Here is a 115,343-nt window from a genome sequence, read left to right as displayed (position 1 = left end):
TCTCGCCATAGGATCGGGTGGGAATTATGCACTGGCTGCCGGCAGGGCATTAATGCGGTTTTCCAGTGACCAATTATCGGCAAGCGAAATCGCTCAATCATCTTTACAAATTGCAGCGGAAATTTGTGTATTTACGAATACGAATATAATCGTGGAAGAGTTGTAAGGAGGAGCGCAAATGTCAAAAAAAGCTAATTTAACACCGAGGCAAATCGTTGAAAAACTGGATCAGTATATCGTAGGGCAGCGTGAGGCAAAACGGGCAGTGGCAGTGGCTCTTCGGAATCGCTACCGACGTTCCCTTCTCTCGGATCAACTTCGTGATGAAGTCGTTCCGAAGAATATATTAATGATTGGACCGACAGGCGTTGGGAAAACAGAAATAGCTCGGAGAATGGCTAAATTGGTAGGTGCTCCTTTTGTTAAAGTTGAAGCAACGAAATTTACGGAAGTCGGGTATGTCGGCCGGGATGTTGAGTCGATGGTTCGTGATTTGGTGGAGACTTCCGTCCGCCTCGTGAAGGAAGAAAAGATGGCCAGCGTAAAGGAGCGGGCAGAAGAAAATGCAAATCGCCGCTTAATAGAACTTTTAGTGCCATCAACAAAAAAACAGAGTAATTTCAAGAATCCTCTTGAAGTCATTTTTGGAGGCAATAACAATCAAGACGAACAGGATTCGGAAGAAAATTCCGAAGATTTAAGTTTGCAGGAAAAAAGAAAAATCGTCGCTGAAAAGCTGGCTAATGGTGAGTTAGAAAGTGAAATGATAACGGTCGAAGTGGAAGAACAGGCTGCTTCGATGTTTGATATGCTCCAAGGTTCGGGAATGGAACAAATGGGGATGAACATGCAGGACGCTTTAGGAAGCTTGATGCCGAAAAAAAGCAAGAAGCGCAAATTGAAAGTAAGTGAAGCAAGAACCGTTTTAACAAATGAAGAAGCGGCAAAATTGATTGATATGGATGAAGTCACTTCCGATGCAGTATACGGGGCTGAGCAAAATGGGATTATCTTCATCGATGAAATAGATAAAATTGCCAGTAAGCAATCTGGAAGTTCATCAGCGGATGTATCAAGAGAGGGTGTCCAAAGGGATATCCTGCCAATTGTTGAAGGTTCGACAGTAGTGACTAAATATGGTTCAGTTAAAACGGATCATGTCTTATTCATTGCTGCAGGGGCCTTTCACATGGCTAAGCCATCCGACCTTATCCCTGAATTACAAGGTAGATTCCCAATTCGTGTAGAATTGAACAAACTGACTGTAGATGACTTTGTACGGATTCTTCATGAACCGGATAATGCCTTGTTAAAACAATATGTTGCTTTATTAGAAACTGAAGGTATAGAAATTGAATTTTCTGACGATGCTGTTCGTAAGATAGCTGAAGTGGCCTTCGAAGTAAATCAAAACACAGACAATATTGGTGCAAGAAGACTTCATACCATTTTGGAACGGTTGCTTGAAGACTTATCTTTTGAAGCTCCGGAAATAACGATGGAGAAGATTACAATTACGCCCCAATATGTCGAAGGTAAGCTTGGTTCTATCGCCCGGAACAAAGATTTAAGCCAGTTTATCCTTTAATTAAGAAACAATCTTGGCAATGATTTGCCTAAGCAATGAACATAAAATTACGGAAATACAACTTCATAGTTATTGTGAACCATGGTATTTTTAGGAGGAACAAATCAAATGAACTTATTAGCAAAAACAAGAAAAATCAATGCAATGCTCCAAAAAGCAGCAGGTAAAGCAGTTAACTTCAAGGAAATGGCTGAAAGTTTAAGTGAAGTTATCGAAGCGAATGTATTCGTCGTCAGCCGCCGCGGGAAATTACTTGGCATAGCGGTAAGTCAGCAAATTGAAAACGAACGCATGTACAAAATGTTGGAAGATAAACAATTCCCTGAAGAGTACACAAAAAACCTTTTCAATGTTCCTGAAACCTCTTCGAATCTTGATATCGAAAGCGAATATACTGCTTTCCCAGTCGAAAACAAAGAGCTTTTCGCAACTGGTTTAACGACGATCGTACCGATTATGGGTGGGGGAGAACGTTTAGGAACATTGGTTCTTGCCCGATTACAAGAAAAATTTCATGATGATGATTTAATTTTGGCTGAATATGGTGCGACAGTAGTCGGTATGGAAATCCTGCGTGAAAAATCAGAAGAGATAGAAGAAGAAGCTCGTAGTAAAGCTGTCGTTCAAATGGCAATTTCCTCGTTATCTTACAGCGAATTGGAAGCTATTGAGCACATTTTTGAGGAGCTTAAAGGTAATGAAGGTCTTCTTGTAGCATCCAAAATTGCAGACCGTGTCGGCATCACCCGTTCCGTTATCGTAAATGCCCTACGGAAACTGGAAAGTGCCGGAGTCATTGAATCCCGCTCACTAGGAATGAAAGGTACTTATATCAAAGTATTGAACGATAAATTCCTTCTTGAATTAGAAAAGCTTAAAAATAATTAACATACTAAAAAAGCAGTCCTTTAAAAAGGGCTGCTTTTTTTTGTTGTATTTGGATCTGTTGCTTTCTGGGACTAATAAGCAAAAGCGGGTGAATGTCAGGGGGAGAAAGGAAAAAGAGGTAATTCGAATTAAATGGAAATGTGAATATAGGCTTGGTTTCTATTAGAATTGAAAAAAAATAGTTAAATTTTTCTTGAAAAGGGAAATTATATTATTATAACTGTTGTAATAGTGAAAATGATCGTTGTTATAACTTTTAGATTGCTAAAACTCTATGGATAACGGGTTTAGGCTTTTAGGGAATTTTGTCGAATGAATTAGCGTTTTGAAAAAAACGGTTTTTTTTCAAAAAAAGAAAAAGGCAATAAGCCTTTGTTTTCTTATAAATCCTTTATTTTAAAGGGTGAAATCAACTAAATTAAAATGATTAATTGAAAGTAAATGTGAAAATTAGTTCTAAAGTATCAGGTATATAGATTTGTTTTTCGATATGATATAAAAGCTAATAGAAGTAAAATTTGGTTAATATGTAGAATATCATATTAAAATGTAATATTAACCCTGTAATCATACTAAGAAAAACGACAAACTCGAGCAATTTATGACAAATTTCGACGATAATAGGTCTAAAGTCTATGTATTGTTTATGGACATAGTTATAATGTTTCTTTAAAATTAAAAACGTAAATGCACTGGGTTATTTTATTGATAATGTAATTATCTGTTAATTATAGAAAGAGGTGATCGATGTGGAGTTATTTTCAAATACTTTTCAATCACTAGAAAATGCCCTTAATTATTCTAATGTAAAACAAAAAGTCATTTCACAGAACATAGCCAATTCGGATACGCCTAATTATAAAGCCAAAGAGGTCAACAAAACACAATCCTTTAAGGCAGAGCTTGAATCTTCCCTGGAGTCATATCGTACCGATGAACGGCATTTTACTTTCAGGTCAGAGGGGAGTCCTGCTTCTCAGATCGTGATGCAGAAAAATGTCCGATATAACAATAATGGAAATAGCGTGGACGTTGATAAGGAAATGACGGAGCTTGCAGCCATTCAGATTTATTATAATGCAGTAACCGACAGGCTTTCAGGTAAGTTTCAATCATTGCAGAATGTAATTAGAGGAGGTAAGTGATGGGAATCTTCCAAAGTATAAACATGACCGGATCCAGCCTGACGAGTCAAAGGGTAAGGATGGATGTAATCTCTGCTAATATGGCTAATGCTGATACGACCAGGGCGGAATATGACGCGGAATCGAAAACATGGAAGCCGTATACAAGAAAATCGGTTGTGCTGCAAAGTAAGGAAAACGGTTTTTCAAGTTTCTTAAACGCAGCATCCCAAAAAACGAGCGAGGTAGGGAATGGAGTGAAGGTGACTGGAATAGTAAAAGATAAAACACCTTTTGAACTGGATTACAATCCCGAACATCCTGATGCCAATGAAGATGGTTATGTTGAAATGCCAAATGTCGACCCGCTTCGGGAGATGGTTGATTTAATGAGTGTCACACGTTCATATGAAGCAAATGTGACAGTTTTAAATGCATCAAAGGGAATGATGATGAAAGCTTTGGAAATTGGAAAATAAAAGTTTGAAAGGAGATTGTTGATATGGAGGGGATTTCTCTTTCTACAGTGAACAATGCAAGTAATGTATTGAAAAAAGATCAAAACAATACTAATACACCATACGAAGCACAGCGAAATTTTGCGTCGGTATTAAAAGAATCAATTAATAAAGTCAACGAAACACAAGTGGCATCTGATGATCTTACAACCAAATTGGTTAATGGAGAGGATGTTGAGCTTCATTCGGTGATGATAGCTTCACAAAAAGCCAGCGTTACCATGCAGGCTACATTAGAGGTTCGGAATAAGGTTGTGGAAGCCTACCAGGAAATGATGAGAATGAGTATATAGCATTCATTTTTTAACCTCATTATATAGAGAAAAATGACCAGGGGGAAAAAATCCCCCATTCATAAATTCATAGACTGACCGGGGGATTTAAATGAATGAAGTACTAGTGAATTTAAAAAACAAAATAACTGCTTATTGGACGGGCCGCAGTAAAAAACAAAAATTCATGATGATTGGTTCAGCAGCATTAATTATCATGATCCTTACGGCAGTTTCAATTTTAACCACGCGTACGACGCTGGTGCCCTTATATTCCAACTTAACTCCATCGGAAACGGGGAGCATTAAAGAAAATTTAGACAGTCAAGGGATTATGAATGAAGTTTCTGAAAATGGAACGACCATAAAAGTTCCAGAAGAAAAACTGGATTCACTTAAAGTGGAACTGGCAGCAGAAGGAATTCCGGAATCTGGAAGTATCGACTATTCCTTTTTTAGTCAAAGTGCAGGTATCGGAATGACTGAAAATGAATTCAATGTCATTAAACTGGACTCGATGCAAACGGAATTGGCCAGTTTAATAAAAAAGATTGATGGAGTAGAAGATGCCAGTGTTATGATCACTCTTCCTGATAAAGGAGTTTTTGTCAGTGATTCAGCTGGGGAAGCTTCAGCATCTATTGTATTGAATACGAAGCCCGGCTATAAATTTGAAGAAAGTCAAATCTATTCCCTTTATCATCTGGTCTCAAAAAGTGTTCCGAATCTCCCTACAGATAATATCGTCATTATGAACCAAGAGTTTGAGTACTTCGATCTTGAAAATGAAAAATCTTCTTTCGCGTCCGCATTTGCCACCCAAAATGAAATAAAAAAAGAAATAGAACGTGATATTCAAAGACAGGTGCAAAATATGCTTGGAACGATTATGGGGAGAGACAAAGTGGTTGTTTCAGTCACGACAGACATTGATTTTACTCAAGAAAATCGGGAAGAGAATTTAGTTGAACCGGTCGATGAAGAAAAAATGGCTGGAATTGAGATTTCTGCGCAAAGGATCAATGAATCTTATAGTGGGGACGCAGCAGGTGCTGGAGGCATTCCGCAAAGTGAGGATTCCTCAGATTCATTGGGATCCAGTTACGTTGAAGGCATGAACGGATCCGGTGATTATGAAAAAGTGGATGAAACGATAAATAGTGAAGTGAATCGAATCAAGAAAGAAATAGTCGAAAGCCCATATAAAGTTAAGGATTTAGGGATTCAGGTCATGGTCGAACCGCCCACCGCTGACGATCCGAATTCTTTATCTCAACAGAGTGTGGAGGATATTACACAAATCCTTGGTACGATAATACGCACGACAATCGAGAAAAAAGCTGAAGGGGAAGAACTGACGGACGAGGAGCTTAATAATAAAATTGCGATTTCCGTCCAGCCGTTTAACGGAAAAATGACGTTGCAAAAAGGTGAAACGAATCCTTCGTTACCAATGTGGGCATACATCGTAGGCGGAGTGCTTGTACTAGTCATTATCATTCTCTTAATCTTATTCCTCCGATCCCGAAAGCAAGCTGAAATGGAAGAGGAGTACGTGGTTGAAGAGGAAGAAGTCGTATTCGATGTTCCGGATTTGAACAGAGAGAAGGAAACGGAAGCATCTTTAAAGAGAAAACAATTGGAGAAGCTTGCAAAAGAAAAGCCGGATGAATTTGCAAAATTATTAAGAAGCTGGATAGCAGAAGACTAGGAGGCTTTAGAAAGTGACAGATAGAAAAAAAAAGGCCGGATTGACTGGCAAACAGAAAGCTGCCATCCTCCTTATTTCCTTAGGCCCGGATGTTTCTGCATCCGTATATAAGCATCTTTCTGAAGAGGAAATTGAGAGATTGACCCTTGAAATTTCGGGAGTGAGAAAAGTGGACTCCCATGATAAAGAAGAAATTCTGGAAGAATTCCATAATATTGCTTTAGCACAGGATTACATCTCGCAGGGCGGGATAGGATATGCGAAGCAGGTACTTGAAAAGGCATTAGGTACTGATCAGGCAACCGCCATCATTAACCGTTTAACATCATCCTTGCAGGTTCGGCCATTCGACTTTGCACGAAAGGCAGATCCTGGACAGATCCTGAATTTCATCCAGAACGAGCATCCGCAGACCATTGCATTAATCTTGTCTTATCTTGATCCCACACAGGCTGGACAAATATTGTCTGAACTTCCGCAAGAGGTGCAGGCAGATATTGCAAGAAGAATTGCTTTAATGGATAGCACTTCTCCGGAAATCATCAATGAAGTGGAGCAAATACTCGAAAGGAAACTTTCTGCGACTGTAACCCAAGATTATACACAGACAGGTGGAGTGGAAGCTGTAGTAGATGTGTTGAATGGTGTTGACCGCTCAACGGAAAGAACGATTTTGGAGGCACTTGAAATCCAAGATCCGGAGCTTGCTGAGGAAATCAAGAAACGAATGTTTGTTTTTGAAGATATCGTTACCCTTGATGGCAGAGCGATTCAGCGAGTAGTCAGGGAATCTGAAAACGAAGATCTTAAACTTTCTCTTAAAGTGGCTAGTGATGAAGTGAAGGAAATCGTTTTTAAAAACATGTCAAAACGTATGGTTGAAACCTTCCAGGAAGAAATGGAATATATGGGGCCAGTACGATTGCGTGATGTAGAAGAAGCACAATCAAGAATTGTTGCCGTTATTCGGCGTCTGGAAGAAACTGGAGATATTGTGATTGCCCGCGGCGGAGGGGATGATATCATTGTCTAGGATTATCAAATCCCAGCAGGCTAACCAGGAGAAAAGCAAAAAGATTGCAATAAAAGTTCGCCCTTTCGACTTTCTTCATAATGATGATGCAGATGAGCGGAAAAACCTTCATTATATTCAATCTGATGAATTTCTCAATGATGCTAAACAGGAAGCGGAAACGTTATTGCTCGAAGCTAAACAAAAAGCCCAAGCAATTGCTGCTGAAATCCAGCAAGACCGAGAACATTGGGAGAATCAAGAAAAAGCAATGTTTATTGAACAGGCTCAAAAAGAAGGGTATCAACAGGGAGTCGAGGATGGGATCCAAAAGGGTTATAACGAGATTGCAGCGGAAATGGCCTTCGCAAAAGAAGTGGTAGAGTCCTCTAAAAAAGATTACCGGCACAATATCGAATCATCTGAAACCGTTATTTTGAATCTTGCCCTAAAGGTGGCAGAGAAAATTATCTGGCAACAGCTTGAAAAAGATGAAGAGTCTTTTTTATCCATAGTCAAAAGAGCCATCAAAGAGGTGAGGGATTACCGTGAAGTGCAATTACATATCCATCCGATCCAATATCAATCGATTCTTTCTCATAAAGATGAGTTGATGGCAATCTTTCCGAAAGATACTGAGTTGTATATCTTTCCGGATGATGAGCTTGAAGTAGGAAGCTGTATCATCGAATCCGAAAACGGAAGGATGGACGCCAGTGTTGACAGTCAGCTGCAGGAAATCAAAGTGAAACTAACTGAATTGCTGGAAGGGGAGTAAAGATGAAAACTAGAGACCTATTGCCCTTAGTTGATGAAGTTCATCCATTCAAACATTATGGACGGGTCAAACGTGTCGTGGGGCTAATGATAGAATCTCAAGGCCCTGAAAGCTCTGTAGGTGATGTTTGCTACATCTATACAGGTATACAAAAAAGGAAAAATCGAATCTTAGCTGAAGTTGTCGGTTTCCGTGATGAAATGGTTATTTTAATGCCATTTACAGCAGTTAGTGATATTGCACCGGGTTGTATCGTGGAAGGGAGCGGACGGAGCCTTGAGATAAAGGTGGGAAGCGGGCTAATTGGCAAAGTAGTCGATCCATTGGGACATCCCATTGATGACTCACTGCTTCCAAAAGGTCTCGCGACAATTTCCGTGGATCAAGATCCGCCGAATCCGATGAAACGACCTCCCATTAATGAACCGATAGATGTAGGAGTTCGGGTGATTGATAGTTTATTAACAGTTGGAAAAGGACAGCGTGTTGGTATCTTTGCAGGGAGCGGTGTCGGGAAAAGCACGTTGCTTGGTATGGTAGCAAGGAATACGACGGCTGACTTAAACGTAATCGGTCTTATTGGAGAACGGGGCCGTGAAGTTCGAGAATTCATTGAGAAAGATCTTGGACCAGAAGGGCTGGCACGATCAATCGTTGTAGTGGCGACATCTGACCAGCCAGCGTTGATGAGGCTAAAGGGTGCTTTGACGGCAACTGCCATCGCGGAATATTTCCGTGATAAGGGATTGAATGTGATGCTGATGATGGATTCGGTCACAAGGGTTGCGATGGCCCAGAGGGAAATTGGGCTTGCTATCGGGGAACCGCCGACGACCAAAGGATATACGCCATCCGTTTTTTCCATCCTTCCAAGGTTACTCGAAAGAACGGGAACAAATCAGTTGGGGACCATTACAGCTTTTTATACGGTACTAGTCGACGGTGATGATATGAATGAACCGATTGCTGATGCTGTCAGGGGAATTTTGGATGGTCACTTCATCCTAGACCGTAACTTGGCCAATAAAGGACAGTTTCCAGCGCTCAATGTATTAAAGAGCATTAGTCGTGTCATGAACAATATTGTCGGTGACAAGCATAAAAACGCCGCAGAAAAATTGCGGGCAAGTTTATCAACCTATATGGAGTCGGAAGATTTGATTAATATAGGAGCTTATAAGAAGGGTTCTTCCAAACAAATTGATAACTCGATTACACGCTATCCGGAAATCATTTCATTTTTGAAGCAAGGAACCCATGAAAAAGCTTCCAAAGATAATAGTATCAATTCCCTTGTCGAATTGGTGGAGAAAGGTGATTAATAATGATTTATCAATATAAATTCGAGAAGATCCTGACCATCAAAGAAAAAGAAAAAACCGCTGCACTAGCTAAATATAATGCTGCTTTAAAAAAATTTGAAGAAGTGGCAGAAAAGTTATATAAGCTTTTAAAGAAAAAAGAAGAGTTACTTGAGTTTCAACAGGAAAAGCTGCGAAATGGATTATCCGTTCAGGAAATTCGTCATCATCAGTTATTTATGGACAACTTGGAAAAACTCTTAAGCCACTGTCAACAGGAAGTCATTGAAGCGCGATACAAGATGAATAATCAACGGGATATATTAATGGAAAGAAATATCGAGGTTAAAAAGTACGAGAAATTGAAAGAAGATAGTTTTCTTAAATTCCTCGATGTCATTAAGGAAGCTGAGAGCAAACAAATGGATGAATTATCTATCCGGCAATTCTTAAGAAAAGGCGTAAGGTGATGGAATGCGTAAAAAAAGTGAATCTAATGGATTGGAAGAATTGGAAGAAAGCAAGATAAGTAAGTTTCAATGGTTTCTTGTCATCTTCATTCCATTAATCTTCGCGGTAACTGTAGCGTTGATCGTTTTTACAGTTGCAGGGGTGAATGTAGTGGAAAAGGCAAAGGAAATGTCTGCGAAAATACCCTTCATTGAATCGGATCAAAAGGATGAAGAGAGGGGGAAACCAGGCAAGAATGATGAGAAAGTTTCCATGAAACTCGAAAAATTAGAAACCGAGATTGAAAACAAGGAAAAAGAGATAGAAAAGCTTGAGGGCATCATTGATACACGTGACAAGGCCATTGCAAAGGCAGAAGCGGAAAAACAGCAGCTTCAAACAGAAATGAATCAACTTAGGGATAGTCAGAATAATAGTAAACAAGCTTTTAAAGATATAATCCGTACTTATGAAACGATGGCTCCCAAGAAGGCTGCACCTATCATTATGGAAATGAATGATGAAGATGCAGTGGAGATTCTCTCAAGTATGAAAGCAGCCACTTTAGCTAAGGTTTTGGAGCAAATGACAACGGCTGATGCTGCAAGGTTAACGAAGAAACTAACGGAACAAAGTTCTTAAGTGGAAAGAGCGAGAAGGTGAATATATGAATTCAGCGATTAATTCTTTACTTCCCTTGGCATCATTAGGTCTAAAGTTACCAGTTAAGCCAAATCAGCAAACTGATTCAGGGTTTGGTTCAGTCCTTCAATCAGCCATTGGGACAGAACCTCCCATTCCATCGGATATAGGCGCCATCACTGAAGGACGAATGTCTGTAATAAAGGATTTGCTTGGTTTTTTGAAACTTGAAAGGCTAAGTGAAACAGGGGAAGAGAGAGTTGCCGAAGCCCCTTCTGTAAACCAACAAGACAACAACCCTATTTTACAGGTCCTAAAAAATGTAGCCGGAAATGATGAGGGTGCCCTTGATGATTTCTTTGGGAGCATCGAGGATCTGGATTTAGAACAAGAAGTGGATGACTTCAGCCTGAATCCACAAAGTTTGTTATCAGCCAATGTCATGGATCTGTATACCATCCTGAAAAAAATTACTGTTTTGAGCGAAGAAAAATGGCATGCCCCCTCATTATCCGGTGTGTTGAATCTTTTGAAACTGGTGAAAACTCATGATCTTCTCTCGGAAAATAAGGATATGACCCAAGACGAAGCGGCCATCCAGAAACAAATGAAGCACCTGCTTGAAGGGTTAACGGAAAAGTTGGAAAGAGGGCTGTCCAATCAGTCAAAAGCAGAACCTGATCAATCCAACACTCTGGAGAAAGGGCAAACTAAAACATTAGAAACATTGAAAAGTGCATTCTCGCAATTATCCGGGAGTGACAAGCTAAATAAAGACGGGACAGTCAGCAGCGGTGTGACTTTGCAAAGTCCGGATAGTGGTAAACATCAAGGGACTGGTATGCCTTTTCTCATGACAAAGCTGGAGCAATACGTCTTGGCAGCTCCCAAAGGTGAGCAAACTGTCAGTCAAGAAGAGTTTGTTAGACAATTTGAAAATATTTTGAGTAAGGCGAACTTTAGCGGAACTAACGGTGTAAATAAACTTTTGATCAGAGTGACTCCTGAACATTTAGGGTCCCTAAGAATCGAGTTGATTCAAAAGGGTGGTATGCTGTCAGCCAAGATTATGGCCTCTACTGCTCAGGCCAAAGATATGCTGGAGAATCAGATTCATGGCTTAAAACAAGCCTTTAGCGGACACAACATTCAAATTGAAAGAATTGAAATATCACAGGCCTTCAATGCTTTTAACTCTGAGAAATTCAGCCATAAAGATGCGGATGAACATAATGAACAACAGGAGAGCAAGGAAGAAAGCAATGATGAAACGGAAAGCGAGTTTACGGGATCCCTTGCCGATGCTCTGTTAAATCTGGAAGTGTAGGTGAAAAAATGACGACCATCGATACGTCACTATTATTATCAAAATCTCAAACTGAAAACAGAAAAATCGGGGATGCATTGGGAAAGGATGATTTCTTGAAATTGTTGCTTACCCAGCTTCAAAATCAAGATCCGTCAAGTCCGATGGACAATACGGAATTCATCGCCCAAATGGCCACTTTTTCTTCTCTCGAACAGATGATGAATATGGGAGCCCGAATGGAAGAAATAATCGGGATCAATCAACAAAATAGTTTAATGAACTATAACTCTTTTGTTGGTAAGGAAGTCACTTGGCACAAATTGGATGAAGGCGATGATGACCTTGCGATAGAAGAAGGGACAGGCATCGTTAAATCGATCCAATATAAGGGTGATGGTGTTTATTTTCTTTTAGAAGATGGCACAAAGCTTGAACCCGCAAATATTTCAGCAATGAAACAACCAAGTTCCACGTCTAATAGCTTGACGGCGGCAAGTGAATTAATAGGTAAGCGTGTTTCCTGGATGGACGATAAAAATGGTGAGTCTTCTGCTGTCGTAATCTCGGTATCCATGAGTAATGGCAAGCTGGAAATTGAAGTGGATGATGAAAACAACACCAAGTTATCATCAGAGCAATTGATAAAAATCGCTGAAGCTTAAGGGACGGGAATATGAATGAACTTGGTTTTCAAGTAAATTCGCTCAGTTTTTGCCACAAATAAAATTACCGTTAAGGCAAAGGCAGATGATCCAGCAAGACTTTCAAAAGCATTTTCAAGTTGCTGTCTCCACAAATGAAAAATTGACCATTAGTAAACATGCTCAATTGCGGATGATTCAATGGAATCTAGAAATAGCACCAAAAACCATGGACAAAATAGCTGATAAAGCCAATGAGGCAAAAAAGATGGGTGTAACTGAATCTCTTATCATTAATGATAATGCGGCACTCATAGTAAGCACGAAAAACAACAAGGTCATCACGGTCATGGATAGGGATGAAGCAGCATCACAAATCTTCACGAACATCAATGGAACCATAATTTAGATAAATAGGATGGACCTGGAATATGGAGCCTGGACTGTGGAATGACGGAAGCAGTCGATAAATGAAAGGGGAGCTTTTACATGCTTCGTTCAATGTATTCGGGAATAAGCGGATTAAAAAACTTACAAACAAAATTGGATGTTATCGGTAATAACGTCGCCAATGTCAATACATATGGTTTCAAAAAAAGCCGTGTGACATTCAGCGATGCGATGAACCAAACGGTATCTGGTGCAAGTGCAGCAACAGCCAATAAAGGCGGAACCAATTCTAAACAAATTGGTTTGGGCTCCACGATTGCTACAATCGATACGATCCATACACAGTCAAGCCTGCAAACCACCGGCCGTGATCTTGATTTGGGAATATCTGGTGATGGTTATTTTGTCGTCAAGCAAGGCGATTCTCTTTCATATACACGTGCAGGAAACTTTTATCTGGATGATAACGGTACACTTGTCAACGCGAATGGTTTGAAAGTACAGGCTTACAAAGTTGATGAAAACGGTAAACGATCAAAAACGATTGGCGACGTTGCTGTTAACGTCAATGCGATTTTACCTGCCATTGCCACTACTAAAATATCAGTAAGTGGAAATCTAGCTGCTGACGCAATTGATGGTACCGTATTTAGCCAGCAAATGAAAGTTGTGGATGAAAACGGTAAAGAACAAACGGCAACTATCTATTTCCAAAAAAACGGTGATGATAAATGGGAGCTTTTTGATGAAGAACCTGCTGCTTTAGGAGATACATCAACAACTAAACCAAAACCGTTCACTTCGGTGAATTTCGATGCAAATGGTCAGATAGTGGCAGCTGATAAAACCCAGGCAGGTCTAAGCATTAACATTTCAAGCGGCAAAGAGGATGACTCGGATACAGCAGTTGATGAAAGCGTTCAAAAAGTTAATTTGGATTTTGATTTCTCGAACCTTACTCAAGTTAAAGGTTCCACTACTGCTCTTGTCAATCCGGATGGTAATAAAGAAGGAAAACTGGAAAGCTTTAATATTGGTGCATCAGGAGAAATAAATGGCGTTTATTCCAACGGTCTGATCACAACCTTAGGCCAACTGGCCGTCGCCAAGTTTTCCAATGCATCAGGCTTGACGAAAACGGGTGGTAACACTTTTCAGGAATCAATCAATTCAGGTACTGCAAACATCAATATCGCAGGTGAGGGGCGTGGTGTGATTGCATCAGGTTCATTGGAAATGTCCAATGTGGATTTATCCGAAGAGTTTACTGAAATGATCGTTGCACAACGTGGTTTCCAGTCGAATTCCAGGATCATCACGACGTCGGATGAGATTTTACAGGAATTGGTTAACTTAAAAAGATAGGTTAAGGGAGGGAGGAGCCAGGTGCTTTTGCTCTGGCTCCTAAATATCATTATCAAAGTCACAAGACTCAATGGAAAATGCTTTCATATCAATGCATTGTACATAGACACAGTCGAGTCATTGCCAGATACGACCATTACTTTTACAAATGGTAAGAAAATCGTTGTGCTAGAGAAGGAAGAGGAACTGGTTGGAGCTATTATACAATTTTACCGTACCGTTAATATTCTCGGTTTTCGTAAGGATGTGGAGGAAAGTTCATGAAAAAAAATCTAATGACTATTATGTTGATTATACTCGTGGCTATAACGCTTGTAGGTGTCATAGCGGTCGTGGTTGTGACAAAGTTATCTGATCCCACATCTGCCGAAGAAAAACCTAGCATTGACGAAATTGTCAAATCATCAGTTGAGATTCCTGAAATTACTACGAATCTTGCCGGCGATGATTATATCAAAATCTCATTTATGGTCCAAACAGAAAGCAAAAAAGCGAAAGTGGAGTTGGAAAAAAGAAATTTTCAAGTGAAAAATATAATTATTACCGAACTATCCGAAATGAAAGCGGAAGAGTTAACCGGTAAAAAAGGCAAGGAAAAGCTTCAAGAAGCTTTAAAGACTAGAATGAATGAATTAATGGAAGAAGGAAAAGTTGAAAAGGTTTATATAACTTCCTCGATTCTGCAATAAGAACATCCTTGCTTCATTAAATAAGAAGGGGAAGCTTTGGAGGTGAGTGTTAATGTCCGGGGAAATATTATCGCAAAATGAAATAGATGCACTGTTATCTGCCATTTCCACAGGTGAAATGGATGCAGATGATTTAAAAAAAGAAGAAGTAGAAAAAAGAGTGAAAGTTTACGACTTTAAAAGGGCGCTTCGGTTTTCAAAGGATCAAATCCGCAGTTTGACTAGAATACACGAGAACTTTGCGAGGCTGCTGACCACATACTTTTCTGCTCAGCTTAGAACATATGTCCAAATATCCGTTGCTTCGGCAGATCAAATACCATACGAAGAGTTTATCCGATCTATTCCAAAAATGACCATCATGAATGTTTTTGAGGTACCTCCCTTGGATGGCCGAATCATTCTTGAGGTCAACCCGAATATCGCTTATTCCATGATGGATCGTGTTTTGGGCGGGCGGGGCATAAGCGTGAATAAGGTAGATAGTTTAACTGAAATAGAAACGAAAATCATGTCGAATTTATTCGAGAAGGCTTTTGAAAATTTACAGGAGGCTTGGGGAACGATTGTTGAAATCGAACCGGTGATGACAGAGTTCGAGGTGAATCCGCAATTTCTGCAACTGGTTTCACCCAACGATACTGTTGTGGTCATTTCCTTAAATACACAAATCGGAGAAACGAGCGGAATGATTAATGTTTGCATTCCTCACGTCGTATTGGAACCGATCATACCAAAGTTATCTGCTCATTATTGGATGGAAAATTCCCAAAAGGAAAAAACCCCAGAGGAAATCATGATTTTGGAAAGGCGTATCCGAAACGCAGATCTTCCCATTATTTCCGAACTTGGTTCTACGGATATCACCATCCAGGACTTTTTGCTGCTTGATGTTGGCGATGTCATCGATTTGAATAAGGCAATCGATGAACCTTTGACGATTACAATTGGGGGGATTCCAAAATACAGTGGGCAGCCAGGAAAAGTAGGAAAAAAACATGCTATCCAGATTCTTGATATTTTGAAAGGGGGAGACGAAGATGGTAAGTGATGGAATGCTTTCACAAGACGAGATAGATGCCCTTTTAAAAGGTACAAGTGATATAGAGGATGAGGTGATCCCTCTCTCGATTGACGATTATTTATCAATGATGGAACTCGACGCCCTCGGTGAAATTGGTAATATCTCCTTCGGAAGTTCGGCCACTGCCCTATCCACTTTGTTGAATCAGAAAGTGGATATCACCACCCCGACGGTTACTTTAATTGAAAGGGGACAGATCGCGGAAGAATTCCCGCATCCGTATGTAGCGATTCAAGTGCAATACACAGAAGGTTTTTCAGGTATAAATATGCTAGTCATCATGCAGAGCGATGCTGCTATCATTGCAGATTTGATGCTTGGCGGAGATGGGGAGAATCCTTCTGACCTGCTTGGAGAAATTCAATTGAGTGCTGTTCAGGAGGCAATGAACCAAATGATGGGTTCTGCTGCGACATCCATGTCGACCATTTTCAGTAAAAAAGTGGATATTTCTCCACCTAGCATAGACTTACTTAATTTTTTAAACGGAGTAGGTGAAAATGCGATACCTGACGAGGATTTATTTGCAAAAATCTCGTTCCGCCTCCGTGTCGGCAACTTAATTGATTCCAGTATTATGCAATTGTTGCCGTTAGAGTTTGCTAAAGGGTTAGTTTCTGAATTATTAAATGGGACGAGCGAAAGCGAACCTACCGATATTAAAACGCAAAAAGTATTAAGTGATCCAGTAACAAACATTCCAACTCAGGAGCAGGCATCATTCCAGGACACCCGGTCTGATCGATCGGCAAACGAAATTTATGGACAAGGCGGTCACCAAAACCAACCTGCGAACCAAATACCGAATGTACCACAACATTTTGGAGTTTCATCCATACCAACAGGACAGCCGGTAAATGTTCAGCCTGCCAGTTTCACTAGTTTTCAGCCTTATCAGCTTCAGGAGTCTGAAACGAAAAATCTCAGCATGCTGATGGATATCCCTTTGCAAGTAACTGTGGAGCTCGGAAGAACGAAACGCTCCGTCAAGGATATTTTGGAGCTGTCCTCAGGATCGATCATTGAATTGGATAAATTAGCAGGAGAGCCAGTGGATATCCTGGTAAACAGCCGCTTGATAGCAAAGGGTGAGGTAGTGGTGATTGATGAAAACTTTGGGGTACGTGTTACGGATATCATGAGTCAAAGTGAACGATTAAATAAAATAAGATAATTTGGGGGACGAGAATAATGGCTAATAGAATTTTAATTGTGGACGATGCAGCATTTATGAGAATGATGATAAAGGATATCCTTTCTAAAAATGGCTTTGAAATAGTCGGTGAAGCAGCAGATGGCGCCCAAGCAGTGGAAAAATATAAAGAAACCCATCCGGATCTTGTAACGATGGATATTACAATGCCCGAAATGGATGGGATTACAGCGTTAAAGGAAATTAAAAAGGTAAATCCTCAAGCTAAGGTCATTATGTGTTCAGCGATGGGGCAGCAAGCCATGGTCATTGATGCGATCCAGGCGGGTGCAAAAGACTTTATCGTGAAGCCATTCCAGGCAGACCGGGTATTGGAAGCCATAAATAAAGCATTAAGTTAAGAGGGTGTCTTCAAATTGTTTTTAATTAAAAAATGGCTTCAGGTCTCACTGTTGATAGCAGTATTCTTCTCTGGGGCCATACAGGCCCATGCGGAAGACCCTAATAAAACAGTGAAGGATGTTTATGAGCAGCCAGATGATTTAAAGGTGGATAAAGATGAATCAATAGACTCGAAATCTACTGAACAGGCTTCTAATCCTGACAAAGTGGGGATAACCGTTTGGGAGTTTCTGAGGATGATATTTGCTACTATTTTTGTTGTGGCCCTTCTATATATTCTATTGAAATTCATCAATAAAAAGAATAAATCGTATCAAAAAGCAAATTCAGTGGAGAATTTAGGCGGTACGGGCCTTGGGGCAAATCGTTCAGTCCAGCTTGTTAAAGTAGGCGGGCGAATATTGGTGATCGGGGTTGGCGAAAATATTCAGCTCTTGAAAGAAATAGATGATCCCGAGGAATATGAACAGCTTTTGAAAGAGCACAACGATAAGATCGATCAAATGATCCAGCCTGGGGAATTTGCAATGAAGTTGAAAAATAAGTGGTTGAAGAAAAGTGAATCCGAAACTGCCAGTTTCACTGCAGAGTTGAAAAATCAACTTGATCAAATGTCCGATAGCAGGAAAGGGCTGTTAAATGAGCTTGGTAGGAAAGGAAGAGACAATGAATGAATGAGTTCATGGAGTTTTTTAATAACAGTGATCCCACAAATGTCTCTACTTCCGTAAAACTTGTTCTTCTAATGACTGTCTTATCGCTGGCTCCAAGTATATTGATCTTGATGACCTGTTTTACCAGAATCATCATTGTCCTGAGCTTTGTGAGAACATCGCTAGCCACCCAGCAGATGCCGCCGAACCAGGTGCTGGTCGGCCTGGCACTTTTCATGACTTTCTTCATAATGGCACCGACTTTTCAGGAAGTGAATGAAAAAGCATTAACCCCGTTATTTAATGAAGAGATAGATTTAGAAGAGGCATATGTACAGGCCTCGATACCATTTAAGGAATTCATGAGTGCCCATACAAGGCAAAAGGATCTGGCGTTATTCTTGGAGTATGCGAAGGTGGATAAGCCGGAAACGATACAGGACATACCCTTGACTGCCTTTGTACCAGCTTTTGCTATCAGTGAAATCAAAACCGCTTTTCAAATAGGTTTTATGGTTTTCATTCCATTTTTGGTTATCGATATGGTCGTTGCAAGTGTCCTGATGTCAATGGGGATGATGATGTTGCCCCCAGTCATGATTTCCCTGCCATTTAAAATCCTCCTTTTCATTCTAGTTGACGGATGGTATTTAGTAGTGAAGTCTTTATTACAGAGTTTTTAAGCAGGTGAGAGAATATGAGTGCAGATTTTGTTATTGATATAGCAGAAAAAGGAATTTATATGGTATTGATTATCGCTGGCCCATTGATGGTCATTGCTCTTATAGTAGGACTGCTAGTAAGCATCTTTCAGGCGACTACACAGATTCAGGAACAAACCTTGGCATTTGTTCCAAAAATCGTGGCAGTCTTATTGGGACTCATTTTATTGGCTCCATGGATGCTGAGCCACCTATTATCATACGCAAATGAAATATTCGGTAATCTGAATCGATTTGTAGGGTAGGTCATGGAGGAACTTTTTCCGCACTTTCCCGCCTTTTTATTAATTGTGGTACGGGTCACTACGTTTTTCGTGGCCATGCCGATTTTTTCGTACCGTTCAATACCGGTACAACATCGGGTAGGGCTTGGGATCTTCCTTGCCTGGATCATGTACTATACCATCGATGCTCCGGTTCTGGTATTGGATGCCACATTTTATTTATTGATCATGAAGGAAGCGCTGGTTGGGCTTTTCATCGGGTTTGCAGCTTATATGATTTTATCGGCCGTTCAAATCGCTGGAGGATTGATTGATTTTCAAATGGGTTTTTCAATTGCGAATGTCATCGATCCCCAAACGGGGGCACAAAGCCCGCTGATGGGACAATACCTTTATACAATCGCTTTATTATTCCTATTGAGTACGAACGGTCACCATTTGCTTTTGGATGGAATTTTTTATAGTTATCAGTTCATTCCGGTTGACCAATTATTTGTACCATTCGGAGATCATACACTGATAGAATATTTTGCCAAAGCTTTCAGCAAAGCTTTCATGATTGCTTTTCAAATGTCCATACCTGTAGTGGGAAGCCTTTTTTTAGTGGATGTCACGTTAGGGATCCTTGCCAGGACGGTCCCTCAATTAAATGTGTTCGTTGTCGGGATTCCAGTGAAAATCATTGTCGGCTTAGCGGTTATCATACTGGTAATGGGGATGATGATGACGGTTGTAACACAACTCTTCAATTTCTTGCTTTTGACAATGCGTCAACTAATGCAGTTGATTGGAGGCGTTTGATATGGAGAGGTTTCAGCTGGATTTACAGTTTTTCGCTGGAGAGAAGACCGAAAAGGCGACTCCCAAAAAACGTCAGGATTCGAAGAAAAAGGGTCAGGTGGCAAAGAGTCAGGATGTAAATACCTCTGTGAATTTAATTGCAGTGTTTTCAGTGTTATTGCTTATGGGACCATACATGTATAATCATCTGCTCGGTCTCATGAAAGAATATCTGCAACATTTTACCTCGACTGGATTCAGTGAGGAGAATATGAAAATTATCATGATTGAGGTTTTAAAGGAGATGGGCCTTATCCTAGGACCCGTTTTCGCAGCAGCGATAGTGGCTGGGATATTGGCTAATGTCATGCAAATCGGGTTTTTGTTTTCGACTGAATCCATTCAGTTCAAACTTGATAAATTGGATCCCATTAAAGGATTCAAACGTATTTTTTCAATGAGGGCCATTGTTGAATTATTGAAATCCATTCTTAAAATATCATTTGTTGGTTTTGTTGCCTTTTATGTACTATGGCAGCGCATGGACGAGATTATGATTTTATCACAGATTTCTGTGGAAGATGCGATGGCAACATTGGCGGATATTACGATTAAAGTGGGATTTTATGCTGCCGTGGCTTTATTGTTCATTGCTCTATTAGACTATTTATACCAAAAATATGACTTTGAAAAAAACATCCGGATGTCCAAACAGGATATTAAGGATGAGTATAAAAATTCCGAAGGGGACCCGCTCATCAAATCCAAGATAAAGCAAAAGCAAAGGCAGATGGCCGCTCAAAGAATGATGCAGGAAATTCCCAATGCGGATGTCGTCATCACAAACCCGACCCATTTTGCTATTGCTTTAAAATATGATGAAGAAAAAGCTGAGGCTCCGTACGTAGTGGCGAAGGGTGTTGATTTTGTTGCTCAGAAAATTAAATTCATTGCTAAAGAAAACGATGTGGTCATGGTGGAAAATCGGCCCTTGGCCAGGTCTTTATATGATCAAGTAGAATTAGGCCAGGCGATACCTGAAGAGTTCTTTAAGGCGGTCGCTGAAATACTGGCCTTTGTATATAAAACCAAAGGTAAACTGTAAAGAAGTAATAGGGTAACCCGCTAGTTAGGAGAGAAAAATCATGCGAGCAAGAGATTTAGTTGTTATATCAAGCGTCATCATGATCGTTGCCATGTTGGTCATTCCATTGCCAACATGGTTGTTAAGTGTTTTACTCCTTTTAAATATCTCTCTTGCGTTGTTGGTTCTATTGACTACGATGAATATGAAAGAACCCCTCGAATTTTCAATCTTTCCTTCCTTGCTCCTTTTACTGACATTGTTCAGGCTGGGGTTGAATGTTTCGACGACTCGTGCCATTTTGACCTACGGTGATGCTGGAGGAGTTGTAGAAACCTTTGGGTCGTTTGTAGTCGGTGGTAACGTGCTTGTAGGATTAGTAGTATTCATCATTTTGGTCATCATCAATTTCATCGTCATCACGAAAGGCTCCGAACGGGTCTCGGAGGTAGCGGCAAGGTTTACGCTGGATGCGATGCCAGGGAAACAGATGGCCATAGATGCAGATTTAAATGCTGGGATGATCTCCGAAAACGAAGCACGTGCCAGAAGGGAAAAAATCAGTAACGAAGCAGACTTTTATGGATCCATGGATGGAGCGAGTAAGTTTGTTAAAGGGGACGCCATAGCGGGCATCATCATTGTCATCATTAACTTGATTTTCGGTATGATTATTGGCGTCATGCAATTGGACATGAGCTTTGGAGAAGCAGCCGTCCATTTTTCCATGTTATCGGTTGGTGACGGTATCGTGAGTCAGGTACCTGCTTTATTAATTTCTACAGCTACGGGTATTGTCGTAACCCGGGCAGCCTCGAATGGAAACCTCGGAGCGGATATTGTTGAACAGTTATTCCAATTTCCCAAAATGCTTTACCTGACAGCAGCAACCATTTTCTTTTTAGGGTTATTCACTCCCATTTCCGATGTATTCACGATTCCGATCGCTGCTTTATTAGTCGTTGGAGGGTATACAATTTCAAGGATACCAAAGCAGGACGAAAGTGAAATACAAGAAATGGAAGAAGTGCTGGAAACCGATGAAATGAAAAGTCCAGAAAGCGTCGTTAACCTTTTAAGTGTCGACCCGATCGAATTTGAGTTTGGATATGGATTGATTCCGCTTGCGGATGCCAATCAAGGGGGAGACCTGCTGGACCGGGTTGTCATGATCCGCAGGCAGCTTGCAATTGAATTGGGACTCGTGATCCCTGTCGTCAGAATACGTGACAACATTCAGTTGAATCCCAATGAGTATCGGCTGAAGATTAAAGGAAGTGTCATGACCAAGGGGGAATTGCTCCTTAATCATTTCTTGGCCATGAGTCCAGGGATGGAGGATGATTCAATAGAAGGAATCGATACGATAGAACCGTCTTTCGGTTTACCGGCCAAGTGGATCACGGATGATATGAAAGAACAAGCTGAGATGTTGGGTTATACAGTAGTGGACCCGCCAAGTGTTGTATCCACTCACTTGACGGAAGTCATAAAGGCCAATGCGCATGAATTATTGGGCAGGCAGGAAACGAAACAATTGATCGATCATCTCCACGAATCGGCACCTATACTAGTAGAGGAAGTCACTCCGAATCCCTTGTCCATAGGAGATGTACAAAAGGTATTGGCAAAATTATTGAAGGAAAAAGTTTCAATAAGGAACTTACCGATCATTTTCGAAACACTTGCTGATTATGGCAAGCTATCGACTGACACAGATTTGCTTACTGAATATGTAAGGCAGAATTTAGCCAGACAAATAACGAATTCTTTTATTTCGGATGAAAATAGAATTAAAGTCATAACATTATCGGGGAAAGTGGAAAAGACCATCGCGGATGGTGTACAGCAAACCGAACATGGTAATTTTTTATCATTGGATCCAACTATATCGCAATCCATATTGGAGGCAATTGCAGCCAAATTGGAAGAGCTGACCCTAATGGATCACCAACCGATCTTACTCTGCTCTCCAGCAGTAAGGATGTATGCCCGGCAATTAACTGAACGTTATTTTCCTAATGTACCGATTCTTTCATACAATGAACTCGAATCGAATGTAGAAGTACAAAGTGTAGGGGTGGTGAATTTCAATTGAAGGTAAAGAAATATTTGGCACCATCAATGAACGAGGCAATGAAAAGAATAAGGGAGGAACTAGGAAGTGATGCGGTAATCTTAAGTTCAAAGGCTGTATATACTGGCGGTTTCTTAGGATTATTCAAAAAGAGGAATGTTGAGGTCATTGCAGCCATAGACCCCGTGTCCCAGCCTATCCAAACCGTAACCAAACAAAAATCGAAGAAGTTGCCATTAAAGCTGGAAGTGGCAAGTCATGCCTCTGAACCTAATGAAGGCAATAGGGAAAGTGCTGACTTAGTAAAAGAAATCGAAGGTTTGAAAGATATGATAAAGAGTTTGCAAATCTATTCACCTGATAGAAAATATCCGGGGAAACTGCAGAAAATCCACGAATACCTAACCGAGCAGGAAGTGGATATATCACTTCGGTGCCAAATCATGGATGAACTACTTGAAAAATGGTTCGTTTTTAAACAGCAATCCACTGATGAAGAGGTTCAAGATTGGTTGGAAGAAGCCATGTTCACGATTTTGGAAAAGGCCGAAAATGGAAAAAACGGGCTGCAAAAAAAGTATATTAATATTGTTGGTCCAACAGGTGTGGGAAAGACAACGACCCTGGCAAAAGTAGCTGCGGAAACCATGTTGAAGCATGATAAAAAGGTGGCTTTCATTACGACGGATACGTACAGGATCGCTGCAATAGATCAACTTAAGACATATGCCAAGATTCTAAACGTTCCCATTGAAGTCGCTTATAATCTGGAAGACTTCAAAAGGGCGGCTGAACGTTTCTCCCATTATGATTTTGTTTTTATTGATACGGCAGGAAGGAATTTCCGTAACCCGCAATATGTTAAGGATCTTAATGAAATCATCCATTTTACAGATGAGATGGAAACCTATTTAGTGTTGTCATTGACATCTAAACAAAAGGATATGGAAGATATTTATCGACAGTTTGCTACCACACCGATTAAACAGGTCATTTTTACAAAAGCGGACGAAACCTCTACTTTCGGGCCGATATTCAATTTTATACACACTCATAAATTGGGAGCGGCCTATATAACAGATGGACAGAATGTGCCAGACGATATTGAAATAGCTACATCATCACAGCTATTGAAAATGGCTTTCGGGGCTAAAAAATATGAAAGATCAAGCTGAGAATTTACGGAAAAGATTGGAAGCCCGCCAAAATAAATCAATCGCCAAAACGATTGCCGTTTTAAGCGGTAAAGGTGGAGTGGGAAAATCAAACTTTACTTTGAATTTTTCCATTGCCTTATCCCAAAGAGGCAAAAAGGTACTGTTGTTCGACATGGATATCGGTATGGGGAATATTGATATTTTGATAGGTGAACACTCTCCCAGCAGTATTATTGATTTTTTTGAAAAAGATTGTAGTTTGACGGATATCATCATGTCAGGACCGGGAAATATTTCAATCATTACAGGTGGAACAGGGTTGACGGATCTCTTTTCACTTGATGAAGATAAGTATACCCGTTTTAATGAAGAATTCAGTTTATTGTTGGCGAATTACGATTATATCTTATTTGATATGGGGGCAGGCATCACTAAGGATTCCATGAAATTCCTGTTATGTGTGGATGAATTAGTCGTTATCACGACGCCTGAACCTACTTCTATCATGGATGCATATTCCGCAATGAAATATATCCATTCAGTAAATAAAGAGATTCCATTGTTCCTAGTTTGCAATCGGGTTTTCACGAGTAAGGACGGCAAAGAAACGATTAAGCGGCTCCAAAATGCACTAGTGAAATTTTTGGGACTGGAAACTGTAGCTCTAGGGTACTTGCCAGATGATAGAACCGTACCCAAATCTGTTACCAAACAAATGCCCTTTCTCCTTTTCGATTCTGAAGCCGATGTATCCAAAGCCATTGTGGATATTGCTTCGAGATATGCAAATCATTCATTTGGGGAAGAATTGACTTTGCAAAAAAGCCATTTCCTCCAAAATATGAAGAGATATTTTTTTGGAAAGTAGGTCTCCTTATATGGGTAAAGTAAAAGTGCTGATAGTGGACGATTCTGCGTTTATGAGAAAGTTAATTTCAGAGTTTTTAGCAGAAGATAGCAGGGTGGAAGTCATCGGGACTGCCAGGAATGGAAGAGATGCCATTGACAAAATAAAGGCTTTAAAACCAGATGTCGTGACTTTGGATGTGGAAATGCCGATTATGGACGGATTGGAAGCATTAAACCGGGTAATGAATGAATGTCCAACCGCTGTAGTCATGTTATCAAGCACCACGAAAAAAGGAACGGAAAATACATTTGCCGCAATGAACAGTGGAGCCTTCGACTTTGTGGCTAAACCTTCGGGAGCCATTTCATTGGATTTACATAAAATCAAGAAAGAACTTCATGAAAAAGTTATGGCTGCCAGCATGGCAAATGTTCACAAACTAGAAAAAAATGCGAAAAATATTGAAAGAAGCCCATCCGTTTGGGGAAAATATAGTAAAATGGATTCAAATGAATTGTTGAAAAACGAAAAAAACCAAAAAAAATGGTCCTATGGATATAAGAAGATAATAGTCATCGGTACATCAACAGGAGGCCCGAGAGCTCTGCAGACTGTCATGACAGGACTCCCAGAAGAAATTGATGCTCCCATACTCATTGTCCAGCATATGCCCCCCGGTTTCACAAAATCCTTGGCAACACGCCTGAATTCATTATGCAAGATTAAAGTGAAGGAAGCTGAAGAGGGAGAACTGATTCAAAAAGGTGTCGCTTACATCGCACCTGGAGGTTTTCACTTGAAAGTGAGGAAGGTAGGGATGAGCTGGGCAATCCTTTTGGATCAATCCGAAGTGCGTCATGGACATCGCCCTTCGGTTGATGTGCTATTTGAATCGGTAAGTGAAATGAATGATTCTGCGAAAATAGCCGTTATCATGACCGGGATGGGGATGGACGGGTCGAGGGGGCTTACCAATCTTAAACAAAAGGGTCCTTTAAAAGCGATAGCCGAATCACAGGAGACATCAATCGTTTTTGGTATGCCTAAGGCGGCAATCAATACCAAGTTAATAGATAGCATAGAGGATGTAGAAAAAATAGCTAAAGCGATAATAAGCTATTGTTAACACGTGGAGGTGTGAGATTGTATGGATATGAATCAATATTTAGAGGTATTTATAGAAGAAAGTAAAGAACATCTTCAAACGTGCAGCGAACAGTTGCTGGTACTCGAAAAGAACCCGGAAGACCTCTCGATCGTAAACGAAATCTTTCGTTCCGCCCATACCTTAAAAGGAATGTCGGCAACTATGGGATATGAGGATCTAGCCAATTTAACTCATAAAATGGAGAATGTGCTGGATGCGATCCGAAACAGTCAAATCGCCCTTTCACCTGAATTGTTTGATGTGATATTTTTAGCGGTTGATGATTTAGAAGCAATGGTCATGTCCATTGCTGAAGGTGGAGATGGAAAAAGAAATGTGAAGGATGTTGTCCTTCAGCTGGAAATGATTGAAAAAGGGGAGTCGCCCTTTTCTTCCACCATTGCAGAGATTGCAGCAGCTTCTGCCGTCCTAGAAAAGAAGGAAATGTTTGCGGGAGAATACGATGAATTTGAATGGACAGTACTTCAACAGTCCAAAGATCAAGGCTTCAACAGCTTCGAAATTTCGATAGGGTTGCGTGAGGACTGTCTTTTAAAAGCTGCCAGGGTGTTTATGGTTTTCGAAGTGCTTGAAAAGTCAGGTGAAGTAATCAAGTCACACCCACCCGTCGAACTTTTGGAAGAAGAGCAATTCGATCTGCAATTTATGGTCACGATGGTAACAACAGAATCGGGTGAAGAGATAAAGAAAAAAATCATGAAGGTTACCGAAGTGGATCAAGTTGTTGTAAATGCACTTGATCTAGAAGGCATGCTGCATGCGGCCAATTCTAACGAGGATAAAGTTACTGAAATTCTAAAACAAAAGTCAAATAATACCTTGCTTCCATCTGATAACGATGATAAGAAAAAACAGGCACCCGTTAAGCCGGCATCAAGCAAGACCATTCGGGTGAACATTGAGCGGCTTGATATATTAATGAACTTATTCGAGGAACTAGTAATCGATAGAGGCAGACTTGATCAAATTTCCAGTGATTTGGATAATCAAGAATTGCATGAAACAGTAGAAAGAATGTCCCGTATAACAAGTGATTTACAAACAATCGTATTGAATATGCGGATGGTGCCCGTGGAAACTGTATTCAATCGTTTTCCTAAAATGGTTCGTCAATTGGCAAGGGATTTAAACAAGAAAGTCAATTTGGAAATCAACGGTGCCGAAACGGAACTTGATCGTACAGTCATTGATGAAATCGGTGATCCTCTCGTCCATTTAATAAGAAACGCCATGGATCATGGAATTGAAACAACTGAAGAACGTTTGGTTAAAGGAAAGATTGAAGAAGGTAAAATCCTGTTAAAAGCATATCACAGCGGTAATCATGTTTTCATTGAAATCGAGGATGACGGCGCAGGCATCAATAAAGATCGAGTCTTGAACAAGGCCCTATCCAATGGAATATTAACTAAGGAAACTGCCGCCAACCTAACGGATAAGCAAATCTATGAATTGATATTCGCTTCTGGTTTTTCAACAGCGGAAACCATTTCAGATGTTTCGGGACGGGGTGTGGGGCTGGATGTGGTTAAAAATACTATTGAGTCTCTTGATGGATCTGTCACGATTGATTCCAAAGAGAATGAAGGATCCATTTTCCTTATTCAACTTCCCCTTACATTGTCGATTATTTCTGTCATGCTGGTTGCAATCCAAAACGAAAAATATGCTATACCGCTTTCTTCCATTATTGAAACAGCAATCATAAAAAAAGAAGATATCATGAATGCTCATAATCAACAAGTTATTGACTACAGGGGGAAGGTTCTACCGCTTCTGTTCTTGAAAGATATATTCGAAGTGCCTATCAGTCAGGAAGAAGAAGAGTCCCTCTCTGTGGTCATTGTAAGAAAGGGCGATAAATTAGCAGGATTAGTCGTTGATTCATTTATTGGGCAGCTGGAAATCGTTCTGAAGTCACTAGGTAATTATTTAACTAGTGCATTTGCAATATCAGGGGCAACGATACTTGGTGATGGTCAAGTTGCTTTAATCATAGATTGCAACACATTGATTCATTGAATGATAGATAAATGGGGCAGGGTAATGGGACGTTGGTTCGACCGTGCCGATTCGTATTTCGTCAAGGCTTCATTCACAATCATCATGAGTTTTTTTAAAAGGAGGGGAATAAATGTCGGAGGATATGAAAGTAATCGTATTTCAAATTAAGGATAAAGATTATGCAATTCCAGTGGATATGGTCAGTGGTATCGAAAAGCTTCTGCATATTACCAGAGTTCCAAAGGCAGTAAAATTTGTTAAGGGAGTCATAAATTTAAGGGGTGTAATCACTCCTATTATTGATTTACGGGTTCGTTTTGGTTTCGAAGAGGTGGAATACGATGAATCAACAAGGATTATCGTCGTCATTCTGGACGATATGGAAGTGGGGCTAATAGTGGACTCTGCCGATGATGTTTTGGATATTCCAGTGGAGAGTATCGAACCTCAGCCTGAAGTTGTGGGACATCTGGCTTCAGAATACATAAGCGGAGTGGCTAAAATTGAGAAGCGACTGCTCGTCCTAATTAATTTGGAGAAGGCCTTAAGTCTGGAAATGACTGAAAATATGTTAAGAGAAGGATAATCATATGTCATTCATTGAGAAAATCAACTCTCTTCAACTCGATATTTTGAAGGAAATCGGTAATATAGGTGCAGGGAACGCAGCAACCGCGCTTTCTGCCATCCTTAATAGGAAAATTGATATGAATGTTCCTAATGTCAGAATCGTTTCCTTTGATGAAATGATGGAAATGGCTGGCGGGGCCGATCACGTCGTTGCCAGCGTTTTCCTTAGAATAGAAGGTGATGCTTCAGGGAGTATGTTTTTTATCCTTTCGCTACCTGTAGCTGAATACTTGATTCGTAAGATGACTGGTGATGTGACCTTTTTGATAGATTCAGCACCCTATACTGAATTGGCACTCTCTTGCCTTCAGGAATTAGGGAATATTTTATCGGGATCCTATCTCTCTTCCCTTTCTGATTTCACCAGATTGAATATCTATCCATCCGTTCCATCCTTGAGCATCGATATGGTAGGGGCAACGATCAGTTATGGATTATTGGAATTATCTCAAGTAAGTGACGCAGCCATCGTCATTGATACAGTACTTGAAAAGGACCAGCTTTTTGCTGACTCCATTAATGGTCATTTCTTTCTATTACCTGATCCCGAATTTTTTGATATCATTTTTTCCGCTTTAGGAGTGTCACCTAATGACTGAATTGTTAAAGGTCCAGGTTGTTAAGGTTGAAATAGCGGAAATGAATATAATAAAACCTCCCCATACGATTCGTACTTCCGGGTTGGGGTCTTGTGTTGGTGTTGTGATTTATGATGAAAAAAAAGAAATTGCAGGTTTGGCCCATATCATGCTGCCTGACTCTTCACTTGCTAAATCGGGACAGATCAACATTGCCAAATTTGCAGATACGGCGATAAAGGAATTAGTGCAGATCTTAGTAAAAGAAGGCGCAAGAATGCCATTCCTAAAAGCGAAGGTGGCTGGCGGAGCGCAAATGTTTCAATTTGCCTCCGGAGGAGATTTAATGAGAATAGGACCCCGGAATGTGGAAGCAGTCCGGAAAGAGTTATCTGAATTGCGGATTAGAGTCGTTGGCGAAGATGTTGGCGGGAATAGCGGAAGAACGATCGAATTCAATTTAAATGATTGTTTGCTAAATATTCGGACCGTTACTAAAGGGACCAAAAACATATAGGATCGGATTTGGCTTTTGAAAAGCCAAAAATATGACAGGTACACTTGCCACTGAATTATTATTGCATTTTGGCTTTAGGGGCCGTTTTGATCACAAATCGTATATAACAATGTTAGGAGGATGTCCAATGTCTCATCTGACCTTCGAAGAAGAGCAGTTATGTTGGGAAAATTGGGTGGATTGCAGAGACCCGCTAGCCGGGGACATTTTGGTAAAGAAATACATACCTCTCGTATCGTATCATGTTCAACGTATTTCAGTAAGTCTTCCTAAAAATGTAAGCCGGGATGATATAAGGAGTTTAGGGATGATGGGGTTATTCGATGCCCTGGAACGCTTTGATACGAAGCGTGACCTGAAGTTTGACACATATGCATCTTTTAGAATTCGTGGTGCTATTTTAGATGGATTAAGGAAAGAGGATTGGCTTCCACGGAGTGCAAGAGATAAAGCCAAGAAAATTGAATCTGCAATAGAACAGCTGGAGCAGCAATACATGAGGAACCTTTCGCCAAATGAGATTGCCGCTGAATTGAATATCCCGGAAGATGAAGTATATGCTGCATTAAATGAGAATTTCTTTGCCAATGTACTATCTATTGATGAAAATCCCCAAGAGGACGATAAAGAAAGCGCGAATTTTCATATTAAAGATGAAAAGGCGGATTTACCTGAGGAACATGTGTTAAGGGAAGAACTGTATGTGGAATTAGCAAAAGTCATAGAAACGCTTAATGAAAAAGAACAGTTGGTTTTACAGCTTTTTTATAAGGAAGAACTAACATTAACCGAAATCGGACAAGTGATGAGCCTATCTACGTCCCGGATATCCCAAATACACTCTAAAGCGATATATAAATTAAGAAACACGATGCAAGATCAAAAGATTTAATCACGATATTTTGATTGAAGGGGGCTTTGGAGAACGAAGAAAGCCCCCATATGTCAACTTGAAAGAATTCTTACGGGTATCCGCAATAAATGTTTCGAAATCACAGAACGTTCGAACTGTACTTTGTCATGAAAGCATAGAGAAAGTAATCAAGAAAAAACAACAGTGAAAAAGATCCCCATCCGTATTAAGGTAACAGGATTGACTATTCCGGTTAATTAGGAGGCAACATGTCAACGTTTTTTATATTTCTGTTGTTTGTATTAAACATATTCACCATTTTTGCCATCATCGTTTTATATCTTCGCCAAAATCGTTTAAGTAAGTTGGAAAAAGACCAAAAAGCCATCATTGGAGAAATGGAACAACTTTTGTCTGGATATTTAATGGAGATGAAAGAGGACAACGAGACATTAGTAAAGGCATTTACCAATTCGGTGGCAATGAATCACGATCTTGGACAAAAAGGACAAGAACATGGTTCAATCAAAGAAACAAAGGAAGATAAGAAAGAAAAACAAGAACAAAACATTGAGTATGAAGAGGGAAGTCGTGCCGCAGCTAAAATGCAGGCGATTAACGCTTATAAAATAGTGCCTGAAGAAAATGAGGCCAATGCTTTACCCGTAAAAGTCGAGGACAAATTGGAGCTTTCATCGGCAGCCACTTCCCCTCAAAACGAGGGGAAGCCGGTTGGCATGGAATTTTCGGACATGCTGCAGGCTTCGTTAAATGAACGGTCATTGAATGAAAAAGTGGATATGTTAGCGGATCAAGGGAATTCAGTAGAGGAAATCGCCAAAAAGTTAGGTCGCGGTCAAACGGAGATAGAGCTATTACTAAAGTTTCGCAAGAATAGATAAAGTTATCTCTTGATTGTACAGAGCCATTATGATATATTATGAAATGGTGTTAATACACACGCCCCGTGATTCTTGCAGATGGTGCTGTTACGACAGTTTCTGTATGAAAATGATCGGTGCGGAGGAAAAACAAAACCATTTAGGAGGAACTAAAATGTCAGTCATTTCTATGAAACAATTGCTTGAAGCTGGTGTGCATTTCGGACACCAAACACGTCGCTGGAACCCGAAAATGAAGAAATATATCTTCACTGAGCGTAACGGCATCTACATCATCGACCTTCAAAAAACAGTTAAAAAGGTTGAAGAAGCTTATAACTTCGTGAAAGAACTAGCTGCTAACGGTGGTACTGTTCTTTTCGTCGGAACTAAAAAACAAGCTCAAGAATCTGTTAAAGAAGAAGCTATCCGTTCTGGTATGTACTATGTAAACCAACGTTGGTTAGGTGGAACTTTAACAAACTTTGAAACAATCCAAAAACGTATCACTCGTCTTAAAGATATCGAAAAAATGGAGGAAAACGGAACTTTCGAAGTCCTTCCTAAAAAAGAAGTTATCCAACTTAAAAAAGAATGGGATCGCTTAGAAAAATTCTTAGGCGGTATTAAAGATATGAAGACTCTTCCAGATGCGATCTTCGTTATCGACCCTCGCAAAGAGCGTATTGCTGTTGCGGAAGCACACAAATTACACATTCCACTTGTTGGTATCGTTGATACAAACTGTGATCCGGATGAAATCGATGTAGTTATTCCTGCGAATGACGATGCAATCCGTGCTGTTAAATTATTAACAGGTAAAATGGCAGATGCTATCTTAGAAGCTAAACAAGGCGAAGAAACAGCAACTGAAACAACTACTGCTTAATAAGTAAAAAAGGTTGCTTATTCAGTAAGAAAAAAGGTGATAAGAGGATAATGCCTTTTATCCCTTTTTTTTGCACTAAATAAACATACATAAAATCGCTGTACGGAATGTCTTTTTAAAAAGGTGTGGGCGATTTTTGAGGGATGAAAATCATCAACTAGTTTAGCTCCGTCAAATTGACTGAAAAAGTTGATGTTTTTTCAGAAAAATTGTCAAGACTCGTTATTTTCCTTGATGATAACAAGTATTTTTGGCAATAATGGGTAAAGATTGAATAAACTGCATTTAATTTGAGGAGGATATATATTATGGCAATCACTGCACAATTAGTTAAAGAATTGCGTGAAAAAACTGGTGCCGGTATGATGGACTGTAAAAAGGCACTTGTACAAACAGAAGGTGATATGGAAAAGGCAATCGATTTCCTACGTGAAAAAGGGATTGCAAAAGCTGCTAATAAAGGCGACCGTATTGCTGCTGAAGGTCTAACTTCAATCGTTGTGGAAGGAAACCAAGCGGTTATTCTTGAAGTGAACTCAGAAACTGATTTCGTTGCTAAAAACGAAGGCTTCCAACTTCTTGTTAAAGAATTGGCTTCATTCCTTCTTGCTAACAAACCTGAAAGCGTTGAAGCAGCGCTTGAGCAAACAATGGAAAATGGAGCAAAAGTTGCAGATCATATCAATGCTGCTGTTGCAAAAATCGGAGAAAAATTAACTCTTCGCCGTTTCCAAGTCGTTTCTAAAACAGATAACGATGCATTTGGTGCATACCTTCACATGGGTGGACGTATCAGCGTACTATCAGTTCTTGAAGGTACAACTGACGAAGAAGCAGCTAAAGGCGTTTCAATGCATATCGCTGCAATTAACCCTAAATATATCTCTCGTGACCAAGTAGATGCCAGCGAACTAGAACGCGAACGCGAAGTTCTTACTCAGCAAGCACTTAATGAAGGAAAACCTGAAAAAATCGTTGCGAAAATGGTTGAAGGACGTATCAATAAATTCTACGAAGAAATCTGTGTTAACGAACAAGCTTTCGTTAAGAACCCTGATCAAAAAGTGGGACAATTCGTTGAATCAAAAGGCGGAAAAATCCAATCATTCGTTCGTTATGAAGTAGGGGAAGGTCTTGAAAAACGTCAAGAAAACTTTGCTGAAGAAGTAATGAATCAAGTTAAAAAAGACTAATTGTCAGTTAATTAATAGTAGGGAACACTCTTGTGTTCCCTATTTTTTGAAATGTCATGAATTTTTGGTAGTATTGCAAGAAGGCATGATGAACGAATGAAAAGATTACATAGTTGGAGGTTCTCATGAGTAACGCTAAATATAAACGTGTCGTTCTAAAACTAAGTGGCGAAGCATTAGCCGGTGAAGAAGGATTTGGAATTAACCCTGCAGTAATTAAATCCATTGCTGAACAAGTCAAGGAAGTGGCTGAGCTTGATGTGGAAGTGGCTGTTGTTGTCGGCGGCGGAAACATTTGGCGCGGAAAAATAGGCAGTGAAATGGGCATGGATCGTGCTAATGCCGATTATATGGGTATGCTGGCTACAGTCATGAACTCATTGGCATTACAAGACAGCCTTGATCAGCTTGGAATTGAAACGCGCGTGCAAACTTCCATTGAGATGAGACAAGTCGCAGAACCATACATTAGACGCCGTGCAATCAGGCACCTAGAGAAAAAGAGAGTGGTGATTTTTGCAGCTGGTACAGGTAATCCATACTTCTCAACGGATACCACTGCCGCCCTGCGTGCTGCTGAAATTGAAGCTGATGTCATCTTGATGGCGAAGAATAATGTGGATGGCGTATACAATGCAGATCCGGTTAAGGACAAAAATGCAGTTAAGTATGATAAACTTTCCTATCTTGATGTGATTAAAGAAGGGTTGGAAGTAATGGATTCAACTGCGTCCTCACTATGCATGGACAATGATATTCCATTGATCGTCTTCTCAATCATGGAAAAAGGTAATATTAAACGGGCCGTTTTAGGCGAAACGCTTGGAACTATCGTAAGGGGGAAATAAAAGATGCCGAAACAAGTTATTTCGAATTCGAAAACGAAAATGGAAAAAGCCATTGGAGCGTACACACGTGAATTAGCAAGCATCCGTGCCGGAAGGGCAAATGCCTCATTGCTTGATAGAATCTCGATTGATTATTATGGTTCGCCGACACCAGTTAATCAAGTGGCTGGCATTTCTGTCCCGGAAGCTAGATTATTAGTCATTCAACCATATGATAAAACGGTATTGGGTGAAATCGAAAAGGCGATTTTGAAATCAGACTTAGGCTTAAATCCTTCTAATGATGGATCGGTCATCAGGATAGCCATTCCTGCGTTAACTGAAGAGCGCAGAAAAGAGCTTGTGAAAGTTGTGAAAAAAGAAGCGGAAGAAGCGAAAATAGCTGTCCGTAATGTGCGTCGAGATGCTAATGATGATTTGAAAAAGCTTGAAAAAAGTGGTGAAATCACTGAAGATGATTTACGTGGCTATGCTGAAGACATCCAAAAGATGACAGATGGCAATATCACGAAAATCGATGAAATTACAAAAGATAAAGAAAAAGAAATTTTGGAAGTATAATTTCCGCTGAAGAATTGATTGAGTAAAGAGGGCCGAATCCATACCGGGTCATGTCTTGGTTCTAACATATAGGTGTGCTTAAAGGAGAAAACTGTTATAATAAGGTTTCTCCGATATGATTACTCCTTGAGTTAGTATGTTGCATGCAAACGTTGGAGGTGGTCCTTTTTTTGCATTTTTCATGGTAATCATAACCGATTTTAGAAAAAAAGAAGTAATGATTTCTCCCTTTCTGGCTTCTAATGGAGAAATAATTTTCATAATAATAATATGAGAACCAGTTTTTTTTTGATATTATAATATAGATTCTTTTTAAGCGGCAGAAAGCTTGATATACATAGTGCACGAAAACTTTGCCTTTGTAGAGAGATAAGTACAACCTGATGGGGGACTAACATATGTATTCACTTTGGAAGCGTTTCGTTAAAAAAGATGCTTCTTCCGATGTAACAAATAGGATTCAGCATATTAAACAGTTTGATGTTCCTCAGCATATCGCCATCATTATGGATGGGAACGGCCGTTGGGCCAAAAAGCGTGCATTGCCACGTGTGGCGGGTCATCATGAAGGTATGAAAACCGTTCGTAGAATTACGAAAGTTGCCAATAAATTAGGGGTCAAAACTTTGACGGTCTATGCGTTTTCCACTGAAAATTGGAAACGTCCGAAAAGTGAAGTCGACTTTTTGATGAAGCTTCCACAGGAATTTCTTGGGACATTTTTACCCGAGCTCATTTCCGAAAATGTAAGAGTTGAAATGATAGGGGACTTGTCTCTCATTCCGTCACATACTCAAAGTGCCGTTAAACGGGCAATGGAAGACACGAAAGGTAATGATGGGATGATTCTGAATTTTGCCCTGAATTATGGAAGCCGCGGGGAAATTGTATCAGCAGTGAATAGCATCATTCAAGATGCTAAGAATGGTATAATAAAGGAAAATGTAACTGAGGAAATGCTATCCAGTTACCTGATGACCAAACATTTGTCGGATCCTGATTTACTGATCCGTACAAGCGGTGAAATCCGTTTAAGTAATTTCATGCTTTGGCAGGCGGCTTATACTGAAATGTGGTTTACTGAGGTGCTATGGCCGGATTTTAGTGAAGAGCATTTATTGCAGGCAGTTGAGGAGTATCAAAAGCGTTCACGAAGATTCGGTGGCGTTTAATGTAGAAGGCGAGGAAAATGGAATAATGAAACAACGAATTATTACGGCGGTCGTAGTTGCCGCTATCTTCATTCCACTAGTCATTTTAGGGGGCACTCCCTTTTTACTGACGGTTTATCTGTTAGGGTCAATTGGTTTGTATGAACTGATGAAAATGAAAAAGTTACGTGTACTGTCTTTTGAAGCATTTCTTTCACACATATTATTGTGGGTGCTTTTATTGCCTAATGAGCATACTGCTTTTTTAGCAGAAATAAATTACGATAAAGTTCAAGTCTTCTTAATCGGGGTTTTGCTGCTGTTACTTTATACAGTCGTTTCAAAAAACCGTTTCACTTTTGATGACGCAGGCTTTCTAGTGACTTCAATCCTATACTTGGGGATAGGTTTCTATTACCTATTTGAAACACGTGACTCTTTGGGGTTGGGGCTGATCTATATCCTGCTTACCTTATTTACGATCTGGGCAACCGATTCCGGAGCCTACTTCATTGGTAAATCGCTTGGTAAAAGAAAGCTTTGGCCAGAAATAAGCCCAAACAAGACGGTAGAAGGATTTATCGGCGGGTTATTTTCCGCTATGGTAGTGGGTGTTCTATTTTACGTCTTCTCCAACCTTGACTACACGTTATTACAATTATTATTGATTTCATTAATCATTGGGGTATTCGGGCAATTGGGTGATCTCGTCCAATCGGCGTATAAACGTCATTATGGCGTTAAAGATTCAGGGAAGCTTCTCCCGGGACATGGAGGAATTTTGGACAGGCTTGATAGCGTGATATTCATTTTACCGATTTTGCATTTATTGCATATTTTATAATATAAATATAGGCAAGCGTTATTGAATTAGGAGATGAACAATTTGAAAAATATCAGCCTTTTGGGCGCGACAGGATCGATTGGTCAACAAACAGCGGATGTAGTTAGATCCCATCCAGATCAATTCAAGATCGTGGCGCTTTCTGCTGGAAAGAATATAGAATTGGTCAGGACTTATATACAAGAGTTTGAACCGAAACTGGTTTCAGTCCAGACGGAAGAAGATTATCATGTTTTGAAAAGTGAATTCTCCAGCCGCAAAGATATCGAGTTCATGTATGGAGATGAGGGATTGACTGCTGTTGCCGTTTATGGTCAGGCGACGATATTGGTCAATGCTGTCATTGGAAGCGTGGGTCTTTATCCGACACTTCAAGCAATAAAGGCTAAAAAAGATATTGCTATCGCCAACAAGGAAACTTTGGTGACGGCAGGTCATTTGGTTATAAGTGAAGCAAAAAAAGCGGGGGTCAGATTGCTGCCGGTTGACAGTGAGCATTCCGCTATTTTTCAGGCATTGCAAGGTGAAAAGGAAAAAAATATAGAACGCCTAGTCATTACCGCTTCGGGAGGCAGTTTTCGAGATCGGACCAGGGAAGAATTGAAGGATGTAACGGTGGAAGAGGCACTGAACCATCCGAACTGGTCAATGGGAGCTAAAATCACGATCGATTCAGCATCAATGATGAATAAGGGATTGGAAGTAATCGAGGCCCACTGGCTATTCGATCTTCCCTACGATAAAATTGATGTATTGCTACATAAGGAGAGCATCATCCATTCCATGGTTGAGTTTCATGACTCCAGCGTGATAGCACAACTGGGGACACCGGATATGCGGGTGCCGATACAATATGCACTTACTTATCCGGACCGTATTCCGCTAGCAGGACGCAAACGACTTAATCTTGCTGAAGCAGGCAAACTGCATTTTAGCGATATGGATTTCACTAGATATCCTTGTTTGCAATTCGCCTATAAAGCAGGTAAAATGGGCGGAACGATGACTACTGTGTTGAATGCCGCCAATGAAGCCGCAGTCTCTGCATTCTTATCTGGAAAGATAACCTTCCTTGAAATTGAAACGTTAATTGAAAAAGCGCTGAATCAGCATTCCGTCATAGCCCTTCCAGATTTAGAAACGATTCAGGAAGTCGATAATATGACAAGGCAGTATATAGAATCTTTAGTGAAAGATAGGTGACCGGAACATGCAGACTTTAGAAACGATTATAGCGTTCATCATCATTTTTGGAGCTCTAGTATTTTTCCATGAGCTTGGGCACTTAGTGTTTGCAAAGCGAGCAGGAATTTTATGCCGTGAGTTCGCAATCGGTTTCGGGCCAAAAGTATTCACATATAAAAAGAAGGAAACCGTATATACCATTCGATTGCTCCCTCTTGGCGGGTACGTGCGTATGGCTGGTGAGGACGCAGAAAATATTGAATTGAAGCCCGGCTATCGGGTGGGATTAATGTTTGATAATGACGAGAATGTTACAAAAATCATTTTGAACAATAAAGATAAATATCCTGATATTCGTCTTGTGGAAGTTGAAGTGATCGACCTTGATCATAAACTGATCCTTACTGGTTATGAAGAGGGCGAGGAAGATACACTAAAAACGTTTGCCATTCATAAAGAAGCGGTGATCGTTGAAAATGGTGTAGAGAACCAGATTGCTCCTTTTGACCGGCAATTTGCCTCAAAGTCGCTTGGGCATCGTTTCCTGACGATTGTAGCTGGACCGGCAATGAATTTCGTTTTGGCTTTTGTCATTTTTGTGTTGATTGGCCTGTTTCAAGGAGTCGTGGTGGATGAAGCGAAACTTGGTGAGTTGACTCCAGATGGTTCGGCAGTAAATGCCGGTTTAAAATCGGGGGATGTCATTCAATCCATAGAAGGGACGGAAGTCTCCACTTGGGGAGATGTTCAGGAAAGCATTCAAAAGAACCCTGGGCAAGAGATCGAGTTCGTCGTTGACAGGGACGGGAAAACATTAGAAGTTCCGGTTGTTCCACAAGAAGTGGAGAGGGAAGGGAAGAAAATCGGCATTATCGGTGTTTACCCTCCTGTTGAAAAAGCACCGATTAAAGCTATACAATATGGTTTTACAGAAACGTATTTTTGGACAAAACAAATCTTCATCATCCTTGGTGACCTCGTAACGGGTGGATTTACGATCGACAGTTTATCTGGTCCTGTAGGAATATATAAATCAACTGAGGAAGTAGCGAAACAAGGTTTATTCACGTTAATGAAATGGGCAGGGCTGCTCAGCATTAACCTGGGAATCATGAACCTGCTTCCGCTGCCGGCATTGGATGGGGGAAGGCTGTTATTCTTTGTGGTCGAATTCTTAAGAGGGAAACCAATTGACCGTCAAAAAGAAGGAATGGTTCACTTCATCGGCTTTGCGTTGCTGATGTTATTGATGATTGTCGTTACATGGAATGACATCCAGCGGTTCTTCCTGTAAGACATGTTTGGACAGTGCAAAAAAAGGCCAGCAGATTTATCTGTTGGCCGTTTTCTTATCTGAAGGGATTTCCTAGTTTTTTAACCGTTTTGGGGAAATTGTTTGTTTTCTAGGGAAATCGTAAGTATAATCGAGAATGAGTATATTAAATTAGCTTTTCTGAAAAACGCGGAAAGTCTTTTTTGTATGAAATGACCGTATTCAAGTTGCGATATGAACTTTACCGTAGCCGCAATTAATTTAAAGGAAATATTGAAGAGGTGCAGATATGAAACAAAGTATGACATTGATCCCTACATTGAGGGAAGTGCCTGCAGATGCTGAAATCAAAAGTCATCAGCTGCTATTACGTGCAGGATTTATGAGACAAAACTCCAGCGGGGTTTATAGTTTTATGCCGCTTGGAAAGAAGGTGCTTCAAAAGGTTGAGGCTATCGTTCGGGAAGAGATGGAAAATGCTGGCGCAGTAGAACTGTTGATGCCGGCTTTACAACAAGCCGAATTCTGGCAGGAATCTGGACGCTGGTATACTTATGGTCCAGAGTTGATGCGGCTTAAGGATCGCAACAACCGTGAATTTGCGCTTGGTGCCACACATGAAGAAGTGATAACCAGCTTAGTTCGTGATGAGGTGAAATCATATAAGCGTCTTCCATTAACGGTTTACCAGATCCAAACCAAATTCCGTGATGAAAAAAGACCGCGTTTCGGATTGTTGCGTGGACGTGAGTTCATCATGAAGGATGCTTATTCTTTCCATGCTAATCAAGAAAGCCTGGATGCTGTTTATAAAAATTTATATGCGGCATATTCGAATATATTCAGCCGTTGTGGGTTGAACTTCCGTGCCGTCATTGCCGATTCGGGGGCAATGGGTGGTAAGGATACACATGAATTCATGGTCCTGTCTGAAATAGGGGAGGATACCATCGCTTATTCGGATAGTTCCGATTATGCAGCTAATATTGAAATGGCACCTGTGAGCGTAAAATATGAAAAAAGCTCCGAAGAACAAATTGCACTTGAAAAAATCCATACACCAGGTCAAAAAACGATTGAAGAAGTTGCTTCATTCTTGAATACTAGTGCAGAGAAACTAATTAAATCGTTATTGTTTAAAGTGGATGAAAAGTATGTGCTTGTATTGGTACGAGGAGATCATGAAGTCAATGATATCAAGCTGAAGAATTTTTATAACGCTTCAATCGTTGAATTGGTCGATCCAAATGAGACGAAAGAAGTCTTAGGATGTACAATTGGATCTCTTGGACCAATCAATGTCACTTCTGAAGTTGAAGTGATTGCGGATGTTGCCGTCGAGGCCATGGTTAATGGAATTTGTGGTGCAAATGAGGAAGACCACCATTATGTGAACGTAAATCCCGCTCGTGATTTTAACGTGGCCAATTATATAGATCTTCGTTTCATCCAAGAGGGCGACCCATCACCGGACGGAAACGGAATAATTAAATTTGCCAAAGGGATTGAGGTAGGACACGTATTCAAACTGGGAACTAAATATTCCGAAGCTATGAATGCGACATTCCTGGATGAGAATGGACGGATGCAACCTATGATCATGGGCTGTTATGGCATTGGTGTTTCCCGTACACTTGCCGCTGTTGCTGAACAATTCAACGATGAAAAAGGATTGGTCTGGCCAGCGAATTTGGCGCCATACCAAGTCCATTTGATTCCAATCAATATGAAGGATGAGGCTCAGGCTGCCCTTGCAGAAGATTTATATAATAATTTAAAGGCACAAGGCATGGAAGTTCTTATGGATGATCGTCAAGAACGTGCGGGCGTGAAATTCGCAGACTCTGACTTGATCGGTCTTCCTGTCAGGGTGACTGTTGGTAAAAAGGCATCCGACGGAATCGTCGAAGTGAAAATTCGTAAAACGGGTGAGGTTCTTGAAATTGAAAGAGCTGAACTGACTCAAAAGCTTCACGAAATAATGGCATAATTTAAAATAGCGGAATTAGGCATCATTCACTTGGATGATGCCTTTCCTTTTCATGGATTTGGATACTAGTGAAACACTCATGATATGTTATAATAGCCTCTGGTATCAAAAGAAAATGATAGTGAAAATAAGAGATAGTAGATAGGGGAGAGAGGGAATGGATCAAAATCCAAATAGCGGTAGAGAGAGATTTCAACTCTTGCTCCAGCAAATGGACTTGACTGAGGATGCCTTTGTGAATTATTTCATAGGTGCCGAAATTGATAAGCTCTCAATCGAGAGGGAGTCCAAAACATGGCATTTTGCTTTTAATATACCTGCATTAATTCCTTGCAGTGTTCATACAAGACTCGCTACTCATCTAGCAAGTACGTTTTCCCATATTGCGAAGGTCACATTCAACTTGAATGTAGCTAATCCGCAAGTGACGGAACAATTGGTAAAAGAGTATTGGAAAAACTGCATCGGCGAGCTTGAAGGCATGTCTCCGGCACTGTTATCACTTCTAAATGAACAAGTGCCAACGGTGAATGGATATAAGCTTATCGTTAGCGCCCGAAATGATACGGAGGCTGGTCAGTTGAAACGAAAATACTCCGGCATCATTTCGAATATCTACCAAACATTCGGTTTTCCTCCGTTGACACTTGAAGCGGAAGTGAAGGAAACGGTTTCGAATCCTGATTACCAGAAGTTTTTAGAAGAGAAACAAAAGGAAGACGCAGAAAAGGGACTTGCTGCCCTAGTGGAAATGCAGAAAAAAGAATCGGAAAAAGGCGGCGACGATGCCGTCTACGACGGACCGGTTAAAATTGGCTATACGATTAAAGAGGATGCTGATTTCCGCAGAATCGAACAAATTATTGATGAAGAGCGCAGGATTGCTATCGAAGGCTTCGTATTTGATGCAGAAGTTCGTGAGTTACGCAGCGGACGAAGCCTGTTGACTTTTAAAGTCACTGATTATACGAGCTCGATATTGGTCAAAATGTTTTCGCGTGATAAAGAAGATGCTGCCATACTTGCCCGAGTGAAAAAAGGGATGTGGGTACGTGCCCAAGGCAGCATCCAAAATGATACATTCGTACGTGACCTTGTAATGATCGCAAATGATATAAATGAAATATCTAAACAAGGACGGCAGGATAAGGCTCCAGAAGGGGAAAAGCGTGTAGAACTGCATATGCATACCCCAATGAGCCAGATGGATGCAGTGACACCTACTTCTGCACTTGTTGCCCAGGCTGCAAAGTGGGGGCATAAGGCCGTGGCCATTACAGATCATGCGGGAGCACAATCATTCCCTGAAGCTTATAGTGCCGGGAAAAAGAATGGTATCAAAATCCTTTATGGTGTCGAAGTGAATCTTGTAAATGATGGTGTACCCATTGTTTATAATGAGGCGCATATCGCTTTGGCAGATGCCACCTATGTTGTATTTGACGTAGAGACGACAGGCCTGTCAGCCGTTTATGATACGATCATTGAATTTGCTGCAGTGAAAATTCGTGACGGTGACATCATTGATCGATTCGAGTCATTTGCGAATCCGCATCACCCACTTTCCAATACGACGATAGAATTGACTGGAATCACTGATGATCTTGTAGAAAATGCTCCGGAAGTCTCGGAAGTACTAGAAAAGTTCAAGGAATGGGCGGGCGATGCGATTCTGGTTGCCCACAACGCAGCCTTCGATATGGGGTTTTTGAATATAGGCTATAAAAACCTGGGTTATCCTAAAGCTTCCAATCCTGTTCTTGATACATTGGAACTTGCCCGTTTCTTATATCCGGAGTTTAAAAATCACCGGTTAAATACATTATGTAAAAAGTTCGACATTGATTTGACCCAGCATCATAGGGCCATTTATGACGCCGAAGCTACAGGTTACCTTATGCTGAAGATGCTAAAGGATGCAATGGAAAAGGAGATTACCCATCATGATCAACTTAATGACAATATGGGTAAAGGAAATGCTTATCAGCGTTCCCGGCCGTCCCATTGTACGCTGATCGCGCAAACACAGGCTGGCTTAAAAAACCTTTTCAAATTAGTTTCAATATCACACATCGATTATTTCTATCGTGTGCCCCGACTGCCACGCTCACAACTTAAAAAGTATCGTGAAGGAATCTTGGTCGGATCGGGATGCGATAAAGGGGAAGTTTTTGAAGGGATGATGCAGAAGGGTTTTGAGGAAGTCGTCGATATCGCCGAATTCTACGATTATCTTGAAATCCATCCGAAGGAAGTGTATCAGCATTTGATTGAGCTTGAATATGTACGGGATGATAAATCATTAGAAACGATCATCTCTAATATCGTCAAGCTTGGTGAAAAATTGGATAAGCCAGTCGTAGCCACGGGAAATGTGCATTATTTGGATCCGAATGATAAAATTTACCGTAAAATCCTTGTGAATTCACAAGGTGGCGCAAATCCGCTGAATCGTCATAAGCTTCCTGACGTACATTTTCGGACAACTGATGAAATGCTACGGGAATTCTCCTTCCTCGGTTCTGAGAAAGCCAAAGAGGTCGTGGTAACCAACACGAATAAAATCGCTGATATGATTGAAGAAATCAAGCCAATCAAGGATGAGTTATACACACCTAAAATTGAAGGTGCAGAAGATGAGATGCGTGAAATGAGTTATGGCATGGCAAGGAAGATTTATGGAGAGAACCTGCCGGAAATCGTGGAAGCCCGTCTTGAGAAAGAATTGAAAAGCATCATTGGCCACGGTTTTGCCGTTATTTATTTAATTTCTCACAAACTTGTTAAAAAATCCTTGAATGATGGTTATCTAGTTGGCTCAAGGGGATCGGTTGGATCATCCTTCGTTGCCACCATGACTGAAATTACAGAGGTAAATCCGCTTCCGCCGCATTATGTATGTCCGGAGTGCAAGAAATCTGAATTCTTCAATGACGGTTCTGTAGGTTCCGGGTTTGACCTGCCAGATAAAGACTGTCCCGATTGTGGCATTGCTTATACAAAAGACGGGCATGATATCCCGTTTGAAACTTTCCTTGGATTTAAAGGGGATAAGGTTCCGGATATTGACTTGAACTTCTCTGGTGAATATCAGCCGAAGGCCCATAACTATACGAAGGTCTTATTCGGTGAAGAATATGTATATCGTGCCGGAACGATTGGTACGGTCGCTGAAAAAACGGCTTATGGATATGTAAAAGGGTATTCCTCTGATAATAACATCCATATGCGTGGAGCCGAGACTGATCGCCTTGTTGCCGGTTGTACTGGTGTGAAAAGGACGACTGGACAGCACCCGGGCGGAATCATCGTTGTTCCGGATTATATGGATATCTATGATTTCACACCAATTCAGTTCCCTGCGGATGACAGGAATTCTGAGTGGAAAACAACTCACTTTGATTTCCATTCCATTCACGATAATATTTTGAAACTTGATATACTTGGTCACGATGATCCGACTGTAATCCGGATGCTTCAAGATTTAAGTGGCATCGATCCAAAGACCGTTCCCACCGATGATCCAGAAGTAATGAAAATATTCAGCAGTACTGAATCTTTAGGAGTCACCGAAGAACAGATCATGTGTAAAACGGGTACGCTTGGCATTCCGGAATTTGGTACGCGTTTTGTCCGGCAGATGCTTGAAGATACGAAACCAACGACATTTTCCGAACTTGTTCAGATTTCAGGGCTTTCCCACGGTACGGATGTATGGCTGAGCAATGCACAGGAACTGATCCATAACCGCATATGTACACTAAGTGAGGTTATAGGCTGCCGGGATGATATTATGGTCTATCTGATATACCAAGGTCTAGATCCTTCCCTAGCGTTTAAAATCATGGAATCTGTACGTAAAGGGAAAGGGCTCTCGGAGGAATTCGAAGAGGAAATGAGGAAAAATGAGGTGCCGGAATGGTATATCGATTCATGTAAGAAGATTAAATACATGTTCCCGAAAGCCCATGCTGCAGCTTATGTCTTAATGGCTGTCCGGATTGCCTATTTTAAAGTGCATCTGCCTTTATTGTATTATGCTGCCTATTTCACAGTACGTGCCGATGATTTTGAAATCGACGCCATGACACGGGGACCGCAAGCGATCAAATCAAAAATGGAAGAAATCATGGTAAAGGGATTGGATGCATCCACAAAGGAAAAGAATACATTGACGGTTCTTGAACTTGCTTTGGAAATGTGTGAACGCGGATTTTCATTCGCTAAAGTGGACTTGTACAAATCCAGTGCAGATCAATTCTTAATTGAAGGAAATACTTTGATACCGCCTTTCAATTCGATACCTGGTCTTGGAACGAATGCGGCGATCAATATCGTCAACGCGCGGGGAAATGGTGAATTCCTTTCCAAAGAAGACCTTCAACAACGGGGGAAGGTTTCGAAGACCATCCTTGAATACCTTGATAAACAAGGCTGTCTGGAGTCATTGCCTGAACAAAATCAGTTATCTTTATTTTAAAGAGGAAACTGATTCCAAAAAGGAAGAAACAGACATGATATTTGCATAAATATCTTGATTATGGTATATTTTTATTGGAAATACTAAGAGGAACCAATGGCAAGAGTGGGGAAACCCACTCTTTCGTGTTGTATTGACCATTTAATTTTGAATCCGAAACCAAGCGCATACAACGCACGTATGGAGGAAACAAATGAGTAAAAAGGTAACGGAAGTCGTAGAGGAATTAGCATTACCAATTCTTGAAGAATTGCAGCTTGAATTAGTCGAAGTGGAGTATGTGAAGGAAGGTAAAAGCTGGTTCCTTCGAGTGTACATTGATAAAGAAACAGGCGTAGATATTGATGATTGCGGAAATGTGAGTGAAAAACTCAGTGAAAAGCTTGATGAGGTTGATCCGATTCCACAAAATTATTTTCTCGAAGTTTCATCACCCGGAGCTGAAAGGCCTCTGAAAAAAGAGAAGGATTTCCTTAATGCTATCGGTAAAAATGTTTACATAAAAACATACGAGCCCATTTTAGATGAAAAAGAATTCGAAGGAATCTTAACCAGTTTCGATGGTGCAGAAGTGACAATCGAAGTCAGAATCAAGACAAGAAAGAAAACGATCGTCATACCATTCGAAAAGGTAGCCAAAGCGAGATTGGCGATTACCTTCTCTTAAGTCAAGCAAATCATTAATTTAAATATCCGTAAGGGGGATCACCATGGGCAATGAGTTATTGGATGCTCTCTATATTTTAGAAAACGAAAAAGGAATTTCCAGGGAGGTTTTGATCGACGCGATTGAATCTGCCCTTATATCGGCCTATCGCCGTAACTTTAACCAAGCACAAAATGTACGTATCGACTTGAATCTTGGTAAAGGAACTATGCGTGTATTTGCCAGAAAAGACGTTGTTGACGAAGTGTTCGATTCACGTCTGGAAATTTCTATTGAAGAAGCAAGAGCAATTGATCCCAACTATCAGTTAGAGGATATTGTCGAAATGGAAGTAACACCTAAGGATTTCGGCCGTATTGCTGCACAAACAGCAAAACAAGTCGTCACTCAAAGAGTGCGTGAAGCTGAACGGGGCATCATTTATGCCGAATTCATCGATCGTGAAGAGGATATCATGACTGGCATCGTTCAACGCCAGGATTCCCGATTCATTTATGTGAGCCTAGGTAAAATCGAAGCTTTGCTCCCGGTGAATGAGCAAATGCCGAATGAACAGTATAAACCTCATGACCGCATTAAAGTTTTCATCACTAAAGTTGAAAAGACTTCCAAGGGTCCGCAAATTTTTGTATCCCGTTCACACCCTGGCCTTTTAAAACGTTTATTCGAAATCGAAGTGCCTGAAATTTTTGATGGAACAGTAGAAATTAAGTCAGTTGCCCGCGAAGCAGGCGACCGTTCAAAAATCTCCGTGCACTCCGATAACGAAGAAGTCGATCCTGTCGGTTCTTGTGTAGGCCAAAAAGGACAGCGTGTTCAGGCCATCGTCAATGAATTGAAAGGTGAAAAAATCGATATCGTTAAATGGTCGGAGAATCCGGTCATTTTCGTTGCGAATGCTTTAAGCCCTTCAAAAGTACTGGAAGTTATTGTTAAAGAAGAGGAAAAGGCGACGACTGTAATCGTTCCGGATTATCAACTTTCCCTGGCAATTGGTAAGCGTGGACAAAATGCCCGTTTAGCTGCCAAGCTTACAGGCTGGAAAATTGATATCAAGAGTGAAACGGAAGCCCGCGAAGCTGGTATTTATCCGGTGGAAGAACAGGAATTCCTTTTGAGCAGAGATAGTTATGGTACTGAAGAGGAAACAGATTTCGAAGAGGATAACGAGTAATTTGAGGTGAAAAAAGATGAATAGCCGAAAAAAAATCCCGATGCGTAAATGTGTGGCAACAGGCGAAATGAAGCCGAAGAAAGAACTCATTCGCATCGTTCGATCTAAAGAAGGGGAAGTCAGCCTTGATCCTACCGGAAAGAAATCGGGAAGGGGAGCTTATTTGACTCTTGATCGGGATGTTATCGAGCTGGCCAAAAAGAAAAATGTGCTGGCTAATCACCTTAGTACCCAAATCGATTCTTCCCTTTATGAACAATTGCTTGAATTAGTGAATAAGGAGAAAAACTAACAACATGACCCAACAACAACAATGGATGTCTCTATTAGGTTTGGCCAATCGAGCACGCAAGCTAATTTCGGGTGAAGAATTAGTGGTTAAAGAGATTAGAAGCGGTAATGCCAAAGTTGTTATTTTATCCGCGGACGCTTCAAAAAACACTGAAAAAAAAATATCTGATAAGTGCGCATTTTATCAGGTTCCTTTAAAAAGAGTCGAAAGCAGGTCAATGCTCGGCCATGCGATAGGTAAGGATGCAAGAGTTGCCGTCGCAGTTCTGGATGAAGGTTTTGCACAAAAACTCCGAACGCTGCTCGATTAAATTTTACGGGGGTGAACGTATGACAAAATTGCGTGTATATGAATATGCAAAACAAAAGAACGTTTCAAGCAAGGATGTAATAAATAAACTTAAAGAAATGAATATAGAGGTAACAAACCATATGACAGCATTAGACGATTCAACTGTAAATAAATTAAACGATTCAATCAAACCTAAAAACGAAGATAAAAGTCAAGCTGCTGAACCAAAAGCTAACGCTACGGTTGCAAAATACGAAGCAGAAGCAGATGAGAAGAGTACAGTCAATAAAGAAAAGCTTAAGAAAAAACCACCAGTTAAACCTGTAGGTACAAAAAAACCGACTGGGCAGTTTAACCGCGGTCGCAATAATAAGAATAAAAATAATAAACAAAGACAACAAGCGCCGGCGGCTCCTGTTACAAAACGTAAAGAAAGAGAACTACCAGAGAAAATTACGTTTTATGAGTCTTTGACGGTTATGGAACTTGGAAAAAAACTTCACCGTGAACCTTCTGAAATCATTAAAAAGCTCTTTATGCTTGGTGTTATGGCAACAATCAACCAAACTTTGGATAAAGATGCAATTGAATTGATTTGTACGGAATACGGTGTAGTAGCAGAAGAAGAGATTCGTGTCGACTTAACAGACCTTGAATCACTTGTCACTGAGGACGCTTCTGAAGATTTAATTGAACGTCCGGCTGTCGTGACGATCATGGGACACGTTGACCATGGTAAAACGACATTGCTTGATTCTATACGCCATACAAAAGTTACTGAAGGCGAAGCTGGCGGAATCACTCAGCATATCGGTGCTTATCAAGTTAAAGTTAACGATAAGAAAATAACTTTCTTGGATACACCAGGTCATGCTGCGTTTACAACAATGCGTGCCCGCGGTGCACAAGTTACCGATATCACCATTCTTGTCGTCGCTGCGGATGATGGCGTTATGCCTCAAACGATTGAAGCGATCAACCATGCCAAAGCTGCAGAAGTTCCAATTATCGTCGCTGTCAATAAGATGGATAAAGAGGCTGCCAATCCGGACCGTGTCATGCAAGAATTGACAGAACATGGTTTAGTTTCTGAAGCATGGGGCGGAGACACAATTTTCGTACCAATTTCAGCTAAAAACGGTGAGGGTATCGATAGCTTGCTTGAAATGATTCTTCTTGTCAGTGAAGTGGAGGAGTATAAAGCGAATCCATCTCGTAAAGCAAATGGAACGGTTATCGAAGCACGTTTGGATAAAGGGCGCGGATCGGTTGCCACTTTGCTTGTTCAAAACGGAACGTTGAAAATCGGTGATCCGATTGTTATCGGTAATACATTCGGACGTGTTCGTGCTATGGTCAACGATCTTGGACGCCGTGTTAAGGATGCAGGTCCTTCAACACCGGTTGAAATCACTGGATTGAACGAAGTGCCACAAGCAGGCGATCGTTTCATCGTCTTTGAAGATGAGAAAACGGCCCGTCAAGTTGGGGAAGTGCGTGCACAGAGACAACTTGCTTCACAACGTAATGAGAAATCCCGTGTAACCCTAGATACATTATTCGAGCAAATGAAAGAAGGGGAAATCAAAGAATTGAACATCATTCTAAAAGCTGATGTTCAAGGTTCTGCGGAAGCAGTAGCCGCTTCCCTGAATAAAATAGAAGTGGAAGGCGCTAAAGTGAAAATCATACACATTGGCGTCGGTGCTATTACAGAGTCTGACATCATCCTTGCTACAGCTTCGAACGCAATCGTCATCGGATTCAACGTCCGTCCTGATGTGAATGCGAAGCGTGCAGCTGAATCAGAAAGTGTTGATGTCCGTCTTCACCGCATCATCTATAAAGCGATTGAAGAGATCGAGTCGGCTATGAAAGGGATGCTTGACCCTGAATTCGAAGAAAAAATTATCGGTCAGGCTGAAGTTCGTACGACTTTCAAAGTATCCAAAGTAGGTATGATTGCCGGTTCTTACGTTACAGAAGGAAAAATTACACGTGATAGCGGAATTCGCTTAATTCGTGAAGGTGTCGTCATTTACGAAGGTGAAATTGATGCATTGAAACGTTTTAAAGATGATGTAAAAGAAGTGGCAACGAACTATGAGTGCGGTATTACGATTAAAAATTACAACGACCTTAAAGAAGGCGATGTAATTGAAGCGTATGTAATGGAAGAGATCGAACGTAAATGATCGTTGGCTCTGTCCAATGTGAATGCATCATCCATGACACCCATTCTTTGAAAGAAAAAAGGGCAGTGCTTCAGCGTGTAATGACACGGCTTAAGCAGAAGTTCAATATTTCTGTAGCAGAGACCGATTTTCAGGAATTATGGCAGCGGACAAAGATTACTATCGTAACCGTAACATCCTCAAGGAAGGCTACTGAACGGGAACTTCAAAATGCCCTTAAATTTCTAGATTCTTTTCCGGAACTAGAGCGAACAATAACAGATATAGACTGGCTTTAGGCTATCGAGGTGATATTATGAGCCTTCGTTCAAATCGTGTTGGCGAACAAATGAAAAAAGAGCTGAGTGAAATTATCGGCCGAAAAATTAAAGATCCAAGAATCGGATTTGTAACAGTGACGGATGTCGCGGTTACAGGCGATTTACAACAGGCAACAGTTTATATTTCCGTTTTGGGTGACCAGGAACAAAGGGAGAAAACCCTTCAAGGTCTAGCTAAGGCGAAAGGATTCATGCGTTCAGAAATTGGGCAGAGAATCCGCCTGCGCAAAACCCCTGAGCTGTTTTTTGAATTTGATGAATCGGTCGATTATGGTAATCGTATCGAGTCGTTGATTTCCCAAATCAATTCAGAGGATAAACCGGCTGAAAAAGACGAGGAATAAGCAAGCAGTAAAAGGAGGCCGACTCAATAAGTGCTTTGCACTTCTTGAAGTCGGTCTCTTTTTTTTGAAAACTGAATATGTAAAAAAGGAAAAACACCTTTCGAAATTGGAATTCATTTTGCTTTATGTAGTTTAGGGTGTTTTATAAATGATGAGGTGAAAGCGTGAACGGTATTCTTCCATTATGGAAACCCAAGGGATTGACATCCCATGATTGTGTTTTTAAATTAAGAAAGATTTTAAAGACAAAAAAGGTTGGGCACACAGGTACTTTAGATCCTGATGTAACAGGGGTTTTGCCTATTTGTATCGGGAGGGCAACTAAGATAGCCGAATATTTGACAGAAGCCGGTAAAGCGTATGAAGGGGAAGTGACCCTTGGTTTTTCAACGACAACTGAAGACGCAAGCGGTGAAAAAGTGGATGAGAAAAAGATTGATCAAGTGATTCAGCGTAAACGGATTCTTGAAGTGCTGGAATCATTGACTGGAAAAATTGAACAGACGCCGCCGATGTTTTCAGCGGTAAAAGTAAACGGGAAGAAGTTATATGAATATGCCCGTGCAGGGATAGAAGTGGAGAGGCCTACAAGGGAGGTCACCATCTATGGAATTACCCTTCTCGATGATCGTTCTGAATTTAAAGGGGATACCATTTCTTTTCGTTTTCGCGTCAAATGCAGCAAAGGAACGTATATTCGGACGCTTGCAGTCATGATGGGTGAAGAACTGGGTTTTCCTGCCCATATGTCAGACTTGACGCGTATTGAATCAGCAGGTTTTAAGCAGGAGGACTGTTTTACATTTGCTGAAGTGGAAGAGTTCATGGAAAGTGGACAAACGGATGAATTTCTGTTGCCTTTGGAGCGGGGATTATTTCATTTGCCCAAATTTCAGATTAGTGATAAAGTAGCAAAGAAAGTACTTAACGGTGCGGTATTGGAACAAACAAAGGATGTTGATATTGAAAAAGGGAAGCCTTTTGTGATGGTCGATCCAGCTGATAAGGCCATTGCCATTTATCAAATACATCCGACAAAAGTGGGATTAATTAAACCTGTAAAAGTATTGGCACAAGAATTATAGACCGTTTTACCGCCGGAAAGAGGAGATTGAAAGGTGAAAGTGATCGCAATAGAGCATCCTCATCAATTTAATTCGGATGATTTTCCCGAGCTTGTAATGGCGCTTGGATTTTTTGATGGTATACATAAAGGTCATCAGATTGTTATTCAAACCGCCAAGAAAAAAGCCGATGAAATGAATCTTAAGTCAGCAGTCATGACATTTGACCCGCATCCTTCTGCAGTACTGGGTAGGAAAACGGAAAATATCCGCTATATCACTCCACTTGAAGATAAGGTGGATATCATAGAGTCGATGGAAATCGATTATTTATTCATTGTCCATTTCAGCAAGGAATTTGCTTCCGTACTGCCGGAACGGTTCGTTGACGAATACATTGCCGGGCTGAATGTCCGTCACGTAGTTGCAGGCTTTGATTATTCATACGGTCGCTATGGTCAAGGATCGATGGAAGATTTGCCTGTTTACGCACAAGGAAGGTTTTCGCAGACAGTCGTTGAAAAACAGACACTCGAAGATGAAAAGGTTAGCTCGACGAGAATCAGGGAAACTCTCGGTAATGGCAACTTTTCCGACTTTCATCATTTGGCTGGCCGCCGCTATTTAACGAAAGGCCATGTCGTTCATGGTGAAAAGCGGGGCAGGAAGCTGGGTTTCCCCACCGCTAATATTGAAGTAAGTGACGATTATATCTTCCCTGCTGCAGGCGTATACGCTGTCAGGATCAAAATAAGCGGTAAATGGTATAATGGAGTTTGCAATGTCGGCTACAAACCTACGTTCCACGAAGAAAAACCTAAGTATCCCACTGTAGAGGTTCATGCATTGGAGTTCTCGGGAGATATTTATGGCAACCAGGTATCGGTGGAGTGGCATACAAGACTTCGGAGTGAACAAAAATTTTCCGGACTTGAAGCATTGGTCGCTCAGATCGAAACAGATAAGCAAAATGCAATAGCCTATTTTGCAAAGCTTGAAGCATAAAAGACAAGACTTGCAATTTTAATAAAAAACATGTATTCTATTGTATGTATGAAAATAACCATTGCTTGGCTAGTCGAGACTCCGACGCTGGCTCGGTAATAGGTGATTTTACAGAATTTTAGGAGGAATAATAACATGGCAATTACACAAGTACGCAAAAACGAACTTATCGCTGAGTTCAGAACTCACGATACTGACACTGGATCTCCAGAAGTTCAAATCGCAGTATTAACAGAAGAAATCAACAACTTGAACGGTCACTTACGCACACACAAAAAAGATCACCATTCACGTCGCGGTCTTCTAAAAATGGTAGGTAAACGTCGTAATCTTTTAACTTACCTACGTAACAAAGACGTTACTCGTTACCGTACACTAATTAACAAATTAGGTCTACGTAGATAATTTTTTCAGGAAGGCGGGAAATTTCCCGCTTTTTTGATGTTAATCAAATGATTTGGACGTGTTCTACTTAAGGCTGGGCCTTCGTCCTTGGGACTCGGCAGGAGCCGGGTCCTTTTCCATTTATAAATGATCAGGATATACATAATCAAATGAATGAAATTTTTATTCATTTTACTGTTAATGCTTGTTTTTTTCGTGCATAATAGGAATAGTTTGGTTTTAACTCGAGTTCAGTTACTTTCACATATAAATGATTTAATCCAATACAGGTTTAGGTAACTAAGCCTCTAAGTGAAGATTCAGAGAGGGGTTTAATAAATGGGACAGGAAAAACATACGTATTCATTTGACTGGGCCGGCCGTAATGTAACGGTAGAGATAGGGCAATTAGCCAAACAAGCGAACGGGGCAGTTTTAGTCCGTTATGGAGAAACTGCTGTATTAAGTACTGCGACAGCTTCAAAGGAACCTAGAAATGTCGACTTCTTCCCTTTGACAGTGAACTATGAAGAAAGACTTTATGCAGTCGGTAAAATTCCGGGAGGCTTCATCAAACGTGAAGGACGACCAAGTGAAAGGGCAATTCTTGCAAGCCGTTTAATCGATCGTCCTATCCGTCCGCTTTTCGCAGATGGTTTCAGGAACGATGTTCAGATCATCAGCATGGTCATGAGTGTCGATCAAGATTGTTCTACGGAAATGGCAGCTATGCTAGGTTCTTCCCTTGCACTTTCAGTTTCCGATATTCCGTTCGAAGGTCCAATTGCTGGAGTTTTAGTGGGGAGAATCAATAATGAATTCATTATTAACCCTACTGTTGACCAACTAGCCAAAAGTGACATCAATCTGACGGTTGCCGGCACTAAAGATGCTATCAACATGGTTGAAGCCGGAGCAAATGAAGTGCCAGAGGAAACCATGCTTGAGGCAATCATGTTTGGACATGATGAAATCAAGAAGATCATTGCATTCCAAGAGAAAATCGTTGCTGAAATCGGCAAGGAAAAAATGCAGGTCACTTTATATCAAGTGGATGCTGAACTGGAAGCAGAAGTGAAAGGCCTATGTGAAGCAGACTTGAACAAAGCTGTACAAGTTCAGGAAAAACATGCTCGTGAAGACGCAATCAAAGCAGTAAAAGATCGTGTGTTGGTTCATTATGAAGAAGAAACTGATGAAGAAAAATTAAAACAAATCAAAGAAATCCTGAATAAATTGGTCAAATCCGAAGTCCGCCGTTTAATCACGGAAGAAAAAGTGCGTCCGGATGGCCGTAATCCTGACGAAATCAGACCATTATCATCAGAAGTTACCATTCTGCCCCGTACTCATGGTTCCGGATTGTTCACGCGCGGACAAACCCAAGCGCTATCCATCTGTACATTAGGTGCTCTTGGTGATGTGCAGATTCTGGACGGACTTGGTACCGAAGAGTCAAAACGTTTTATGCACCATTATAATTTCCCGCATTTCAGTGTTGGTGAAACTGGCCCTATCCGTGGTGCAGGACGCCGTGAAATCGGTCATGGTGCACTTGGTGAAAGAGCATTGGAGCCTGTCATTCCAAACGATAAAGACTTCCCATATACAATCAGACTTGTTTCTGAAGTCCTTGAATCAAACGGTTCAACATCACAAGCAAGTATCTGTGCAAGCACTTTGGCAATGATGGATGCCGGTGTTCCATTGAAAGCTCCAGTTGCCGGTATTGCGATGGGTCTTGTCAAAACAGGTGAGCACTATACAATCTTAACGGATATTCAAGGTATGGAAGATCATCTGGGAGACATGGACTTTAAAGTCGCAGGGACTTCAAAAGGTGTTACTGCCCTACAAATGGATATTAAGATTGAGGGTCTTTCAAGAGAGATTCTTGAAGAAGCTTTACTACAAGCCAAACATGGCCGGATGCATATTTTGGAATCAATGATGTCAACAATCAATCAACCGCGTGAGCAGTTATCCAAATATGCTCCAAAAATCGTTACAATGTCCATAAATCCGGATAAGATCCGTGATGTAATTGGACCGAGCGGAAAACATATCAACAAAATCATTGAAGAAACTGGCGTGAAAATCGACATCGAACAGGATGGAACGGTATTCATTTCTTCTACTGATGAACCAATGATTCAAAAAGCGAAGAAAATCATTGAGGATATCGTACGTGAAGTCGTAGTGGGCGAACTATACTTAGGTAAAGTTAAACGTATCGAAAAGTTCGGTGCCTTCGTTGAAATCTTCAATGGTAAAGACGGTTTGGTACATATTTCTGAACTGGCTGAAGAAAGAGTCGGAAAAGTGGAAGATGTCGTTTCACTTGGCGATGAATTATTGGTCAAAGTTACTGAGATCGATAAGCAAGGAAGGGTAAACCTTTCCCGTAAAGCGGTCTTGAAAGAGCAAAAAGAGGCAGCTAACCCTTCTCAATCGTAATGGAAAATGAAAAATCCGGCATGCGATTCCTTGTGAATCTGCATGCTTTTTTTATTTGAAAGTATTGGAATATCCATATTGCGAATGGCGTTATAAGCATGTCATGTTCTACCTTGTCCGTTTTCTTCATACATTTTGGTATGAAGGGGGCGTAAAAAATGAATAATAAATGGAAGCAGATAGTTGCGATAAGTGCCATTGCAGGTATATCATGGTTATTAGTGCAAAATCCATATACACAAGTTTATTTGACCCAATTAACCAATGATTCAGTTGCTTCAATGAAGCAAGAAGACGAGCTTCTTTTACAAATAAAAGAATCAACAAAAAAATATGAGATTGCACCACAGGATGCACGAATAGATTCTGTTTGGAAAACCGTTCCTGCATATAACGGCCTGAAGGTAAATATTGATGAATCGTATAAAGCCATGAAGAAGGAGGGCGTGTTCGATAAGGATAAGCTGGTATTTCAGCAGGTCCCTGCAAAGATTCATATGGAGGATCTGGATCCGGCTCCGATTTACCGGGCCCACCCCGAAAAGCCAGTTGTTTCATTTTTAATCAATGTGGCCTGGGGGAATGAATATTTACAAGATATGTTAGCCGTGTTAAAAAAGAATAATGTCAAGGCCACTTTTTTCCTTGAAGGGAATTGGACCAAGAAAAATCCTGATTTGGCCAAGATGATTAAGGGCGGCGGGCATGAAATTGGAAATCATTCTTATTCACATCCCGATATGAAAAACATATCCGCACAAGCTACACGTGAGGAAATTCGAAAAACGAATGAAGTCATTGAAGCGGTGACAGGTTTGAAAATGAAATGGTTCGCACCACCAAGTGGAAGCTACCGGGATGAAACGGTGAAAATCGCGGATTCTTTCGGTATGGAGACCGCCATGTGGAGTGTGGATACGATCGACTGGCAAAAGCCAAGCCCTGAAGTCCTTCAACAAAGAGTGCTTTCTAAGATACACCCTGGAGCATTTATATTGATGCATCCGACGGAATCTACTGCAAAATCATTGGAGACGTTAATAATTGAAATAAAAAAGAAAGATTTAGATGTTGTTACCGTTTCGGAAGCAGTAGATGAAGAGCGATCGAATCCATAAAAAACATTGGTAACGATAGCAGCATAGAATGATTGGGAGGAATGTTAGTTGATTAAGAAATACACGTGTCAAAATGGAGTTAGAATTGTATTGGAAAATATTCCAACTGTACGCTCAGCAGCAATTGGAGTATGGATCAAAACAGGTTCAAGAAATGAAACACCAGAATTGAATGGGGTTTCACATTTCCTGGAGCATATGTTCTTCAAAGGGACAACCACGAGAAATGCGCGTGAAATTGCCGAGTCGTTCGATAGTATTGGCGGACAGGTGAATGCATTCACTTCAAAAGAATATACATGCTACTATGCTAAAGTAATGGATAACCATGCAAGCTATGCGCTGGAAATCCTTGCTGATATGTTCTTCAACTCAACATTTGATGGGGAAGAATTGAAAAAAGAAAAAAATGTCGTCTACGAAGAAATCAAAATGTACGAAGACACACCCGATGACATCGTCCATGACCTATTAAGCAAGGCGGTATATGAAAACCACCCCCTTGGCTATCCTATACTTGGGACGGAAAATACGCTTGAAACCTTCAATAGTGATACATTAAAAAAATACGTCCATGACATGTATACACCCGATAAAGTAGTAGTGTCCATTGCTGGGAATGTGGATGAAAAATTGATTCAGGAAGTCGAAAACTACTTTGGCTCGTATCAAGGAGGGGAAGACCGTCTTGAATTGGTCAAACCTTCCTTCCATGAAAATAGGATTACCCGTAAAAAAGATACAGAACAAGCCCACTTATGTCTTGGTTACAATGGGTTGGAAATCGGCAATGATAAAACATACAGCCTGATTACCTTAAATAATATTCTTGGAGGGAGCATGAGTAGCCGCCTATTCCAGGACGTCAGGGAGCAACGCGGCCTGGCCTATTCCGTTTATTCCTATCATTCCAGCTATCAAGATAGCGGTATGGTGACAGTATATGGGGGGACAGGCACAAACCAGCTTGACAGCCTGTATGAAACCATTCAGGAAACATTGGATACTTTAAAAAGGGATGGCATTACGGAAAAGGAATTACGGAATAGTAAAGAGCAACTTAAAGGAGGTTTGATGCTCAGCCTTGAAAGCACGAATAGCCGCATGAGCCGGAACGGAAAAAATGAGCTAATGTTGGGTGAGCACCGTTCCCTTGATGATATAATCATCAAGATTGACGAAGTGACAGAGGATACCGTCAATGAATTGGCAAATCAGATCTTTACGAAACATTCCTTGTCATTAGTGAGTCCGCTGGAAAACTGGGACAAATAATAACGACTAAGTCTGAACCTTCCTTTTATTAAAGGGAGGTCAGGCTTTTTTTCTTTGAATGTGGGAGGGTCCAGTGTTTTGGACAATATTTGGATAAATGCCTTCTAAGTTTACCTTTTTCGGATATAGATTGAATAGAAGGCGAAAAAGGGGGAACCAAATTTGAGGTTAAGCGAACTGAGCGGTAAGGAAATAGTCGATGTGAATAGGGCAGAAAGATTAGGAATCCTTGGTCAGACGGATTTGGAAATAGATGAAACTGGACAAATTACCTCGTTGATCATCCCATCTGTTAAATGGTTTGGTCTTTTAAGGAATGGCAGTGAAATAAGAGTGCCATGGGATCACATAAAAAAAATCGGTGCGGATATGGTCATCATTGATTTTCAAGAAGGACTTTCACTAAAAGACGGAGAGCAAATGGACGGATAATGGCGCTCGCGCCTACTCCTTGGAATTTCTCGAAATGCAATCCCGAAAACGCCTTAGCTGGCAATAGCTAAGGCGTTTTTTGATTTCTTATCACCGTTTTTTAACTAAAAACATAAGATGGCAGGGTAACTAGAGAATGTAGCAAAAACCGAATTGCTTCCTGAAGGGATTGTATCACGGGGCAAGGAATGTTTAGGATCTTTTATATAAAGAAGGTGACGGTTTTAATGCTCACAGGCATGCAAATCGCTGTAATTGGTGGAGATGCGCGTCAGCTTGAAGTTGTCCGTAAACTGACGGAGCTTGATGCAAAGCTATTATTGGTAGGTTTTGAACAGCTTGACCATGCTTTTACCGGAGCGGTTAAGGAAAAAATGGAAGATATAAATTTCAAGGAACTAGACTCCGTTATTTTACCTGTCAGGGGCACGGATTCAGATGGGAAAGTAGAAACGATTTTTTCCAGTGAAGAGGTTGTTTTAACTGAAGAAATGATAAAAAAGACCCCGGCACATTGCACTTTTTATGCAGGAATCAGTAACGATTACCTCGATGAGATATTCAAGAGAGTGGATCGCAAACTCGTACTATTGTTCGAACGTGATGATGTGGCTATTTATAATTCGATTCCCACCGTTGAGGGTGCAATCATGATGGCCATTCAACATACGGATTTTACGATCCATGGATCGAATGTAGCCGTTCTTGGACTGGGAAGGGTCGGTATGAGTGTAGCCCGGTCATTCCATGCACTGGGAGCAAAAGTGAAGGTGGGGGCAAGAAAAAGCGAGGATATTGCGAGGATCAGTGAAATGGCATTAGCCCCTTTTCATTTAAATGATCTTGCTGCTGAAATGAAAAATGTTGATATATGTATCAATACGATTCCTTTTCCGATAATTACCGCACAAGTTATAGCTAAAATGCCCGTTCATACATTAATCATCGACCTTGCTTCAAAACCGGGAGGAACGGATTTTCGTTACGCTGAAAAAAGGGGAATTAAGGCGCTGTTGGCACCAAGCCTGCCGGGTATAGTTGCCCCGAAAACAGCTGGTCAGATATTAGCGAATGCACTGGGACTATTGATACAAGGCGAGTTCACGAAAAGGAAGGGGAAAATGATATGATTCTCAAAGGTAAACGGATTGGTTTCGGATTAACAGGATCACATTGCACATATGATGAAGTGTTCCCGGAAATAGAAAAACTTGTAGATGAAGGGGCGGAAGTCATTCCAATCGTAACATCGACAGTTCAAAACACGGAAACCCGTTTTGGAAAGGGCGAGGATTGGGTAGAAAGAATAGAAAAATTGACGGGGAATCATGTCGTTGATACAATCGTCAAAGCAGAGCCTTTAGGACCTAAATTGCCACTTGATTGCATGGTGATCGCTCCTTTAACGGGTAACTCAATGAGTAAGATGGCAAATGCTCTTACCGATTCGCCAGTACTTATGGCTGCAAAAGCGACGATGAGAAATCACCGTCCAGTCGTGGTCGCCATATCAACAAATGATGCACTGGGGTTAAATGGTGTCAATCTAATGAGGCTAATGGCTGCAAAAGATATTTATTTCGTTCCATATGGCCAGGATAATCCCACAGGCAAACCAAGTTCCATGGTTGCAAGGATGAGCATGATAAGGGATACGATCATAGCTGCATTGGAAAGGGAACAGATTCAACCTGTCATCGTCGAAAGGTTCAAGGATGATTTAGTCTGAGCAAGTATTTCTGCCTCCCTTCCGCATTCTAACGACTGACATATATGCATAAATTTGTAGGTTGAAGTTATGAAAAACCACTCCACTACCAGAATATTTTGTTAAAGTGCGACCCTTTGGAATGTTAATGTGATAAAATAAATGATATTCTGAACAAGAAGCAGTAAATCCAATAAATAACTAATTTAAGAGATAGAAAAGGAGTATGGATAAATGACTGAGACACAGGGATTGCGTATTGCAGTTGTGGGAGCAACTGGAGCAGTAGGACAACAAATGATTTCAACACTCGAACAAAGGGACTTACCGATTAAGAAAATCATCTTTTTATCATCGGCTCGTTCCGCTGGAATCAAACTTACATTTAAGGGCGAAGAAATCGAAGTGCAGGAAGCAAAACCTGAAAGCTTTGAAGGCATCGATATCGCTTTATTCAGTGCTGGAGGAAGCGTGTCTAAGGAATTGGCTCCAGAAGCAGTGAAACGCGGTGCGATAGTAGTGGATAATACGAGTGCATTCCGCATGGATGAAAATGTGCCGCTAGTCGTTCCTGAAGTAAATGAAGAAGACTTGAAACAGCATAATGGGATCATTGCAAACCCGAATTGTTCAACTATCCAAATGGTTGTGGCATTAGAACCTATCCGCAAGACATACGGCTTATCAAAAATTGTCGTTTCCACCTATCAGGCAGTCTCGGGTGCAGGTGCAGCAGCGATAAATGAATTAAAGGAACAGGCTCGCGACTTGCTTGATGAAAAAGAAATAGATCCGAAAATTTTACCGGTAAAAGGGGACGAAAAGCATTATCAAATCGCATTTAACGTCATTCCCCAAATCGATAAATTCCAAGATAACGGGTACACATTCGAAGAGATGAAAATGATTAATGAAACAAAGAAAATCATGCATATGCAAGACCTTCCAGTGGCTGCAACTTGCGTGAGGCTTCCTGTTGTAACAGGTCATTCGGAATCTGTATACATTGAAGTTGAAAAAGAAGGCATAGCGGCTTCTCATATCAAAGATTTAATGAAAACGGCACCTGGAATAGTGTTAGAAGATGATCCTGAGCAACAAGTTTACCCTACGCCTGCTTCATCCGTCGGAAAGAATGATGTATTCGTCGGTCGGATTCGCAAAGATTTGGATGAAGATAAAGGCTTCCATTTATGGGTGGTTTCCGATAATCTATTAAAAGGAGCAGCTTGGAATTCCGTTCAAATTGCTGAGAGCCTTTTAAAATTAGGTTTGGTTACCGTTAAGTAATAATTTATTTTTAATGAACTAGATAGAAAATTAAATTCCAATAGGATAGAGAGTTTTTGTCAGCTTCCCGGATTGGGAAGCTGGCTTATATTTGGGGTGCATATTATGAAAATTATCGTCCAGAAGTACGGTGGTACATCCGTTCGCGATGAGGAAAGCCGTTCATTTGCCAAGGGGCATATTGAAAATGCGATTAAAGAAGGCTATAAAGTGGTGGTTGTGGTTTCAGCAATGGGAAGAAAAGGCGATCCTTATGCAACGGATACCTTACTTTCCCTAGTAAATGGAGCGAAGGCCAGCCTTTCAAAACGGGAACAGGATTTACTTATGTCAGTTGGAGAAACAATATCATCTGTCGTATTTACGAACATGCTCTTGGAACATGGTATTGATGCGGTCGCTTATACTGGAGCTCAAGCGGGATTCTTGACGAATACCGACTATTCAAGTGCGAAAATTATCGAAATGAAATGCGACCGTCTCATGAAAGAGCTTGAGGTGAAGGATGTAATCGTTGTAGCAGGCTTCCAGGGAGCGGCTAAAAACGGGGACATCACGACCATCGGCCGTGGTGGAAGTGATACTTCAGCCGCTGCATTAGGTGCGGCATTGCAAGCTGAACGGGTTGATATTTTTACGGATGTGGAAGGAATCATGACGGCAGATCCACGTATTGCCGATCAAGCTCGTCCATTATCAATCGTTTCATACACGGAAGTTTGCAATATGGCATATCAAGGGGCGAAGGTCATTCATCCGAGAGCTGTTGAAATTGCAATGCAGGCGAAAGTCCCGATTCGGATAAGGTCAACATACAGCGAAGGTTTGGGGACCCTTGTTACAAGCATGAACAAGGGAAGCCAGGGCAGTGACATACGAGAAAGGCTCGTGACCGGGATTGCCCATGTACCAAAGATCACTCAAATCAAGGTCCGTGCGAAAAAAGATCAATATAATCTTCAGGCAGAAGTTTTCAAAGCAATGGCCAATGCCTCTATTTCAGTGGACTTTATAAATATATATCCAAGCGGCGTAGTGTATACCGTTTCGGAAGAGATGACAGAACTTGCCCTCTCGATTTTGGCCGAGCTTGGTCATGAACCGGTCATTGAAAGAAATTGTGCCAAGGTTTCAGTAGTCGGTGCAGGTATAAATGGAGTGCCAGGCGTTGCAGCGAAGATTGTCACAGCGCTTTCCGAAAAGGAAATTGCCATTCTTCAGTCAGCGGATAGCCATACGACAATTTGGGTACTCGTAAAAGAGGAAGATTTAATAGAAGCTGTTAATTCCCTGCACTATGCATTTCAATTGCATGAAAGGGAAGTCCAATGATCTGGTTTTTTAATGAATAAAGGTTTTAAAAATTAAAGAGGTGTTAGATGATGATATTTGGTAGAGTATCAACCGCAATGGTCACCCCTTTCGATGGCAAGGGAAATGTCGATTTTCAAAAGACGACTTCATTGGTTAATTACTTATTAACGAATGGAACCGATTCGCTTGTGCTTTCGGGAACGACAGGGGAATCCCCGACTTTATCTTCGGAGGAGAAAATTGCGTTATTGCGTCATGTTTCTAAGGTTGTTGAAAAACGTGTGCCCATCATCATGGGTACAGGAAGCAACAATACGTATGCTTCCATCGAGTTGACAAAAAAAGCGGAACAAAATGGCGCCGATGCGATAATGCTGGTGGCCCCGTATTATAGTAAAACGAATCAAGAAGGTCTGTACCAGCATTTTAAGGCTATTGCAGCTAGTACGACTCTCCCTGTTATGGTATATAATATCCCTGGGCGCGCTTCAATTAACATTGAACCGGAAACGATCATCCGCCTTTCAAAAATTCCTAATATCGTAGCCGTTAAGGAAGCGAGCGGGGATTTAAACGCTATGACCCAAATCATAGCCGGCACGGATGAAGATTTTGCGTTATATAGTGGGGACGACGCTTTAACACTCCCAGTATTGGCGATTGGTGGTGTGGGTGTAGTTTCGGTTGCTTCACATATTGCTGGTAATGAGTTGCAGAAAATAGTGGAGGCCTTCATCAGTGGGAATTTGAAAGAGGCAGCCAGGCTGCATCAGGAACTGTTACCGCTTATAAAAGGTTTATTTGCAGCGCCAAGCCCTGCACCTGTTAAAACAGCGCTTCAGTTAAATGGAATTGACGTTGGCTCGGTGAGACTTCCAATCGTGCCATTGACGGAACAGGAACGCCTTGCATTAACCAAGGTATTAAATAAATAAAAAGACACGGAACAAGCTGATCGTTGAAGATTGGCTTGTTTTTACATAATGATGTATATGAATGGGATATCCTTTCCGATTTCGGGATGAAAATATTTGAATTTTTTTATTATCAATCGAAACTGGATAAAAGTACAAAGGATCTCTTACATAATAGGTTGTTTTTTTGAATTAAATGAAAAAGTCCCTCTGAAAATGGTAAGTGTTGTCATGTTTTTTAAACATCGGTTATAATGAATTCATTGGGAAATTATGAACGGGAATTTTTAAGGAGGATATTCGATTGGGTAAAGATAAAAATAATGGAATAAAAGTCATTTCTCTTGGAGGACAAGGGGAACTTGGTAAAAATATGTACGTCGTTGAGGTGAACGAGGACATCTATCTTCTTGATGCAGGGTTAATGCTGCCAGAAGACGAAATGCTCGGAATCGATGCGGTTATCCCTGATATTTCTTATTTGATGGATAATAAGGAACGGGTGCAGGGGATATTCATTACCCATGGTCATGAAGATCATATGGGAGCGCTTGCTTATGTCTTGAAATATTTACCGGCACCTGTTTATGGAACAAAGCTTACACTAGCTTTAATTAAAACGAAATTAAAGGAAGATGGCTTTAACGGCAGGGCAACATTCACTGAAATCGATTCTGATTCTCTTTTAAGTTTCCCTCAAGCAGCCGTGTCTTTTTTCCGGACAAACCATAGTATTCCCGATTCTGTCGGAGTCGTGATCCACACTCGTGAAGGTGCAATCGTTTATACAGGGGATTTCAAATTCGATCAAGCAGCAACAGATCTATATAAACCGGAAATCGGTAAAATGGCTGGTATCGGTGAAGAAGGTGTCCTATGCTTGCTTTCGGATAGTACCGGTGCCGAGAGGCCAGGTTATACGACATCAGAAGCAGTTGTGGCTAAAGATATTACAGAGGTTTTTCATGCAGCCTCCGGAAGGATCATCGTAGCGTGCTTCGCTTCGAACATCAACCGGATTCAACATGTTTTCAACGCAGCGGCAGCTAGTCGCAGAAAAGTGGCAGTTGTAGGAAAAAGCCTGCAACGCGTTTATGAAACAGCCTTGAACCTTGGTTACTTAAAGGTCGAAGAAGAGCTGATAATCCCGATTAATGAAATTAGCCAGTATGACGACCGTGAAATCGTCGTGTTATCGACAGGTCATCAGGGGGAGCCCATTGCGGCACTTCAAAAAATGGCAAAACAGACCCACAAGCAGGTAACGATCAAAAAGGGAGACACAGTTTTGATCAGTGCATCACCCCTACAGGGCGGCGAACTTATTTTATCCAAAACCGTCGATTTGCTTTACAGGGTAGGTGCTGAAGTGGTATCTGCAAATAAATATAAAGTGCACGTAACAGGTCATGGCAGCCAGGAAGAACTTAAAATGATGATCAATTTGATGAATCCTAAATTCTTGATTCCTGTACATGGGGAATACCGCCATTTATATGCCCATCAAAAAGTTGGGGTTGCTGCGGGAATTAAACGTGAAAACATCATAATTGCCGAAAAAGGTGATGTCATCGAACTAAAGGGCAATAAAATGGGTCTTTCCGGCAAAGTCTCTGCAGGAAATATCTTGATAGATGGCAGCGGTGTTGGAGATGTGGGTAATATCGTTCTTCGTGATCGGCGCTTGTTATCCCAGGATGGCATTTTAATTGTAGTGGTCACGTTGAACCGTCAGGATAAAAGCATTGCAGCAGGACCTGAAATCATTTCAAGGGGCTTTGTATATGTTCGCGAATCTGAAAAAATGATTGGGGAAGCAACTGAGATAGTAAGTGAAATCGTAAAGAAAAATGGGTCGCGCCAACCTTTTGATTGGTCCACGCTGAAGCAGGAAATGCGTGATGCGTTAAACCAATTCTTCTATGAAAAAACGAAACGCCGCCCAATGATTTTACCAATAATCATGGAATATTAAGTAAGGAACCCCTGGTTTAAACAGTCAGGGGTTCTTTTTTCTGTGTCAAACCTCTTATATCTTGAAGAATGAAGTCCGAGACTCGAGACATAATAAAGCTATAGGCTTAAGAGAAAGGGGTTGGCATAGTGGATAATGCACCATTACCAAATGAAAATGAAGGCAAGCAAGAAGGTAAGAATTCAACTTTAATTGAAAAGATTCAGCAGCTGGGGGCTACTAATGTTCCGCAACTATCTCAGGACTCAAAAATCCATTGTTTGACGATCATTGGACAAATTGAAGGACATATGCAGCTGCCGCCTCAAAATAAAACAACCAAATATGAACATGTTATTCCGCAAATTGTGGCAATTGAACAAAATCCCAATATAGAGGGGCTGCTTGTCATTTTAAATACAGTCGGAGGAGATGTCGAAGCGGGACTAGCCATCGCAGAAATGCTGGCTTCCCTTTCAAAGCCATCCGTCTCGATTGTACTTGGGGGAGGTCACTCGATCGGTGTGCCGATTGCGGTTTCGTGTGACCATAGCTATATAGCAGAAACAGCAACTATGACGATTCATCCCATTCGTTTGACAGGGCTAGTCATTGGCGTGCCTCAAACCTTTGAATACTTAGATAAAATGCAGGAAAGAGTCATTAAATTTGTTACGCGGCACTCCAATGTTTCGGAAGAAAGTTTTAAGGAATTAATGTTTGCTAAGGGAAATTTAACCCGTGATATCGGCACGAATGTAATCGGGGCCGAGGCAGTTGAAATCGGTATGATCGATGATGTAGGAGGAGTAGGCCAGGCCATGAGGAAACTAAATAGCTTCATGGAAGAAAGAAGGCCAAAAATTGCCGGGGAAGAGGAGGGGCTTCTGCAATGACGCTTTATACGATCGTTCCTGAAGAAATAATTTTCCCCCATCACCATGAGAAGACGGCAAATTTAATAGAAATGATCTATAATGGTGTACATGTAATGGTTGAACATGACGGTGGCCGCACGTTTCGCATTGATCGAATTGTAAGCACGGATCCTGAAGATTATATGAATGTACACATTCAGCCGGGGGCTGTCATAAATGTGTTCGAACAGATGAATCATTAGTAAAAACGACTAACTGAGGTAAATTATGATATACTGGAATGAAAATCAGCAGCCGCTTGGCTGCTTTATTCATTATATGGGCAAAATGTTCGTCTTAATAATAAATGGTATATATAACAAGGACAGGTACATATATATTTGTTATAATCAGTGAGCGAACGTTTGTTTCGAGAAGGGAAATCATGTAGTGTTGTTGAATAGGAAAGTTAGAATAGTTTCATGAAGAATCAGGTGATATTATGGCAAAGAAGAAACGCAGAAAAAAGAATAGTACAGAGAAGTTAAAACTAACGCTTAAATTTGAATTGATCGGCCTCACTTTAATAGGCTTGGCCATCATTGCCATTGCCAAGCTTGGAGCAGTGGGAAACGGGACGGTCTTTTTAATCCGCTTCTTCATGGGGGAATGGTATATCCTCTTATTGTTAGGAGCAATTGCAGCTGGCTTCTATTTGATGATGAAGAGGGAGGTCCCTTACCTGTTAAAAAGGCAATTCGTCGGGATGTATTTTCTTGTCGCGAGCATGCTCCTGCTAAGCCATGTGACATTGTTTAACATGCTTGCAGATGGAGGACCGTTTACGAAGCCAAGCGTCATTTCGAATACATGGGAACTATTCTGGATGGAAGTGACCGGCAAGGCCAGCACAAAGGACCTTGGGGGCGGTATGATTGGAGCGATATTATTTGCAGCCTCATACTTTTTATTCGACGAAGCTGGATCGAAAATCGTTTCATTCCTTTTTATCATTGTAGGTGCCGTCCTATTGACCGGGAAAACGTTAGGTGAAACCCTCGGGAAGTTTTTCAAGGGTCTTGGCGGCTTTTTCAAAAAGCAATGGTCCGCATTCATAGATGATATGAAAACATGGAATGACGACAAAAAAGAAAAGAAAAAGAATCCCGTGAAAAAGAAGAAACGGGAAAAAGATCCGGTGGAGGAAACGGATCAGCCCCTTCATCAAGAAGAGGAAACACAGCAAATGGCGACCGAACGGATCATTTCCAGCTTTGCTGATAAAGCCTATAGCGACGAAAACGAAATAATTCCCGTAGTTACGGAACCTGCAGCTGAAAGTGCAGAGGAACAGGATGACGCCGTTCCGCCTATGGATTTTACGGAAGTGGAAAATAAAGAATATCTTTTACCGCCTCTTTCTTTGTTATTGCAGCCCAAAAAAACGGACCAAAGCGGAGAGTACCAATTGATCCATGAAAATGCGGCAAAACTTGAGCGCACCTTTCATAGCTTTGGAGTGAAAGCGAGGGTCACTCAAGTTCATTTAGGCCCAGCCGTAACCAAATATGAAGTCCATCCGGATGTAGGGGTGAAGGTCAGTAAAATTGTCAGCCTATCCGATGACTTGGCCCTTGCACTTGCCGCAAAGGATATTAGGATTGAAGCTCCGATTCCCGGAAAATCGGCTATCGGAATAGAAGTGCCTAACTCCGAAGTGGCAATGGTGTCATTAAGGGAAGTTTTAGAGGCCAAAGAAGTTGACAAGCCTGACGCAAAACTGCAAATAGGCTTAGGGCGGAATATTTCTGGTGAAGCGGTTAAGGCGGAGCTTAATAAAATGCCGCATTTACTAGTGGCTGGTGCTACCGGCAGCGGGAAATCCGTTTGTATCAACGGGATTATCACGAGTATTCTGATGCGGGCAAAACCGCATGAAGTGAAAATGATGATGATCGATCCAAAAATGGTGGAGTTGAATGTCTATAATGGAATTCCCCACTTACTCGCACCTGTAGTGACCAATCCAAAGAAAGCTGCACAGGCTTTGCAAAAAGTGGTCAGTGAAATGGAAAGGCGCTACGAGCTATTTTCTCATTCCGGTACCCGTAATATTGAAGGCTACAATGATTATATTAACCGGTATAACATTGAAGAAGATGCGAAACAACCGCTCTTGCCTTATATCGTAGTCATTGTCGATGAGCTGGCAGATTTGATGATGGTCGCCTCAAATGATGTAGAGGATGCCATCACACGGCTTGCACAAATGGCACGTGCCGCGGGCATCCACTTGATAATTGCCACTCAGCGGCCATCCGTAGATGTAATTACAGGGGTCATTAAAGCGAACATCCCATCTCGGATTGCTTTTAGTGTCTCATCAATGACCGATTCAAGAACGATCCTCGACATGGGCGGAGCCGAAAAACTGTTAGGACGAGGTGACATGCTCTTCCTGCCTGCAGGAGCTTCAAAACCGGTTCGCGTTCAAGGGGCCTTTTTATCCGACAATGAAGTCGAGGAAGTTGTCACATATGTCATTTCACAGCAAAAAGCACAATATAACGAAGAGATGATACCGGATGAAATTGCAGAAACTTCAAATGGTGAAGTCGAAGATAGTTTATATGGGGATGCGGTGTCCTTGATCGTAGAAATGCAGACTGCATCTGTTTCCATGCTGCAGCGCCGTTTCCGGATTGGCTATACCCGGGCAGCAAGATTGATTGATGAAATGGAAGCGAGGGGAATTGTCGGTCCATATGAAGGCAGTAAACCACGAAATGTATTGGTTACTAAAGATGAACAGGATGAAGCGCATTCATCATAGTTGAAAAAAAACCGGGCTGCAGCCCGGTTTTTTAATTATTCATCGCCTCGACTAAATGTTTAAGGCAAAAGTCGGTAATCATCGCTTCTTCATCTTCTTCTAAATCGAATTCGAGTGCGCCTTCGTTCCCTTTTTCAAAAATATCATATTTAATCAATTTGCCTATTTGTTCTTCCAATGCAAAAAGCACCCGGATATATAAACCATTTTCTGAAAAGAGCTCATCCTCTTCAGGCACTTCAATATCCAAGAACAACTCGTAACGTTCCCCGGACAAAATACCAAATGGATCATTCAATTTTTCGATCGTGTATTCTGTAATCTTTAACATCTTGTTTACATCCCTTCAAAGAAGATAAATCCTATTATACAGGAAAACATCATCTTGAACAGAGCGGCATTCATTTTGCATTTTCAAAATAAATTTATCTGATTTAGGAGAATAATCGTACAAATTCCTCGGCCATATCTAGATTGAAAGACACATGGAAGGGTAATTTCTCCTAAATTCTTTTAAAGTAAATAGTAAAACACTATTTATTTATATCAAAAAAAATGTTATATTATTTTCGATTAGTAGGAATGATTCAACATCAGAGGTCTGATGTCTTAAGAAATTAGCTGGGGGAAACTGTATGTCAATAAAATCAGATAGTCGACATTTATATTTGCAGGTCATTGATTACCTGAAGCAGGATATTGAAGCAGGAGTCTATCAGGAAAATGAAAAATTCCCTTCAGAATTCGATCTTGCAAAAAAATTGGGAGTGAGTAGGGCGACACTTCGAGAAGCGCTGCGAATTTTAGAAGAAGAAAACATCATCATTCGCCGCCATGGAGTTGGGACTTTCGTCAATCCGAAACCTCGGTTCACTTCAGGTATCGAGCAATTAAAAAGTGTCACGAACATGATTGAAGAGGCAGGAATGAAGCCGGGTACGATTTTCTTAAGCTCGACGGCCCAAGAACCTACAGAAGAGGATATACGCAGGTTTTCTTGTTCAACAGATGAACGCATCGTCATCATCGAGCGAGTAAGGACAGCGAATGGGGAGCCAGTTGTCTACTGTATTGACAAAATTCCTGAATCTATACTATCAGAAAATTTTGACCGTAATGATGAATCTCTTTTTGATATTTTGGAAAGAGATGCGCATCGGAAAATTACGCATGCCGTAGCTGAGATTGAGCCTATTGGATATCATGAGAAAGTTTCTCCTATCCTTAAATGCTCTCCAGAAGCCGCACTACTCGTTCTAAAGCAGATGCATCTGGATGATTGGGACCAGCCTATCCTGTATTCTGTTAACTACTTTAAAGCCAATATGTTTAGCTTTCATGTTCTTCGTAAACGTGTGTAGGCCTTGACTCTGCATACGGGTGAATGCAAGCGTTTGTTTTGATTCCGTAAAAGTCAAATCAAACGTATGCAAAAAAAATTAACGAGAATTGAAAACGCAAACATAAATGACTTTTCAGAACATTCCTGCTCAAAAATCTATGTAAATTAGGGGGATAAAAATTGAAAAAGCGCAAATTAGGTCTAGCTCTTTCACTTGTTCTTGCAGCCGGTACGCTACTAGGGGCATGTGGTAATTCAGAGAATGATGATAAAGAATCTTCAAATGGGAAAAACAAAGATAACTTCACGGTTGCGATGGTAACTGATACTGGCGGCGTGGATGACGAGTCGTTCAACCAATCGGCTTGGAAGGGTATTCAGGAATTCGGTAAGGACAATGGTTTGGAAAAAGGGAAAGATGGCTTTAACTACCTGCAATCTAAATCTGATGCTGACTACGCTAAAAACCTGAATACGCTTGTACGTGAAGATTACAAACTTATTTATGGTATTGGTTTTCTTTTAGCTGAAGCAGTTGGTGAAGTGGCTGACCAACGTCCTGATTCTAACTTTGCTATCGTGGATACTGTTGTTGATAAAAAGAACGTAGCCAGCATTAATTTTAAAGAGCAACAAGGATCATTCCTTGTAGGTGTAATTGCCGGATTGCAAACGAAAACAAACAAGGTCGGTTTTATCGGCGGTGTTGAATCTGAATTAATCAAGAAATTCGAAGTTGGCTTTAAGGCTGGGGTTTTATCTGTAAATCCGGATGCGAAAGTAGAAGTTAAATATGCCGGAGATTTCAATAAAGCAGACATCGGTAAATCCACTGCAGGCTCCATGTATTCCTCTGGTATCGATATCATTTATCATGCTGCTGGCGGAACTGGAAAAGGTGTATTCACTGAAGCTGTAGAGCAAAAGCAAAAAGATCCTAAGAGAGAAATCTATGTTATCGGTGTAGATAGCGACCAAGCTAAATTAGGGGCAGTTCCGGGAACTGACGACAATATCACACTGACTTCCATGCTAAAACGTGTTGACGTAGCAGTTAAAGACCTTTCCGAGAAAGCGAAAGAAGGAAAATTCCCAGGCGGAAAAGTAATTGAGTACGGTATCGAAGAAAATGGTGTAGGCATTTCCGATACAAAAGATAACGTAACAGAAGAATCTTTAAAAGCGGTCGAAGAGTGGACAGAAAAAATTAAATCAGGTGAATTCGTAGTTCCAGGTACGGATGAAGAATTCGAAAAACTTGGTTTATAAGCTGTGATGCCAGAAAGAATAGGGAGCAGAATTGCCCTCTATTCTTTCTTTTCCCAATAACTCTTTGCAACTGAAAAATATCGAATGAAAAACTATGATAGAATCGTAGTTTTTCATTTGGTTTTTTTAAAAAATCAATAAGTTAGTAGCAGCAATTAAATGATTTAAGAATATTTACACTCATTTTAGGAGTTGATAATACGTGGAATATGTAATTGAGATGCTCAATATCCGTAAGGAATTCCCCGGCATCGTCGCAAATGATAACGTTACCCTTCAGGTTAAAAAAGGGGAGATTCACGCATTATTAGGTGAAAATGGCGCGGGTAAATCTACTTTGATGAATGTTTTATTCGGCTTATATCAGCCTGAGCAGGGAGAAATCCGTGTGAATGGCAAGCCAGTCAAGATTACCAGTCCTAACATTGCCAATGATTTAGGGATTGGGATGGTCCATCAGCATTTTATGCTCGTTGACCCTTTTACAGTAACGGAAAATATCATTTTAGGAAAAGAACCTTCAAAAGCGGGTAAGATCGATTTGAAAGAAGCGAGCGAGGAAGTTAGGAAACTATCAGAACAATATCAGCTTCGTGTTGACCCCTACGCAAAAATTGCTGATATTTCAATAGGGATGCAGCAGCGTGTCGAGATTCTTAAAACGCTTTACCGTGGTGCGGAGATATTGATTTTTGATGAACCGACGGCTGTATTGACTCCTCAAGAAATCAAGGAATTGATATATATTATGAAAGCCCTTATCAATGAGGGTAAATCTATCATTTTAATTACACACAAACTTAAGGAAATCATGGAGGTTTGTGACCGGGTAACGGTTATACGCAAAGGACAAGGAATCGGTACAGTGAATGTCAACGAAACGAACCCTGACGAATTGGCCAGCTTAATGGTCGGTAGGGAAGTTCTATTCAAGACGGAAAAAACGGCAGCTACTCCTTCGGATGTAGTTCTCGAGGTTCGGGAACTGGAAGTCAAGGATTCCCGGGGCGTTTCAGCTGTTCGGAATTTGGAATTGACAGTCCGTGCAGGAGAAATTGTCGGTATCGCGGGTGTAGATGGGAATGGTCAATCCGAACTAATTGAAGCATTGGCTGGCCTAAGGAAGACAACAGCAGGTTCGATAAAGCTAAATGGAAAAGAGATCAGGAATCTTAAGCCGCGTAAAATCACTGAAGCAGGTGTCGGCCATATTCCAGAAGACAGACATAAGCATGGTTTGGTTCTCGATTACAGCATTGGGGAAAATATTGTCTTGCAAACCTACTATCAAAAGCCTTTTTCAAAAGCCGGTATCTTGAACTCAAAGAAAATCTTCGATAAAGCCCGTTCATTGATCAAAAGTTACGATGTTCGCACCCCTAGTGAATATACCCCGGCAAGGGCGCTTTCTGGAGGGAATCAGCAAAAAGCGATCATCGGCCGGGAAGTTGATAGGAACCCGGATTTATTGATTGCCGCACAGCCAACACGCGGGCTTGATGTCGGAGCGATCGAGTTTATCCATAAACGTCTAATTGAACAACGTGATGCAGAAAAAGCGGTACTTCTCATATCATTTGAATTGGAAGAAATCATGAATGTGAGCGATAGAATTGCCGTTATATACGAAGGGGAAATCGTCGCAATTGTCGATCCGAAGGAAACGACTGAACAGGAGCTTGGCCTTCTTATGGCCGGCAGTAAACGGACGGAAGCAGGTGGAAAACAAAATGTCTAAGTATTTATCTAAATTAACGAGTCCGTTAATAGCAGTTATCCTCGGCTTAGTCGTTGGGGCAATAATCATGTTAGTAAGCGGCTATGACCCAGTTGCCGGCTATGGCTCCATGATAAATGGAATTATAGGGGATTCTTATTATGTAGGTGAATCCGTCAGGACAATCATCCCTTATATCCTTGCTGGTTTGGCAGTGGCTTTTGCTTTCCGTACGGGCCTATTCAATATCGGTGTGGAAGGGCAATTAATTGTAGGCTGGCTGGCGGCAGTTTGGGTCGGAATTGCTTTTGATCTTCCAAGGATCATCCATTTGCCGTTGGCCATCTTAGCTGGTGCAGCTGCTGGAGCCTTGTGGGCATTTATACCTGGTTATTTAAAAGCTAAGTTCCGCGTACATGAAGTAATCGTTTCTATCATGTTGAATTATACAGCTTTATATGTGACGAATTATTTAATTAGAAATGTAATGACTGACAAACTGGATAAAACAGAAAGAATTGCTGATACAGCATCACTGCGGTCTCCTTTTTTCGAAAGCATTACGGATTTTTCCCGGATGCATTGGGGAATAGTGGTCGCGATTATTTGCGTAATCATCATGTGGTTCCTTCTTGAAAGGACAAAAACCGGCTTTGAACTGAAAGCGGTAGGTTTCAATCAGCACGCGTCCGAATATGCAGGGATGAGTGTAAATAAGAACATCATACTTTCCATGGTTATTTCAGGTGCGTTTGCAGGGCTTGCGGGTGCGATGGAAGGCCTTGGAACTTTCGGTTATGCCGCAGTCAAAGGCGGGTTCACAGGTATGGGATTTGACGGGATTGCAGTAGCCTTACTAGGAGCGAATACGGCTATTGGTGTCGTGCTGGCAGCCTTATTATTTGGGGGACTGAAAGCAGGTGCCTTAAATATGCCGCTAGAAACCGGCATACCAAGTGAAATTGTAGATATTGTCATAGCATTGATCATTTTCTTTGTCGCATCCAGTTATTTTATACGTTGGATTGCCGCTCGATTTAAGAAAGGGGTGAAATAAGTGGATTTTTACCAAGTATTACAAATTATTATTCCATCTATGATTGCTCTAGCTGCTCCACTTATTTTTACTTCACTCGGAGGAGTGTTTTCTGAACGGGCAGGCGTCATAAACATCGGTTTAGAAGGATTGATGGTCATTGGTGCCTTTACAGGGATTGTTTTTAACTTAATGTTTGCTGATGTATTTGGGGAATGGACTCCTTGGCTCGCAGTCTTGGCGGCAATGATTGCCGGCTTGCTGTTTTCCATTCTGCATGCTGTGGCATGCATTACGTTCAGGGCGGACCAAACGGTCAGTGGGGTCGCTATCAACTTGTTGGCAGTAGGTCTGACCATGTTTTTGGTGAAGCTGATTTTTGACAAAGGTCAAACTGATAGAATCACAGAAACATTCCCAAGGATTGATGTTCCGTTACTAAGTGATATTCCATTTATAGGACCCATCTTTTTCGCAAATGGTTATTATATCGTATATATAGCGATTCTAATATCCTTTGTCGTTTGGTACGTACTTTATAAAACACCATTCGGGTTAAGGATCCGTGCAGTGGGTGAGCATCCGATGGCTGCTGACACGATGGGTGTCAATGTTACGAAAATCCGCTATGCCGCCGTTTTATTATCAGGTGCTTTTGGCGGTATCGGCGGAGCGATTTATGCTACCATCTTTTCGAATGAATTCAATCATGCGACAATTAATGGTCAAGGTTTCATGGCCATTGCCGCCATGATTTTTGGTAAGTGGCACCCGATCGGGGCAATGGGTGCTGCGTTATTCTTTGGTTTGGCTCAAAGTTTAAGTATCGTTGGCTCGAGCCTTCCCTTCTTCAAGGATATTCCATCTGTTTACCTCTTGATCGCTCCTTATGTTCTGACGATCATTGCACTAACTGGTTTCATTGGACGTGCAGATGCTCCGAAAGCATCCGGACAGCCATACATCAAAGGGAAAAGATAAGTATTTAACCGGTCAGCAAACTTTGCTGGCCGGTTTTTTCTTTTGAGATTGAGCCATAAGTGATGGTGAGCTGATGAAATACCAAAAAAAGTAGCTGTAACTTGCATGATTTTTCCTTTCACATGTATATTTTAAGTAGATGTTTAAAAGGGTTCCAATCTACAAACAATAAGCTAATAAAGGTGATTTATATAATGAGGAGGATTATTCATGTCTATTGCTTCCGATACAATTACGGAAAAAAGCGGCTACAAGCTACATGTGGTCCAGACGGATAAATATAAAACGAATACTCTCGTGCTGAAGATGAAAGCCCCGTTGACAAAAGAGGACGTTACATATCGTGCATTGCTGCCATATGTGTTACAAAGCAATACAAGTAAATACCCTACAACACCCGAGTTTCGATCCTATCTTGATGATTTATATGGAGCAGGGTTTTATGTCGATGTAGCTAAAAAAGGAGAATATCAAATCATAAGTTTTACGATCGATATCGTCAATGAAAAATTCCTTAGTGATTCAACCCCGCTTCTCGAAAAGGCTTTTGGGTTATTATCAGAGGTGATCTTTAATCCGAAGAAGAACGGCGAAGCCTTTGATTCTAAAACGGTTTCCAATGAAATCCGTTCTTTAAAACAGCGGATTCAATCCATTTCCGATGACAAAATGCGATATTCAGCTACACGCCTTGTAGAGGAAATGTGCAAAAACGAACCATATGCTTTAGAAGCGAGCGGTAATCTTCAAGACTTGGAAACGATAACTCCAGAGTCCCTTTTCGCCTATTATAAAAAAGTGCTGACGGAGGATGAAATCGATTTATATGTAATCGGTGACATCAATGAATCGGAAGTGGAGGCTCTAGCTGACAAGTATGTGTCGTTGCAAGAACGAGTGACTGTGAGACTGCCAAGTAAGACGGGCAAGGTAGTGGAGAAGGAAAAAGAAATCATTGAGAATTCTGATGTGAAACAAGGGAAATTGAATATCGGTTATCGAACCCAAGTAGCATACGGTGATCCGGATTATTATGCTCTTCAGCTATTCAATGGGATTTTTGGTGGCTTTTCACATTCGAAACTTTTCATTAATGTCAGGGAGAAAGCCAGCCTTGCTTATTATGCAGCTTCAAGGCTCGAAAGTCACAAAGGACTTTTAATGGTCATGGCCGGCATTGAAAATGCCAACTACAAACAGGCATTGGATATCATTCATGCACAAATGAAGGAAATGAAGCAAGGGAACTTTTCCGAAGAAGAATTGGCACAGACAAAGGCGGTCGTTAAGAACCAACTCCTTGAAACCATTGACGTTTCGAGAGGACTTGTGGAAATTTTATATCATAATGTGGTTTCCGGTCAGGATATATCACTCGACGAGTGGTTTGCAAAGACAGAGCAGACCACAAAGGAAGAAATCATTGCAGTCGGTCAAAAGATTCAGCTTGATACGATTTATTTCCTAACGGAAGCGGAGGTGCAAGGGTAATGGAAAAAATAGCATTCACTCAATTGAAAGAAGAACTTTTCCATGAAAAAATGGATAATGGTCTCGAAGTATATATTCTTCCGAAAAGTGGGTTCAATAAATCATTTGCGACTTTCACGACGAATTATGGTTCAATCGACAACCACTTCAAACCATTGAATGGAACGGAATTCTCTAAAGTACCTGATGGGATCGCCCATTTTCTTGAACATAAGCTATTTGAAAAGGAAGATGGTGATGTTTTTCAGCAATTTTCAAAGCAGGGAGCATCTGCAAATGCCTTTACTTCTTTCACCCGTACAGCATATTTATTTTCTAGCACGTCCGATTTCGATAGGAATCTAACCACCTTAATTGACTTTGTCCAGGATCCTTACTTTTCGGAAAAGACGGTAGAGAAGGAAAAAGGAATCATTGGGCAGGAAATCAATATGTATGATGATAATTCAGACTGGCGATTATATTTCGGGACGATAGCCAATATGTATCATCAGCATCCAGTGAAAATCGATATTGCCGGTACTGTGGAATCCATTGCGGATATTACGAAGGATATGCTTTACGAATGTTATAATACGTTTTACCATCCTAGCAACATGCTCCTATTCGTTGTAGGACCGGTAGATGTCGAAAGCACCATGAAACTGATTCGGGATAATCAAAATAATAAAGGGTACAACGAACAACCTGCAGTGGAACGTAAATTTGACGAAGAGCCGGAAATCGTTGCCAAGGATAAGGAAGTCTTAAGGATGAATGTCCAGACACCAAAAGTGATGCTGGGCATCAAGGCCATCAACGTGCACCAATCCGGTTTACAGCTTTTGAAAAGGGAATTGGCGACCAATATTTATTTAGAAATGCTGTTTGGCAAGAGTTCACCTTTGCATGAGGAGCTATATGAGGAAGGGTTGATCGATCAAAGCTTCTCTTATGATTATACACAGGAACAAGGTTTTGGGTTTGCGTTAATTGGCGGGGACAGTGCCAAACCTGATGAGTTGACGGAGTCTTTATTTGGTATCCTGCAAAAATCAATAGCCGGAACCGGCCTGAATGAAGAAAGCCTGCAAAGGACAATCAAGAAAAAAATCGGTTCTTTCCTTCGTTCCCTGAATTCGCCGGAATATATAGCGAATCAATTCACCAGATATGCATTCAATGATATGAACTTGTTCGATGTTGTATCGGTATTGGAAAAACTAACGATCGAAGATATCAGGGAGGTCGCCAAGGACTTAATATCCGATCAACGGATGACTGTCTGCCAGGTACTTCCTAAATAATATAAAGGGGGCGGCAATGTGGGGAAACGTTTTGCCCTTATTACTGGAGCCAGCGGAGGAATCGGCAGGGAAATTGCTATAAAGCTTGCCGAGGAGAATTACTCACTTTATTTACATTATAACAGCAATGAAGAAGCGATACTTGAACTGATTGAAGAACTGAAGCCTCACCAAGTCGAACTTATTCCGGTACAAGCGGATTTGGCTGCACCGGATGGATACAAGAAATTGGCGGAAAATATTTTTGCCCTCCATGCAATCGTCCTTAATAGTGGCAATAGCTATTATGGGCTTATATCGGACATGGATGAGACAATCGTTAATGAAATGGTCCAGCTGCATGTAACGAGCCCTTTCCAATTAACAAAGGAACTGCTTCCAAAGCTTATGTACCAAGAACAGGCTGCCATTGTGGCGGTCACATCGATTTGGGGGCAGACAGGTGCATCTTGTGAAGTATTATATTCTATGGTGAAGGGCAGTCAAAATGCTTTTATCAAGGCGCTTAGCAAAGAAGTATCGCTTAATGGAATCCGGGTGAATGCCGTTGCCCCCGGTGCGATTTCCACTTCCATGCTCGAATCATTCAGTGCAGAAGATCTGGAGATCATCAAAGGCGATATCCCGATGGGGAGGATGGGGCATTCCAAAGAAGTCGCCGAGGCCGTATATTATTTGCTTTCCGACAAGTCGTCTTATATAACCGGGCAAATCTTAGGCGTAAATGGCGGATGGTACACATGATTTTTTTTAGACATGTATAATTTTCTCGGTTCCTTCACAAAATATCTATGTACTATTTTGAAGGAAAGGGTGACCATTCATGTCTGTACTGGACAATTGGGATCAATGGAAAAATTTCTTAGGCGACAGATTAAATCAAGGTGAACAACAAGGTTTGTCAGAAGGTGCTGTTAACAACTTGGCTTTCGAAATCGGTGATTACCTGGCTAATCAGGTTGAGCCCCAGAATGATCAAGAGAAAGTGCTTGCTGATCTTTGGTCGGTCGCAAACGATCAAGAAAAGCATGCCATGGCAAGCGTCATGGTCAGGTTAGTCGAGAACAATGCTTCGAAGTAAAATATCAATCCAAAAGGCCCTGTTATTAATTAACAGGGCCTTTTGGATTGAAGTGGATGACTATTTATCCCCTTATATAAAAATGAATATTTTTCTAGGGTTTTTCCTTTTAACTTATCACGAAATGCTATATTATAGAAGCTAGACAATTAATATTAAAGTGTTCAGACCTTGAAAATTTACGATGGATAAGTTTTTTGCCCCTGAGTAGGGTAAAAACTTTTAGGCTTAAGGAGTGTTATCGTGGATAATAAAGAATGGTATTTTGAATATGAAATTCAAGTCAACCGTCCTGGTTTATTAGGGGATATTTCATCCCTTCTGGGTATGCTTTCCATTAATATCATCACCATCAACGGGGTCGATGAAGGCAGGCGTGGTTTACTTTTGTTGGCGAAAGACAGCCGTAATATAGAAAGATTCGAGTCAATCCTCCGTACGATGGATACGATTAAGGTCATTAAGCTTAGGGAACCTAAATTGCGTGATCGCCTCGCAGTCAGGCATGGACGTTATATTCAACGCGATGCCGATGAGAAAAACACCTTTAGGTTTGTTCGTGATGAACTAGGCTTGCTTGTCGATTTCCTGGCCGAGCTATTTAAACAGGAAGGTCATAAATTAATTGGGATACGAGGGATGCCCCGTGTCGGGAAAACTGAATCTATCGTAGCCTCGAGTGTATGTGCTAACAAAAGATGGTTGTTTGTGTCATCGACCCTTTTAAAGCAGACTATCCGCAGTCAGCTTATTGAGGATGAATATAATAATGATAATTTGTTCATTTTAGATGGAATTGTTTCCACTCGCCGTGCAAATGAGCGTCATTGGCAGTTAATCCGCGAAATAATGAGGCTTGATGCTGTCAAAGTAATCGAACATCCGGATGTTTTTGTCCAAAATACGGAGTATACCCTCGAAGACTTTGATTATATTATTGAATTGCGAAACAATCCTGAAGAAGAAATAACATATGAAGTTGTCGACCAAAAAGACCAGTTTTCAGGGTCCGATTTTGGTTCCTTTGACTTTTAAAATGGCAGGTGTTTTATTTGACTGAGTTAGGTAATCGATTAAAGGAAGCTAGGGAAGCCAAAGGTCTTAGCTTAGAAGATTTGCAGGAATTAACAAAGATTCAAAAGCGTTACCTCATTGGCATTGAAGAGGGAAATTACAGTATGATGCCTGGAAAGTTTTATGTACGGGCATTCATAAAGCAATATTGTGAAGCGGTCGGACTGGATTCAGAAGAGATTTTCGAACAATATAAGAGTGAAATACCATCGATCTATAGCGAGGAATTGCCAGAACAGCTTTCAAGGGTCCAATCCAGAAAAACGATACCGGCAGGGAATTCGAAGGTTGTAGAAATGTTACCGAAGATCTTGGCTGTCGTCTTAGTAATTGGTGCGGCCGTATTGATTTGGGTGCTGGTATCGAACTATATGAGTAACCCGGATAATGATGATAAAAAGAACGCTAAAGAGAATGCAGCCGTGGGCTACAATAAAAGTGATGGGTTTAACGAAGAAAAAGAGAATGCAGACCAAAAACAGAATGAAGAAAAATCGGATTCATCTGATGAGAAGAATGAAGATGATGCAGTTGTCAAGGATGAAAAGAAAGAGCAAAAACTTGCCGTCACCAGTTCCAGCGGTAAAAATAGTACGTATGAATTAAAAAATACCGATACCTTTAAATTAAAGGTGACCTCCAAAGGCTCACCATGGGTAGGCATAAAAAATGGTGAAGGTAAATTACTTTTCCAGGGCACTATCGACAAGGACAATAGCCAGGAAATTGATTTCACCAATGAGAAAGAAGCTGTCATCAATATAGGCAGAGCATATGAAACTGAGATTTATGTGAATGATGAGAAGCTGGAGTATTCCATTTCACCGACTGAAGTGAATACGCAATTGGTTACGATACAATTTACGAAAGCCGAATAGTCATCTTATAGATGACTATTTTTGCTCTATATAATAGTAAGGCGGCGGGAAATGGTTTACCCGGCATATAAGATTGGATTTTGAGTTAAATTATACATACAAGCATTATTTCAGATCTAAGACGCATTGCCCAAATGGCAGGCGTAAATTTTGGAGGTAAAAGTTTTGAATCTGCCTAATAAGATTACAGTAGCAAGAATCTGTTTAATTCCAGTATTTTTAATCATCATGCTCGTTCCTTTTTCATGGGGGACGCTAACTTGGGGAGAATACAGTTTGCCAGTGGCACACCTGGCTGGAGCCATCCTCTTTATTATCGCTTCCACTACGGATTGGATCGATGGCCATTTTGCAAGAAAATATAATATGATTACTGATTTAGGGAAATTTTTAGATCCATTGGCTGATAAACTTCTGGTTTCGGCTGCCTTAATCGTTTTGGTTGATCTAGATTTAATGTACGGTCAATCTTGGATAGCCATCGTGATCATAAGTCGCGAGTTTGCAGTCACTGGATTGCGTTTGGTGTTAGCCGGTACAGGGGAAGTGGTAGCAGCGAACCAGCTTGGAAAAATTAAAACATGGGCACAAATTGTTTCTATTTCGGCTTTATTGCTGCATAACCTTCCATTTGCCCTCATTTCACTTCCTTTTGCTAATATCGCATTATGGATTGCATTAATCTTTACAATCTGGTCAGGTTTGGATTATTTTATAAAAAACAAAGAAGTATTTGTTAATTCAAAGTAAAACGAATGGTGGTTTTGAAAAGATGGATGCAGAAATCATTGCAGTGGGCTCAGAGCTTCTTTTAGGACAAATCAATAACACTAATGGAAGATTCTTATCGCAGCAGTTTGCGGAAATGGGGATCAACGTTTTTTACCATACTGTGGTCGGGGATAACGACCGCCGTTTACAACAAGCTATAGAAATCGCTGAATCAAGGGCGAACTTGATTGTCTTTACCGGTGGACTTGGTCCTACCAAAGATGATTTGACTAAAGAAACGATTGCTCGCCATATAGGGAAAAAGCTCGTTTTTAATGATGAAGCTTTGCAATCCATTGAAGCTTACTTCCAAAAACGGGAACGTCCGATGACGGAAAACAACAAAAAGCAGGCCCTTGTCTTAGAAGGCAGTGAAGTGTTGGCAAACGATCATGGGATGGCACCGGGAATGGTCTTGTCCAAATCTGGGATTACATATATGCTTCTACCTGGACCGCCAAGTGAAATGGAGCCGATGTTTTTAAGTTATGGTTATGAAAAGATCATGAATAAATTGGAAAAGCATGAACGGATCGATTCCAAGGTTCTTCGGTTCTACGGTATAGGTGAAGCCGAACTGGAAACGGTGATTGAAGATCTCCTTGTCAATCAAACGAATCCGACAATTGCCCCGCTGGCAGCCGAAGGGGAAGTGACGTTAAGGATCACCGCTAAAGACTCATCTAAAGAAACATGCGAAGAGCTTATATTGGAAGCGGAAAAAGAAATTCTTAGCAGGGTCGGCAAGTTCCATTATGGAAGTGATAATACTTCGCTAATAAAGGAACTTGTAAAAGAATTAACGGTCCGCAAGCTTTCAATTGCGGCAGCTGAAAGCTTGACCGGAGGGATGTTCCAAGAACAGCTGACAACCATCCCAGGCGCCGGTAAAGTCTTCAAAGGCGGAATTGTCTGCTATACGAATGATGCGAAGTCTAATGTCCTCGGCGTCAGTGATGATACCATTTCCGAGTATGGGGTGGTCAGCGGGGAGTGTGCTATGGAAATGGCCTCTAATGTCCGGAGCAAGCTCAATGCGGATGTAGGCATAAGCTTTACGGGAGTTGCAGGGCCGGATGAACAAGAAGGCAAGCCTGTAGGTACAGTATTTATTGGCATTTCCTATCGGGATGGAAACACTCATTTCAAGGAGTTGAATCTTTCAGGAAGCAGGGCGCAAAACCGTATTCGGAGTGTGAAGTACGGCTGTCATTACCTATTAAGGGATTTATAAACGCTAAGCAGAGCTTTTACAGCTCTGCTTTTTATTTGGTTTTAGAAGTTTGTTTCTTGAAAAATAGGGAAAAAAAGAAAAAAGTTAATTCAATGAAAATGTTTTTTTGGGGGAGTAAGTGAAAGGAAATGGAGGTTTCCTTAAGATAAAACGCGTTTTTACAAAGAATATCCCGAAAGAAAAAAACGAATGAATGTTCGACTTTTTGCTTGGCAAAATAGTAAAAAGAGTATATAGTAAAGATAGGTTTTGAGACAGGATACAAACCTTGATCTCAAATAATTGCTAACGTAAGTACACCTTTAATCGGACAGCCGATTATTTGAATATAGAGGAGGAAATTGAGTGAGTGATCGTCAAGCGGCTTTAGATATGGCGTTAAAACAAATTGAAAAACAATTTGGTAAAGGTTCCATTATGAAACTTGGGGAACAGTCTGATCGTAGGATTTCAACGATTTCAAGCGGTTCTTTAGCATTGGACGTAGCATTGGGAGTGGGCGGATATCCAAGAGGCCGGGTCATTGAGATATATGGACCTGAAAGCTCCGGTAAAACGACTGTTGCATTACATGCTATTGCAGAGGTACAAAAGACTGGCGGCACGGCTGCATTCATTGATGCCGAGCATGCCTTAGATCCAGCATATTCAGAAAAGCTTGGTGTGAATATCGATGAGTTACTGCTTTCACAGCCTGATACGGGTGAACAAGCCTTAGAGATCGCTGAAGCGTTAGTTCGAAGTGGAGCGGTGGATATCATTGTCATTGACTCGGTGGCAGCACTTGTTCCTAAAGCTGAAATCGAAGGCGAAATGGGAGATTCCCATATGGGTCTTCAAGCCCGGATGATGTCTCAGGCACTAAGAAAACTGTCTGGTGCCATCAATAAATCAAATACCATTGCCATTTTCATTAACCAAGTCCGTGAAAAAATCGGTGTTATGTTTGGGAATCCTGAAACGACCCCGGGAGGCCGGGCATTGAAGTTCTATTCAACTGTTCGTCTGGAAGTGCGCCGTGCGGAACAACTAAAACAAGGAAATGAAATTGTCGGTAATAAAACCAAAATCAAAGTTGTAAAAAACAAGGTTGCTCCACCATTCCGTCAAGCGGAAGTTGACATCATGTATGGTCAAGGGATTTCCCAGGAAGGTGAAATCATCGATATGGGTGCAGATCTTGATATCGTCCTTAAAAGCGGCTCGTGGTATTCATACAATGAAGAGCGTGTCGGACAAGGCCGCGAAAATGCGAAGCTGTTCTTGAAAGAAAATCAGGATATCGCTCAGGAAATTTCTCAGAAAATCAGAGATCACTATAATCTCGATGGAGAGCATGAATTACCGCCAGAAGAAAATGAACCAGAAGAGCATTTTGAATTGCTTGATTGATTAATGATATTTAGAAAAGGCCTAAGCTTGTTCGCTTAGGCCTTTTATGTATATTTTGAGAAAAGTGCGAAATTTTCAGCGGATTAAAGGGCATTGAAATCAGATTTACAGACTTCTTCCATAATGAATGCTGTAGATTATAATGGTTGATATTAAGAAAACTTGAATAATCATTGATACATAAGGGACAAACGCTTGACAATAAAAATTCTCAACTATACAATTAATATGTATATTTTACAATTTTTCAAACTAAAATTTTGAAAATTAAGTGCTGTATATTGAATTTATGTGCAATGTACTTGCCGACAGTTCAAATTTTATGTAAAAAGTTCATAGCAAGGGGAGGTGAAACGATGGAACCCATGACAATCATCTTCACTTTGCTTGGCCTAATCGTCGGTGCAGTTGTTGGTTATTTTATTCACAAATCAAAATTTGAGAGTAAAATAGCAGGGGCAAAGGGCTCTGCAGAACACATCCTTGAGGATGCAAAACGTGAAGCGGAAGCACTTAAGAAAGAAGCCTTGTTGGAAGCAAAAGATGAAATTCATAAAGTTCGTGCCGATTCGGATCGGGAAGCCCGTGAAAGAAGGAACGAATTACAAAAACAAGAAAATCGGTTATTGCAAAGAGAAGAGAATCTGGACCGCAAGGATGAAACGTTAGACAAACGTGAGAGCCTTTTGGAGAAAAAAGAAGATTCTCTAAACCAAAGACAACAGCATATTGAAGAGATGGAAAGCAAAGTGGACGAGACGGTTCGTAAGCAGCAAACAGAGCTTGAACGTGTTTCCGGTTTAACTCGTGAAGAAGCTAAAGCAATCATTATCGACCGAATGGAAAACGAGCTGGCTCACGATGTAGCGCTTATGATTAAAGAAAGTGATACCCGTGCCAAAGAAGAAGCTGATAAAAAAGCAAAAGAAGTCCTTTCTCTTGCCATTCAGCGTTGTGCGGCTGATCATGTTGCAGAAACCACCGTTTCTGTAGTAAATCTTCCAAACGATGAAATGAAAGGACGGATAATCGGACGTGAAGGACGAAATATCCGGACGTTAGAAACGCTAACAGGTATTGACCTTATTATTGATGATACTCCTGAAGCTGTCATTTTATCCGGATTCGATCCAATTAGACGGGAAACGGCACGCTTGGCTCTTGAGAAACTAGTTCAGGACGGACGGATCCATCCGGCTCGCATTGAAGAAATGGTTGACAAAGCAAGACGTGAGGTAGATGAACATATTCGTGAAATTGGTGAACAAACAACTTTTGAAGTTGGAGTTCACGGTCTCCATCCAGATCTCATCAAAATACTAGGACGTTTGAAGTTCCGTACCAGTTATGGGCAAAACGTACTTAAACATTCAATTGAGGTGGCCCAGCTTTCAGGTTTACTGGCCGCGGAGCTTGGTGAGGATGAAGTTCTTGCCCGCCGTGCAGGTTTATTGCATGATATTGGGAAAGCGATTGATCATGAAGTGGAAGGCAGTCATGTTGAAATTGGCGTTGAATTAGCAACCAAATATAAAGAGCATCCAACTGTCATTAACAGCATCGCTTCACATCATGGCGATACGGAACCAACTTCTATCATATCAGTGCTTGTGGCTGCCGCTGATGCATTATCAGCTGCAAGACCGGGAGCTAGAAGTGAAACGCTTGAAAATTACATTAGAAGACTTGAAAAACTTGAGGAAATTTCCGAATCCTATGATGGAGTGGAAAAATCTTTTGCGATTCAAGCCGGACGAGAAGTGCGGATTCTAGTGAAACCAGAACAAATCGATGATCTTTCGGCACATCGACTCGCTCGTGATATCCGGAAAAGGATTGAAGAAGAGCTCGATTACCCAGGTCATATAAAAGTCACGGTCATCCGTGAAACAAGAGCAGTCGAATACGCCAAATAATTGTAAAGGAAAGACGAAGTGGTGCAAACCACTTCGTCTTTTCTATTTTCGATTTTAGTCGTTAAGCGTAATTCTTATAATTACCCCAAATTATGTTACAATACATACTTGAATAATTCATATTATTAGGTGAATCTAGAAAGGATTTTACAATGAAATTGCTATTTATTGGAGATGTAGTGGGGTCTCCTGGTCGTGACATGATCCAAGAATACCTTCCTAAGTTAAAAGAAAAGTATCGTCCGCATATCACGGTCATCAATGGAGAGAATGCAGCAAGTGGCCGGGGAATTACAGAAAAGATTTACCGAAGTTTTTTAGAGTGGGGAGCGCAGGCGGTGACTATGGGAAACCATACATGGGATAATCGTGATATTTTCAATTTTATTGATGAAGCGAAATATCTCGTCCGTCCAGCTAACTTTCCAGACGGGGCACCTGGAGAAGGAATGAAATTTTTAAAATTGAACCATCATGATATAGCGATCATCAATTTGCAAGCGAGAACGTTCATGCCTGATTTGGATTGTCCGTTCAAAAAGGCGGAAGAACTCGTGGCGGAGGCTCGAAAAAAGACACCGATCATCTTTGTCGATTTTCATGGAGAAGCTACGAGTGAAAAACAAGCTATGGGGTGGTTCCTGGATGGGAAGGTTACAGCCGTTGTCGGTACACACACACACGTCCAGACAGCCGATAACCGTATATTACCTGCTGGCACCGCTTACATTTCAGATGTAGGCATGACAGGACCATATGATGGCATTCTTGGTATGGAAAGAGGGGCAGTCATCCATCGGTTCCTAACCAGTCTTCCTGTTCGTTTCGAAGTGCCAAAAGAGGGGCGGACCCTATTAAGTGGGGTTCTCCTAGAAATTGATGATAAAACCGGCAAGGCAATAAAAATAGAAAGAATACTGATTAACGAAGATCATCCATTCTATCAATGATTCGAACGGATGGACAGTCAAACTGTCCATCCGTTTTTCCATTCATTAATAAATGGTGGACAATCCCGGTTTTCTTTGTCATACAAGTTTTACTTGATGAATATAGTAGCAGTGGAAAGTGTTATAACTATTGAGCCAAGTTAGAATCGGCAGGGAAAACAAGGAGGACTAGGAATGGAAATATTAAAAGTTTCAGCAAAATCTAATCCTAATTCTGTAGCAGGCGCACTAGCGGGAGTGCTCAGGGAAAGAGGAGCAGCCGAAATTCAAGCAATCGGTGCAGGTGCGTTAAATCAAGCCGTCAAGGCAGTAGCAATCGCGAGAGGGTTTGTCGCACCTAGTGGAGTCGACTTGATTTGTATTCCTGCCTTTACAGATATACTTATTGATGGCGAAGAGAGAACGGCAATAAAACTAATCATTGAACCAAGATAATTTCATGTTTGGGTGCCCTGTTTGTCGGAAGGCGAGCAGGCTCTTTTTTGTCCTGAAATCCAAATGACGAAATATCCATGTCCCTTTATAATGGAATATATAATCTTAAAAAAGATACAGGAAGGGGAATTACATTGGCGATTTTTGATGCACATTGTGATGTGCTGATGAAAATGTTCATCGATCCGGATATTTCTTTTACGAATAGTGATAAATTACATATAACAAAGCGGGGATTATTGGATGAAGGGGGAAAGGTCCAATGTTTTGCAATATATATTCCTGAAAAAGTCCACCCTGATATGAGGTTTCAAGCCGCTTTGGCGATGGTGGATATTTTTCATGAAAAGATTTTATCAGAGCCGGAAATGAAATTTATAAAGACCAAGGCAGACATCGAATCTTTAAAAGAAAAGGAAATAGGTGCAATGCTAACTTTGGAAGGGTGCGATTGCATTGGGAATGATTTGTTGAAACTGAAAACACTTATTCATCTTGGAGTGTCCTCTGTAGGTCTAACTTGGAATTACGCTAACTTGGTAGCGGATGGGGCATTAGAAACAAGAGGGGGCGGCTTGACAGGGTTTGGAACAGAGGTGGTAGCCCTATTGAATGAGAAGTCAATTTGGTGTGATTTATCCCATTTATCTGAAGCTGGATTTTGGGACACCCTAAAGTTGGCGGAATTCCCAATTGTCTCCCATTCGAATGCTTATCATCTTTGTCCGCATCCACGAAATTTAAAGGACGGGCAGATTAAAGCCCTTTTGCAGAAAAAGGGGGTGATCGGCGTAACCTTTGTCCCGCAATTTCTTTCAAATAGCGGTTCGGCTACGATAAAGGATATCTTGAAACATATAGAACATATATGCAGTTTGGGCGGGGAAGGACAAATTGGATTAGGGTCTGACTTCGATGGAATCGATCATATGGTAGAAAATTTAATGTCCTATAAGGATTATCATAACTTAATCAATGAACTGAACAGGCTTTATTCCAGTGAGTTTGTAAAAGGACTCCTTTTTGATAATTTCACCCGTAATTTTCCGCTTGAAAAGGTAATATCTTAAGTGATTTTCAATTCTTACTATATAGATATGAATAAATATTCTGAAAATATAAAAAATAAAAGCAAAAAGGTTGCAATTTAATGATTTAACCGATAGAATTGAAAGCGTTTAGTACACCTTTCCTAAAATAGAACGATTAATTATACATAGTTGAATGTTCTGAAGAGAGGTGCGGTTAAATGCATTTATATACGAACGTCCTAAAGGAGTGTAAGACATGATCAATCAACTTTCATGGAAAGTTGGCGGACAACAAGGTGAAGGTATTGAAAGTACAGGAGAAATATTCTGTATTGCCCTCAATCGCTTAGGTTATTACTTGTATGGCTACCGTCATTTCTCATCCCGAATCAAGGGTGGACACACGAATAACAAAATTCGTGTAAGTACTACGGAAACTCGTGCTATCTCTGATGATTTAGACATCTTAGTTGCTTTTGACCAAGAAACAATTGACGTCAATTATAAAGAATTACATGAGGGTGGCATCATAATCGCAGATGCAAAATTCAAACCTGTCTGCCCAGAAGATACAAAGGCAGAATTATATATTGTTCCATTTACGGAAATAGCAGCCGAATTAGGAACATCATTAATGAAAAATATGGTGGCAATCGGCGCGACATGTGCTGTTCTAGGAATGGAAATTTCCGTATTCAACGATGTGGTTGATGAAATATTCGGCCGTAAAGGTGAAGAAATCGTTAAGAAGAATATGGATGCCATTACTGCTGGCTATAAGGCAATGGAAGTGTTGCTTGGAGAAAAACTGGGAGCAATGGAACTCGAAAAAGCAGATGGCCAAAAACGAATGTTCATGATTGGTAACGATGCCATCGCTTTAGGCGCAGTTGCAGGCGGTTGCCGCTTCATGGCAGCTTACCCGATTACTCCGGCTTCTGAAATTATGGAATACTTAATTAAAAAACTTCCTCAATTTGGTGGGACGGTCATACAAACTGAAGATGAAATCGCGGCGGCTACAATGGCAATCGGTGCAAACTATGGCGGTGTACGCGCCATCACAGCTTCAGCTGGACCTGGACTTTCCTTGAAAATGGAAGCGATTGGTTTAGCGGGCATTACCGAAACGCCAATTGTCATCGTCGATACTCAACGTGGCGGTCCATCTACGGGACTTCCTACAAAACAGGAGCAATCCGATTTAATGGCGATGATCTATGGTACACATGGTGAAATACCTAAAATCGTCATGGCTCCGAGTACTGTTGAGGAAGCTTTTTATGATACGGCAGAAGCATTCAACCTTGCAGAGGAATATCAATGTCCAGTTATCGTTTTATCCGACCTACAGCTATCATTAGGTAAACAAACGGTTCAGCCGCTTGATTATGGAAAAGTGGAGATAAGACGCGGAAAATTGGTTGACTTTGAAATTGAAGAGTCTGAAAACAAATCTTACTTCAAGCGTTATGAAGTAACGGAAGACGGAGTCTCACCACGTGTAGTGCCTGGTATGAAAAATGGAATTCACCATGTTACAGGTGTTGAACATGATGAAACGGGCAGACCTTCTGAGACGGCTTTGAATCGTAAATTGCAAATGGATAAACGGATGCGTAAGCTGAATAATTTAACTAACACATTCCAAACACCAGTATACAAAAACACACCGCATGAAGAAGCGGATTTATTAATTCTTGGCTTTAACTCAACACGCGGGACGATTGATGAAGCGATCGGCCGGTTAGAAACGGATGGAATGAAAGTGAATCATGCGCATATCCGTTTGATTCATCCTTTCCCAGCTGATGAAGTCCTATCATTGGTGCAAAGTGCTAAGAAAGTAGTAGTTATTGAAAATAATGCGACTGGACAATTGGCTAATATTATCAAGATGAATGTTGGACATGTTAATAAAATTAAAAGCATCCTAAAATATGATGGCAACCCATTCCTCCCGCATGAAATTCACACACAATGCAAGGAGATGTTCGAATATGGCAACGTTTAAAGAGTTTCGGAATGATGTAAAACCTAACTGGTGTCCTGGCTGCGGAGATTTCTCCGTTCAGGCAGCCATGCAGCGTGCGGCAGCCAATGTAGGATTGGAGCCGGAGAATTTGGCCGTTGTTTCCGGTATCGGCTGTTCAGGTCGTATATCGGGTTACATCAAGTCCTATGGTTTCCATGGCATCCATGGCCGCTCACTGCCAATTGCCCAAGGAGTAAAAATGGCCAACCGTGAATTGACCGTTATAGCTTCAGGCGGTGACGGAGATGGTTTTGCAATCGGGATGGGACACACCATCCATGCGATCCGCCGTAATATCGACATTACGTATATAGTCATGGATAACCAAATTTATGGATTGACAAAAGGCCAGACTTCTCCTAGGTCCGCTGCTGGATTTAAAACCAAATCCACACCAGAAGGATCAATAGAACAAGCTGTCTCACCTATGGAATTAGCATTGTCAGCTGGTGCTACGTTTGTCGCCCAAAGCTTTTCCACTGACTTGAAAGACCTGACGGCGATCATTGAAGCAGGGATAAACCATAAAGGGTTCTCCTTTATCAATGTTTTCTCTCCTTGCGTAACATATAATAAGATCAATACGTATGATTGGTTTAAACAAAACTTAACTAAATTGAACACGATAGAAGGCTATGATTCATCAAATAAAGAACAGGCCATGCAGACTTTGATGCAACATGACAGCCTTGTGACAGGGATTATTTATCAAGACTCTTCACGCCCTTCGTACCAGGAATTAGTGCCAGGGTATGCTGAAAAAGGGTTAAATAAATCAGAGCTGACACTGGATCAACAACACTTTGATAAGCTTGTTGCTGAATTTATGTAAAAGAAAAGGTTCCCCCAATGGATGGGGGAACCTTTTTTATGGTTAATTATTAGGCTCTCCAGTAGATATGCCACATGCTAGAAGGCTTACGACTGGCTTAGCTTAACAACCGTTATGGCATCCGCCGAAGGTACGGTTAAAAACGGCAACCGCAACCCCCACCGAAACCGCCACCAAAACCGAAGCAACAACGATTCCTTCTTCTACAACAACATCGTTCATTGTGACGATCACAGTCGCGATCGCGATCGCGGTCACGGTCACGATCACGGTCACGATCGCGTCTATCACAGCGTCTCACTCGACGACAGAAATCGTCTTCGTTCCTTTCATGGTGATGGTGGTCACGATTATGATTATCAGAACATGACATATAAGTCACTCCTTAAATTATTTTTGTTGTACGAGATATCTTATTCAAGAGCGGACAGGATGCTATGGGAATATGACCTTGTTAGGGAAAATGTACGATAGCCCTAACATTATGTTTAGTCATTAAAGGTAAAGGCAAAATGGCACGTACATTAGGGATACTGGTATTTTTTCAGTCTGTTTTTCATACATTTAATATATTCAGGAAAATGTAGCCCTATTTCAGGGGGAATGTACATGTTGAGAGGTAAAATGAATGCCGTCGTCAAACACCACCGAGGTTATGGGGCACAATTACAAGTTGTCGATATACCGGATATTCGTGATGACGAGGTCTTGATTCAGGTGAAAATGACCTCGATCTGCGGAACGGATATTCATATTTTCACCTGGGATGAATGGTCGCAGGGAAGAGTGAATCCACCATATGTATTTGGGCATGAATTTGCCGGAGAAGTGATTGAGGTAGGGGGGAATGTGAGTAATGTTTCAGTCGGTGATTACGTTTCCGCCGAAACCCATATCGTGTGCGGTACATGCCGGCAATGTTTAATGGGACAGTTACACATTTGTAAAAATACAAACATTATTGGTCTCGATACACAGGGATGCTTTGCTGAATATGTAGCTTTGCCAGCTAAGAACCTTTGGAAAAATTCGATTGACATGCCACTTGAGATAGCTACGATCCAAGAACCGATGGGAAATGCAGTCCATTCTGTGCTTGCTGGTGAAGTGCTTGGAAAAACGGTGGCTATCATCGGCTGCGGGCCGATTGGGCTTATGGCTGTGGCTGTAGCAAAGGCGGCCGGTGCAGATAAAGTTATCGCTCTTGATGTTAATGATTATCGACTTCAGCTTGCAAAAAAGATGGGTGCTACAGACCTCATTCATTCAATTAAACAGGATCCATTGGAAATCACGAAAGGCCTCACAAGTGCGGATGGGGTGGATGTTGTTTGCGAAATGAGCGGTAATCCTGCAGCTATCCAACAAGGGTTTAAGATGGCGACAAATGGTGGAAGAATATCAATACTAAGTTTGCCTTCTAAGCCCGTCACGCTTAATATAACGGAGGATATTGTATTTAAGGGCCTTACTGTCCAAGGGATAACCGGGAGGAAGATGTTTTCAACCTGGCAACAGGTTTCAAGTCTGCTTGAAAGTGGCAAGGTTGATGTAAAACCAATGATTACCCACCGTTTTTCACTAAGCGATTTTGAAAAGGGATTTGAACTGATGATCAAAGGTCAGTGTGGTAAGGTTCTTCTGATACCTTAAAGAGTGAGAAGGTTTACGAGTAAAGTGCCCAAATTCACGAGTAAAGTGCCCAAACTCACGAGTAAAACGCCCAAACTCACGAGTAAAGTGCCCAAATTCACGAGTGAAGCGCCCAAACTCACGAGTAAAGCGCAAATTCACGAGTAAAGCGCCCAAACTCACGAGTACGCCCAAACTCACGAGTAAAGCGCAAATTCACGAGTAAAGTGCCCAAACTCACGAGTAAATCGCTCAAATTCACGAGTAAAGTGCCCAAATTCACGAGTAAATTGCATGGTCTGCATTTGAAATAGCTGTGAAGGAATAGTATTATCCTATCATTTAATAAGAAGGGGCTAAGTTCGTTAGAATATGCGAATCAGGCCTCTTTTTTTATGTTCACAATTACCGTATTTGTGAAAAATTTCTTACACTCGAAGAAGCCACGACAGAATGATTGTTTCTTGCTGTTAAAAGCTTTATACTATAATAATGTGGATATATCACACTTAATAGCTAACATTTACTGGGAATTCTTAAAAAGCAAACCGTATAAAACCATTTGAAGATAGGTCTTGAAATAGTTGGTGAAAGAAATAAACTAACTATTTTGAAAGGAGATTAACTATGAACGAGAAACAACGATTAGAATCACAACAAGTACAGGCTGAGAATCCAGCGGACAAAAAATCCGAAAAGGACTTCAGCAAGTACTTTCAAGCCGTTTATATTCCGCCTTCCTTAAAAGATGCGAAAAAGCGAGGAAAAGAAGAAGTAGAATATCATGATGACTTTGCAATTCCTGAAGGTTTCCGTGGAATGGGAGAAGGTAAAAAGTTTTACATTCGTACTTATGGCTGTCAAATGAACGAACATGATACAGAAGTCATGGCGGGCATCTTTATGGCACTTGGTTATCAGTCGACAGACACGGTGGATGATGCTAACGTCATTTTACTTAACACTTGTGCGATTCGGGAAAACGCAGAGAATAAAGTGTTTGGTGAATTGGGGCATTTAAAATCATTGAAATTGGAAAAGCCGGATCTATTGCTTGGGGTTTGCGGTTGTATGTCACAAGAGGAGTCAGTTGTAAAGCGGATTCTAGAGAAGCACCATTTTGTGGATATGATTTTCGGAACGCATAATATCCACCGGCTGCCGCAAATTCTTAATGAAGCTTATCTTTCCAAGGAAATGGTCATTGAGGTTTGGTCCAAAGAAGGTGATGTAATCGAGAACCTTCCGAAAGTGCGTAAAGGAAAAACGAAGGCGTGGGTCAATATCATGTATGGCTGCGATAAGTTTTGTACTTACTGCATCGTACCTTACACAAGGGGGAAAGAAAGAAGCCGCAGGCCTGAAGATATCATCCAAGAAGTCCGTCATTTAGCGGCACAGGGTTACAAGGAAATAACCCTGCTTGGGCAGAATGTGAATGCTTACGGTAAAGATTTTACGGATATCGAATATCGTTTCGGCGATTTGATGGATGAAATCCGTAAAATCGATATTCCGCGTATTCGTTTTACGACAAGCCATCCCCGTGATTTTGATGATCACTTGATTGAAGTACTGGCTAAAGGCGGCAATCTCGTTGACCATATCCATCTTCCAGTTCAATCGGGAAGTACGGACACACTTAAAATCATGGCCCGTAAATATACACGCGAACAATATTTAGAGCTAGTAAAAAAGATCAAGGAAGCTATCCCAAGTGCATCGCTAACCACTGACATCATTGTAGGCTATCCGAATGAAACGGAAGAGCACTTTGAAGAAACAATGTCTTTATACCGTGAAGTTGGTTTCGATGCTGCATATACTTACATCTATTCACCACGTGAAGGAACACCGGCTGCTAAAATGCAGGATAATGTACCGATGGAAGTGAAAAAGGAACGTCTGCAACGCTTGAATGCCCTTGTAAATGAAACGTGCGCATTGAAAATGAAAGAGTATGATGGACAGATTGTTGAAGTGCTCGTTGAAGGCGAAAGCAAGAAGAATGCGGAAGTATTAGCAGGTTATACAACGAAAAATAAGCTCGTGAACTTCAAAGGACCAAAATCCGCTATTGGCCAAATCGTAAAAGTGAAAATCACCGGAACGAAAACATGGTCATTAAATGGGGATATGGTTGAAGAAGCAACGGCGATTGAGGTGGAGTAATATGACTAAATATACTAAAGATGACATTCTGAACAAAGCGGCCGAGCTTGCTGAAATGATCGCCAGCACGGAAGAAGTCGATTTCTTTAAAAGGGCAGAAGCTCACATCAATGAAAACCAAAAAATCCGTGAAATGATCGCCAGCATCAAGAGCTTGCAAAAACAGGCTGTAAACTTCCAGCATTACGGCAAAGAGAAAGCATACAGCCAAGTTCAGGCCAAAATTGATGCACTGGAAAAACAATTGGATGAACTTCCGATTGTGCAGGAATTCAAACAATCCCAAGTGGATGTAAATGATCTTTTACAAATGGTCTCATCACAAGTATCGAACAAGGTGACAGACCTGATCATTGAATCGACCGAAGGAGACGTCCTTCGCGGTGAGACAGGTTCACAGGTACAAGCAGGCGGCGGAAGCTGTTCATGAATATTAAAAAGCCCTTCTGATTTCAGAAGGGCTTTTTATATATGCGGAAATCCTTATACAGTGCCCATTCGTGACACATATCCCAAAACTTGCGCATAAAATAACCTAGGTTTAAAACATTACAGCAGTTTTCAAACAATTAAAATTCTACGCACACTAGACTTTTACCACGCATAGGATGAATGGAAACTGTATGAGGAGGGTTCGCTAGCATGTCACAATATAGAGAGATAATTACTAAAGCGGTGGTGGCAAAAGGACGTAAGTTCACAAAGTCCTCTCACACCATTTGCCCGGCTCATCATCCTTCTAGCATTCTAGGTTGTTGGATCATCAACCATAAATACGATGCAAAGAAAGTCGGCAAAAAGGTAGAAATTCACGGCAGCTACGAAATCAACGTCTGGTATTCTTATAACCATAATTCGAAGACGGAAGTTGTAACTGAAAAAGTGCAATATACCGACGTTATTTCGCTGAAATACCGTGATCCCGATTGTCTTGATGACCATGAAATCGTTGCAAAAGCTGTCCAACAGCCGAATTGTTTAGAAGCTTGCATCTCCCCATGTGGACAAAAAATCATTGTCCATGTGGAAAGGGAATTCTTTGTGGAAGTCGTCGGCGAAACGAAAATTTGTGTCGCTGTTAGTCCAGATGGCCGCTGTGAGGATGACTGGGGCTCTGATTTCGATGATGAGGATTTCGAAGATTTAGATCCGGATTTCCTTGATGAATTCGAAGACGAATAGAATATAGAAATTATACCGGATGACATTCCCTTCATCCGGTTTTATTTAATTTGAAGCGGGACAAGTCCATTGCAGGGTCTGGCCATGATTAAAAATAGGGGTGGAATGTTACTATATCCGTGCGTAGGGCTATGCATAGGCAGCTCAAAAAAAGTTTGAATTTCAAAGGATAATTGATTTACCATGCAATTTCGAATACAGGCAATGTTGCTTTCCCGTATGTTATAATGAAGGACATAAATGTGTAATAGATTTTAGTTTGGAAAGGTTTTGAAGGAATGGCTGGATATACTCCGATGATACAGCAATATTTAAAAATTAAGGCAGAGTATCAGGATGCCTTTTTATTTTTTCGTTTAGGCGATTTTTATGAAATGTTTTTTGACGATGCACTGAATGCATCACAAGAGCTCGAAATCACATTAACGAGCCGAGAAGGCGGTAGTGAAGAGCGAATTCCGATGTGCGGCATTCCGTATCACTCGGCAGCTAATTATATTGATATATTGATAGAAAAAGGTTTTAAAGTAGCTATTTGTGAACAAACCGAAGATCCGAAGCAAGCCAAAGGTGTGGTACGCAGGGAAGTTGTCCAGCTGATTACTCCGGGAACGAAAATGGATAGTAAGGGTCTACGTGAAAAGGAAAATAATTATATTGCCACCATCACTCATTTCACGGATGGGCAGTTTGGCTTTGGATACAATGATTTATCGACAGGGGAAAATAAGGTCACTTTGATTGAGAGTTTCGAGGAAGTCCTGAATGAATTTGCCATCCTTGGTGCGAGTGAAGTGGTCATTGCCGAGGATTTCAATGAAGAATGGAAAAAAAGGCTGCAAGAACGGGGCGCTGCCGCTCTATCACTAGAGAATAATTTGGTTCAAAGCGAGTCATTCGTTGCATTGCTTCATCTGTTAAAAGACCAGAATCTGGCGACAACGACCTCACGTTTATTGAATTATCTTTACCGTACCCAAAAACGCAGCCTGGATCATTTACAGCCAGTTCTTGCATATGAAACATCACAATATATGAAAATTGATTATTATAGCAAACGCAATTTGGAATTAACTGAAACCATTCGCTCCAAAGGAAAAAAAGGCTCATTATTATGGCTGCTTGATGAAACGAAAACGGCCATGGGCGGAAGGATGTTGAAACAATGGATTGATAGGCCGCTCATTAATAAAAAACAGATCGAGCGGAGACAAAGCCTTGTTGAAACCCTGAAAAATCAATACTTCGAACGGCAGGACTTACGTGAACGCCTGAAGGAAGTGTACGACTTGGAGCGGCTTGCCGGAAGGGTGGCCTTCGGGAATGTAAACGCTCGGGACTTGATTCAACTGAAACGTTCATTACAGCAGGTGCCGATCATTCGTGAAATCGTGAAGTCAATGGCTTCCAATCAGGATATTTCAATTTTGGCCGATAAATTGGATCCTTGCGAAGAAGTGACGGATTTGCTTGAAACGGCGCTTGTAGAAAACCCGCCATTGTCCGTGAAGGAAGGGAATATCATTCAGGATGGTTTCCATAAGGAGCTGGATACATACAGGGATGCCAGCAGAAACGGGAAAACTTGGATTGCGCAGCTTGAACGCGAAGAGCGGGAACGGACCGGGATCAAATCTTTGAAAATCGGATATAATCGTGTATTTGGCTATTACATTGAAGTCACACGAGCCAATTTGCATCTGCTTGAAGAAGGCCGGTATGAACGGAAGCAAACCTTAACGAATGCCGAACGTTATATCACACCTGAATTGAAAGAAAAGGAAGCTTTGATTTTACAAGCAGAAGAAAAAAGCATCAGTTTGGAGTATGACCTATTCCTCAATCTTCGTGAAGAGGTCAAAAGCTATATCCCGCGCTTACAGGATTTAGCGAAAGGCGTCAGTGAACTGGATGTCCTGCAGTGCTTTGCAACGATTAGCGAAGAACGCCATTATGTGAAGCCAGTCTTTTCTGATGATCGAAGAATCGTACTGAAGGAAGGCCGGCATCCAGTGGTCGAGAAAGTCCTTCAATCACAGGAGTATGTCCCCAATGACTGCTTTATGGATGGAGACAGGGAGTTACTCTTGATTACAGGACCCAATATGTCGGGTAAAAGTACGTATATGCGTCAAATTGCGCTAACATCGATTCTAGCGCAAATTGGATGCTTCGTATCCGCAAGTATAGCTGAATTGCCTATTTTTGATAAGGTGTTTACTAGGATTGGCGCGGCAGATGATTTGATTTCCGGTCAAAGTACATTCATGGTAGAGATGCTTGAAGCAAGAAATGCCATCATGAATGCGACAGAAAACAGTTTGATATTATTTGATGAAATAGGGCGGGGAACATCAACATATGATGGGATGGCGCTTGCTCAGGCCATCATTGAATATATTCATGAGGAAATTGGGGCAAAGACTCTCTTTTCGACTCATTATCACGAATTGACTGTATTGGCGGCGGAACTGCCAAAATTGAAAAATATCCATGTCAGTGCCATTGAGCAAAATGGAAATGTCGTTTTCCTTCATAAAATTAAAGAAGGGCCAGCAGATAAAAGCTATGGAATCCATGTGGCTAAGCTAGCTGATTTACCTGAGCAGTTAATAGATCGGGCGGCTGCTATTTTAGCGCAGCTAGAAAATGAAAATGGACAGGCAAAGGAAATGCCTGAACAGCCTGCTGCCGCTGTAGAAGCACCTATTGCCGAAGCTGCCCCGGTAACATCCGTCAATGAGGCACAGCTTTCCTTCTTTGGGGAAGAGGCTCCTAAAGGAAGAGTGAATTCTTCACCTAAGGAAAAAAAGGTGCTGGATGACATAAAATCACTGGATATCCTTGAAATGACGCCGCTTGAGGCAATGAATACCCTTTATAAATTACAAAAGAAACTTAAATGAGAATTAAAGCGAGGCGATAAAAATGGGAAAAATCATACAGCTTGATGAGGCTTTATCTAATAAAATCGCAGCTGGCGAAGTTGTTGAACGCCCAGCCTCAGTCGTTAAGGAACTTGTGGAAAACGCAATAGATGCAAACAGTACCATTATAGAGATTGAATTGGTGGAGGCTGGACTTGGTTCCATTCGGATCGTGGATAATGGCGATGGGATTTTGGCTGATGACATAGAAGCGGCATTTAAACGCCATGCCACAAGTAAAATAAAAGATGAAAATGATCTTTTTCGAATTCGAACACTTGGCTTCCGCGGTGAAGCAATGCCCAGCATTGCTTCAGTTTCCCGTTTTGAAATGAAAAGCAGCACAGGCGAAGGTGTGGGAACGCGTATACTTCTTGAAGGTGGCATGGTTAAGGAACTCGAGGCTTCATCAAGCCGGAAAGGAACGGATATCCTGGTTTCCGATTTGTTTTACAATACTCCTGCAAGGTTGAAATATATGAAAACCATTCATACCGAGCTAGGAAATATTACGGATGTCGCTAACAGGCTCGCACTTTCGCATCCGGATGTTTCTATCCGGTTATCACACAACGAGAAGCGAATCCTGCATACGAATGGTAACGGTGATGTCAGGCAGGTGCTAGCCGCAATCTATGGTACGAATATTGCCAAAAAGATGATTCAGGTTCAGGCTAGTTCCTTGGACTTCAAATTATCCGGATATATCGTTATGCCTGAGGTCACCCGGGCTTCAAGGAATTATATTTCAACCATGATAAACGGCCGCTTCATTAAAAACTATGCGCTCGTGAAAGCAATTCTGGATGGGTACCATACACTTCTTCCAATCGGGCGTTTTCCAATTGCTTTGTTGAATATTGAAATGGATCCGATTCTTGTCGATGTCAATGTACATCCATCCAAAATGGAGGTAAGGCTCAGCAAGGAACAGGAATTGTACAGTCTTGTATCGGAAACGATCAAATCTTCGTTTAAAAAGATGACTCTAATACCAAGTGGATATACACCAACACCAAAGCCGGAGCAGGTGAAAAGTGAGCAAACTACGCTGGAATTGGACCATGTTGTGGAAAGCGGCAAGCGGGTCCTTGAAGAAGCCAAGAAAGAAGCTTCACTCTTGAAGGATACCTTGATTCGGGAAAAGCAGGAACAAAAGAGTTACGTGGATCATAATGAAGAGTTCAATCTTGAACCAATAAAGGAAATAATCTATAGCAATGAACAACAGCAAATGGCAGATGCTTATATTCCGGTCTTACAAGATGATGAAAGCAAACCAAATTACGAGTCAGCTGAAAAGTATACAACCTACACTGTCGAACAAGAGGAAGAAATTGAGGTGAATGAACCGGATAGCCGCATACCTCCCATGTACCCAATTGGGCAAATGCATGGAACCTATATTTTCGCCCAAAATGAAAAAGGTTTGTACATCATAGACCAACATGCTGCCCAGGAACGGATCAAATACGAATATTTTAAAGAAAAGGTCGGACGTGTTGAAAACGAGCTACAGGATATGCTGGTTCCCATCACACTTGAATTTTCAACAGACCAATGTATCAGGATAAATGAATATCGGCATGAATTGGAAAAAGTCGGCGTCTATTTAGAAGAGTTTGGCTATAACGCCTATATTGTCCGATCGCATCCACAATGGTTCCCTAAAGGAATTGAACAGGAAATCCTTGAGGAAATGATAGAACAATTGCTATCGATGAAAAAGGTCGACATCAAAAAATTGCGTGAAGAAGCAGCCATCATGATGAGCTGTAAAGCCTCAATAAAGGCAAACCGTCATCTGCGCAATGATGAAATCCAAGCACTATTGGATGAACTAAGGCGGACAACCGATCCCTTCACATGCCCTCATGGAAGACCTATCATCATCTCTTATTCCATTTATGAAATGGAGAAAATGTTCAAGAGGATCATGTAATTAAAAGCAATGGAGGACCCTTATGTAATAGGGTCCTCCATTGCCTTTTTAGTTAAATGACCCGCACCTACCTTAGCAAGCGGGGATGGTGCACACGCAGAAGGCATAGGTACAACGGCCAGTGGATTTGCTGCGCACGCGGAAGGGTTAAGTACAAATGCTAGTGGGGATTCTTCCCATGCCGAAGGAAACGAACGTTAGCCTCCGGAGATGGATCCCATGCCGAAGGGCAATCTACAATTGCTGATGGACTATTTTCCCATGTCGAAGGAAATTCTACAACGACAAATGGCTTTGAAGGAGCACATATTATGGGTTTAAATGGGGCGGTTAACGACGTAGATGGTGACCCAATTTATTCATGTAATGTAGCTTTCGGAGCAGAGCCGTACGGACCCTACAGGACTAGTTGGAAAACTTCTGAATAACGGTAATATGTTCATTGACGGGGCATATGGCACTCCAGCGGGTGATTATGCAGAGATGTTTGAGACTGAAGATGGAAACCCAATTGATATTGGCTACTTTGTTGCAGCATCAAATGAAGACAAAATTCGAAAAGCCATTTCAACAGACCACTTTATTTTAGGCATTACTAGTGCAACACCAGGTGTATTGGGAAACAGTGGAGGTTTGCACTGGCAAGGAAAATATCAAACCGATGAATGGGGAAGAAAAAATATCATGTGTCACTCTTCTAGCTCAAAAAGACAAAAAAGGAATGAAATTATTCCAGAAAGAAAAATAAAGCAACCTATTCTTAATCCGGAATGGAACCCTAACCAAGAGTACTTGTCTCGTGTAAATCGACAAGAATGGGTAGCTGTAGGGATAATTGGTCAAATACGGGTTCGAGATGATGGAACATGTGAAACTCACGGGTATTGCTGGCCAAATGCTGAGGGGATCGCAACTAAAGCGGAGAAAGGATTTTTTGTATTAAAGCGTACCGGACCGAATCAAGTATTAGTTTTGGTCACTCCACTTCAAAAAAACTAAATGGTTAATGCCATTGTATAGGCGGTCAGCTAAGAAATTTAAAGAACTTATGATAATATATAAAAAAATTCCAGAATGATATAAAGAGTCAGGCAGTTGAATTTTATAGAACTGGATTCAACAACATCTTGATATGGGTAGGTTCCTTTAAGGATAAAAAAAGTCCTGGCCAACTGCAAAATTGAAGTGAATGATCTGTTGTTATAGAGGGGGCTGATCAATTTGAGGATCTCTTATATTATAAGAAGAAACTCGGTAGAATATATATAGACTGTATAATGAAAAATTGTATCCAAGTGTGTTACGGTTTTTAAAATACTCTTACACCGCATTGGGTGACCACCATAATGAAAGATGTGGCGAAAGTATATGAATTCTGCTTTTTAAACAGGTCATGTAATTAAAAGCAATGGAGAATCCTGATGTAATGGGGTTCTCCATTGTCTTTTTCGATTCTGATTTATTAGACGCCATCCATGAAAGGGATATAGGACTTGGACAGGGTTAATTAAGTTCACAACACTTATCTTCAATAATAATGATATGGGGGAGTGGGCTGGAATTGATAATTGTATGCCGGGGCAGTATACATTTGGTTATCATAGTGATTATTATATTGCGGATATTGCTGCATGTCTTCTTCGGACGCTCGATGGCAGTTGGCTGGCGGACCGATGAATGTTGAGGGCTGAACTGGCGCAATTGCTTTTTTCCATTGGTTTTCATCCAGGCAATACGTATGTGCCATAATATTTGCAGGTGTCAATTTCAAGATATCCGAACCCAGGATCACTTCAGGTGTTGGTGCATTAAAAATGGCCAGCAGGTGAGTATTATCCGTATTAGCCACTTCATAATGCCACCAACCTTGTGGAACATTGGCTACTTGGCCAGGTTTAATGGGATAATTTTGTATTTGCTTAGTAAAAGGATTCAGTAATGAAACGGTTGCAGCTCCAGAAATGCAATACACTAGCTCTGCAGCATTTTGGTGATAATGCGGTTCTACGACATTGTTTGAACTAAGGTAAATATCTAATAGAGAAACATTTTCGAGTGTGTTCAATTGTTTGATACCTAATACATTTATATAGTTTTGATTGTCTTTTTTCATTAAATTGCTTTTATTAACATCAAAAAAGTATTGTGTGGATGGTGAAGTATAGTCCATATAGGAAACCATGAATTTATCATTCCTTTTTTTAAGACTTGATTTTTCAGGATATGTTAAATCTCATTTTAATGTGCAATAACCCGTGGGTTATTTGCTCATGGAGCTAATAAGGAGTGCTGATGGTCCCGACATCGAAAAATGAGATGCAGTGATTTCATGTAACGAATAGGTCGAAAATATATGGTTATGAGATAAATGTTATTTTTATATATTTTATAACCGAAACTACTAATCTGATTATTAGATATAATCAAACTTTTAATAAGCAGAATTTTCCCATTGCATGACTTTAAATTACAGTGATATAATGTTCTCTATGATTTTAAAGTTTAACATAGGAAGTGGCTAAATTGTCGAACAATTCAAAAGAGAGTAAATTCGTCCCGTACGTCTCTGCATCTAAATCTCTACCGGAATTAACTGCAACTGCAATTATTCTAGGGATCATTCTTGCAATCGTATTCGGGGCGGCAAATGCATACTTAGGCCTACTTATTGGTTTAACTGTCTCTGCTTCAATACCCGCAGCGGTAATCTCAATGGCTATCTTAAGAGGGGTTTTTCGCAGGGACTCAATATTAGAAAACAATATTGTGCAAACGATGACCACGGCAGGTGAGGCTATTGGTGCCGGTGCTGTATTTACCATACCAGCATTATTCATGTGGGACATGGATGTGAGTCAAGCATTCATCATTTTCGTTGTATTAACTGGGGGATTTTTAGGGGTCTTCATGATGGTTCCCCTTCGCCAGCTTTTGATTGTAAGGGAACATGAAACATTACCATATCCTGAAGGTACTGCATGTGCCGAGGTCCTGAAGTCAGGAGAAAAGGGTGGTACAAGCGCGAAACTAATCGGAGCCGGTTTGGTTATCGGCGGTGTCGTTAAAGGGCTTGGTGATGGGTTTAAGCTTTTCAAGACAGAGGTTGAAACAGGAATCACGAATTTTAAAAATGCAGTGGTTGGTCTTGATGCCTTTCCTTCCCTTTTGGGTGTAGGTTATATTATTGGACCGCGTGTTGCAGGACAAATGCTAGGTGGGGGTTTATTAGCCTGGGTCGTTCTAATACCGGCCATCAGCTTTTTTGGCGGAAGCAATGGAACAGCCATTTTCCCTTCTGATGTACCGATCGGTGAATTGGATGCATGGGGAATTTGGGATAATTATATACGCTATATTGGTGCTGGTGCCGTTGCAACTGGCGGATTGATCACATTGATCAAAACATTACCAATACTTTTCAGTTCAGTTATTGATACTATTAAAGGCGTAAAAGCCAATAAAGGACAACTAAAATCAGGTTCGATCCGTACTGAACAAGATATGCCGGCTAAATACGTTTGGCTGGGAATGATCATCGTAATTTTAATCATTGCTTTCACACCTATAACTGATGTAGGAATCATCGGTGCGATTGCAATTGCGATTTTTGGATTTTTATTCGTGACAGTGGCTTCAAGGGTTGTTGGAATCGTCGGAAGTTCTTCTTCCCCTGTTTCTGGAATGACGATAGCTACACTATTGATTGTGGCCATTGTCTATAAAGCTACTGGTTTTACTGGTACGACTGGAATGGTAGCCGCATTAACCGTCGCGGCGATCATTTGTACAGCACTTGCGGTTTCAGGTGATGTTTCACAAGATCTAAAAACAGGATATATCGTCGGCGGAACACCATGGAAACAACAAGTTGCCATGATGATCGGTGTTGTTGCGTCCGCTTCCGTCATTGGTTTTATCCTTGTTCTGATGGATAATGCATATACGATGGGATCTGCAGAACTACCTGCACCTAAAGCGGCACTAATGAAAATACTTGCTGAAGGTGTTCTAGGGGGGGATTTACCTTGGACCCTCATCTTTATCGGTGCTGCTATTTCCATCACATTAGAGTTTTTCGGTCTGAATTCACTTGTTGTTGCAGTCGGCATTTACTTACCGGTTCATACTAGTGCCCCAATCATGATCGGTGGATTTATTCGATTCTTTGTTGAGTTCTTCTCGAAAACAAAAGAAGCGCTTAAAGCTCGGGTTGATAGAGGGGTATTATTTGCCTCTGGTTTAATAGCGGGTGAATCATTGATTGGTGTTCTTATTGCCATATTGATCGCAGCAGGCGTCAAAGTTCCGGATGCGGCTAAATTAGCCAGCAATTTGCTGCCATTCCTACTATTCCTTGCTCTAGCTGGATTACTTTGGTTCGTATCCAGCAAAGGGAAAAAAGAAGATGCTTCGTAAACGCCAATCAAAAAAGAGGAACCTGTTAACTATGGTTCCCCTTTTGGAAAGACGCGTCACTATGGTACATGAATCTTCGGAAGCAACTTTTTTGGTCATTCAAAGGACAAATTTTGTGGAACGAATGACAATTCGTTTCTTTAAACAACCATCAGTCCGTAAAATCAAGCTTGATAAGTTTGGGGCATATGCCATTAATCAGATGCAGTTCCAAAGGAATGTAAATCAGATTTCTGAAGCGATGAGTGAACATTTTGGTGAGGAAGCAGAACCAGCCTTACCGCGGTTGATGAAGTTTCTGGAGATTCTTGAGGTTCATGATTGGATCATATGGGATGATGAAGAAGAAAAATGAAAAAAAGCTGAAGCTCTTTTTGATGCTTCAGCTTTTTTCTGTTTTGTATTTGGTAAACAAAATTTTCTTTAGGTTTGTAACATTCTAATAATCTCCATTTTAAGAAATTGGACTATAGGTATAATTATTTGTAATAACTTTATAGTTATTGTATTCTTGTACTGGTAGTCATGTGTAATAAAGCAGTGATATTCAATTTTGAAGAGCAGGTGGTTATTTATTATGGGAAGAGTACAAGGTAAAGTAGCATTAGTGACAGGTGGAGCTTCGGGTATAGGGTTATCCATATCCACTCTGATGGCTAAAGAAGGCGCAAAAGTCGTGATTGCTGATTTTAACGAAGCAGGAGCAAAAGAAGCGGCCGAAAACATAAAAAAACAAGGCGGGGAAGCGGCTGGAGTATTCTTGGATGCTGGACAAGCAAATTCTATCCAGGCAGCAGTCGACTTTACAATTGAACAATATGGTACTGTTACGGTACTTGTTAATAACGTGGGTTTAACTAACCTGCATAAAGATCTGGATGTCGTGAATTTAGATTTGGAAGAATGGGACCGACTTATGGATGTGAATTTAAAAAGTGTCCTATTGGGAAGCAGGTTTGCAATTCCTCACATGATTATAGCGGGAGGGGGATCGATAATCAATACTGCCTCGATGGCTGGGTTTACAGGTGACTCCGTACGATCTGCATATGGTGCGTCCAAAGCGGGGGTAGTGAATTTGACCCGTTATATCGCTGCACAGTATGGTAAAGATCATATTCGTTGTAATGGAGTGGCACCGGGCCTTATTTTAACTCCTGCAGCGAAAAATAACATGCCTCAGGCTGTACTCGATATTTTTGCCAAATTTAATGCATTGCCATATCATGGTGAAGCGGAAGATATCGGCTATACCGTGCTATTCCTTGCATCTGACGAGTCCAAATTCATTACAGGTCAGACGATCCAAGTGGAAGGCGGTCATTATATAGCCAACCCAAGCATCTCTGATTTTAATGATTATGTAACTAAAGCAAGTTCCAATTAATTGTCTGGACATTCATATAACAAAACCTTACCCTGGATAAGATCAGCCTTATCCGGGGTTCTTAATTAGGAAGCCCTAAATTTTAAAAAACATGAAGCAGGTGCAAATAACAATGGAAGAAACGAATTATGATGAAATGCTGAACATCAGGACGGAAGGTGAACAAAAAAAATTCAATGATTCCTTGCATTATCACCGCTACGAACCTACGCCATACAGTGCATTAGAACATTTATTCAAAAAATATGCACTGAAAAGAAATGATCGCATTGTGGATTTTGGATGCGGTAAAGGACGCTTGAATTTTTTTATCCATCACTTATATCAATCATCTGTAGTTGGCGTGGAGATGAATGAAAATTTCTATAAAGAAGCGATCGAGAATTTGAATGGCTACATGAAGAAAAGGAAAAACAACAATGGCAATATAGAATTCCACTGTTGTTTGGCAGAAGAATATGATATTGATACGAAAGACAATCGTTTTTATTTCTTTAATCCGTTCTCGGTACAGATTTTCATGAAAATCATCAATAACATTTTGCTTTCCTTTGAAAAAGAACCGCGCCAAATCGAACTTATATTATTTTATCCTTCACAGGATTATATTTTTTTCCTCGAAAACCAAACCGCATTCGAGCTGAAAAACGAAGTAATGTTACCTGGCTTGACTGAATCTAATCCTTTTGAGAAATTCGTCATATACGAATTGTTGAATTGAATGGAGACACGTTTTTTGGTGATAATTCCAGTTGGTTTCAGAAATTCGCTCCCTTTCCGCCGATTGTCTGCAAAGCCTCATCAAAGCAAGCATCCAGCGGAGTCTTGTCGGCAGGAGTATCGCAAATTACTTCAATCTTGTGAGGGTTTCCATCAGTAAAAAATGTCTCCTTTTAAAAATCATGATTCGGTGTGAGCATTCCGTATTAGAATCAATATGCCGTATAAAAAGTATACAAAAAAATGGGATGCCTTAATTAATAAGGCATCCGTCTTCTTCTATATATTTATAATCAATAGTTCCGCTCGATGACAAAGTGTGCACGATCGCCTCTAAAGAGAGTTTTAGAGAATTCAATGACCGATCCGTCATTCTCATATGTGTAAGTTTCTAATGAAAAACAAGGTGAACCGTTCGGTACATCCAATTTGTCAGAAATGGAATCGTCGGCAAGTGAAAACTCCAAGTGTTCGACTGTTTTTTTTACTTTTAAATTGAATTGTGTCTCAAGTACTTTAAAGAGTGATTTTTCGCAGGCTTCGATATTTAGCCCGGGTGTTTTATACCAAGGGAGAAAGGCAATTTCATATTGAAGGGGGATGTCGTTTACGTAACGTATCCGTTCCAGTTTATTTACGGGGTCTCCAATATTTTGTTTGAAAAGCTTGGCAAGGGTAGCGTTAGCTTCAATCACCTTTAAGCTAATGACCTTTGTAGAAGGGTTTTTTCCTTGCATCGTGACTTGCTCAGAGAACTTTTCAACCGTGCTTGTAAGAAATTGCTTCACTTTATTCTCCGAAACGAAAGTCCCTTTTCCTTGAACACGGTAGATGTAGCCTTCGACGTTCAATTGCTGTAAGGCCGTACGAACTGTTGTCCTGCTTACTCCGTATATTTTACAAAATTCGGCCTCAGTCGGTAATTTTGTATTTGGTTGATATTCGCCATTTTTTATGAGATCGATAATCGATTCCTTAACTATGGAATGCAATGCCGCTTCTTTATTCATGGTCTCCACAGTGATTCCTCCTATGTTCATTCCCAATCTATACATATAGATTATCTCGGATAAGTTCAATAATCAACTTTAAATCGAAAATTTGTAGTAACAAATTAAAAATTGTGTTGATATTTTTTCGATTTGTAACTACAATGTATGTATGAGGGTAATAATACCCATTTCATATAGCCTTTCAAGGGAAGTGATAAAACAAAGTAACCTGGATTATTACAAAAATGCGGTTTAGTCTTACTTAAAAATACTGAATAATCAATCATTAAAAGGGGGGTAATTTCAATGAATATCTTATTATGTTGTTCTGCGGGGATGTCTACTAGTTTATTAGTTACCAAGATGGAGGAAAGCGCTAAAAAACAAGGGATAGAATGTCGTATATGGGCTGTGGGTTCTACAGAAGTGAACAATGAAATAGATAAGGCCGATGTGATTTTATTAGGTCCGCAGGTTAGATATCTTCTTTCCAAGTTACAGGAAGCGGGGAAAGAAAAGGGTATTCCAGTCGCAACCATCAATCCAATGTTCTATGGACTATGTAATGGTGAAGAAGTATTAAAACAAGCCACTACTTTAATAAAAGGAGAATAAGGATATGATGACTTTTATTGATAAGTATATTATGCCTGGGGCGGTAAAGGTAGGAAATAACCGGCATTTGCTTGCGATTCGTGACGCATTGATTGGAATGATAGCGATTACAATGATTGGGTCATTCGCCGTCCTGTTTAATAATCTCGGGCAAGTCATCAAGCCTTACGGAAGAATGATGGAGGCCATCTTCGGTCCTGCATGGAATACGCTGGGCGGTGATATTTGGTTTGGAACCTTTGCATTCATGACGGTATTCGCGGTATTCGGCATCTCTTATAAATTGGCACGATCATACGGTGACGATGGTTTTGAAGCGATGCTGGTTTCCGCAGCCTGTTTCTTCTTATTATTGCCTCAAATCGGAAATGTCACTTTAACCATCGATGATAAGGATGTAACAGGCGGGGCATGGGGTTTTGTAAGCGTTAACTATTTTAATGCTACAGCCCTATTTACAGGTATTGTCGTTGCCTTAATTGCCACTGAAATCTTTGTGAGACTTTCACGAGTGAAATATTTAGTCATCAAGCTGCCAGATGGAGTACCCCCAGCGGTAGCACGTTCATTTGCAAAGTTAGTGCCGGGTATGGCGACGATCTTTATCGCTGGTGTATTCGGACTGCTATTCCGCAAAATAACGGATGGGCAGATTCTGAATGACTGGCTTAGTAAAGTGATTGTATCTCCATTACAAAGTGCAGTAGATTCACTGCCATTCGCTATTTTACTAGTATTTCTTGTTCATTTATTATGGATGATCGGTTTGCATGGACCCAATATCCTCGGCGGGATCACGACACCGCTTTTTGAAAGTTCGGGAGTGAAAAATATCGATTTATATGCAAAAGGCGTCAAAGACATGGATCAATACGGGGTATTGGCGGGTTCTTTCCTGGATGCATTTGTTTATTTAGGCGGATCTGGTGCAACATTGGGCCTTATCATTGCAATGATCATTGCCGGTCGGAAACGGTATAAACAGATGATTGCACTCGGAGGGGCACCAGGAGTGTTCCAGATTAACGAACCCATTCTTTTCGGATTGCCTATCGTTCTGAATCCAATGTGGTTCATCCCATTTGTTCTCGGCCCGGTAATTACAACGGTGATTTCTTATATCGCGGTAAGCAGCGGAATGGTTTTCCCGATCGTCGCCAAGATTCCATGGGTTACCCCTCCGATTGTGGGTGGATTCCTGGCCACAGGCGGGCATATGTCCGGAGCGGTCTTATCTGCAATCAACTTAGTCATTTCAACAGCGATTTATTTACCATTCGTTTATGCTCAAGTGAAGATAGACACCAAAAATAAAACAGAGCTTACAAAAGATTCAGAAACGCTAAACGTTTAAGAAAGTAGTGATGAAAATGGAAAAAGAAGAATTATACCAACTATCCTTTCAATTGATTTTATATAGCGGGAATGCGAGAAGCTTTGCAATGGAAGCGATGCAGGAAGCAAAGAAAAGGAATTTTGATTCTGCTCGCGTGAAAATAGCCGAGGCCGAAACGGAATTACTGCAAGCCCATAAATACCAAACCCAATTAATCCATGCTGAGGCGGGCGGGGACCAATTTGATCTTCCCATTATCCTGGTGCATGCACAAGATCATTTAATGACAGCGATGACTATAAAGGATCTTGCAATTGAAATGATTGATCTACGCGAAGAATTCTTACATGCAGATGCTGTGAAGGAGAGGACTGCTGAATGAGCAAGGGGTTGAAGATTGTCACGATTGGCGGAGGTTCGAGCTATACGCCTGAACTGATCGAAGGTTTCATCAAATATCATGAAAAACTTCCTGTGAGTGAAATTTGGCTCGTGGACATCGAAGCGGGAAAGGAAAAGCTTGAAATTGTCGGGAATTTGGCAAAAAGGATGATTGAAAAGGCTGGTGTGAATATTGAAGTCCATCTCACGCTAGACAGAAAGAAAGCGCTAAAAGGCGCTGATTATGTAACAACCCAGCTGCGGGTTGGCCAGCTCGCAGCAAGGGCGCTTGATGAAAAGATTCCATTGAAACACGGAGTGATCGGACAGGAGACGAATGGACCAGGCGGGCTTTTCAAGGCTTTTAGAACGATTCCCGTCATTCTGGATATTGCTCATGAAATGGAGGAATTATGTCCGGAAGCATGGCTGATTAACTTCACGAATCCTGCAGGAATGGTAACGGAAGCAGTTCTGCGTCACAGTAATATTTCCAAGATCATCGGCCTTTGCAATGTGCCGATTGGTATGGAACGAGGTGTTGCGGATTTAATGGATGTAGAGCCATCAAGAGTCCGGATCGACTTTGCTGGCTTGAACCATATGGTTTACGGCCTGGATGTATTCGTTGATGGCGAAAGTGTCAAAGATCAAATCATCCATTTGATTACAGATCCATCTAATGCTGTCACGATGAAGAATATCCATGCAATGGGCTGGGAACCGGAATTCCTAAGAGCGTTAAACCTATTTCCGTGTCCATACCACAACTACTATTATAAAACGGGAGATGTGCTAGCCCAAGAATTGAAGGATGCAGAAAAAGGGGAAACACGTGCAGAGGTCGTTCAAAGACTTGAAACAGGTTTATTCGAGCTATACAAAGACAAGGATCTGGCTATCAAGCCGCCGCAGCTTGAAGAGCGCGGAGGTGCGTACTACAGTGATGCAGCTGTGCGGTTGATTTGCTCGATGCATACCGATAAGCGAGATATTCAAGCGGTAAATACCGTAAACCATGGTGCGATTGAAGGCATCCCCTATGGCTCGGCGATTGAAACCAGTTGCGTGATAACTAAGGATGGTCCTAAGCCAATCAATGTTGGTGAGCTTCCTGTCGCAGTCCGCGGTTTAATTCAGCAAATCAAATCCTTTGAAAGGGTAGCCATCGAAGCTGCAATTACAGGGGACTATGATACTGCGTTACTTGCCATGACGATCAATCCACTCGTTCCAAGTGATCGGGTTGCAAAACTTATCTTAGACGAAATGCTGGAGGCGCATAAAGATTATTTGCCGCAGTTTTTTGAAAAAAAGGAGTTGCAGGATAATTTATCATGATTGAAGTCCTTGTAAATGCAGATGATTTCGGGTTAACTAAAGCGGTGAATTATGGGATTTTGGATAGCCACAAATATGGAATTGTCAATTCGGCCACGATCATGATGAATGCGAAAGCAACGGAGCATGCGATTGAAATCGCAAAGAAGACACCTTCGTTGAAGGTAGGTATACACTTAGTGCTGACATGGGGTATACCTTTATTGAGTGATGTTCCGAGTTTAGTTGACGAATCAGGTTTCTTTAAAAAGCAAGGGTTGATATATGGGGATCCTGCCGGTATTTCCTTGAGGGAATTGGAGAGGGAGTGGTCAGCACAAATCGAAAGATTCTTGGAATTTGGTCTATATCCAACTCATTTCGACAGCCATCATCATGTACACGGGATCACAGCATTTCTACCTGTAATAAAAAAGCTGTCTGATAAATACGGATTGCCAGTGCGTAATGCCGGAAGGCACCTGGCTGGGGTTCAAACCGTTACAGATGTATTCCTGGACGATTTTTATGGAGATATGGTGGTTGAAGATTATTTTCAAAACTTGAAGGGGAGGGTAACGGATGGGGCGAGCGTGGAGATAATGACCCATCCTGCTTATATGGATGAAGAATTGATGGAAGTCTCCTCTTATAATGATAAACGCTTGAAAGAAACCCGGATTTTGACGAATGCAAAATTACCTGAGGGATTTTCCCTTAGATTCAGCATCACCCAAGTTAAGATTTGATTTCTTAAATTACAAAAAAGGACCATTCGTCAAATGATGAATGGTCCTTTTAAATTAAATGAGTGCTATATCTAAAAATTAATAAGCCAAGCTGAATAGGGCTTTGATGTGTGATAGATAGCGAACATTACTTGCTTCTTTCATCAATGTAGCCGGAAGGCCTTTAAGGGAAGTGTTATTGGCCCCAACGGTTGCCACCGCATCCTTACGGCCAAGGCTCGCAAGTGTACCTGAGTTTACAGGTGAAAATTCTTCAAGTTTCTTGCCTTCAAAGGCTGCATATAGGTTGTAACCAACAAGCTCACCCATTTGCCAAGCATTTTGTGCAGTAGGAGCGTATGGACGGCCGCCTTCTGGAGGGAACGCAACGGCACTGTCCCCGACAACGAATACGTCATTATGGGATTTGGATTGCAAATACTCATTAACGGTCGCTTTGCCGCGATCCACTTCAAGGCCTGATTCGCCTACGATAGGAAGAGCCGCAACTCCGCCTGTCCAAACAAGCGTATTGGCCGTTATCGTTTGTCCATCTTTCAATTCGATTTGGTTTCCTTTAACACCCGTTACAGGCAGACCTGTCAAGAATTCAACGCCACGTGCTTCCAAGCTAGTCATCGCACGTTCAATCAAGTGATCAGGCAGGACCGGAAGGATTTTTGGACCTGCTTCTACAAGCTTGATTTTCAAGTCCTTGAAGTCCACTCCGAATTTTTTGGCGATTTTAGGGAAATGATCCACGATTTCACCGATTAACTCGACGCCCGTCAATCCGCCGCCGCCGATCACGATGGTTGCGTCCGCTTCATTATTCGTTTGTGCATATTCGCGGATGTGATCTTCGATATGTTTGTAAATCTTGTTTGCATCGTTTACGGATTTCAAGACCATGCTGTTTTCCTCAAGTCCCGGAATGCCGAAGAATCCTGTTTGGCTTCCTAAAGCAACAACCAGGGCATCATAAGATAATGTGGAACCTTTGGCAAGTTTCACTTCTTTGTTATCGACTGAGAAAGAATCCACT

Annotated in this window: 112 protein-coding genes (1 of these 112 running past the window's edge); 105 read left to right on the top strand and 7 right to left on the bottom strand. The window is 41.1% G+C overall.

Features of this window, described 5'->3' with window-relative positions:
* The 69 genes from hslV to J7J00_RS09605 form a co-directional block, all read left to right on the top strand.
* Positions 1–166 carry the 3' end of an HslVU peptidase proteolytic subunit gene (hslV, locus tag J7J00_RS09945; protein WP_214790294.1) on the top strand. The gene continues 362 nt to the left of window position 1, outside the view, so the window shows 166 of its 528 coding nt (coding positions 363–528); the start codon falls outside the window, past its left edge; its stop codon occupies positions 164–166.
* 12 nt (positions 167–178) lie between these two features.
* On the top strand, positions 179–1,588 hold the full coding sequence (gene hslU / locus J7J00_RS09940; RefSeq protein WP_214790291.1) for an ATP-dependent protease ATPase subunit HslU: 1,410 nt from the start codon (positions 179–181) through the stop codon (positions 1,586–1,588).
* Positions 1,589–1,696: 108 nt separating this feature from the next.
* Positions 1,697–2,476 (top strand): GTP-sensing pleiotropic transcriptional regulator CodY, encoded by a 780-nt coding sequence (codY, locus tag J7J00_RS09935; RefSeq protein ID WP_214790289.1) that lies wholly within the window; start codon positions 1,697–1,699, stop codon positions 2,474–2,476.
* Positions 2,477–3,225: 749 nt separating this feature from the next.
* A complete protein-coding gene (flgB, locus tag J7J00_RS09930; RefSeq protein WP_214790287.1) occupies positions 3,226–3,621 on the top strand; it encodes a flagellar basal body rod protein FlgB in 396 nt (131 codons plus the stop codon).
* Positions 3,621–4,079, top strand: coding sequence for a flagellar basal body rod protein FlgC (gene flgC / locus J7J00_RS09925; protein ID WP_141992182.1), 459 nt, complete (start codon positions 3,621–3,623; stop codon positions 4,077–4,079). Before flgB ends, flgC begins: the two co-directional genes overlap by 1 nt.
* 23 nt (positions 4,080–4,102) lie before the next feature.
* Entirely contained in the window at positions 4,103–4,411 is a 309-nt protein-coding gene (gene fliE, locus J7J00_RS09920) for a flagellar hook-basal body complex protein FliE (RefSeq protein WP_214790285.1), read from the top strand.
* Positions 4,412–4,502: 91 nt separating this feature from the next.
* Entirely contained in the window at positions 4,503–6,101 is a 1,599-nt protein-coding gene (gene fliF, locus J7J00_RS09915) for a flagellar basal-body MS-ring/collar protein FliF (RefSeq protein ID WP_214790283.1), read from the top strand.
* A gap of 13 nt (positions 6,102–6,114) precedes the next feature.
* Positions 6,115–7,134, top strand: coding sequence for a flagellar motor switch protein FliG (gene fliG / locus J7J00_RS09910; protein ID WP_214790281.1), 1,020 nt, complete (start codon positions 6,115–6,117; stop codon positions 7,132–7,134).
* Positions 7,118–7,891, top strand: a complete 774-nt coding sequence (gene fliH, locus J7J00_RS09905) for a flagellar assembly protein FliH (protein ID WP_286201271.1) — start codon at positions 7,118–7,120, stop codon at positions 7,889–7,891. The genes fliG and fliH overlap by 17 nt, the downstream gene beginning before the upstream one ends.
* A 2-nt stretch (positions 7,892–7,893) precedes the next feature.
* Positions 7,894–9,213, top strand: a complete 1,320-nt coding sequence (fliI, locus tag J7J00_RS09900) for a flagellar protein export ATPase FliI (RefSeq protein WP_214790277.1) — start codon at positions 7,894–7,896, stop codon at positions 9,211–9,213.
* A 2-nt stretch (positions 9,214–9,215) separates the two neighbouring features.
* Positions 9,216–9,662 carry a flagellar export protein FliJ gene (gene fliJ / locus J7J00_RS09895; RefSeq protein WP_214790275.1) on the top strand — a complete coding sequence of 149 codons (447 nt, stop codon included), beginning with the start codon at positions 9,216–9,218 and terminating at the stop codon, positions 9,660–9,662.
* Between the two features lie 4 nt (positions 9,663–9,666).
* Positions 9,667–10,284, top strand: a complete 618-nt coding sequence (locus J7J00_RS09890; protein ID WP_214790273.1) for a MotE family protein — start codon at positions 9,667–9,669, stop codon at positions 10,282–10,284.
* Between the two features lie 25 nt (positions 10,285–10,309).
* Complete coding sequence (locus J7J00_RS09885; protein WP_214790271.1) at positions 10,310–11,611, top strand: flagellar hook-length control protein FliK; 1,302 nt, start codon at positions 10,310–10,312, stop codon at positions 11,609–11,611.
* Positions 11,612–11,619: 8 nt separating this feature from the next.
* Positions 11,620–12,255 (top strand): flagellar hook assembly protein FlgD, encoded by a 636-nt coding sequence (flgD, locus tag J7J00_RS09880; protein ID WP_214790269.1) that lies wholly within the window; start codon positions 11,620–11,622, stop codon positions 12,253–12,255.
* 49 nt (positions 12,256–12,304) lie between these two features.
* Positions 12,305–12,643: a TIGR02530 family flagellar biosynthesis protein gene (locus J7J00_RS09875; RefSeq protein ID WP_286201270.1), complete on the top strand. Its 339-nt coding sequence runs from the start codon at positions 12,305–12,307 to the stop codon at positions 12,641–12,643.
* A gap of 80 nt (positions 12,644–12,723) precedes the next feature.
* Positions 12,724–13,989 (top strand): flagellar hook protein FlgE, encoded by a 1,266-nt coding sequence (locus J7J00_RS09870; protein ID WP_214790267.1) that lies wholly within the window; start codon positions 12,724–12,726, stop codon positions 13,987–13,989.
* 48 nt (positions 13,990–14,037) lie between these two features.
* Positions 14,038–14,253, top strand: coding sequence for a flagellar FlbD family protein (locus J7J00_RS09865; RefSeq protein ID WP_076367895.1), 216 nt, complete (start codon positions 14,038–14,040; stop codon positions 14,251–14,253).
* Positions 14,250–14,678 carry a flagellar basal body-associated protein FliL gene (gene fliL / locus J7J00_RS09860; RefSeq protein WP_214790265.1) on the top strand — a complete coding sequence of 143 codons (429 nt, stop codon included), beginning with the start codon at positions 14,250–14,252 and terminating at the stop codon, positions 14,676–14,678. Before J7J00_RS09865 ends, fliL begins: the two co-directional genes overlap by 4 nt.
* 52 nt (positions 14,679–14,730) lie before the next feature.
* Positions 14,731–15,729 carry a flagellar motor switch protein FliM gene (gene fliM, locus J7J00_RS09855; RefSeq protein WP_214790263.1) on the top strand — a complete coding sequence of 333 codons (999 nt, stop codon included), beginning with the start codon at positions 14,731–14,733 and terminating at the stop codon, positions 15,727–15,729.
* A complete protein-coding gene (gene fliY / locus J7J00_RS09850; RefSeq protein WP_214790261.1) occupies positions 15,719–16,936 on the top strand; it encodes a flagellar motor switch phosphatase FliY in 1,218 nt (405 codons plus the stop codon). The genes fliM and fliY overlap by 11 nt, the downstream gene beginning before the upstream one ends.
* 17 nt (positions 16,937–16,953) lie before the next feature.
* Positions 16,954–17,316, top strand: a complete 363-nt coding sequence (gene cheY, locus J7J00_RS09845) for a chemotaxis protein CheY (protein ID WP_063231856.1) — start codon at positions 16,954–16,956, stop codon at positions 17,314–17,316.
* A 15-nt stretch (positions 17,317–17,331) separates the two neighbouring features.
* Positions 17,332–17,991, top strand: coding sequence for a flagellar biosynthetic protein FliO (locus tag J7J00_RS09840; protein ID WP_214790259.1), 660 nt, complete (start codon positions 17,332–17,334; stop codon positions 17,989–17,991).
* Complete coding sequence (fliP, locus tag J7J00_RS09835) at positions 17,988–18,653, top strand: flagellar type III secretion system pore protein FliP (RefSeq protein ID WP_214790257.1); 666 nt, start codon at positions 17,988–17,990, stop codon at positions 18,651–18,653. The genes J7J00_RS09840 and fliP overlap by 4 nt, the downstream gene beginning before the upstream one ends.
* Positions 18,654–18,667: 14 nt before the next feature.
* Entirely contained in the window at positions 18,668–18,937 is a 270-nt protein-coding gene (gene fliQ, locus J7J00_RS09830) for a flagellar biosynthesis protein FliQ (RefSeq protein WP_101224658.1), read from the top strand.
* A 3-nt stretch (positions 18,938–18,940) separates the two neighbouring features.
* Positions 18,941–19,717 carry a flagellar biosynthetic protein FliR gene (fliR, locus tag J7J00_RS09825; protein ID WP_214790255.1) on the top strand — a complete coding sequence of 259 codons (777 nt, stop codon included), beginning with the start codon at positions 18,941–18,943 and terminating at the stop codon, positions 19,715–19,717.
* A 1-nt stretch (position 19,718) separates the two neighbouring features.
* A complete protein-coding gene (flhB, locus tag J7J00_RS09820) occupies positions 19,719–20,801 on the top strand; it encodes a flagellar biosynthesis protein FlhB (RefSeq protein WP_214790253.1) in 1,083 nt (360 codons plus the stop codon).
* 40 nt (positions 20,802–20,841) lie between these two features.
* Positions 20,842–22,878 carry a flagellar biosynthesis protein FlhA gene (flhA, locus tag J7J00_RS09815; RefSeq protein ID WP_214790251.1) on the top strand — a complete coding sequence of 679 codons (2,037 nt, stop codon included), beginning with the start codon at positions 20,842–20,844 and terminating at the stop codon, positions 22,876–22,878.
* Positions 22,875–24,032: a flagellar biosynthesis GTPase FlhF gene (flhF, locus tag J7J00_RS09810; protein WP_214790249.1), complete on the top strand. Its 1,158-nt coding sequence runs from the start codon at positions 22,875–22,877 to the stop codon at positions 24,030–24,032. Before flhA ends, flhF begins: the two co-directional genes overlap by 4 nt.
* Positions 24,016–24,882, top strand: a complete 867-nt coding sequence (locus tag J7J00_RS09805; protein WP_214790247.1) for a MinD/ParA family protein — start codon at positions 24,016–24,018, stop codon at positions 24,880–24,882. Before flhF ends, J7J00_RS09805 begins: the two co-directional genes overlap by 17 nt.
* 10 nt (positions 24,883–24,892) lie before the next feature.
* Complete coding sequence (locus J7J00_RS09800) at positions 24,893–25,990, top strand: protein-glutamate methylesterase/protein-glutamine glutaminase (protein ID WP_214790245.1); 1,098 nt, start codon at positions 24,893–24,895, stop codon at positions 25,988–25,990.
* Positions 25,991–26,011: 21 nt separating this feature from the next.
* Positions 26,012–28,054 carry a chemotaxis protein CheA gene (locus J7J00_RS09795; RefSeq protein WP_214790243.1) on the top strand — a complete coding sequence of 681 codons (2,043 nt, stop codon included), beginning with the start codon at positions 26,012–26,014 and terminating at the stop codon, positions 28,052–28,054.
* Between the two features lie 112 nt (positions 28,055–28,166).
* Positions 28,167–28,622 carry a chemotaxis protein CheW gene (locus J7J00_RS09790; RefSeq protein ID WP_214790241.1) on the top strand — a complete coding sequence of 152 codons (456 nt, stop codon included), beginning with the start codon at positions 28,167–28,169 and terminating at the stop codon, positions 28,620–28,622.
* Between the two features lie 4 nt (positions 28,623–28,626).
* On the top strand, positions 28,627–29,265 hold the full coding sequence (locus J7J00_RS09785; RefSeq protein WP_214790239.1) for a chemotaxis protein CheC: 639 nt from the start codon (positions 28,627–28,629) through the stop codon (positions 29,263–29,265).
* On the top strand, positions 29,258–29,761 hold the full coding sequence (locus tag J7J00_RS09780; RefSeq protein ID WP_214790237.1) for a chemotaxis protein CheD: 504 nt from the start codon (positions 29,258–29,260) through the stop codon (positions 29,759–29,761). The genes J7J00_RS09785 and J7J00_RS09780 overlap by 8 nt, the downstream gene beginning before the upstream one ends.
* 127 nt (positions 29,762–29,888) lie before the next feature.
* Entirely contained in the window at positions 29,889–30,653 is a 765-nt protein-coding gene (locus J7J00_RS09775; protein ID WP_214790235.1) for a FliA/WhiG family RNA polymerase sigma factor, read from the top strand.
* A 230-nt stretch (positions 30,654–30,883) separates the two neighbouring features.
* Complete coding sequence (locus J7J00_RS09770) at positions 30,884–31,516, top strand: hypothetical protein (protein WP_214790233.1); 633 nt, start codon at positions 30,884–30,886, stop codon at positions 31,514–31,516.
* A gap of 154 nt (positions 31,517–31,670) precedes the next feature.
* Entirely contained in the window at positions 31,671–32,384 is a 714-nt protein-coding gene (gene rpsB, locus J7J00_RS09765) for a 30S ribosomal protein S2 (RefSeq protein WP_053345349.1), read from the top strand.
* Between the two features lie 308 nt (positions 32,385–32,692).
* Complete coding sequence (tsf, locus tag J7J00_RS09760) at positions 32,693–33,577, top strand: translation elongation factor Ts (RefSeq protein WP_144527112.1); 885 nt, start codon at positions 32,693–32,695, stop codon at positions 33,575–33,577.
* 125 nt (positions 33,578–33,702) lie between these two features.
* The gene (gene pyrH / locus J7J00_RS09755; protein ID WP_034313639.1) at positions 33,703–34,425 is read left to right on the top strand and encodes a UMP kinase; all 723 of its coding nucleotides are present in this window, start codon (positions 33,703–33,705) and stop codon (positions 34,423–34,425) included.
* A gap of 3 nt (positions 34,426–34,428) precedes the next feature.
* Positions 34,429–34,986 (top strand): ribosome recycling factor, encoded by a 558-nt coding sequence (gene frr / locus J7J00_RS09750; protein WP_214790231.1) that lies wholly within the window; start codon positions 34,429–34,431, stop codon positions 34,984–34,986.
* A 398-nt stretch (positions 34,987–35,384) separates the two neighbouring features.
* Positions 35,385–36,158, top strand: a complete 774-nt coding sequence (locus tag J7J00_RS09745) for an undecaprenyl pyrophosphate synthase (RefSeq protein WP_144527113.1) — start codon at positions 35,385–35,387, stop codon at positions 36,156–36,158.
* 25 nt (positions 36,159–36,183) lie between these two features.
* Positions 36,184–36,981 (top strand): phosphatidate cytidylyltransferase, encoded by a 798-nt coding sequence (locus tag J7J00_RS09740; protein ID WP_214790229.1) that lies wholly within the window; start codon positions 36,184–36,186, stop codon positions 36,979–36,981.
* Between the two features lie 42 nt (positions 36,982–37,023).
* Positions 37,024–38,184 (top strand): 1-deoxy-D-xylulose-5-phosphate reductoisomerase, encoded by a 1,161-nt coding sequence (gene dxr / locus J7J00_RS09735; RefSeq protein WP_214790227.1) that lies wholly within the window; start codon positions 37,024–37,026, stop codon positions 38,182–38,184.
* Between the two features lie 7 nt (positions 38,185–38,191).
* A complete protein-coding gene (rseP, locus tag J7J00_RS09730) occupies positions 38,192–39,460 on the top strand; it encodes an RIP metalloprotease RseP (RefSeq protein WP_034313629.1) in 1,269 nt (422 codons plus the stop codon).
* 268 nt (positions 39,461–39,728) lie between these two features.
* The gene (locus J7J00_RS09725) at positions 39,729–41,429 is read left to right on the top strand and encodes a proline--tRNA ligase (protein ID WP_214790225.1); all 1,701 of its coding nucleotides are present in this window, start codon (positions 39,729–39,731) and stop codon (positions 41,427–41,429) included.
* A gap of 157 nt (positions 41,430–41,586) precedes the next feature.
* The gene (locus tag J7J00_RS09720) at positions 41,587–45,909 is read left to right on the top strand and encodes a PolC-type DNA polymerase III (RefSeq protein WP_214790223.1); all 4,323 of its coding nucleotides are present in this window, start codon (positions 41,587–41,589) and stop codon (positions 45,907–45,909) included.
* A 193-nt stretch (positions 45,910–46,102) separates the two neighbouring features.
* Positions 46,103–46,576, top strand: a complete 474-nt coding sequence (gene rimP / locus J7J00_RS09715; RefSeq protein WP_214790221.1) for a ribosome maturation factor RimP — start codon at positions 46,103–46,105, stop codon at positions 46,574–46,576.
* 43 nt (positions 46,577–46,619) lie between these two features.
* Complete coding sequence (gene nusA, locus J7J00_RS09710) at positions 46,620–47,750, top strand: transcription termination factor NusA (protein WP_214790219.1); 1,131 nt, start codon at positions 46,620–46,622, stop codon at positions 47,748–47,750.
* Between the two features lie 16 nt (positions 47,751–47,766).
* A complete protein-coding gene (rnpM, locus tag J7J00_RS09705; RefSeq protein ID WP_061462443.1) occupies positions 47,767–48,042 on the top strand; it encodes an RNase P modulator RnpM in 276 nt (91 codons plus the stop codon).
* Between the two features lie 4 nt (positions 48,043–48,046).
* Positions 48,047–48,352 carry a YlxQ family RNA-binding protein gene (locus tag J7J00_RS09700; RefSeq protein ID WP_061144653.1) on the top strand — a complete coding sequence of 102 codons (306 nt, stop codon included), beginning with the start codon at positions 48,047–48,049 and terminating at the stop codon, positions 48,350–48,352.
* Positions 48,353–48,371: 19 nt separating this feature from the next.
* Positions 48,372–50,528 (top strand): translation initiation factor IF-2, encoded by a 2,157-nt coding sequence (gene infB, locus J7J00_RS09695; RefSeq protein ID WP_214790217.1) that lies wholly within the window; start codon positions 48,372–48,374, stop codon positions 50,526–50,528.
* On the top strand, positions 50,525–50,806 hold the full coding sequence (locus tag J7J00_RS09690) for a DUF503 domain-containing protein (RefSeq protein ID WP_214790215.1): 282 nt from the start codon (positions 50,525–50,527) through the stop codon (positions 50,804–50,806). The genes infB and J7J00_RS09690 overlap by 4 nt, the downstream gene beginning before the upstream one ends.
* Before the next feature lie 17 nt (positions 50,807–50,823).
* A complete protein-coding gene (rbfA, locus tag J7J00_RS09685; protein WP_034313607.1) occupies positions 50,824–51,192 on the top strand; it encodes a 30S ribosome-binding factor RbfA in 369 nt (122 codons plus the stop codon).
* 164 nt (positions 51,193–51,356) lie between these two features.
* Positions 51,357–52,277 (top strand): tRNA pseudouridine(55) synthase TruB, encoded by a 921-nt coding sequence (gene truB, locus J7J00_RS09680; RefSeq protein ID WP_214790213.1) that lies wholly within the window; start codon positions 51,357–51,359, stop codon positions 52,275–52,277.
* A 33-nt stretch (positions 52,278–52,310) separates the two neighbouring features.
* A complete protein-coding gene (gene ribF, locus J7J00_RS09675; protein WP_214790211.1) occupies positions 52,311–53,261 on the top strand; it encodes a bifunctional riboflavin kinase/FAD synthetase in 951 nt (316 codons plus the stop codon).
* 135 nt (positions 53,262–53,396) lie between these two features.
* Entirely contained in the window at positions 53,397–53,666 is a 270-nt protein-coding gene (rpsO, locus tag J7J00_RS09670; protein WP_053345367.1) for a 30S ribosomal protein S15, read from the top strand.
* A gap of 318 nt (positions 53,667–53,984) precedes the next feature.
* The gene (gene pnp / locus J7J00_RS09665) at positions 53,985–56,102 is read left to right on the top strand and encodes a polyribonucleotide nucleotidyltransferase (protein ID WP_214790209.1); all 2,118 of its coding nucleotides are present in this window, start codon (positions 53,985–53,987) and stop codon (positions 56,100–56,102) included.
* 158 nt (positions 56,103–56,260) lie between these two features.
* Positions 56,261–57,220 (top strand): polysaccharide deacetylase family protein, encoded by a 960-nt coding sequence (locus J7J00_RS09660; protein ID WP_076366451.1) that lies wholly within the window; start codon positions 56,261–56,263, stop codon positions 57,218–57,220.
* Between the two features lie 48 nt (positions 57,221–57,268).
* A complete protein-coding gene (locus J7J00_RS09655; RefSeq protein WP_214790207.1) occupies positions 57,269–58,495 on the top strand; it encodes a M16 family metallopeptidase in 1,227 nt (408 codons plus the stop codon).
* 162 nt (positions 58,496–58,657) lie between these two features.
* Positions 58,658–58,927: a YlmC/YmxH family sporulation protein gene (locus tag J7J00_RS09650; protein ID WP_076366447.1), complete on the top strand. Its 270-nt coding sequence runs from the start codon at positions 58,658–58,660 to the stop codon at positions 58,925–58,927.
* 227 nt (positions 58,928–59,154) lie between these two features.
* Entirely contained in the window at positions 59,155–60,057 is a 903-nt protein-coding gene (gene dpaA / locus J7J00_RS09645) for a dipicolinic acid synthetase subunit A (protein WP_098370984.1), read from the top strand.
* On the top strand, positions 60,054–60,656 hold the full coding sequence (locus tag J7J00_RS09640; protein WP_214790205.1) for a dipicolinate synthase subunit B: 603 nt from the start codon (positions 60,054–60,056) through the stop codon (positions 60,654–60,656). Before dpaA ends, J7J00_RS09640 begins: the two co-directional genes overlap by 4 nt.
* 213 nt (positions 60,657–60,869) lie before the next feature.
* Positions 60,870–61,925, top strand: coding sequence for an aspartate-semialdehyde dehydrogenase (gene asd / locus J7J00_RS09635; RefSeq protein WP_214790203.1), 1,056 nt, complete (start codon positions 60,870–60,872; stop codon positions 61,923–61,925).
* Positions 61,926–62,030: 105 nt separating this feature from the next.
* Positions 62,031–63,257: an aspartate kinase gene (dapG, locus tag J7J00_RS09630; protein ID WP_214790201.1), complete on the top strand. Its 1,227-nt coding sequence runs from the start codon at positions 62,031–62,033 to the stop codon at positions 63,255–63,257.
* A gap of 47 nt (positions 63,258–63,304) precedes the next feature.
* On the top strand, positions 63,305–64,174 hold the full coding sequence (dapA, locus tag J7J00_RS09625) for a 4-hydroxy-tetrahydrodipicolinate synthase (protein WP_098370980.1): 870 nt from the start codon (positions 63,305–63,307) through the stop codon (positions 64,172–64,174).
* Between the two features lie 283 nt (positions 64,175–64,457).
* On the top strand, positions 64,458–66,128 hold the full coding sequence (locus J7J00_RS09620) for a ribonuclease J (protein WP_098370979.1): 1,671 nt from the start codon (positions 64,458–64,460) through the stop codon (positions 66,126–66,128).
* A 191-nt stretch (positions 66,129–66,319) separates the two neighbouring features.
* A complete protein-coding gene (locus J7J00_RS09615; RefSeq protein ID WP_396020531.1) occupies positions 66,320–67,003 on the top strand; it encodes a ClpP family protease in 684 nt (227 codons plus the stop codon).
* Positions 67,000–67,227, top strand: a complete 228-nt coding sequence (locus tag J7J00_RS09610) for a YlzJ-like family protein (protein WP_098370978.1) — start codon at positions 67,000–67,002, stop codon at positions 67,225–67,227. The genes J7J00_RS09615 and J7J00_RS09610 overlap by 4 nt, the downstream gene beginning before the upstream one ends.
* 239 nt (positions 67,228–67,466) lie before the next feature.
* Complete coding sequence (locus J7J00_RS09605) at positions 67,467–69,797, top strand: DNA translocase FtsK (RefSeq protein ID WP_214790199.1); 2,331 nt, start codon at positions 67,467–67,469, stop codon at positions 69,795–69,797.
* A 31-nt stretch (positions 69,798–69,828) separates the two neighbouring features.
* On the opposite strand, the gene J7J00_RS09600 is transcribed toward J7J00_RS09605, so the two are convergent.
* On the bottom strand, positions 69,829–70,128 hold the full coding sequence (locus J7J00_RS09600; protein WP_214790197.1) for a DUF6509 family protein: 300 nt from the start codon (positions 70,126–70,128) through the stop codon (positions 69,829–69,831).
* Between the two features lie 304 nt (positions 70,129–70,432).
* Here J7J00_RS09600 and J7J00_RS09595 point away from each other — a divergent pair, with 304 nt between their 5' ends.
* The 20 genes from J7J00_RS09595 (at position 70,433) to J7J00_RS09500 (ending at position 92,548) form a co-directional block, all read left to right on the top strand.
* Positions 70,433–71,158: a GntR family transcriptional regulator gene (locus J7J00_RS09595; protein WP_192204071.1), complete on the top strand. Its 726-nt coding sequence runs from the start codon at positions 70,433–70,435 to the stop codon at positions 71,156–71,158.
* A gap of 161 nt (positions 71,159–71,319) precedes the next feature.
* Positions 71,320–72,408, top strand: coding sequence for a BMP family lipoprotein (locus J7J00_RS09590; protein WP_214790195.1), 1,089 nt, complete (start codon positions 71,320–71,322; stop codon positions 72,406–72,408).
* 202 nt (positions 72,409–72,610) lie between these two features.
* Positions 72,611–74,146: an ABC transporter ATP-binding protein gene (locus J7J00_RS09585; protein ID WP_214790193.1), complete on the top strand. Its 1,536-nt coding sequence runs from the start codon at positions 72,611–72,613 to the stop codon at positions 74,144–74,146.
* On the top strand, positions 74,139–75,182 hold the full coding sequence (locus J7J00_RS09580; protein WP_144478563.1) for an ABC transporter permease: 1,044 nt from the start codon (positions 74,139–74,141) through the stop codon (positions 75,180–75,182). The genes J7J00_RS09585 and J7J00_RS09580 overlap by 8 nt, the downstream gene beginning before the upstream one ends.
* Positions 75,183–76,142, top strand: coding sequence for an ABC transporter permease (locus J7J00_RS09575; protein WP_094246576.1), 960 nt, complete (start codon positions 75,183–75,185; stop codon positions 76,140–76,142). It abuts the gene before it with no gap.
* A gap of 210 nt (positions 76,143–76,352) precedes the next feature.
* On the top strand, positions 76,353–77,633 hold the full coding sequence (gene yfmF, locus J7J00_RS09570; RefSeq protein ID WP_214790191.1) for an EF-P 5-aminopentanol modification-associated protein YfmF: 1,281 nt from the start codon (positions 76,353–76,355) through the stop codon (positions 77,631–77,633).
* The gene (yfmH, locus tag J7J00_RS09565; protein WP_214790189.1) at positions 77,633–78,919 is read left to right on the top strand and encodes an EF-P 5-aminopentanol modification-associated protein YfmH; all 1,287 of its coding nucleotides are present in this window, start codon (positions 77,633–77,635) and stop codon (positions 78,917–78,919) included. The genes yfmF and yfmH overlap by 1 nt, the downstream gene beginning before the upstream one ends.
* Positions 78,920–78,937: 18 nt before the next feature.
* Positions 78,938–79,663, top strand: coding sequence for an elongation factor P 5-aminopentanone reductase (gene ymfI / locus J7J00_RS09560; protein WP_098370969.1), 726 nt, complete (start codon positions 78,938–78,940; stop codon positions 79,661–79,663).
* 79 nt (positions 79,664–79,742) lie between these two features.
* Positions 79,743–80,000: a DUF3243 domain-containing protein gene (locus J7J00_RS09555; protein WP_214790187.1), complete on the top strand. Its 258-nt coding sequence runs from the start codon at positions 79,743–79,745 to the stop codon at positions 79,998–80,000.
* A gap of 243 nt (positions 80,001–80,243) precedes the next feature.
* Positions 80,244–81,035, top strand: coding sequence for a DUF3388 domain-containing protein (locus tag J7J00_RS09550; protein ID WP_034313530.1), 792 nt, complete (start codon positions 80,244–80,246; stop codon positions 81,033–81,035).
* A gap of 17 nt (positions 81,036–81,052) precedes the next feature.
* Positions 81,053–81,952 (top strand): helix-turn-helix domain-containing protein, encoded by a 900-nt coding sequence (locus J7J00_RS09545; RefSeq protein WP_214790185.1) that lies wholly within the window; start codon positions 81,053–81,055, stop codon positions 81,950–81,952.
* Between the two features lie 165 nt (positions 81,953–82,117).
* Positions 82,118–82,702 carry a CDP-diacylglycerol--glycerol-3-phosphate 3-phosphatidyltransferase gene (gene pgsA, locus J7J00_RS09540; protein ID WP_034313524.1) on the top strand — a complete coding sequence of 195 codons (585 nt, stop codon included), beginning with the start codon at positions 82,118–82,120 and terminating at the stop codon, positions 82,700–82,702.
* Between the two features lie 22 nt (positions 82,703–82,724).
* Positions 82,725–83,957 carry a competence/damage-inducible protein A gene (locus tag J7J00_RS09535; RefSeq protein WP_214790183.1) on the top strand — a complete coding sequence of 411 codons (1,233 nt, stop codon included), beginning with the start codon at positions 82,725–82,727 and terminating at the stop codon, positions 83,955–83,957.
* Between the two features lie 345 nt (positions 83,958–84,302).
* Positions 84,303–85,349: a recombinase RecA gene (recA, locus tag J7J00_RS09530; RefSeq protein ID WP_207437422.1), complete on the top strand. Its 1,047-nt coding sequence runs from the start codon at positions 84,303–84,305 to the stop codon at positions 85,347–85,349.
* A gap of 356 nt (positions 85,350–85,705) precedes the next feature.
* Positions 85,706–87,265, top strand: coding sequence for a ribonuclease Y (rny, locus tag J7J00_RS09525; protein WP_063231807.1), 1,560 nt, complete (start codon positions 85,706–85,708; stop codon positions 87,263–87,265).
* 152 nt (positions 87,266–87,417) lie between these two features.
* On the top strand, positions 87,418–88,215 hold the full coding sequence (locus J7J00_RS09520) for a TIGR00282 family metallophosphoesterase (protein ID WP_214790181.1): 798 nt from the start codon (positions 87,418–87,420) through the stop codon (positions 88,213–88,215).
* A gap of 174 nt (positions 88,216–88,389) precedes the next feature.
* A complete protein-coding gene (spoVS, locus tag J7J00_RS09515; protein ID WP_029281188.1) occupies positions 88,390–88,650 on the top strand; it encodes a stage V sporulation protein SpoVS in 261 nt (86 codons plus the stop codon).
* 134 nt (positions 88,651–88,784) lie between these two features.
* Entirely contained in the window at positions 88,785–89,720 is a 936-nt protein-coding gene (locus J7J00_RS09510) for a dipeptidase (protein ID WP_286201269.1), read from the top strand.
* A 217-nt stretch (positions 89,721–89,937) separates the two neighbouring features.
* Positions 89,938–91,695, top strand: coding sequence for a 2-oxoacid:acceptor oxidoreductase subunit alpha (locus tag J7J00_RS09505; RefSeq protein WP_076366399.1), 1,758 nt, complete (start codon positions 89,938–89,940; stop codon positions 91,693–91,695).
* Complete coding sequence (locus J7J00_RS09500) at positions 91,682–92,548, top strand: 2-oxoacid:ferredoxin oxidoreductase subunit beta (RefSeq protein ID WP_214790177.1); 867 nt, start codon at positions 91,682–91,684, stop codon at positions 92,546–92,548. The genes J7J00_RS09505 and J7J00_RS09500 overlap by 14 nt, the downstream gene beginning before the upstream one ends.
* A 102-nt stretch (positions 92,549–92,650) precedes the next feature.
* Here the strand turns inward: J7J00_RS09500 and J7J00_RS09495 are convergent, their stop codons facing one another.
* Positions 92,651–92,839, bottom strand: a complete 189-nt coding sequence (locus tag J7J00_RS09495) for a hypothetical protein (protein ID WP_214790175.1) — start codon at positions 92,837–92,839, stop codon at positions 92,651–92,653.
* A 321-nt stretch (positions 92,840–93,160) separates the two neighbouring features.
* Between J7J00_RS09495 and tdh the strand changes: the two genes are divergently transcribed.
* Entirely contained in the window at positions 93,161–94,201 is a 1,041-nt protein-coding gene (gene tdh / locus J7J00_RS09490) for an L-threonine 3-dehydrogenase (RefSeq protein WP_396020530.1), read from the top strand.
* Here tdh and J7J00_RS27985 read toward each other — a convergent pair.
* Both J7J00_RS27985 and J7J00_RS09485 read right to left on the bottom strand, forming a co-directional pair.
* Positions 94,198–94,323, bottom strand: a complete 126-nt coding sequence (locus tag J7J00_RS27985) for a hypothetical protein (protein ID WP_286201268.1) — start codon at positions 94,321–94,323, stop codon at positions 94,198–94,200. The two genes, tdh and J7J00_RS27985, sit on opposite strands and share 4 nt — an antisense overlap.
* Entirely contained in the window at positions 94,320–94,463 is a 144-nt protein-coding gene (locus J7J00_RS09485; RefSeq protein WP_214790171.1) for a hypothetical protein, read from the bottom strand. Before J7J00_RS09485 ends, J7J00_RS27985 begins: the two co-directional genes overlap by 4 nt.
* Before the next feature lie 344 nt (positions 94,464–94,807).
* On the opposite strand from J7J00_RS09485, the gene miaB reads away from it, so the two are divergent.
* From miaB to J7J00_RS09455, 6 genes are all read left to right on the top strand, one after another.
* Positions 94,808–96,352 carry a tRNA (N6-isopentenyl adenosine(37)-C2)-methylthiotransferase MiaB gene (gene miaB, locus J7J00_RS09480; protein WP_214790169.1) on the top strand — a complete coding sequence of 515 codons (1,545 nt, stop codon included), beginning with the start codon at positions 94,808–94,810 and terminating at the stop codon, positions 96,350–96,352.
* A 1-nt stretch (position 96,353) separates the two neighbouring features.
* The gene (locus tag J7J00_RS09475) at positions 96,354–96,782 is read left to right on the top strand and encodes a YlbF/YmcA family competence regulator (protein ID WP_034313499.1); all 429 of its coding nucleotides are present in this window, start codon (positions 96,354–96,356) and stop codon (positions 96,780–96,782) included.
* Positions 96,783–96,994: 212 nt separating this feature from the next.
* Entirely contained in the window at positions 96,995–97,534 is a 540-nt protein-coding gene (locus J7J00_RS09470) for an outer spore coat protein CotE (protein WP_192204090.1), read from the top strand.
* 278 nt (positions 97,535–97,812) lie between these two features.
* Entirely contained in the window at positions 97,813–100,440 is a 2,628-nt protein-coding gene (mutS, locus tag J7J00_RS09465; protein ID WP_214790167.1) for a DNA mismatch repair protein MutS, read from the top strand.
* A gap of 22 nt (positions 100,441–100,462) precedes the next feature.
* Entirely contained in the window at positions 100,463–102,403 is a 1,941-nt protein-coding gene (gene mutL / locus J7J00_RS09460) for a DNA mismatch repair endonuclease MutL (RefSeq protein WP_214790164.1), read from the top strand.
* A gap of 435 nt (positions 102,404–102,838) precedes the next feature.
* A complete protein-coding gene (locus J7J00_RS09455; RefSeq protein WP_286201267.1) occupies positions 102,839–103,402 on the top strand; it encodes a peptidase G2 autoproteolytic cleavage domain-containing protein in 564 nt (187 codons plus the stop codon).
* A 529-nt stretch (positions 103,403–103,931) separates the two neighbouring features.
* Here the strand turns inward: J7J00_RS09455 and J7J00_RS09450 are convergent.
* Positions 103,932–104,585: a cupin domain-containing protein gene (locus J7J00_RS09450; RefSeq protein ID WP_214790160.1), complete on the bottom strand. Its 654-nt coding sequence runs from the start codon at positions 104,583–104,585 to the stop codon at positions 103,932–103,934.
* Positions 104,586–104,926: 341 nt separating this feature from the next.
* On the opposite strand from J7J00_RS09450, the gene J7J00_RS09445 reads away from it, so the two are divergent.
* The 4 genes from J7J00_RS09445 (at position 104,927) to J7J00_RS09430 (ending at position 108,927) form a co-directional block, all read left to right on the top strand.
* Positions 104,927–106,819: an OPT family oligopeptide transporter gene (locus J7J00_RS09445; RefSeq protein WP_214790157.1), complete on the top strand. Its 1,893-nt coding sequence runs from the start codon at positions 104,927–104,929 to the stop codon at positions 106,817–106,819.
* A gap of 43 nt (positions 106,820–106,862) precedes the next feature.
* On the top strand, positions 106,863–107,174 hold the full coding sequence (locus J7J00_RS09440; protein ID WP_214790155.1) for a PqqD family protein: 312 nt from the start codon (positions 106,863–106,865) through the stop codon (positions 107,172–107,174).
* A gap of 222 nt (positions 107,175–107,396) precedes the next feature.
* Positions 107,397–108,206: an SDR family NAD(P)-dependent oxidoreductase gene (locus J7J00_RS09435; RefSeq protein WP_214790153.1), complete on the top strand. Its 810-nt coding sequence runs from the start codon at positions 107,397–107,399 to the stop codon at positions 108,204–108,206.
* A 112-nt stretch (positions 108,207–108,318) separates the two neighbouring features.
* Complete coding sequence (locus tag J7J00_RS09430; protein WP_214790151.1) at positions 108,319–108,927, top strand: methyltransferase domain-containing protein; 609 nt, start codon at positions 108,319–108,321, stop codon at positions 108,925–108,927.
* A gap of 292 nt (positions 108,928–109,219) precedes the next feature.
* On the opposite strand, the gene J7J00_RS09425 is transcribed toward J7J00_RS09430, so the two are convergent.
* On the bottom strand, positions 109,220–109,936 hold the full coding sequence (locus J7J00_RS09425; RefSeq protein WP_098371373.1) for a GntR family transcriptional regulator: 717 nt from the start codon (positions 109,934–109,936) through the stop codon (positions 109,220–109,222).
* A gap of 288 nt (positions 109,937–110,224) precedes the next feature.
* On the opposite strand from J7J00_RS09425, the gene J7J00_RS09420 reads away from it, so the two are divergent.
* Genes J7J00_RS09420 through chbG form a run of 5 tightly spaced genes read left to right on the top strand, consistent with a single transcriptional unit; the run spans position 110,225 to position 114,319 of the window.
* Positions 110,225–110,533, top strand: coding sequence for a PTS sugar transporter subunit IIB (locus J7J00_RS09420; protein ID WP_076366378.1), 309 nt, complete (start codon positions 110,225–110,227; stop codon positions 110,531–110,533).
* Between the two features lie 4 nt (positions 110,534–110,537).
* A complete protein-coding gene (locus J7J00_RS09415) occupies positions 110,538–111,887 on the top strand; it encodes a PTS sugar transporter subunit IIC (RefSeq protein ID WP_214790149.1) in 1,350 nt (449 codons plus the stop codon).
* Positions 111,888–111,903: 16 nt separating this feature from the next.
* Entirely contained in the window at positions 111,904–112,251 is a 348-nt protein-coding gene (locus J7J00_RS09410; RefSeq protein ID WP_098370952.1) for a PTS sugar transporter subunit IIA, read from the top strand.
* Positions 112,248–113,591 carry a 6-phospho-beta-glucosidase gene (locus J7J00_RS09405; protein WP_214790147.1) on the top strand — a complete coding sequence of 448 codons (1,344 nt, stop codon included), beginning with the start codon at positions 112,248–112,250 and terminating at the stop codon, positions 113,589–113,591. The genes J7J00_RS09410 and J7J00_RS09405 overlap by 4 nt, the downstream gene beginning before the upstream one ends.
* Positions 113,588–114,319, top strand: coding sequence for a chitin disaccharide deacetylase (gene chbG / locus J7J00_RS09400; protein WP_214790145.1), 732 nt, complete (start codon positions 113,588–113,590; stop codon positions 114,317–114,319). The genes J7J00_RS09405 and chbG overlap by 4 nt, the downstream gene beginning before the upstream one ends.
* Before the next feature lie 78 nt (positions 114,320–114,397).
* Here chbG and J7J00_RS09395 read toward each other — a convergent pair.
* Positions 114,398–115,343 (bottom strand): NAD(P)/FAD-dependent oxidoreductase (locus J7J00_RS09395; RefSeq protein ID WP_214790143.1); only part of this gene is annotated, 946 nt, incomplete at its 5' end.

Origin of the sequence: Bacillus sp. ISL-4 (genome assembly GCF_018613275.1) — a bacterium.
Taxonomy (GTDB): domain Bacteria; phylum Bacillota; class Bacilli; order Bacillales; family DSM-1321; genus Peribacillus; species Peribacillus simplex_E.
The sequence above is the reverse complement of the archived record's forward strand: the minus strand, read 5'-3'. Positions and strand labels throughout refer to the sequence as shown.

Coding starts and splice junctions, on each gene's coding strand:
- spoVS (WP_029281188.1), top strand. CDS start 88,390: ATGGAAATATTAAAAGTTTCAGCAAAATCTAATCCTAATTCTGTAGCA.
- fliY (WP_214790261.1), top strand. CDS start 15,719: ATGGTAAGTGATGGAATGCTTTCACAAGACGAGATAGATGCCCTTTTA.
- J7J00_RS09535 (WP_214790183.1), top strand. CDS start 82,725: ATGGATGCAGAAATCATTGCAGTGGGCTCAGAGCTTCTTTTAGGACAA.
- J7J00_RS09610 (WP_098370978.1), top strand. CDS start 67,000: ATGACGCTTTATACGATCGTTCCTGAAGAAATAATTTTCCCCCATCAC.
- J7J00_RS09600 (WP_214790197.1), bottom strand. CDS start 70,128: ATGTTAAAGATTACAGAATACACGATCGAAAAATTGAATGATCCATTT.
- J7J00_RS09770 (WP_214790233.1), top strand. CDS start 30,884: ATGTCAACGTTTTTTATATTTCTGTTGTTTGTATTAAACATATTCACC.
- fliI (WP_214790277.1), top strand. CDS start 7,894: ATGAAAACTAGAGACCTATTGCCCTTAGTTGATGAAGTTCATCCATTC.
- J7J00_RS09805 (WP_214790247.1), top strand. CDS start 24,016: ATGAAAGATCAAGCTGAGAATTTACGGAAAAGATTGGAAGCCCGCCAA.
- J7J00_RS09450 (WP_214790160.1), bottom strand. CDS start 104,585: ATGGTTTCCTATATGGACTATACTTCACCATCCACACAATACTTTTTT.
- J7J00_RS09430 (WP_214790151.1), top strand. CDS start 108,319: ATGGAAGAAACGAATTATGATGAAATGCTGAACATCAGGACGGAAGGT.
- fliR (WP_214790255.1), top strand. CDS start 18,941: ATGGAGGAACTTTTTCCGCACTTTCCCGCCTTTTTATTAATTGTGGTA.
- flgD (WP_214790269.1), top strand. CDS start 11,620: ATGACGACCATCGATACGTCACTATTATTATCAAAATCTCAAACTGAA.
- chbG (WP_214790145.1), top strand. CDS start 113,588: ATGATTGAAGTCCTTGTAAATGCAGATGATTTCGGGTTAACTAAAGCG.
- codY (WP_214790289.1), top strand. CDS start 1,697: ATGAACTTATTAGCAAAAACAAGAAAAATCAATGCAATGCTCCAAAAA.
- rpsO (WP_053345367.1), top strand. CDS start 53,397: ATGGCAATTACACAAGTACGCAAAAACGAACTTATCGCTGAGTTCAGA.
- J7J00_RS09885 (WP_214790271.1), top strand. CDS start 10,310: ATGAATTCAGCGATTAATTCTTTACTTCCCTTGGCATCATTAGGTCTA.
- J7J00_RS09725 (WP_214790225.1), top strand. CDS start 39,729: ATGAAACAAAGTATGACATTGATCCCTACATTGAGGGAAGTGCCTGCA.
- flhA (WP_214790251.1), top strand. CDS start 20,842: ATGCGAGCAAGAGATTTAGTTGTTATATCAAGCGTCATCATGATCGTT.
- J7J00_RS09435 (WP_214790153.1), top strand. CDS start 107,397: ATGGGAAGAGTACAAGGTAAAGTAGCATTAGTGACAGGTGGAGCTTCG.
- rny (WP_063231807.1), top strand. CDS start 85,706: ATGGAACCCATGACAATCATCTTCACTTTGCTTGGCCTAATCGTCGGT.
- J7J00_RS09455 (WP_286201267.1), top strand. CDS start 102,839: ATGTTCATTGACGGGGCATATGGCACTCCAGCGGGTGATTATGCAGAG.
- fliE (WP_214790285.1), top strand. CDS start 4,103: ATGGAGGGGATTTCTCTTTCTACAGTGAACAATGCAAGTAATGTATTG.
- J7J00_RS09595 (WP_192204071.1), top strand. CDS start 70,433: ATGTCAATAAAATCAGATAGTCGACATTTATATTTGCAGGTCATTGAT.
- J7J00_RS09775 (WP_214790235.1), top strand. CDS start 29,889: ATGTCTCATCTGACCTTCGAAGAAGAGCAGTTATGTTGGGAAAATTGG.
- J7J00_RS09740 (WP_214790229.1), top strand. CDS start 36,184: ATGAAACAACGAATTATTACGGCGGTCGTAGTTGCCGCTATCTTCATT.
- J7J00_RS09785 (WP_214790239.1), top strand. CDS start 28,627: ATGTCATTCATTGAGAAAATCAACTCTCTTCAACTCGATATTTTGAAG.
- J7J00_RS09520 (WP_214790181.1), top strand. CDS start 87,418: ATGAAATTGCTATTTATTGGAGATGTAGTGGGGTCTCCTGGTCGTGAC.
- J7J00_RS09405 (WP_214790147.1), top strand. CDS start 112,248: ATGAGCAAGGGGTTGAAGATTGTCACGATTGGCGGAGGTTCGAGCTAT.
- J7J00_RS09660 (WP_076366451.1), top strand. CDS start 56,261: ATGAATAATAAATGGAAGCAGATAGTTGCGATAAGTGCCATTGCAGGT.
- yfmH (WP_214790189.1), top strand. CDS start 77,633: ATGGAAAAAATAGCATTCACTCAATTGAAAGAAGAACTTTTCCATGAA.
- J7J00_RS09420 (WP_076366378.1), top strand. CDS start 110,225: ATGAATATCTTATTATGTTGTTCTGCGGGGATGTCTACTAGTTTATTA.
- pyrH (WP_034313639.1), top strand. CDS start 33,703: ATGAGTAACGCTAAATATAAACGTGTCGTTCTAAAACTAAGTGGCGAA.
- yfmF (WP_214790191.1), top strand. CDS start 76,353: ATGTCTATTGCTTCCGATACAATTACGGAAAAAAGCGGCTACAAGCTA.
- J7J00_RS09870 (WP_214790267.1), top strand. CDS start 12,724: ATGCTTCGTTCAATGTATTCGGGAATAAGCGGATTAAAAAACTTACAA.
- J7J00_RS09500 (WP_214790177.1), top strand. CDS start 91,682: ATGGCAACGTTTAAAGAGTTTCGGAATGATGTAAAACCTAACTGGTGT.
- J7J00_RS09795 (WP_214790243.1), top strand. CDS start 26,012: ATGGATATGAATCAATATTTAGAGGTATTTATAGAAGAAAGTAAAGAA.
- fliP (WP_214790257.1), top strand. CDS start 17,988: ATGAATGAGTTCATGGAGTTTTTTAATAACAGTGATCCCACAAATGTC.
- rpsB (WP_053345349.1), top strand. CDS start 31,671: ATGTCAGTCATTTCTATGAAACAATTGCTTGAAGCTGGTGTGCATTTC.
- J7J00_RS09890 (WP_214790273.1), top strand. CDS start 9,667: ATGCGTAAAAAAAGTGAATCTAATGGATTGGAAGAATTGGAAGAAAGC.
- mutL (WP_214790164.1), top strand. CDS start 100,463: ATGGGAAAAATCATACAGCTTGATGAGGCTTTATCTAATAAAATCGCA.
- rseP (WP_034313629.1), top strand. CDS start 38,192: ATGCAGACTTTAGAAACGATTATAGCGTTCATCATCATTTTTGGAGCT.
- J7J00_RS09555 (WP_214790187.1), top strand. CDS start 79,743: ATGTCTGTACTGGACAATTGGGATCAATGGAAAAATTTCTTAGGCGAC.
- hslU (WP_214790291.1), top strand. CDS start 179: ATGTCAAAAAAAGCTAATTTAACACCGAGGCAAATCGTTGAAAAACTG.
- asd (WP_214790203.1), top strand. CDS start 60,870: ATGACTGAGACACAGGGATTGCGTATTGCAGTTGTGGGAGCAACTGGA.
- J7J00_RS09800 (WP_214790245.1), top strand. CDS start 24,893: ATGGGTAAAGTAAAAGTGCTGATAGTGGACGATTCTGCGTTTATGAGA.
- infB (WP_214790217.1), top strand. CDS start 48,372: ATGACAAAATTGCGTGTATATGAATATGCAAAACAAAAGAACGTTTCA.
- J7J00_RS09475 (WP_034313499.1), top strand. CDS start 96,354: ATGACTAAATATACTAAAGATGACATTCTGAACAAAGCGGCCGAGCTT.
- tsf (WP_144527112.1), top strand. CDS start 32,693: ATGGCAATCACTGCACAATTAGTTAAAGAATTGCGTGAAAAAACTGGT.
- flhB (WP_214790253.1), top strand. CDS start 19,719: ATGGAGAGGTTTCAGCTGGATTTACAGTTTTTCGCTGGAGAGAAGACC.
- J7J00_RS09425 (WP_098371373.1), bottom strand. CDS start 109,936: ATGAATAAAGAAGCGGCATTGCATTCCATAGTTAAGGAATCGATTATC.
- J7J00_RS09410 (WP_098370952.1), top strand. CDS start 111,904: ATGGAAAAAGAAGAATTATACCAACTATCCTTTCAATTGATTTTATAT.
- J7J00_RS09470 (WP_192204090.1), top strand. CDS start 96,995: ATGTCACAATATAGAGAGATAATTACTAAAGCGGTGGTGGCAAAAGGA.
- fliJ (WP_214790275.1), top strand. CDS start 9,216: ATGATTTATCAATATAAATTCGAGAAGATCCTGACCATCAAAGAAAAA.
- fliM (WP_214790263.1), top strand. CDS start 14,731: ATGTCCGGGGAAATATTATCGCAAAATGAAATAGATGCACTGTTATCT.
- nusA (WP_214790219.1), top strand. CDS start 46,620: ATGGGCAATGAGTTATTGGATGCTCTCTATATTTTAGAAAACGAAAAA.
- J7J00_RS09580 (WP_144478563.1), top strand. CDS start 74,139: ATGTCTAAGTATTTATCTAAATTAACGAGTCCGTTAATAGCAGTTATC.
- dapA (WP_098370980.1), top strand. CDS start 63,305: ATGATGATATTTGGTAGAGTATCAACCGCAATGGTCACCCCTTTCGAT.
- J7J00_RS09690 (WP_214790215.1), top strand. CDS start 50,525: ATGATCGTTGGCTCTGTCCAATGTGAATGCATCATCCATGACACCCAT.
- J7J00_RS09640 (WP_214790205.1), top strand. CDS start 60,054: ATGATTCTCAAAGGTAAACGGATTGGTTTCGGATTAACAGGATCACAT.
- J7J00_RS09700 (WP_061144653.1), top strand. CDS start 48,047: ATGACCCAACAACAACAATGGATGTCTCTATTAGGTTTGGCCAATCGA.
- pnp (WP_214790209.1), top strand. CDS start 53,985: ATGGGACAGGAAAAACATACGTATTCATTTGACTGGGCCGGCCGTAAT.
- rimP (WP_214790221.1), top strand. CDS start 46,103: ATGAGTAAAAAGGTAACGGAAGTCGTAGAGGAATTAGCATTACCAATT.
- J7J00_RS09780 (WP_214790237.1), top strand. CDS start 29,258: ATGACTGAATTGTTAAAGGTCCAGGTTGTTAAGGTTGAAATAGCGGAA.
- miaB (WP_214790169.1), top strand. CDS start 94,808: ATGAACGAGAAACAACGATTAGAATCACAACAAGTACAGGCTGAGAAT.
- fliQ (WP_101224658.1), top strand. CDS start 18,668: ATGAGTGCAGATTTTGTTATTGATATAGCAGAAAAAGGAATTTATATG.
- J7J00_RS09415 (WP_214790149.1), top strand. CDS start 110,538: ATGATGACTTTTATTGATAAGTATATTATGCCTGGGGCGGTAAAGGTA.
- mutS (WP_214790167.1), top strand. CDS start 97,813: ATGGCTGGATATACTCCGATGATACAGCAATATTTAAAAATTAAGGCA.
- fliH (WP_286201271.1), top strand. CDS start 7,118: ATGATATCATTGTCTAGGATTATCAAATCCCAGCAGGCTAACCAGGAG.
- fliL (WP_214790265.1), top strand. CDS start 14,250: ATGAAAAAAAATCTAATGACTATTATGTTGATTATACTCGTGGCTATA.
- rnpM (WP_061462443.1), top strand. CDS start 47,767: ATGAATAGCCGAAAAAAAATCCCGATGCGTAAATGTGTGGCAACAGGC.
- frr (WP_214790231.1), top strand. CDS start 34,429: ATGCCGAAACAAGTTATTTCGAATTCGAAAACGAAAATGGAAAAAGCC.
- flgC (WP_141992182.1), top strand. CDS start 3,621: ATGGGAATCTTCCAAAGTATAAACATGACCGGATCCAGCCTGACGAGT.
- J7J00_RS09605 (WP_214790199.1), top strand. CDS start 67,467: ATGGCAAAGAAGAAACGCAGAAAAAAGAATAGTACAGAGAAGTTAAAA.
- J7J00_RS09720 (WP_214790223.1), top strand. CDS start 41,587: ATGGATCAAAATCCAAATAGCGGTAGAGAGAGATTTCAACTCTTGCTC.
- J7J00_RS09505 (WP_076366399.1), top strand. CDS start 89,938: ATGATCAATCAACTTTCATGGAAAGTTGGCGGACAACAAGGTGAAGGT.
- dapG (WP_214790201.1), top strand. CDS start 62,031: ATGAAAATTATCGTCCAGAAGTACGGTGGTACATCCGTTCGCGATGAG.
- rbfA (WP_034313607.1), top strand. CDS start 50,824: ATGAGCCTTCGTTCAAATCGTGTTGGCGAACAAATGAAAAAAGAGCTG.
- dpaA (WP_098370984.1), top strand. CDS start 59,155: ATGCTCACAGGCATGCAAATCGCTGTAATTGGTGGAGATGCGCGTCAG.
- fliF (WP_214790283.1), top strand. CDS start 4,503: ATGAATGAAGTACTAGTGAATTTAAAAAACAAAATAACTGCTTATTGG.
- J7J00_RS09790 (WP_214790241.1), top strand. CDS start 28,167: ATGTCGGAGGATATGAAAGTAATCGTATTTCAAATTAAGGATAAAGAT.
- cheY (WP_063231856.1), top strand. CDS start 16,954: ATGGCTAATAGAATTTTAATTGTGGACGATGCAGCATTTATGAGAATG.
- J7J00_RS09745 (WP_144527113.1), top strand. CDS start 35,385: ATGTATTCACTTTGGAAGCGTTTCGTTAAAAAAGATGCTTCTTCCGAT.